Consider the following 115343-nt stretch of genomic DNA (forward strand, 5'->3'; position numbering starts at 1 on the left):
GCGATCAGCGAAACGCTCGCCAAACGGGTGAGGCAGGGCGCGCCGGTCAAGATCGGTATCCGCGCGGAATATTTCCGTGCCTCGATCACGGGGGTCGAGACCGATCCGGGGCAGGGCGCAGACGTCCGGATCGGGCAGGACATCCTCGACGCCAACCCGATCGAGATCGACTTCGCGCATCATCAATTGCGACTTTTGCTGGCCGGAGATGCGAAGCGCGCCGAACGCGGTATGACGCCGATCCCCGTCACGCGTGAGGCCGACGGTACGATGACGGTCCCACTTCGGATCGATGACGCTGCGCCTACCGCCGCGCTGCTGGATCTCCTGCGTCCGACCGGTGTGGTGGCACTTGTCGCGAGTACCAAGAGCATCGCACTCGGACCGGTGGCGCTGAACACGGCGGACGTCTCGGTCGGCGCGAAGCCGTCGGTAGGCCTCGGCGCGTTCGCCAAGACCCGTGTGATCTTCGATCTTGGTCATGGTCGGATCTGGGTCGCCGCGTAACCGAGCCCGTCTTGCCGATCGATCATAGTCGGGACCAGATCAATTCCGTAGCGTTCGGTCAGCCGAGGTCAGCTCCGTGACGAAACACGTCAGGTTGTAGCGGTTTAGTTTGAGCCGATACGTTATAGGGTGGCAACACTGCTTCGACGGCTACCTTGCCGGTATCGCTCGCTGCCGTGAACTGACCGCTGAAGGTTCAGGGGAAGGCTGCGGCGAGGCATTGCAGCGCGGCCGCGTAATAGTCGGTGGCGAGCGTATCGGGGGGGGGCGTGCCGAGCGTGCGGCTCACCACTGCGCGACCGCCGACGGACAGGGGGTATTCGGCGACCTGCCCCGACACCACGTCTGTCCAGGCAGGGATGCGGTCCGCGGGCATCGATCGCCACCAGGATCGGATCGGCTCGACCAGCGCGCTGCGGCCCGACACGCTGGCGAACAGCGGCACGCGGATGGCGTCGAAGCCGAACCGTGGCGGCTTGTCCGCAGCGGGGGCGATGGCACCTGTGTTGGAGACGTCGATCCAGTCGGTCGGCAAGCGGTGTGCGCCGAACCGTGCGGCGGCGATCAGAGCCTCGCCGTCGGTGATGACCCGTCGCCAGACCGCCGCGTTGCCGGTCTTCGCGAACAGGTCGAGCGCCGGCCAGACGTAGTAGCAGGGGTTGATCGTCGTTCGTGCCGCGGTCGAGAACCCGTCCAGCCCCGGCAATAACAGCATCCGCCCGCCGACCGTCTTGACCAGACGGGTGCCGATCGCATCGACGATCGCCCGCGACCGCGCCGCGTAGCGTGGCTCGCGCCACCGGTTCGCCGCCTTTGACAATGCGTAGGCGATGAGAAGGTCGCCATCGGTCGCGTTGTTGCGATCGGCTACGGGATTGGCGGCGCGCGGATCGTAGCGCCAGACGTAGAGCGCGACGTCTGGCCGGGCGAGTTTTGCTTCGGTCCAGGCGAGAATCTTGTCGAACGCCACGCGATCGCCCGCTCCCTGAGCCAGCAACAGGCCATAGCTCTGGCCTTCGCTGTGGCTGACCCCCCCATTGCCGTTGTCGACGATCCGGCCGTCCTCGGCCATGAACCGCTGTTTGAAGGTCGCCCAGTTCACGCCGTTCGCCGCGCCGGTCGCAGGCAGAGTCCTTGGTTCGACTGCTGCGCTATTCTCTGTCGTGAGCGTTCGGTCTTCCGGTACGCGTGCCTTGCTGCATCCGGCGATGGCCAGACCGGCCATTCCCGCCATGACGTGTCGACGATCAACGTCCATGCTTCAGTCGTGCCTCCGTATCGCTCCACCACAGGGTGCGTGTCGTTAGATCGGCGCCGCTGCCGAGCGTATGCAACCAAGCGTCATACGCCCCCTCCAGCAACGGTCGCAGCGTCTGTTCGGTTGCACCGCCGAGAACCGGCGCCAGCCGCCGGGCGAAGCCGGTATGCGTGATCAGCAGGCCGTCCTCGGCGAGTTCGAACCGCACTTCGCCGCAGTCATGCTCGCGCCACAGCCGATTTATCGAGGCGGCGAGCGCAGCGATATCCTGCGCGTCGCCGACCGGATGCGCGCCTGCGATCCGTGCGCCGACCGCGCGAAAGAACGCGCGGCGCTGCGCGGTGGTGGCGCCACCCCCGACTTCGGCGATGATGCTGCCCAGCAACAGGGAGGCGGCGGTGGTCTCGGTCGCGTTGTCAGTGGACCATTCACTCATCGCGTTCATTTGGTTCCCCCCAGGGACTGGCGCAATTCGAAAGTCGATCGGTAGTCGTCATAGGTCCCGAACGTGTTGGCGCTGGCCGAAGCACCGATCCGGGTGTTCGGGTTCAGGCGATAGAACAACGATCCATCCGCCGAAAAGGCGAAACCGGTGTTGCTCAGGCTGTCGTAATAGGACCGGACGTCGGTGTTCCGTGCCTTCAACGCATCGAGTTCGGCCTGTGCGTTCGGATCAGTCGGATAGATCGGCGCACGATCCTGTTCGAAGCTCTGATAGCCCGGCGCGACGCCCAGGCGCCCCTCCCACCGTGTCGAGTTGTACGCGTAGCGGATCGGCAGGCTCATGCTGAGGAAGCTCTGCGGGCTGAAATAGCCGCCATGCCCGTAGGTGAAGTAGTTCTGGTTGTTGTCGAACGCCTGCCAGTTGAGGTTGAGGCCGCCGGTGAGCGTCGAATGCCCGTCCCGATAGAGCGGAAGGTAGCCACCGGCATTTGCCTGGTACCCGCGGTTTCGGCGGACGTTCTCGCCGGTGTAGCGATAGCCAGAGACATCGGCGTAGACGCCCGTCCCTTCGTCGTCCCACGACAGCGACGCGCCGCCGCCGGTCCGCATGACCTGGCCCCAGCGTTCACCCGTGACGGGATCGCGCGTGCCCGCATAGGACACGACGCTGTCCGTGACCGGCTCGCGCTTGACCCAGCCCTGCGCCGACACCGTACGCGAGATCTTGGGTTTCCCGGTGAAGCCCCACGTCACTTCGGTATTGTCGAACCCGATCGGCGTCGATCCGACCTCGATCCGGACGCCAGGGCTGTCGTATGATGCCGCGACCGCGACGCCGGACGCGTGTTGCGTATCGGCCTGCACCAGCGCGGAGGGCAATGCGTTGACGATGCCTTGCGCCTCCGGCGTGGCGTTGCGGCCGAACCGAGCGAGCGCGGAGCCGGTCGGGCGGCCGGAGTCGATCACGACCGGTGTCGCCGAGACGGAGACGCGACCGCCGGCGACACCCGTGGAGAGCGTCGCGGTACCCGACAGTTCGCGCAGTTCGCTCAGACCGGTCTCGCCCGAACGCTCGCGGAACCCGAGCTTCATTTCCGCACGGGGGCCGGTGTCGTCGCTCAGCCGGGCAATATCGTCGCGCAGGCGGATGAGCGTGGCATCGCCGCCTGCAACGCCGGCCTGAGGCACCGCGCCGTTCGAGGATGCGTAGCCGCCGGGCGCAAAGCCCGTTGGTACCGGAACGCCGGGCGAGCCTGCGCCGTATCCGGGTGCCACGGTGAAAGCCATCGGCGTCGAAGAGCGGCCGGGCTTGGAAGTCGGGATCGGCCCGGCGCTCAATGCGAACGGGTTTGCGGCGACGACGGGCGCCTGTTCCACCTGGCGGAAGGGATTGCCCGAGCCCATGCCCGCGGCGAACGGGTTGGCCCCGCTCAGCGTGACGCCGCTGCCGGAGCGCGCGACATAGGCCGTTTCGGCGCGGCGCAGATAGCGTTTCGCCGCCCCGCGGTCGCCGCGGGCCTGCTCCATCTGGCCGGCAGCGGCGTAGATCTCGTAGTCGTCTGGATAGGCGGCGAGCGCGCGGTCGACGGTGGCGGTGGCGACGTCATGACTACCGCCGGCCCCTGCGCTGCCGATCAAGCCGATCAGCGCGCCCTTGTCCCGTGGATTTGCGGCGAGCACCATCTGATACGTCTGTGCAGCCTGAGACGGCATGTCGCCCGACTGGTACAGTCGGCCGAGCGCCCCCAGCACGTCCGCATTGCCTGGCGACGCAGCCCATGCCTGTTGCAGCAGGTCGAATGCCTGCGCGTTCTGGCCCGCCAGACGCATCCGGTCCGCCTGCGACGACGCGGCAATCCCCTCGAGCCGGGCAATCGCTGGCGCTGCGGAGGCAGACCCCGCCGATGCCGTTCGCGCGCGGTCGATGGCGCTGGCGACCGCAGCATCCTGTCCGGTCCGTGCCAGTACGCGGACGATCGGCTCATAATCCGCCGCCGTCGCCGGGCTTGCGGCTAGCGCGCGCTCGGCAAGCGGGACGGCGCCGGCCTGATCGCCCAGATCGTTCAGACCGCCGGCGATCGACGCGAGCGACGCTGCGCTGAGCGTCGGGGTCATGCCGATCTGGCGCAACGTCGCGATCGCCTCGCCGCCACGGCCTTGCGCCGCGATCGCCTTGGCGCGCGCGACGGCGGAATCGACGGCGATCTGTGCCTCGAACCGCCGGATCGCCGGAGTCTTCTGCGCCTCGGTCAGTCGCGACAGCAGCGACGTCGCCTGTGCCTGTCGACCGCGCTCGTTGTGGAGCATCGCCGCCGCGTAGAGCGCGTCGGCGGTACCGATCGTCTGGATCGACTGGATCAGCGCCTCGGCCTCGGGCGCACGGCCCTGCCCGATCATGTACCGCGCGTATTCGTAGCGGATCCACGGGTCCGCGGGGTCGAGCATCAGCCCGCGTTGGAACAGGGCATCCGCCTTCGCCGGGTCGCCGTGCGTGGCGGCCTGCAACGCATCGTTGCGCACCACGCGGCTTTCGAGTTGGGCTGCACTGCCGCCGGCGGATCCTGCTTGCCGTGCGAGATCGGCCGAGTCGGCATAGCGACCCTGGCGTTCGTAGATGTCCGCCAGCAACGCCAGTGCGGGGCCGCGATCCTTGACGCTGGTACGGGCGAGCGCCTCGGCCTGGATCTGTGCGCCGACGACATCGCCGGCGGCTAGCCGCGCGCGGGCGTCGTCGAGCCCGGCGTAGAATTGCGCGGATGCCAAGGCTTCTGACCAGCGCGCCCGATTGCCGCGTGCCGAAGCGCGCGACAGGAGTTCGGCGGACTCGGCGAAGCGCGACTGCCGTAGCCGAACGACGCCGAGGCCACCTGCCGCGTCGGCATCGTTGCGGTTGTTCGCCAGCGCCGCCTCGAACTGGCGCTGCGCCTGCACGAGATCGCCCTGTTCGAGCGAGCGGAAGCCTGCCGCGCGGGAATCGCTGCCGCGGTCGGATGGCATCGGTGCTGCTCTGCGGGCCGGGGCTGGTACCGAAACCGCGCGCGATGCGGTTGTGGGCGTCGGTGCAGGCCCGGTCATGCCCGCCGGAGCCGGCGCGGGCGCCCTGCTCGGTCGTGCGGCGGGTGCCGCAGCCGGGGCGCTCGACGTCGACAAGGCGCGGCGAGCCTCGGCGTTCGACGGATCGATCGCGAGTGCGCGGCGATACGCGGTCCGCGCGAGATCAGCCCGGCCACGCGACTGCCAATACCGCCCTTGCTGGACGAGCGCGCCAACACCGGCAACTTGTGCCACCGCAGGCTGGACGAGGAGCGGCGACGCGATCCCCGCGGTCAGCAGCGCGAGCGTGGTGAAGCGGATCATGCCGCGTCCTCCGACCCGAGCCGGCGACGTTGCTGGCGCACCAGCAGCAGGTACAATGGCCCCGCCAGCAGCAGCGCGATCAGCAGCCCGCTCAGCGCCATCAGCAACGGCCGCTCGCTGAACCACCAGCCGATCCGCATCCACATCGGCAGCGATCCCGACCAATAGGTCTGGCCGACCGCGAAGCTGCGCATGCCCTCGCCATTGGTCACCGACAGGTCACCCTGGACCTGCGCGTTGATCCGCTGTTCGGCGAGACCCTGCACCAGTTCGGGCAGGTCGGCGGTATTGGTGCTCATCACCGCCACCACCGTCCGCGCCGCATCATAGGGCGAGCGGAAGCTGACGAACCCGTCAAACCGTTCGGCCGTGGTCAGGAACGCGTTGGTCTCGCCGACGTCGCTCGCGCCATATGGCGAGATCAGCCCGAAGACGCGTTCGATCGGATTGCGTTCGACGACGCGCAGTCTGCCATTCTCGATCCGCACCGGCGCACCGGCGAACAGCGCGGTCGCGCCGGCGGTCCGTGGAATGCCGATGACCAGCACGTCATGGCCTTCGAGCCGGTCGCCGTCCGAGGCCTGCGTGACGGTCACGCCCGTGGTGGCGGCACCGGTCGAGTCGCCGAAGCGGCCCATCATCGCCAGGAACGCCTCGACGATACCCAGGTCGGGCGAGGCGGGGACGACAACGACAGTCTCGGCAAGGTCGGGACTGATCGTGAAGGGATAGCCTGCGTTCGCGAAGGTCGCGAGGCTCGGCATCCGCTGCGCATGATAGGCGTGCGTCAGGTCGATCGCGCTGTCCGGGTCGATCGCGACATGGACGTTCTCGGGCAGCGTGCCCTCGCACTTCTTCTTGGTGCCAAGGATCAGGTTGTAATCGAAGATCAACTCGTTCTGCCCGAACAGATTGTAGTTCGGCAGTTCGACCTTGGCGCGAGCCTGGCTCGACGATGCGCCGTCCTGGCCACCGATCATCGCCTGCCACCATGCCGCGCCGGCGAGCGGCAGCGTCCGCAGATACTGGTTGTTGATCGAGATATCGAGCCGCGACGCGCGCCGGTCGAGCCATGTCGCCGACGGATAGCGATAGCGCAGGTCGAGCGATGCGCCACCCCGTGGCCAGAAGAACAGGTCGGGCGCGGTCCGGAACGCCGCCGTGAGCGGGCCCGGTGGCAGGCCGACGCCCTGCAGGGCGCGTGGGTCCATGATCTCGCCGAGCTTCACCGCACGGTCCGAGCGGAGCCAGCGGGGTGCGGCGTAGCGCGCATAGGTCGGGATGCGGACGCCGTCGAACGACGCCGCGGCGCCACCGATCGTGCCGCGGCCGGTGGCGAGCGCGGCGGCGGCAAGCTTCAGTTCGCGCTCGTCGCGGCCCGTTACCAGCAGCAGCTGGCCAAAACCGTCGAACGGGTTGCGGATGACCTGCGCCGATGGCCCGGTGATGTTGGGCACGTAGCTGCCGACGCGCATGCCGGGACGCAGGAAGACGATCGCATTGCCGCGCGGGATGCGGTCATAGCTCGGCTTGAACGCGAACCCGCGATAGCTGGCCAGCCGTCCGAACCAGGATGCGACGCTGGCCGCGGCCTCGAGTTCGCCATTCGACGGCGCCGCACCGAACACGAACGGCAGGTTGAGCGGCAGATTGTCCGCGCGATCGAAGAATGGCGATGGCAGGCGGGCGAGGTCCGCCCCGAGCGGCAGACGCTGGATCGTCAGGTCGAGCGCCGAGCGCGTATTGCTGACGTTCGCCCAGAGCGAGCTGTGGAACGGATCTTCGCAATCGCGGGTGTAGTGACCGATCAGGCGCAGGTTGAGCTGGTTGTCGCCCGGCAGGAACAGCGCGGGATTGACCGCCATCGTGAGCTGCTGTCCGCCGGCACCGTCGGGTGTGAGCCGAACGGTGCGGACGACTTCGCCGTTCAGGATCACCACGAACTGGCTCAGGTCCGGCAGCAATGCAGGCGACCAGGCAAGCGCCAGCGTCAAATTGGCCGCGGTGACGACCTCGTTGCTGCGAAGACCAAACGGGATCGCGATCTCGCCGCGCGTGCCGGCGAGGCGGATCGCGCTGCGAATACGCAGGTCGCGCAGTGTGAGACGCTCCTGGCGGATACCGCCCAGTGCTTCGGGTGCGGATACCGGTACGGCCGGCGCCTGCGCCGCGACCGGCTGCGGCAGGCCGATGCTCATCACCAGCGCGGCTGCGGCCAGCGCGGCGGTTGCGGCCTTCAGCCGGGTGCGTTCGCGACGGCGTTCGGCACGGTTGAAGCCGAGCAGGCGCTTCAGCGTGACGAGATCGACGACCAAGATGTCGCGGAGCGATCGCAGCGTCGAGATCGGAGCGCGTGGCGCTTCCGGTTCCCAGGCATCGTTGCGGCCCATGACGGCGCGGACGAGTTGACGTAATTGAAGCATGTCGAGTTCCAGAAACCGCATGGTGGCCATGTTCTTGTCGACGCGTTGCGTCTGGACGGGGAGCGTGAGGATTTCGTCACCCATCGGCAGCGCGACGTGGGTGACCTCACGGTCGGCGAGCGTCACGCCGGGTGGTGCGGTGATCGCGAGGCCGCCCATCGACAGGTCGATCGTCTCCGCATCGACGACGTGGCCGTCGGCGAAATAGAGCGTCGCCGGCAACTGGACGGGGATGCGGATATATTCGCGGACCTGCCGCGTCTCGCGCGCGACCGATACGGCAGCGAGCAGGATGACGAGGCTGAAGACCGCCCACACCGTGTTCAGCACCAGCGTATCGCCCTGGATGTTGAACAGATGCGCGAAGAAGAAGTATTTGACGCACCCGAAGGCGATCCCGAACAATACCAGCCCGATGCAGATCAGGTGTGGGCGCGCGGTCGCGGTGTCGAAATGGGTCTTGTCGAGCAGCGAGCCCTTGTCGGTGACGTTGAACTTGCCGCCATGCGGCCGGAACAGCGTGACGACGGTCGGCCGAACGAGGTGGAACGCCAGGATCGTCTCGTACACTTCGCCCCAGAACGGCCGGCGATCGCCGCCCTGCAACCGCCCACCCGAGACCTGCGCGCAATAGAGATGCGCGGCGGCATAGGCGAAGATCATACCGGCGGAGGCGTGGATGATGTTCTCGCCAAGTATCAGATACGCCAGTGGGCTGGTCAGGAAGGCGATGCGCGGCAGCGGAAACTGGAAATGCAGCATCGCGTTCAAGTAACAAAACCGCTGCTGAAGGCTGAGACCACGCCCGAACAGTGGATTGTCGATACGCAGGATCTGCGTCATGCCGCGTGCCCAGCGAATGCGCTGGCCGATGTGCAGCACGAGCCGCTCGGTCGCGAGCCCGGCCGACAGCCGGATGCCGAGATACGCGGTCGACCAGCCCATGCGTTGCAGGCGCAGCGCGGTGTGCGCATCCTCCGTGACGGTCTCGAACGCGAACCCGTTGGTGTCGGCAAGCGCCGCGCGGCGGATGATCGCGCACGACCCGCAGAAGAAAGCGGCGTCCCACAGATCGTTGCCGCGCTGCACCGCGCCGTAGAACAGGTCGCCCTCGCCCGGCAGGTCGCGGACCGAGCCCAAATTGCGCTGGACCGGATCGGGCGAATAGAAGTGATGCGGCGTCTGGACGAGTGCGAGTTTCTTGTCGCGCTGGAACCAGCCGACCGTCATCTGCAGGAAGGCGCGCGTCGGCACGTGATCGCAGTCGAAGATCGCGATCAGCGAGCCCTCGGTGTTCGACATTGCCGCGTTGAGGTTGCCCGCCTTCGCGTGGTTGTTATCGGCGCGCGTGATGTAGCTGCAGCCGACAGACCGCGCGAACGCCCGGAATTCAGGCCGGCGACCGTCGTCGAGCAGGTAGACGTGATAGCGATCGCGCGGATAATCCATGTCGAGCGCCGCGAGCACGGTCGTTCGGACGATCTCCAGGCTTTCATTGTAGGTCGGGATATAGACGTCGACGGTCGGCCATTCGTGCGGCTCGCCCTCCGGCTCGACCGACTGGCGATCGAGCGGCCACGCGGTCTGAAGCACGCCGAGCGCGAGGATGACCCACGCGTACAGCTCGGCGAGGTACAGTCCCATGCCGAGCACCGTGCCCAGCGCGCTTTCGAATTCGAGCGTCGCGGTAGTCCGCCAGAACAGATAGCGCGTCGATACGACCAGCGACAGCAAGGCGAGCACCAGCGTCCCGCGACGCGACTTCGATCGGCCAAGCACGATCGCGCCCAGGATCGATACACCCGCGAAGATCCACTGCGACTTGAGGTCGAGCGGCACCGTCACGACGACCAGCGTCAACAGCGCCGCGACAACGATGCCGAGCGTATCGGCGCGAAACGCCTTGCGGACCGATCCGCGGGTCATTCCGCCGGCTCCGTGGCGGCGACAAGGCCGCATCGCGCCTCGATTGCGATCGTCATGGCGGCGAGATCGGGGAGCACCACGCTCTGCTTGGCGTAGCGAGCGATCGGCTGGAACGACGCCAGTGCCTCGTTCACCGCCTCATCGCGGCGGACCGTCGCGATCAGATTGTCGCCGAACAGCGCACGCAGGAAGATCTGCGAATGGCGCGACAATTTGCGCGTGTCGTCGACCTGGTTGAGCACGAACACGGTCTGTTCGAGGTCGATCGTCGGCGTGCCCGGCTGGACCTTCGCCAACGCCGCGAGCGATGTCGGCTGCGGCACGAGCGTGCACAGGTGCAGCGCGGCGTGTGGCAAAAGGCTGGTCTTCAGCGCGAGGTCCGCAGAGGCAACATCGGCGATCACGATCCGCTCGCTATCGAACGGCGACGCGCCCGACCGCGCGATCAGGCGCCCGAAGGCGCCGCTCTGGACGGCGGCATAGCCCGACAGTAATTCGACCCCGTCGACGACGATGCCTTCGGTCGTGGCATCGGTCATCGCCGGGATTTCCTGCGCGGGGAGCATCCCGAAGAACAGCTTCAATGCGTCGGCGTGCGTGAAATCGATTGCGGAGACGTCGTGCCCCCGTTCGGCCAGACCAAGCGCGAGACGCGCGGTCAGGAACGTGGTTCCGACGCCGCCGACCGGTGAATGGCACAGGATCAATGGCATCAACGGCGCTCCGTATGGTCGTCGGAAAGTCCGGACAGGAACGCGCGCAGGCTGCCGCCCTGGCGCTGGCCGGAGCCGCCACGCGCCGACATGTCATCGTAATCGCTCAGGAAATTCTTGGCGGGCGCCCTCTCCTCCGTCGCACGGTCGGCACGACCGACGACGCGCTCGTCCTCCAGCAACGCGGCGAACAACGGCCACGGCTCGACGTCGGCAATTGGATCGGCGAACTGGCGATACTGGAAATCGCGCTGTCCCAGTCTCGCTAATAGTGCCTTGGCATCGGGTCGCATCGGGAACTCCTTGTTTCCGAACCCTCGCCTAAATTTTACATCAATAGGTTAATATTAGCGGTCACTTATTTCCAATCTACCATAAATCTAGATTTGACTATTACAATATTACCAATTCTCAAAGAGATAAAAGGAAATATCCGCCTGATACATTTTAACGAAGGCAAGATTTGAGCGCGCCGTGGTTGAGTAAACTGGGATCGGTCCTGACAGATTCGTGACGATAATATTTGACGTGTTTTGACTGTGCAATCGCCTGATAAGCCGGGAAAAAGATATATTTCGAACGCACGGGCCTCGCGATGTGGTGACCGGAACTAAGGCTGCTGCGTCAGCCATGTCCCCGGGCTCGTTCCAGTGCCATCGCCGAACCTTCGCACGAAAATGTGCGTGCTCATTGCCCCGCTGCCGAACATTTGGACGGCCTTACAAGCGTATGCCGGCGCTTCGCGAACGCCATTTAATAGGCCGGACAGCTGGCTGTCTTGGCGAACCGGTACCGCCTGCTCGACGAAATGGACCAGTCCAGCGTTATGCGCCGCCCAAGCAGATCAACGAATGTCTAAATTTGAGAGTCGGGAGGGCGATTGAGCGTGCACTTATGGATCAGATCACGCCCCACGCATCCGGTCAGGTACCCATCTACTCGTCGGCCAAGTGCTTGAATCAATGCAGTGGCCCCAAGGCGCTAATGCACAGTTCGAAAGAACGTTCTCATCAAACCCTTGTCACCATAGCGTCGGTTGGGCGGCTCCGGTGTCCGCAGGCGCTTCTAAAAGCGTCATGCAACACGTCGCAAGTATCGAACAGTTCCGATCGGACGATCGCGAGCGGGCGGGCCTATGCGGAGGGTCTTGCTCCCGGCTGCGATCTCGCCATCGAACACAAACCCCTCGGTACCGCGGACTCAATCTTCGAGCCGTTGCGTGCACGGGCGACGGCCTTCGACGCGCGCGCAGCGATTGAATCCATCAACCGTGAAACGGGTGGCATGCCGGCACTCGCCCGACGTCACGGCGCTGCGCTCGCCCGACTTGATCAGGTGCTTGGCTGTACGTCGGTGGAGCGGGGATGCGTCCCCGCGGGCGCACCTGCGGTCAGCGCAAGCGCCGATGGCCACGATCTCGTACTGGCGGGGCCGATCCGCGCTGCCTCCGGTATTGCGCAGGTACTTCTGCTGCAGGAGGTCGAGGGTCTGCCACGCGAGAGCGTCGGCTGGAGCCGCGCGAATCCTGCGACTATCGAGCAACTCGGCGCGCTGCATGCCGCGTTGTTCGCCGTGTACACGCACCCGCCCTATATGGCCGCGCATCAAGCCGCCGTGCTCGGCCGCGAGGTGCTGGCATCCCTGTCCTCGACGGGACCGCGGCTGACGATATTCATGGGGCATGACACCAACGTCACGGCGCTCGCCGCCGCGCTTCGGGTCGATCTGAAAGCGCCGGGCTATGCCACCAACGACGTTCCGCCGGGCGGGGCGCTGCTGATCGAACGCCTGCGTGACGCAAGCACCGGTGCCCGGTTCGTGCGGGTGTCGTACCGCACCCAGTCGCCCGAGTCCCTCCGGGGGCTCTGGCAATCCGCTTCGCTCGTAGCGCTGAAGATTCCAGGTTGCGCGAGCCTGTTGTGTCCCGAGGCCACATTTTCCCGGGGGCTCGTTTCACACCTGGCTCCGCTGCAACCTGCTCGGTGACACTGGGACGCGGCCAACTGCGGACTGGCATTTGGGAAACCAATACGCGGCTGAGAAGCTTCGAGACTGCCTTCAGGGGGCAAGCACTAAACTATGACCCGATGCACGCGTGGGCATGAGGCGACAGCCTTGTGCGAGTCGACGGCATCACCTCCGCGGTAATTCAGCGACCCGCGAGATACTGCGCGAGCGGGTCGATCATATCCTCGGGGATACGGCGGGCGATCACCGGCATCGTGAATTGCGATTTGCGCGCGTCGACGACCATCTCGTCGCCGCGCCAGTTGCGTAGGCGTTGGGCGATGTAGCTGGCGCGCTGGCCGGCAAGCACGGGGTAGGGCTTGCCGGGGGTGTGGCAGCTCGAGCAGGCGGGGAGCTGCACCTTCGGCAACCCCTCGCGGTCGATCCGGGCCGCGGCGGTCGATCCCGATAGCGTGACGCCGCCGATCCCCGGCATCGCCGCGAAGTGATCCGCGAGGCGCGTCATCTCGGCGGGCGTCAGCGTCGCGGCGGCGTTCGCCATCACCGCGCTCTGGCGTTTGCCGGTCGCATAGGCTTCGAGCGCGGCGCGGAGATACGCGGGACTCTGCCCACCGAGTACCGGCATGTCGGGCTGGCCGCGGCCACGTCCGTCGGCACCGTGACAGCCTGCGCAGGTGGCGATCCTGGCATCGGTGACGCCCGGCACTTCGCTCAGCGAGCGATAGGTCGCGGGCGTCATTTCGGGCAGCAGGCGGACGAAGGCGACCATGCGGCGGACTTCGTCGTCGCGGTCCTTGGCGGCCCAGCCGGGCATGCCGGTGTATTTGACGCCGTGCTTGAGGATCCAGAAGATCTGCTTGTCGGTCCACTCGCGCGCGTTGATCGACAGGTTCGGAGCGGGCGGCGTCGCGGCCTGCATCACGGGTAGCGGGCGCACGCCGGGCGCGCCGTGGCACGAGGCGCAGCTTGCCTTGAACAGGCCGGCGGCACTGACGAGGCCCTCGTTCGCCTTGGGATCGTCGGGGGTGGTGACGGCGGCGTAGGTGCGGACCGAGTTGCGCATCGTCCAGTGGAGGAACCAGTCGGTGATCTTCCAATGGCCCGACGATGCGGCGATGTTGAACACACCCGACCAGGCGAACAACAGTCCGGCGAGTGCCAGCGCAAGGATCGCGGCGGCGGCGCGCGCCCAGGTAATCCGGATCGTCATGCGGTCGCGCTCCGTGTCTTCAACAGTCCGCCGAGCATCGCGAGCCCGCCGATGAAATAACTCGCCGCGCCGACCGTCAGCATGACGACGCCGCCGAGTTGCTGGTCTTCGAGTGCGTCGAGGCCGTGGATGGCCGGGTGCATCGCCATCATCGCGTAGAGCGGTCGCGGGGCGAGGCCGATCAGCGCGCCGAGCAGTGTCATGTGCATCGATGTGAGCAACAGGGCGGCAACGCCGGACGCGCGGCGATCGGTGGCGCCGCCGGTGCGGGTGCCGAGCACTGCGCTCCAGAGGAGGACGCCACCGATCAAGAAGCTCGCTTGCTCGATCAGCAACGCCACCGGCTGCATGTCGACGCGCAGCCGCAGCGCGGGGAGGTGCCAGAGCCACACCACGACCAGTTCGACCAGCGACATCGCCAGCGGCGTTACAATCGCGGGCCAACGCTCGGCCGGATCCCAGCGCGAACCGGCGATCCCGTAGGCTAGGAACGGCGCCGCAACCGCAACCGCGATCATATGCCCTGCCATGTGGCCGACCATCCCGAGCGGCGCTGCGGCGAAGGCCCAGCCGATCGGGACCAGCGCAACTCCCAGTATGAGGCTTGCGCGTCTCATCGGCAGTCGCCGAACATGATGACCGGCAAGGCCGTGAAGATTACCGCGACGAAGCTCAGTCCCGCCAGCAACCGCGTCGACAGCGCGAGGAAGCGGAGGCGATCGATCGCGGTGCCCTGTTCGTGCGGCGCCGGATCGCCGGGCGTCTCCGACTGGACGCGCGCGATATAGCCTGCCGCTACGATCCCCAGCAGCGCGACGATCGTCGCGATCAGCGTCGCCAGCGGGAAGCCGGTCAACGCCGTCCCCGGGGTCGACGATTTCGCGCAGGTTACCGCGACCCACAGATAGCAGAACAGGAAATGTACGGCCCAGATCGTCGGCGGGACGATCAGCGTCCACAGCGTCACCTTCAGGTCGCGCGCCCAATGCTTCCGGTCAGACTTGGGCTCTGTCATGCGACACCCGGGAACAGGCCGATCGTGCAGAACGTCACGATCCCGGTTAGCGCGAGGAAGTGATGGTACACGGTGATGTTGCGCAGGTCCGCGTCATAGATCGGCGTCATCTTCCCCGCGAGGCTGCGCGCGAGCGTGTAGGCCTGCATGATGACCCCGATCGCGGCATGCACCGCGGTCCAGATCGCCAGCGTCCAGACGATCGCGGGATAGACGTGAAGTTCGGGATCGAGCCCGGAATACCACGGCCCGGCGAGCCCGGCGAAGAGGCTCGCCAGCGTCGCGACGATCCCGACGATCAGCAGTGCGCGTCCCGCACCGACGTTGCAGCGGCGATGCACTTCGCGCGCGCCGACGGTCGCGGCCCAACCGGTGAGCGTCAGCGCTAGCGCGACCATCGGCCAGAACACGCCCGGCCCGTTGAGCCCGACCCCGCTCGGCGGGAAATCGTTGTGGATCGTCCAGAAGAAGAAATAGCCGAACACGAGCCCCGAGAACGCGGTCGCGTCCGCCATCATCGTGATGAACATCGCCCACCAGCCCGGCGCCGACGGCCCCGAGGTATAGAGCGGCACCTCGATGCCGTGGCCGATATGCTTGGTCGGCTTTTCGGGGATCTCGGCGGTCCCGGTCCACAGCCACCAGAGCACGCAGGCGAGCGTCGCGACGCCGCTGACCGCCGACCAGATATAGAGGTGGTACGTCGTCAGGATGAACACGCCGGCGAGTGCGACCGCGGTCATCATCGGTTTCACGCTCGGCGTACCGAGGCGGATCACCTGGAGGGGGCGCGCGTCGAGCACGGTGGTGATGATCGACTCGCGTCGCATCTCCTCCGCGTCGGGCAGAAAGAAGCGGCCCTCGTCGACCTTCTGGACGAAGTTCTTCTGGTCCCAGATCGGATAGCGGCTCTCGATCAGCGGCACCGAGCGGATACCCCAATCCTCGTCGTCGGGCAGCGCGAGCCATTCGAGCGTGCCTGCGTTCCACGGGTTGCGCGGCGCCTTCGGGCGACGCGGCGATAGCGCGAGGTCGATGCAGACGATCAGCACGCCGAGCGCGAACATGTACGAGCCCGCGGTCGAAGCGAGGTTGAGCCCGCCGATGCCAAGTTCCTCCGGGTACGTAAACACGCGCCGCGGCATGCCGAGCAGGCCCGACAGATGCATCGGGAAGAAGGTCAGGTTCATGCCCACGAACATGATCCAGAACGCGATCCGCCCGAGCTTGTCGCTGAGCTTCTTCCCCGTCACCAACGGCCAGTAATAATACAGCCCGGCGAACAGCGGCAGCAGTGTGCCGCCAATCAGCACGTAGTGCAGATGCGCGACGATGAAATAGGTGTCGTGCGCCTGCCAATCGAACGGCGCGACCGCGACCATCACGCCCGTCAGGCCGCCGATCACGAACACCGCCAAGCTCCCGCTCGCATAAAGCAACGGCGTCGATTTCTTGACGTTGCCCGCCCAGAGCGTCGCGATGAACACGAAGATCTGCACGCCGGTCGGGATCGCCACCGCTTCCGACGCGGCCGCGAAGAAGGCGAGGCTGATCTTGGGGAGCCCGGTGGTGAACATGTGGTGGACCCACAGCCCGAAGCTCAGGAACGCCGTCCCCACCGCGGCGAGCACGATCCACGGATAGCCGAGCAGATGCCGCTGCGCGAACGTCGGGATCAGCATCGCGAACAGCGCGATCGACGGCAGGAAGACGATGTAGACTTCCGGATGCCCGAAGATCCAGAACAGGTGCTGCCACAACAGCGGATCGCCGCCCTTCTCCGCGTTGAAGAACGGCCAGTTGAGCAGCCGCTCCATCTCGAACAGCACGTCGCCGGCGATCAGCGGCGGGAACGCGAACAGGATCATCACCGCGACGACCAGGATGTACCAGGCGTAGAGCGGCATCAGGTTGAGCCGCATGCCGGGCGGTCGGCATTTCAACACGCCGACGATCAGCTCGACCGCGGCGGCGACCGATGACACCTCGATGAAGCTCAGGCCGAGCATCCAGATGTCCGCGCCAAGCCCGCTGAGGTCGGTCCGCGTCGTGAGCGGCGGATACATGAACCAGCCGCCATCGGGCGCCGCGTCGAAGAAGATCGAGCCCGACACGAACACGCCGCCGATCAGGAACGACCAGTATCCGAACCCCGACAGCCGCGGAAACGGCAGGTCGCGCGCGCCGAGCAGCTGCGGCAACAGGATAATCGACACTGCCTCGAACATCGGCACCGCGAACAGGAACATCATCATCGAGCCGTGCAGCGTGAACAGCTGGTTGAACGTGTTCGCGGTCACGAGGTCGTTGTTCGGCACCGCCAGCTGCGTGCGCATGATCAGCGCGAGCACGCCCGCGAACAGCATGAACCCGAACGCGGTCAGTGTGTACCACACGCCGATCCGGTTGTTGTTGACGTCGGTCCAGCGGAAGAACCAGCCGGAGGGTGGCTTCCACACCTCGCGCAGGCGATCCTCCTGGCCCTTGCGGACCGCGGGATTGTTCTGGTCGGGCGCGATATATTGGGTGCTCTCGGTGGTCATTTGAGCCCCTGAAGATAGCTTGCGATCTGGTCGGCTTCGGCGGCCGACATCTGCGGGAAGGCGGGCATCCGCACGCCGGGCTTGGTCTTGCCCGGATCGCGGACGAACCCGGCGATGTTGGCGTGCGTCATCGGCAGCACGCCCGCGGCGAGCGTCGGGCGCGAGCCGAAGTGGGTGAGGTCGGGGCCGATCTTCGCGACCGGGCCGACGCCGCGGACGCTGTGGCACCCGCTACAGCCGTAACTTGCGAACAGGCGCGCGCCGGGCGAGGCTGTGACAGTGGCCGGCTGGCGTTGCGCGGCGAGCCAACGTTCGAACGCGGCAGGCTCCATTGCGATCACGTCGAACGCCATCAGCGCATGGCCGAGCCCGCAGAACTCCGCGCAGACGCCGCGGTACGTCCCCGCCTTGGTCGCGCGAACGACGAGGCGGTTGGTGCGGCCGGGGATCATGTCCATCTTGCCGGCGAGGCCCGGCACCCAGAAGCTGTGGATGACGTCGGGGCTGCGGAGCGACAGTTCGACGGTGCGGCCGACGGGGAGGCGGAGCTCGTTCGCGGTCTCGACCACCGAACCGCCCGGCGGTGCATAACGGACGCGCCACCAGAATTGCTCGCCCTCGACGCCGATACGGAGGTCGCTGTTGGCGACCTCGCGCGGCCGCATCGCGGGCAGGGCGTAGAGCAGCAGGCCCAGCAGCAGGATCGACGGTCCGATGCCGCCGAGCCAGAGCACCAGCTTCATCCCGCCCTTGTGCGTCAGGCGACCCTCGGGCGCGCGCATCGCGTGGCGCATCAGCAACGCGAGCCCGCCCGCGAGAATGATCGCGCCGATGACCAGGACGATCGTGATCGAGAGGACCTTGTCCGCCTCCTCGCCGAACGGCGCGAGCGTCGACTGGTGCCGGTTGCACGCCGCCAACAGCGGCAGGCACGCGCCCACGGAAAGAAAAATAGCCTTCCGCATCATCACCTTGCCACCCTTTTGAAGCGCATCCCCTAAACCGGCTGGCAGGGCTGCGTAAACCCAAAATGACAGAAATGTCATGTGGGCATGTCAATCAGAGCAGATCGTGCGAGCGTTTAGCGAAGGTATAGGCAGGCCACGCCCAATAGATAATTTGCGTCGCTAAGCCTCGGTCGAGGAATCGAACCTCCATTTGGCAGCAAGCATCGCCTGCAAAAGATCCACATAGCTCCACCCCTCGGCGCGGGCGGCGATCGCCGACAGGCAGTCCTGATCTTCGCGCCCCGGCCGGCCCGGCCCCGTCATGTTGGGTTTCATATTGAGGTCGAATAATTTGAAAATACCATCGCGATTGGCCCGGCAATCGATCCGGATCGCGGTGCGAGCGTCGACCAGCGCGGCCGCCGCTACACAGCTATCGATCATCGTCGCGATTGCGGGATCGCGCAGCCGATCGGGGTCGATCGCGACGCTGTTGGCTGTAACCGGAACGTCGCCATTATACGGCGCTATGCCGCCACGCTGATCGAAGCGGTACACGGGCGGCAACGCCCAGTGCGCCGGTGCCCGCGAACCGTCCGGACGCGGGGACGCGGGCGGCATGATGGTGACGGTCATCTCGTCACCGCCAAGAAACTGCTCCACCATCAGCATGTCGCCGAAGGTGGCAGCCTCGATCAGCGCAGTCGCGGCATCGCGCAAATCGCCGAGGTTTTCCACCAGGGTTACGCCCTGGCTGCCACGTCCGCGTACCGGCTTGACGATCATCGGAAAGGACATGCCGCGGGAAGCACACGCCTGCTCGACATCGGCCAGCGCACAGACGTTCTCCTTGCCCGTGCCGGACAGCAGAAACGATCGCGCTACCGGCAGGTCAGCCTCGGCAAGGAGTTGGTTGGTCTCGAACTTGTCGTCGAACGCCTGCATTGCGGCAGGGATCTGCCCGACGATGTCGAAGTCGGCCATCGCCGTCTCCAGCGGATGTCCTTCGAACAGGGCCGTGTTCGCCCACAGGACCGATGCGCCCGCAGTGCCGGCGCTTCGGATGCCCTCGACCGTGTCCGGGAATACCCAATCGAGTGCCTTGGCAGGGTCTGGCAAGGATGTGGGCGTGACCACATTCACGCCTGACGTCCGCAATGCGAACGCGATGTCGGCGCCGCCATCCGAATACCCGCCAGGCTTTGCGTCCTTTCGCAAGCCGTCGATCAACGGTGGCGGAAGCGCTTGGTAGAGAATGGCGACCGGCGCTGTTTTCATGAATGATCTCCTGCGCGTCGCGCCCTAGCCGGGAGCGGCACGGCAGGGCAAATGGCTCAATTTGCTCCGATGTGCGCGAGGCCGTCGACATCGGCAGCGAACGTCCGCCAATCGGTATGGCAGGTCTTGCTGCGAGGCGTCTGCTTAGCCGGCTCCTGTCAGTGTCGTCGCCAAACTGGCATCATGCGGCGCAGTTCGCGGTGTCGATCGATCCATTCATGCTTGAGCGCGCCGCCGATGTGAAACGCGACCAGAGTATAGAGCAGGTAGGACAGGTAGACGTGAGAGGCGCCGAAACCATCGTGGACGGCGTCGCGCGTGGCGGGCGGCAGGGTCAATATCGTGCCGATCCGCGGCCATTCGAACAGTCCGAACAGGAACATCGGGTGGGTCGCCGCATCCTTGTACGCGGAGTCCATGATCCAGCCGGTCAGCGGCATCGCAAAGATCAGCGCGTACAGCAGCCAGTGGGTCACATGCGCCGCGCCGATTTCCCATTTTTGATAATTGGTCGGCATTGGGGGAGGCCGATGCGTAAGCCGCCAAAGCAGGCGCATGATCGCCAGGCCGAGGATCGTGATCCCGACCGACTTGTGCAGGTCGATCGCGGGGCGCACGCGGTCGTCGGCAAGATGTGGCCAGAGCCAGGGCAGGGTCACGTTGATGACGATCCCCACCGCGATCAGCCAGTGGAAGGCGATGGCGACGCCCGTGTATCTGCTCTTCATCCGCTACAACCCGCTCCACCACCTCATGCCGATTCTCGGTCCTCGACACATTCTGCAATAGCGGGTTCAGCAAGCGAGCGTTAGGCGCTGGTCGATGCAATCCCTCTCGGCTATCTTTACCGCACAGTCGCCGCGTCTGTCGCCACGGCCGATCCCGCTAGCGAGCCGGCTGATCGGCCTGGCCGCCCCGCTGGTGTTCGTCGTCCTGATCGCGCAGGTGTTCCTGCGCCAGGGGCTCGCCATATGGTCGGTCGGGATCGCGTACATCCTGTACGACACGGCGCTGCTCGTCTTTACGGCGTGGCAGATCCGCCATCTCGCGCAGACCGCGACGCCGGCCCCGAGCGGCGTGCAGCCGAGCTTCGGCGTGATCGTCGCCGCGCATAACGAGGCAGGCGTGATCCGGCTGGCGATCGACCGGCTCCTTGCCCAGGACCAGCCGCCCGAGGCGATCCTGATTGCCGACGACGGATCGAGCGACGATACGCCGTCCGCCATGGCGGCGGGCTATGCGTTGGCGACGCCACCAATCGGGGGACTCGTCGAGATCGAGATTGGGCACACGCGGCTTCAGTGGCTGCGACTGCCGCACGGCGGCAAGGCGCGCGCGCTCAATGCCGCGCTCGAGCGGATCGCGACGGACGTGGTGCTGACCGTGGATGCCGACACGTTGATCGAGCCCGGCTCGATCGCGGCGATGCGTGCCGCCTTTGCAGCGGAGCCCGAGCTGGTGGCGGCCACCGGGGTGCTGGCACCGATCTGCGGTCCAAGTGTGAGCGGTCGGATATTCGAGTGGTTCCAGTCCTACGAATATGTCCGTAACTTCCTGTCGCGCGACGCGTGGATGCGGATCGACGGACTGTTGCTGATATCGGGCGCCTTCGCGGCGTTCCGGCGCGATGCGGTGCTGACGGTCGGCGGTTTCGATCCCGATTGCATGGTGGAGGATTACGAGCTGATCCACCGGCTGCACCGCCATGCCCACGACGCCGGGCTGCACTGGACGGTGCGGGTCGTCGGTGGCGCGCTGGCGCGAACCGATGCGCCCGCCAGCATCCCCGCTTTCCTGAAGCAGCGCCAGCGCTGGTTCGGCGGCTTCCTACAGACGCAGCACTGGAACCGCGACATGGTCGGCAACGCGCGCTACGGGCGGCTGGGCACGCGGATGCTCCCGGTGAAGGCGCTCGATACGGTGCAGCCGATCTACGGGCTGGCAGCCTTTGCGGTGCTGATCGGCCTCGTCGTCACCGGTCGCTACACGCTCGCCTTCCCGATCCTGCTCGTGATGATCGCCAAGATCGCAATCGACCTGAGCTTCCACCTTTGGTCGCTCGGCATCTATAAGCGCTGGACCGGGCAGCGCGAGGGCTTGAACCTCGGCCCCGCGATCGTCGCCGCGATCGCCGAACCGTTCAGCTTCCAGCTGTTGCGTCACGCGGGCGCGATCTATGGCTGGTACGCCTTTCTGCGCGGCGGCCAGACCTGGAGCGCACAGACCCGGACCGCGCTTGAGCAGCGGGCCTGACGGAGAAGCCGGTGGTGCCCGACGACTGCGCCCACGGACGAGGTTAAGTGGGGAGCGCTGCTTTGCCAGAGCTGATCATGCCGCATCATCCGAGCCTTCGGTCGAACGGCCGAACAGTTTCCAACCGAGCAGCCCGGCGCCCAGCAAGCCCACGATAACCCATGTCAGGTTGCCGAGCAGGCTTGCGATCGTCTGAACCTGGTCGCTGAAGGCGCGACCCAGCGAAACGTATATCAGTAGCCATAGCACTTCGCCCGCGACGTCGAGGACGATGAACCGTACCCAGGGATACTCGGTCAGTCCGCTGGTGACATTGATCCATGGTCCCAGCGGCCCGATCAGCCACCGGCTGAAGAAGATGCCCCAACCCGCCCATTTGCGCGAATAGGCTTCCGCCTGCTCCACCTTGTCCGCCCCGCCGATCCGCCTCGTGACCGCTGCGAGCAAAGGCCGACCGCCGTATCGTCCGAAGGCGTAGCCGAGCTGGTCGCCGACGATGGCGCCGGAGGCACCCGCAAAGATCACAGGCCAGAATGAGAGCTCCCCCTGCGCGACGAACGAACCCATCGCGATCAAGATCAGTGAACTGGGGAACGGCATGCCCGCTGCGGCGAGGATCATTGCACCAAACAGTGCGGGGAGCCCGTAGGTCGTCAGCAGTTCAAGCAGCTGGTCGGTCATTTGGCGGGGGACGCCGTCGACGAAGCTGGCCGCATGAACGGTCGTGGCGGCGGGCCGGGCGGCGGGTAGGGCGGCCGCGCGTGGACGATCGCATACATCAGCTTCGCCTCGATCTGCGTCATCGAACGTCCGCTGTCCCGCGCGATCCGACCGAGTGGACGACGGTCCGGCATCGGCGGCAGGTTCAACGCCTGATGCAGGACGTGGGGCGGGACGTGATACGAATGGGCGACATAGCCTATCGTCATCCACCGCTCGATCGGCTCGTCGCGGTGCGCGTTCCAATAGATCGCGTCGCTGACCGTCCGGACCGCGTGATAGCCCGTGAAGGCCACTACCGCGACGAACAGCGCGATCAGGGCTTTTCGCCAAGGTCGAGTGCGTGTCATTCCAGCGCGATACGCGCGCCGGGTGCGCCGATCAACGGCGCCGATATTGCTACCGCACCGGAGCTTAGGATGCTTCATAAGCCGCTGGCATTCATCTTCGCGCTCCCGGAGGATGGATCGAAACCCGGCCGGTTTCCCTCGTCCTGCGTTGCGAACGCCTCGACGTAGAGCTAGCCTCGCCTTGGGGAGTATCGACGCATGGAGTACAAAGACCGGATCGGCCGGCGTCTCGTAACGAAGCGTTGTCGCCTGTCCGTTACCCGTTCGCCGATGCAGAACCAGAGTCCTCACCGGCGCCACGGCCTATGTTCGCGATATTCCTGACGCCGGCTTACGCGACGTTCGCGATCGCGTTCGTCGTGATGATCGGGATCGGGCTGATCGAGGCGATCGGTCTTGGGCTCGGTCATCTCGATCTCCACGCTGACGTCCATGCCGAAGCGGATGGCGGCAGCGTGCTCGACTGGCTCGGGCTCGGCCATGAACTGCCGATCCTGATCTGGCTGACCTCGTTGCTTGGCTGCTTCACGCTGGCCGGGATCGCCATCCAGCAGGGCGCGACCGCGCTGGCCGGCGCCCCGCTGCACTGGGGCCTCGCCTCGGGTGGTGCATTGATCGCCGGTAGCCTACTCAACACGCTCGCCGCCAACGGCCTCGCCCGGATCATGCCCGGCTTCGAGACCAGCGTGATCTCGACCGACGACTTCCTCCGCCGCCGCGGTACGATCCTCGAAGGCACCGCCCGCCGCGGATCGCCCGCCCGCGCGAAAATCGTCGACCAGCACGGCCAGGCGCATTTCATCATGGTCGAGCCGCATGACGACACCGACGCGATCGCCACCGGCGAGACCGCGCTGATCGTCCGCCGCGACGGCAAACTCTTCTACGCATTGCCCGAGGCCAACGCGCTTCTGCGGTCGATCTAACCAACGCATAACCGGGGAGGGTTTCATGCCCGCACAGCTTCTGAACGTCCTGATCTACGCCGGCATCGTGCTGTTCGCACTGGTCGTGATCGGCATCATCCTGACCCGGCTATATCGCCGCGCGACCAAGGACGTGGCGCTGATCCGCACCGGCTTCGGCGGCGAGAAGGTCGTGCTCAACGGCGGCATCATGGTGATCCCGGTGTTGCACGAACTGATGCAGGTCCGCCTGACCACCGTGAAGCTGGAGGTGTCGCGCCTCAACAAGGACGCGCTGATCACGCTCGACAAGCTGCGTGTCGACGTCGTCGGGCTGTTCCATATCAAGGTGAAACCCGACGCGGAGTCGATCGCCGCCGCCGCGCAGACGCTCGGCGATTCGGTCAATAGCCCCGATGCGGTGAAGTCGCTGCTCGACGGCAAGCTCGTCTCCGCGCTGCGCTCGGTCGCCGCGACGATGACGATGGAGCACCTCCACGCCAACCGCGCCGACTTCATCCAGAAGGTGCAGGAGGCGCTGATGACCGATCTGGACATGAACGGCTTCCAGCTCGAGTCGGTCAGCATCACGCATTTCGACCAGACCGCGTTCGAGCATTTCAACGAGAACAACGCATTCGATGCCGAGGGGCTGACCGTGCTCACGCGGACGATCGAGGAGCGCAAGAAGATCCGCAACGACATCGTCGCCACCAACCGTGTCGAGATCGAGCAGCGTAACCTCGACGCGAACAACCAGTCGCTCGAGATCGCGCAGGCGGCCGAACAGGCTCGCCTGACGCAGGAACAGACGCTGTCCGCCCGCCGCGCCGAGCAGGCGACCGCGATCGCAACCGCCGAGGCCGAGCAGACCCGTCTCGCCGAGATCGCACGCATCACCGCCAGCCAGGCGCAGACGGTCGCGCAGACCGAAGCCGACAAGGTGATCCAGACCGCCACGATCGCGCGCGACGGCGCGATCCAGACCGCGACGATCGAGCGCGACCGCACCATCGAGATCGCCCGCATCACGACCGCGGTGCAGACCGCGCAGAAATCCGAGGAGGAGTCGACCGCTACCGCCGCAGCGAACGAGGCCCGCGCGCTCGCCGTCCGCGCCGAGGAAAGCGTTGCCACCGCCAAGGCAACCGAGATCGCCAACCGCAACAAGAATGTTGCGGTGATCGCCGCCACCCAGCGCGCGCAGGAAGAGGCCGTCGGCATAACCGTCGCCGCGACCGCCGAGAAGGAAGCGGCAGAGGCTCGCGCCAGTGCCCTGCGCACCGAGGCGACCGCCGAAGCCGATGCCGAGAAGGCCCGGGCGGAAGGGCGCGAGGCGGCGTTCAAGGTCGACGCGGCAGGTCAGGCATCGCTCAACGAGGCGACCAACCTGCTTAGCGACTCGCAGACCGCGCTGCTGATCCGCCGCGCGATGCTCGAAGCGCTGCCCGCGATCATCGCTGCCGCGAGCAAGCCGATGGAGAACATTGACAAGATCAGCATCCTCGATGCTAGAGGGCTACACGGCGACGGCGACGGCGACGGCGGCAGCGATGGCGCGTCCGGCGGCGGCCAAGGCAACCTCGCCGATGCTGCGGTCGCGGCGGCGATGCGCTACCGCGTCGGCGGCCCGCTCATCGATGGCCTGATGGCGGAACTCGGCATGACCGGTAGTTCGTTGAACGGCATGCTCGCCGGGAGCAGCGCGGATGCGGCGCCAGCCCGCGCTTCCGTTACCGATGCCCACAAACATCCCGCTGCACTCAACGGCGGATCAGGCAACCCGCCGGCCTGATCGGGTAGGTGCAGTCGCAAGATCCCACGAAATCGATCTATGCGCCGCTAGGTTCGGCAATGTATCTGCGAGCACGAGAATTCTTGGGCGAGGCTGCATATCCAATTTGAACGCCGTCCCCGCTAACCGCGTGCTTAAGCTATCGTTCGCTGACGACTACGGTCCACCGAGCGTCGATTACTCGACCTATGGGTCGCTCGACTAGGCGGCTACCGGGTAATCTTCCCGATCCGGCTCGCCGCCACGACATAGTCTGGCGGTCGAGCGAGCATATCGTACGAGCCGTCGAGCGTGCCTACCCCCCGGCGGACAATGAGATCGTCGTGACGTTTTCAAAGGTCGCTACCGGCTGCTGGCGTTATCGATGTGTGGAACGTCGAAAACTTCGATTCCCACTTCCCCGACACGCCGGCCGTTCACAGCGAACTGCTAATCGAAATTACCGCAGCGAAATGGTTTTCGGCCCTTGTCCAATCGCCACCTGCCGTCCGTCCAAGTGTACCGCGCCGGCAATATTCATTTGTGGAATGACCAACGTCGATGTTCCGGCGGCCGAGTCTTGAACGATGTTGGTCTGCTTACCCTTTACCCTGGCGGTGCTGGCACCATCCCAACCATGGACGGTGATCGCGATGGTCTTCCACCATGGCTTGAAGCTACCCTCGGGCGTGGCGAAGTCGATCGACAGGCCGGTCGGCGTGATCGTGCAGCGCACCGTTTGGCGGAAATAGCCGCGGCGCGTGTACGCCAGCGTGCGGCCGTCGTCCTCGTAAAGCGTCCCCGTGCAGTCCGCGCCGGGATAGACGTCGAGCCGCAGCGGACCGTTCGGGGTTTCGCTCGTGCTCTGGACCAAGGGCTGGCGGGGCAGGATCGTCCCGGCGCGGACGAACACGGGCAGGCGATCGAGGCGCGGCGTTTCTGTCACGCGGTCGCCGAGCGTGCGTGCGGTCGGCACGGCTTGCGTCGCCGACTGGATCGGGCCGGCGGCGGCGGGCTCGGGCGTGCCGACGCGCTGGCCGGTCCAGTAATCATACCAGCTGCCCGCGGGCAGGCACACGTCGTAGGTCTGCGGCGACTCCGGCTTGGGCGGCGGCGCGATCAGCAGCGACTTGCCGAGGGTGAACGCCATCGACTGGTCGCATGACGCAGTCGCGGCGGCGGGATAATCGTAGAACACCGGCCGCATGATCGGATCGCCGAACCGCGCGTTCTGATCCGCCAGCGCGTAGAAATACGGCATCAGGCCATAGCGCTCCTCGATGAAGCGGCGGCGGATCGCGAGATGGTCGGGGCCGTCGACCCAGGGCTCGACGCGGGGCGTGCCGGTCGCCGAATGATTGCGGAACACCGGCGTGAACGCGCCGATCTCGGTCCAGCGCGTGAGCAAATCGGGGCTCGGGCCACCGGCGAACCCGCTGACGTCGGCGGCGCTGTAGCCGAAGCCCGACAGGCCGAGGTTGATGATCTGCTGCACCGACAGCTTCAGGTGATCCCAGGTCGCGCTGTTGTCGCCGGTCCAGGTGACCGCATAACGCTGCCCGCCGGCATAGCTCGCGCGCGTCATCACGAACGGGCGCTCGTCGGGGCGCAGCTTGAGCAGACCGTCATACGTGGCGCGCGTGTTGAGCATGCCGTAGACGTTGTGCGCTTCGCGGTGATCGGTGATGCGGGCCACAAAATCGTCGCTGTCGATGCGGTGGCGGGTGTCGAGCGGCATCGTCTTGGTCGGGGTCTCGAAGATCGCCGGCTCGTTCATGTCGTTCCAGAACCCTGCGATCCCGGCGTCTAGGAAGCCCTTATACTGCTCGCCCCACCAGGTCCGCGCGGCGGTCTTGGTGAAGTCCGGGAATACCGACGGGCCGGGCCAGACCGGCGCGACATACGGGCTGCCATCGGCGTTCTTGATGAACGCGTCGGCCTTCATCCCGCTCTGGTAGGGCGCATAGCCCTGTTCGACCGCGGCGATGTGAAGGTCGGTGATCGCGACCAGCTTGATCCCGTCCGCCTTCATCTCGGTGGCGAGCTTGGGCAGGTCCGGGAAAGTCTTGGCGTCGGTGGTGAAGGGGCGGTTGCGATCTTGATAGCCGATGTCGAGCCAGATGACGTCGGTCGGTACGCGATCGCTGCGCAGGCGCGCGGCGATCTGGCGGACCTCGTCGGCGCTGCCATAGCTGTAGCGCGACTGCTGGTAACCGAGCGCCCATTTCGGGGCGAGTGGGGCGTGGCCGGTCAGGTCGGCGTAGCGGCGCGTGACCTCGGCCATCGATGGTCCGGCGATGAAGTAATAGTCGATCGGGCCGTCGGGGCCGCCGAACGAGAGCGTCTCGGCATCGCGGTGGCCGAAGTCGAACCAGGTGCGGAACGTGTTGTCGAGCAGGATGCCGTAGCTGCCGCCCGCACCGCCGGTGCCGATGAAGAAGGGTATCGATTTGTAGATCGGGTCGTCCGCGCTGCTGAACCCGAACGCGTCGGTGTTCCAGTCGACGAAGCCGTGCCCGCGCCGGTCGAGCCCTTGGGTCTTGTCGCCCAAGCCGTAGAAATGCTCGGCGATTGGCAGAGTCTTGGAGATCGCGAATGCCTTGCCGTCGGTCGCGACGGGCGCGGCATCGGCGGAGATGACCTTTCCGTCGAGCGTCTCGAAGGTGATCGCGCCGCCGGCACCGACACGCACGCGGACGCTGGCGGTGGTGAAGCCGTCCGGGGCGGCGGTGACGGCGATCTTATGGTGGCGGATTGCGGCGAGGACGGCCCAGCTGGCGTCCTCCGGGAACACGCCGTTCTTGGCGACGCGGACGCGGATAAGACCGTCGGTCATCGCGGTGATCCGCGTGGTGGTCGTGCCGACATGGACGTCGATACCGTCGCTCCGTGGAGTCAATGTGCGCGCGGGTGCGGCGGCCGCTGCGGGCGTCTGCGCGTAGACGGGGACGCTGCACACGCCGGTGGCAGCGAGCAGGAGGGCTAGGCGTTTCATACGGTATCCTTGTGGTCCGCTAAGTCGCGGAGGCGAGAGGCGTGCGACCCGAAATTCGATGCGCAACGGGTCAGGAAATTGTCGATCTTTGGCAGGTCGATGGGATCGATATCGGCGCCGGGCGGGCTGAGCCGCGCGGCATTGGGGAAGGTGCCGTAGCCCGCGAACAGGCAGTGCCAGCTGATCGCGGAATAATAGCGGCCGAGCCCGGCGCGATCGATCGCCGCGACCATGTCGCCGCCGGTGAACCAGGTCGACATCAACATCTTCAGGTCGTCGGATAGCGCTTCGACTCTCCGCGCTTCTGCCCAATAGCCGGTCGGGTCGTCGTGGCGCTGGTTGAGCCGGTAATGCGCGACGATGTAATCACGGACGCCGTCATAACGCGCGGCGATCCGCGTGTTGAACGCGGCCCGGACCGCTTCGGTCGCGCCGCCCTGGTCGACCATGTCGAGGAACGCTTCGACGGTGGCGATGACGAGATGCAGCGCGGTCGCCTCGAGTGGCTCGAGGAATCCTTGTGCCAGCCCGACCGCGAGTGCGTTGTGCGACCAGCTGTCGCGAACCCGGCCAACGCGCATCTTGAGGTGGCGCGCTTCGCCGGCGTCGGTGCCGATGTGTGCGCGCAACTCTGCTTCTGCCTGAGCTTCGGTCAGGTGGCGGCTGGAGTAGACGTAACCGTTGCCGTTTCGGCTGGTCAGCGGGATGTGCCACGCCCAGCCGGCCGACAGCGCGGTCGCGCGCGTCTGGCTGGGGATCGGCGCGCCGGGGGGATGCGCGGTAGGCATCACCACCGCGCGGTCGTTAAACAGTGCGTCGGCATAGCTGACGAACGGCACGTCCAGCGCACTGAAGATCGTGCTCCGGAACCCGCTAGCGTCGATGAAGAAGTCGCCGGCGATACGCTCGCCATCGGTATCGATCAGTGCGGTGATTTCGCCGGTCGAGGCACGCTCGACGCTGGCGATCCGGCGCTGGAGATGGACGACGCCCAGCATCTCGGTCGCATGCGTGGCGAGGAACGCACCGACCTTGTACGCGTCGAAGTGATAGCCGTAGCTGACCTCGAACGGGAAATTCGCGGCGGGCTGCGGCGCGCGGTTCTGAGCAGCGAGGCGGGCAGGGAGCAGGAACTGGTCGGGGTGCGCCTCGACGTCGCGACCGGTCCGCCTTGCCCGCGTGTTGTAGAAGAACTGCGGCGCGGCGTGGCCGTCGAGCTCGGTAGGGAAGGGGTGGAAATACTGGTCATACCCCTCGCGGTCCGACCAGCCCTCGAAGCCGATCCCGAGCTTGTAGGTCGCGTCGCACGCCGGCATCCAGTCGGCTCCGGCGATACCGAGCGTGTCGAAGAAGTGCTTCAACTGCGGCGTCGATCCTTCGCCGACGCCGACGATGCCGATCTCCGGGCTCTCGACCAAGGTCACGCGGACGGCGCGATCCCGCCAGCGATGCGCGATGAGGCACGCGGTCATCCATCCGGCGGTGCCCCCGCCGAGGATGACGATATGCTGGCCGAGCCCGTCGATCACCGCCGGAGCACCAGCCCGGACAGCGGCGGCAGCGTCGTCGTGTCGGCGCCGTCAGTCGCGAACAGCATATTGCCGTCGGTCGCGATGCCGGCCGGCCAGCCGCGCCCTTCGCCGCCGAGATTGAACACGCAGAGCAGCGTCTCGTCGTCGGATTCTCGCTCGAAAGCGATCACAGCATCGTCGCTGTGCACGATCCGCAGGCTCCCCAGCCGTAACGCCGGATGCGCCTTACGCGCGGCGATCAGTGCCCGCGTCCAATGCAGCAGGGATGTCGCGTCCGCTTCCTGCGCGTCGACCGCGATCGCGCGGTGATCCTCGCCGAACGGGAGCCAAGGCTCGGTGCTGCCGAACCCGAGATCGGGCGCCGCGCCGATCCACGGCATCGGCGTACGTGCGCCGTCTCGCGACAAGGTCAGCGGCCAGTTCGCGATCGCTTCCGGGTCGAGCAGGTCGTCGAACGCGATGTCGACCTGCGTCAGGCCCAGCTCCTCGCCCTGATACAGGAAGATGTTGCCGCGCAACGCGACGAGCAGCAGGATCTTCATCCGCGCGAACGCCTCGCGCTGGTCGGGCGTGGTCCAGCGCGACACCGCGCGCGGCGCGTCGTGGTTCTCGAACGCCCAGCTCGGCCAACCCAGACCCGGCGTATCGGGCCAGTTGCCGACCGCATCGACGATCAGCTCGGGCGTCAGCCGGTCCGCGTACAGGAAGTCGAAGCCGTAGGCGCTGTTGAGCCGACCGTTACCGCCGGTGAACAGCTTCATCTCGCGGTCGCTGTCGTCGCCGCCGACTTCCGCCACGGTGAACCCGGCGCCGTATTCGTCGAGCAGCGCGCGGATTCGCTCGATGAAGCCGACGATGTCCGGATGGCTCTGGTTGTGCAGCTTCTGCTGGAAATCGAATGACCGTGTGCGTGCGCGATTGGTCGCAGGCGCGGGCGGATTGTCGGTCAGCGCCGGGTCGTGCATCGCGAAGTTGATCGCATCGAGGCGGAAGCCATCGACGCCGCGGTCGAGCCAGAACCGCGCCGTCGCGATCAATTCGTCCTGCACCGCGGGATTATGCCCGTTGAGCTGCGGCTGGTCCTTGAGGAAATTGTGCATGTAATATTGCCCGCGCCGCGCATCCCAGGTCCAGGCGGGGCCGCCGAACACCGACTGCCAGTTCGACGGCGGCGTGCCGTCGGGCTTGGCGTCGGCCCACACGTACCAGTCCGCCTTGTCGCTGCTGCGCGACGCGCGGCTCCGGCGAAACCACTCATGCTCTTCCGAGGTGTGCGAATAGACCTGATCGATGATGATCTTGAGCCCCAGCGCATGCGCGCGTGCGATCAGCGCGTCGAAATCGGCGAGCGTGCCGAAGATCGGATCGACGTCGCGGTAATCCGACACGTCGTAGCCGAAATCCTTCATCGGCGAGGTGAAGAACGGCGACAACCACACCGCGTCGACACCGAGGCTGGCGACATAATCGAGATGCGCGGTGATGCCCGGCAGGTCGCCGATCCCGTCGTCGTTCGAGTCCGCGAAACTACGGGGATAGATCTGGTAGATCGTCGCGCCCTTCCACCACGGAAGGTCGGCGGCGGCTTCAGGCAATCGTGCAGGCATCAACGGGTCTCCGCGGCGCAAACGGCATAGCCGAACGCTGGCAGGGTTAGTGTGACACTGCCGGGGGCGGCAGCGCGTGGCGCGCATGTGCCGGCGAGCGTAGTGAAGCGGTTGGAAACGGTCTCGACCTGTACCGCCTGCGTGATCGGCTTGGCCGACGTGTTGAACGCGAGCAGGGTTTCCGCACCCGTCGTCGGATCGAAGCGCGAGACGGCGAGCAGTCCCGGCGTTTCGCTCCGGCTGCGAATGACCGTCCGGCCCCGCGTGAGAGCCGGATGCCCAACGCGAACCTTGGAAAGCTCCGCGATCTGGCGTAACAACGGATTGGTCTCGCCAAAGCTCTCGGTCGCGGTCGTCTTGGTCGTGCCGAGCAGGCGATTGTCGTTATAGATCGCGACCTTCGACGCGAACATGTCCTCGCGTGCGTCCTGGTCGTTGCCGTCGCCGACGAAGCCCTGTTCGTCGCCCGAATAGATCGTCGGCACGCCGCGCAACGTCAGCAGCATCGCGTTCGACAGCAGCACGCGCTTCAGAACCTCCTCGTCGGACGCCTGCGGGAACGCCTTCCGCACGAACGTCGCGAAACGCCCGTCATCGTGGTTGCCGGTAAAGGTCGGCAGGATCGCCGCGGTGTCGGCGCCCTTCGCATACAGCACGTCGCCGTCGAACAAGGCCTCGAACGCATCGGTGCCACGCGTGCCCGCGACCGTCTCGACCACCGCCTGGCGGAACGCGAAGTCTAGCACCGCGGGCAGCTTGTCGACGATCGTATGCTGCGCGAGCACCGCAGGGCGAATCTCGTGATCCGAGACCTCGCCGAAGATGTGGAAGTTCGGGATGCCGTTCGCCTGCGCCCGCGTGAGCATCGCGGGCACGAACTGCTCCCAGAATTCGGGGTTCACGTGGCGCGCGGTATCGATGCGGAAGCCGTCGACCTTGAACCGGTCGATCCACGATCCGAAGATGTCGATCATGCCAGACACGACGCGCGGGTTCTCCGTCATCACGTCGTCGAGCCCCGAGAAATCGCCCATCGTCGAGCTCTCGTTCATGAACGTCGTGTCGCCGCGATTATGGTAATAGATCGGGTCGTTGAGCCACGCCGGCACCTTTACGGTGCGCTCGGCGGCGGGCACGTAAGGCGTGTAAGCGTAGGTCGTGTCGGTCAGCTTGGCGAAGTTCGCCGCAGTCTGAACGCCGTCGCCGACGAACCCCGGATTGATAGCCTTGCCGCCGACGCCGCCTTTCCGCTGGTACGGATACGTCGCGCGGTCGCGGTACGGGCAGGGCATGCCGACCGCGCATTCGCGGTACTGGATCACGTCGGCTGTGTGGTTGATGATGATGTCCATATACACCTTCATCCCGCGCGCGTGGGCGGCATCGACGAAGGCGGTCATGTCGGCGTTGGTGCCGAGATGCGGATCGACCTGCGTGAAGTCGGTGATCCAGTATCCGTGATAGCCCGCGGACTCGTGGCCGGGCGACCCCTGCACCGCCTTGTTCTTGAAGATCGGCCCGAGCCAGATCGCGGTCGCGCCGAGATGCTGGATGTAATCGAGCCGCTTGGTCAGGCCCTTCAGGTCGCCGCCGTGATAGAAGCCCTTCGCGGTCGGATCATAGCCGGTCTTGAGGCGATCGCCGGCGATCCCGCCGCGATCGTTGCTCGGGTCGGCGTTCTCGAACCGGTCGGGCAGGACGAAATAGATCACTTCGTCCTGCGGCGCACGCGCGCGGTAGTCGGCGGGCGGCACGGCGGCCGCGCCGGACAGCGCGAGCAGGATGGCGGCGGCAATGCTCATGCGCCGAGCCCTGCCGGTGACGCGCAATGCTGCGCAACGAACGCCGCGTGGTCCTGCATCTGGCCCGCTTCGCGCGCGTTCAGCTTGTCGATCGTGTCCATGAATTCCCCCAGGTCGCTCGTCGATATCGCGTCGGCCAGCGGGTGGTGGCCCGCCGGCATGATGCCTTGTCCCGCCAACACTTGAAGCCAGCCGACTTCGGTGAACAGCTCCTCATGCTCGCGGACGATGTGTCCGTTGCCGCGCCACAGGTCGATCTTTGCGGCGAGCGTGTCGGGGACGGCTATGTCGCGGCACTGGCGCCAGAACGGCGTGTCGTCGCGCGCCGTCGCCTTGTAGTGGAGGATGATGAAGTCGCGGATGCGTTCGTATTCGAAGTCGCTCTGGCGGTTGAACTCGGTGCGATCAGCGTCGGCGACGACGCGGCCGGGCAGCAGCTTGAGCAATCGCGAGATTGCCGACTGGATCAGGTGGATGCTGGTGGATTCGAGCGGCTCCATGAACCCGGCGGCGAGCCCGAGCGCGACGACGTTGCGGTTCCACATCCGCTTGCGGCGGCCGGTGCGGAATGCGATCGTCCGCGGATCGGCCATCACCGGCGTGTCGAGACCGGCGAGCAACGTGGCGGTCGCCTCGTCCTCGCTCATGTGCGCGCTGGAGAAGACGACGCCGTTGCCGGTGCGATGCTGTAACGGGATCCGCCACTGCCAGCCAGCGGTATGCGCGGTCGAACGCGTGTACGGCGTGAACGCCTCGCTTCGCGCCGACGGCACCGCGATGGCGCGGTCGCACGGCAGCCAGTGCGTCCAGTCCTCGTACCCGGTGCCGAGCGCTTCCTCGATCAGCAGCCCGCGAAAGCCGCTGCAGTCGATATACAGGTCGGCGGCGACGGTGGTGCCGTTCTCCAGCACGAGACCGGAGACATCGCCGCTCTCGCCGTCGCGGGTGACGCGGACGATCTTGCCCTCGATCCGGTTGACGCCGCGCGTTTCCGAATAGCGCCGCAGGTAGCGCGCGTAGAGCCCCGCATCGAAATGATAGGCGTACGGCATCGACGGCAGCGTGCGCGCGGTACGGGCAGGACCACGCTGCATCCGCTCGGCGAGCGCCGCATGCGTGTTGAGCGAATAGGCACCAAGATCGCCGGCGAGTCCTAGCGACCGCGCGCGCAGCCAATATTGGTGGAACGGCAGCAAGCCGACATCGCGACCGACATCGCCGAACGCATGCATGTAGCGATGGCCCGGCTTGAACCAGTCGACGAACTCGATGCCGAGCTTGAACGTGCCGCCGGTCGCGCGGAGGAACGCGTCTTCGTCTAGGCCGAGCGCATCGTTGAACAAATGGATCTGCGGGATCGTCGCTTCGCCGACCCCGACCGTGCCGATAGCGTCGGACTCGATCAGGTCGATCTCGTATCCCGTCTCCAGGAACCGCGCGAAGGTCGCCGCCGCCATCCAGCCGGCGGTGCCGCCACCGGCGATCACGATACGCAAAGGGTGATTAACCATCGTCCGCGTCCCCGCTTCGAAACCGTCAGGTGCCGCCACAGCGGGGCAAATGCGGGGCGGCGTCAACCGCCCCGCCATCGACATCAGAACTTGTACGTGATGCCGACATAGTAGTCGCGGCCATAGCGCTGATAGTCGATCACCTGGCGCGGATCGTCGTTCTGGTAGGTCACGAACGGCCGGTCGGTCAGGTTCTTCGCCTGCGCCAGGATCGCGAAGTTCGCGAGCGGACCGCTCTGGAACTCATACCCGATCTGCGCATCCAGGATGCCCTCGGACCGCGCCGTGCGATAAGTCGGGTTGGCCGACAGGCCAGCGACTTCGGCGAGGAAGCTGGAGCGATAGCGATAGTTCGCGCGCGCCTGGAAGCCCCATTTCTCGAAGTAGATCGTGCCGCTGCCGGTCCATTTGGACAGGCCGGGCAGGGTGATCGCCTCGGTCGGGTTGCTGCCGTACTTGATCGTCGACTGGGTGTAGTTGCCGCTCGCGAAGATGCCGAAGCCGTCGAGCGCGGACGTGATAGCCTTGAACGGCAGCGACACCGTACCCTCGACGCCCAGCACTTCGCCGCGACCGGTGTTGGCGGGCGACGACACGTTGCCGATCGTCTGTCCGGCGGCGATCACCTGCGCCTGCTGCGCCGCGGTCAGCGCCGGCAGCAACGCCGAGAAGTCGTAGGGCAGCGAATTGTTCGGATCGACGAAGTCGGTGAGGTGCTTGAAATAGCCCGACAGCGCGACATAGCCGCCACCGTTGAAATACTTCTCGAACGACAGATCGATGTTGGTCGACTGATATGGCTTCAGGTTGACGTTGCCGCCGGTCGACGTGAACACCGGGAACAGGCCGGCGGGCGTCTGGCCGATGTTGGTCAGGTTGATCGCGACGTCCTGCGTGACGCGTTCCTGGTCGAGACGCGGACGCACCATCGTCTGCGAGGCGCCGACCTTGACGAAGCCCAGCGGGATCAGTTCGACCGACATCGTCGCCGAGGGCAGGAAGTTGGTGTATTTCAGCGACTGGGTCACCGGTGCGATCGTCACCGCGCCGCCGACGACGCTGGCGATCTGGCCGGTCGAGCTCTGGTCCGAATGCACCACCTGCGCACCGATCGAGCCCTTGAGCGGCTTGTCGCCGACCAGGCCGTCGATCGTGACCTTGGCATAGCCGGTCCAGACCTTCTCGAGCACGACATTGTCGCGCACCAGCGCGGACGGACGGCCATCGAACGCCGCGTTAAGCGAATTATTGTAGAGATACAGCGGATCGAGCGTCAGCATCTGCGGGATGCCGAGATAATCGAGCGCCACGTTCTTGCCGAGCAATGCCTCGCTCGGCACGTTGCCGCTCAGCGGCGAACCGCTCGCCACGGTGCAGTTGGTGCCACCGCCGGTCGGGCAGAGGAAGTACGACGTGTAGGCGCTGGTCTTCTTGCGCTGGCTGTAGTTGCCGCCGGCTTCCCAGCCCTTGACGACGCTGTCGGAGAACTCGCCGTTGAGGCTGGCGCGGAGCGACTTCAGATCGTCCTTGAAGCTCGGCCGGTTGAGGAAGCCCGACTGGACGACCTGCTGCGTGCCGTTGTTGCCCCACCCTTGCGGATCGGTCAGCTTGAAGATGTCGGTGTTGGTGTAATCCAGCGTCGGCGAGAAGGTGTAGGTGCCGTTGCCGTTCTGCTTGACGGTGACGGTATCGGCGACGCCGCTCTTGGCGAACCCGGTACCGGTGTTGGTCTCGAGCAGGAAGTCGGTGCGCTTCGCTCGGCTCCAGCTTGCGTCGACGTTCAGGTGAATCGTCTCGGTCAGCTTGAGGTCGTTGTTCCAGCCGAGCGAGAAATTGTCCGCCTTGCGCTGGTTATAGTCGTTGCGCTGCACCGCGAAGACGTTGCCGAACGTCGCGCCAGTCGCGAAGCCGTCGGCAACGGTCACCCCGGTCGCCGTCGTTCCGCCAGCCGTACCGGCGCTCGCGAGCTGCCCTGCGAGCGGGAACTCGATGCCGCGCAGGATCTGCGTTTCCTCGAAGTGCGAATACAGCGCGTCGAACGTCGAATGGAAGCTGTCGGACGGCTGCCACTCGATCGTCGCGACGCCGCCGTAGCGCTTCAGCTCGTTCGACTGGACGTACGGCTTGGCGCCGTTGAGCAGGAACGGGCTGGCCGCGGTGCCGGCGCCGCTATAGCCCCACGCGTTGTAGCGCTCGTCCTGCGACGGCGTCTGCGTCGCCGACACGCCGATCGCGATGCCGAGCGTGTCGTTGGCGAACTTATCCACATAGGTCGCCGACGCGCGATAGCCGTAGCGATCGCCATCCGGGTTCAGCTTGTCGATGCCGTTCATCTGCGCCCGCGCGCTGACCGCGATGATCCGGTGCGCCTGGTCGAGCGGACGCAGCATGCGCAGGTCGACGGTGCCGGCGACGCCGGCGGCGATCAGTGACGCGTCGGCCGACTTGTAGACGTTGACGGTCTTGAAGAATTCCGACGGGTATTGGTCGAACTCGACGCCGCGGTTGTCGCCGGTCGTCACCTGTTCGCGGCCGTTGAGCAGCGTGGTCGAGAAATCGGGGCCGAGGCCGCGGATCGACAGGCGCTGGTCGCGGCCTTCGAGGCGCTGCGCGGTCACGCCGGGCAGGCGAGCGAGCGAGTCCGCGATAGACACGTCGGGCAGCTTGCCGACGTCTTCGGCCGAGATCGAGTCGACGATCAGGACCGACTGGCGCTTGATCTTGGCGGAGGATTCCAGGCCGGCGCGGATACCGGTGACGACGATCTCGTCACCGCCAGCGGCATCTTCCTGGGTTGTGGGCGGCACGGCATCGGCGGGCTGGGGCGTCGGCGCGGCGACGGTCGGCACCGCGTCGACCTGTGCTGGTGCGGTCGAATTGGCATTCGCGGTGCCGGGCGTCGCTTGCGCGAACGCAGCCTGGCCTGGCAGCATCAGAGCAGCGGCGAGCGCGGTCGCGCTGACGTGCAGTGCGAGGCGGCTATGCGCGGAAATGCCGGACGCGACGCGCAGGCGGCACGGAATAGACTGGCTCATGAAATCCCCTTCAGGCGAGAATAATCCCGCGCATCCTCAATTGCTTGTTTTGGTATCCCCGACGTCGTGCTGACGCGTCGGGTGTCGCAACACGGCTATATTTCGGGTGGGGGCGTTGCAAAAGGGACGGGCATACGTATTCACTGTTTCATGCAAACCGTGTCTCTTCAGGACCACGCCCGCCCACAGTGGCGCGGGCAAGGGCGCTGACGATGGGTCGCCGCCCGACATCGTTCGACATCGCGCAACTCGCCGGCGTATCGCAGCCGACCGTGTCGCGGGCGTTGCGCGGATCGAAGTCGGTCAATGCGCAGACCCGCCAGCGGATCGAGGCGATCGCGCGCAGCCTGCACTACGCGGTCGACAAGCACGCGTCGTCGCTGCGCAGTCAGTCGGCGAACACGCTGGCACTGCTGTTCTTCGAGGAACCGGCCGAGGACGAATCGACGATCAACCCGTTCTTCCTGTCGATGCTGGGCTCGATCACGCACGCTTGCGCCCGCGCCGGCTACGACCTGTTGATCTCGTTCCAGCAATTGTCGGGCGACTGGCACGTCGACTACCAGGACAGCCGCAAGGCCGACGGTATCATCCTGCTCGGCTACGGCGATTACGAAGCCTACCGGGCGCGTCTCGATCACCTGACCGAACAGGGAACCAAGGTGGTGCGCTGGGGTGCGGTCGGTACGGGGCCTGCGGGGATCACGGTCGGCTCGGACAACCGCGGCGGCGGGGAGGCGGCGACCGCACATCTGATCGCGCGGGGTAGGCGGCGGATCGCGTTCCTGGGCGCCGCGGACGGGCGGTATCCCGAACTGGAGGACCGGTATCGGGGATATCTCGACGCGTTGGCGGCTGCGGGGCTGACGGCGGACCACGCGTTGCAGGTCGATGCGATCACCACCGAAGACGCTGGACAGGACGCGATCGTCGAACTCGCGCGACGCGGCGCCGACTATGACGCGATCTTCGCGGCGAGCGACAGCATCGCGATCGGCGCCATGCGCGCGCTGGCGGCCGCGGGGCGATCGATCCCGGACGACGTCGCGATCGTCGGCTTCGACGATATCGCGTCCGCGCAACTCACCAACCCGCCGCTGACGACCGTGACGCAGGACGCGCGCCGGGCAGGGGAGGCGCTGGTAAGGTCGCTGCTGGCGAAACTGCGCGGCGAAGTCTCCGACGACCCGCCCTTGCCGACCCGACTGGTGATCCGCGCGAGCAGCGGGGCGTAGCGACGACAGGTCTATGCCGCGACGGCGTGGTAGCCCCACAGGTGACGGGTGGGGGGCACGAAACAGCCGTAACGCCGACCATCACCACCTCCCCGGCGAAGGCCGGGGTCCAGTTGGGAAACGGCGCTGATGAAGACGGCGATCCCAGACCCAGTGCTTTCCAACTGGGCCCCGGCCTCCGCCGGGGAGGTGCGGGTGTTGGAATGAAGCGGACTCACTATCCCATCGCGCAGGCTTGGCTCAGTCGTCGAACAGGAACAGATTGAGCGTTAGCCGCCCGGCCAGCGGGTCCGTGCTGAGCGTCACCTCGGGCGGCAGATACCCACAGTGCAGCGTATTCCCCGCATAGACGAGCGCTCGGTTAAAGCGCGCTGGCTGGACCGCGATGCGTTCGTACAATGCCGTGTCATCGGCGATGTAGGACGCCTCGGGCATGCCGTGCGCCTGCACGCCCGCTTCCAGCTCCGCCCTGAACCGATCGAGCCTCGACGCATCGACGGTCTCGAACGCCGTCGATCGCTGGCGGTAGAACGCAGTGCCACCTTGTTCGCCATGGCCGAGGAATAGCAGCACGGCGATCCGCCCCCGCTCGACGCCGTCGAAATGCGGCAATCGCTGGATTGGCGCGAGATCGGCAGGCGCCGTGGTGACGAGCGAATAATAGGCCTCCGACACCGCCGGCGCCGGATCGAGCCCGAAATGCTTTGCCAATAACGGTGCGATCCGGCGTCGCATCGTCTCGGCGAGGCGCGGCGGCACCTCGGCGCGGACACCGGGATAATGCGGACCGATCGGTGCCATCCGCAGGCTCGCCGCATCCTCGCGCAGTGCGTCCGGGTCGGGCCAGAAATCGTCGATCACGATCAGCGGGCGCTGCTCCTCGCCCTGAAGGTGAAGCGTGGTTTTCGGCGGTTGGGTCATGCAGGCCTTCATGCGGCCGGGCGGCACGGCGGGGCAAGGTATTCGTATGCATAGTTGTTTTGCCCGTCGCTTGGGGTCAAGCCGGTTCGTCAGATCGCCACGCAAACAAGTGGCGACCGATCAGGAGAGCCGCGTTTTGACCGAGAAACCAGTCCAGGGCTTTGCCGGCCTGTGGAACATCAGCTTCGGCTTTTTCGGCATCCAGATCGGCTTCGCGCTGCAGAACGCCAATATGAGCCGGATCTTCCAGACGCTCGGCGGATCGCTCGACGACCTCTCCTATCTATGGATCGCGGCGCCGTTGACCGGACTGCTCGTCCAGCCGATCATCGGTCATTATAGCGATCGCACCTGGACGCGGTTCGGCCGCCGCCGTCCCTATTTCTTCGCTGGCGCCGTTCTCGCAGCACTCGCGCTGTTCGTGATGCCCGAGGCGAAGATGCTGTGGCTCGCCGCGCTGACACTCTGGGTGCTCGACGCCTCGATCAACGTCTCGATGGAGCCGTTTCGCGCGTTCGTCGGCGACATGCTGCGCAAGGACCAGCATACCGCAGGCTACGCGCTCCAGACCGCCTTCATCGGTGCGGGCGCAGTGGTCGGCTCGATCTTTCCATTCGTGCTCGCGCATCTCGGAGTCTCCGGCAACGCGCTTGCGGGCGTTCCCGATACGGTGCGCTACAGCTTCTGGTTCGGGGGCGCGGCGTTGTTGCTGGCGGTACTCTGGACGGTCGGTAACACGCGCGAATACAGCCCGGCACAGATGGCGTCGTTCGCCGAGCACGACGGGGACGTAGCGCTGCCCGCTCCGACCCGCGCGGTCGCTAGCCGGAGTTTTGCGGCCAGCATCGCCTGGATCGTCGCTGGGATTGCGGTGATCGTTGCGGTCCCTGAACTCGCATTGCAGAAGGAAGTGTATTTGCTCGGCGGGCTGCTCGTCGCGTTCGGCGTTGCGAGCCTCGTCGCGATCGTCCTCGCGCGCGGCGGCAACACCGACAATGCGCTCAGCCAGATCGTCGGCGATTTCGGCGACATGCCCGATGTGATGAAGCGCCTCGCGCTCGTCCAGTTCTTCAGTTGGTCCGCGCTGTTCATCATGTGGATCTTCACCACGCCCGTCGTGGCCCAGTACATGTACGGCTCAAGCGATGCCACGAGCGCCGCCTACAATGCGGGCAGCGATTGGGTCGGTGTGCTGTTCGCAGTCTACAACGCCGTCGCCGCGCTGGTCGCGTTACTGATACTGCCACGGTTGGCCAGAAGGATCGGCCGGGTCAAAACGCATATCGCCTGCCTGCTGTGCGGCGCCGCGGGATTTGCGAGCTTCCTCATGGTGCGCGATCCAACGCTGCTGATCGTCAGCGAAGTCGGCGTCGGCATCGCCTGGGCGTCGATCCTCGCCATGCCCTACGCGATCCTCGCCTCCAGCCTGCCCCAGGCCAAGCTCGGCATCTACATGGGATTGTTCAACATCTTCATCGTCCTCCCGCAGTTGCTGGTCGCCACGCTGATGGGGTCGGTGCTGAAGGCGTTCTTCCCGACCGAACCGATCTGGACGATGGCATTCGCTGCCGTCGTGATGATTCTCGCAGCCCTCGCGATGCTGCGGGTCCCCGAAATCACCGACAAGTTTGCCTGAGGCGAGAAGCAGCAAACTGGCACTGTCGCTAAGGCGTCAGCGCGAGTGGCGTTCTGCCATGTAGCGTCCAGGCGAGGTACCAAGCGCCTTGCGGAACATCGTCACGAAGCTGGGCACGCTTTCATAGCCCAGGTCGCTGGTCACTTGCTGGATCGAGGCGCCGCCAGCCAGCCACTTCACGGCGAGTACGACCCCGAGTTGTTGCCGCCATCGACCAAAGCTCATTCCCGTCTCGCGCTTGATCAGCCGCAACAGCGTACGTTCGCTCAGACCAGCATGTCGCGCCCAGATCTCCAACGTTCCTCGGTTCGCCGGGGACGCTATCATCGCGTCCGCAATGCTGCGCAGCCGTGGATCGATCGGCATCGGCAGATGGAGATTCTCGACCCGAGCCACGGCGAGTTCGTCGAGCAGCACCGCCACCAGCCGCGTGTTCGCACTGCCTTCCTCATAGAAATAGGGGAGATGCGCGGCGCGGGTCAGCAGCTCGCGCAGCAAGGGGGTCACCGACACTGCGCAGCAGGTCTTCGGCAATCGCGCGTCCACTGCGGGATCGACGAACGCGTTATACCCTTCGAGTGCGCCGGTCGCCTTGATCGCGTGCAGCGCACCGCCGGGGATCCAGATGGCGCTGCGCGGCGGCACGACCCACAACCCGCCTTCCACTTCGCAACTGAGCGCGCCGCGCTGGACCAGCAGCATCTGTCCCTTGGCGTGACGATGAGGTTCTAGCTCAAACCCGCCAACATCAGACATTTCAGCTCCGAACGCGACGATCGGGCGCGGCACGACATCTGGATCGACCCATTCGAAATCCTGCAACGCGTTCAGGATTGGCATAGGCGACGATCCTGGAAAAGACCCGTACTGGCGACATCACATAACATTATGTCGGTCCTTCGTAATGACGCCAAAGTTGTGCCCGGCTATCCGATCGCCATCGCCCCGTCGAGCCATTCCGGCTTTGGGCATCGGCAAGGATCATCATGAACACGCTGAGCAGCCCCCGCCTCGCCGACCTTCTGGAAAGACTGCACGGCGAAGCCGACGCGGCCGACCGCGAACACGTCGAGGCGATGCAGGCGAAAATCGCGGCATCGGGCGCATCGATCGAGGCGCTGGTGATGGACCTTCTGGCGGATGAGCGTGCGGACTATCGCGCGACCTATCGCAACCGCGCGGACAATTTCCTTGCCGTGTCGCCGGAGTATGGTCGGTTCCTCTACGCGATCGCGCGGTCCTGCAAAGCGACCCGGATCGTCGAGTTCGGGACGTCTATGGGAATTTCGACGCTCTATCTTGCTGCCGCGCTGCGCGACAATGGCGGCCGCCATCTGATCGGCAGCGAGATGGAGGTCAGCAAGGTGGCGCGGGCTCGTGCCAATCTGCAAGCGGCCGGCCTCGCCGACCTTGTCGATATCCGCGCTGGCGATGCCCTGGAGACGCTGAAGGATGTCGGCGGCACAGTCGATCTAATGTTGGTGGACGGCGCGTTCTCGCTGTATCTTTCGGTGCTCAAGACGATCGAGCCGTGGCTGAAGCCTGGCGCCGTGGTCCTGGGGGAAAATGCGTTCGAGCCGGGATATCTGGCGTATGTCCGCAATCCCGCCAACGGCTACATGTCGCTGGCCTTGCCGGACGAAGGTCGCGGCAACGAATTTTCCGTGAAATTGTCATGATGGAAACGCAGGCTACCGAGCGGACGAAAGAACCAGGCCGGTTGAGCAGAGCGGTGACGCGGCTGTGGATGAAGCCCGCGACCGTCGTCGCCAACGAACGATTGGCGGATCGCTTTCATCTGATCACTCTGGAGGGCGATGCGCTCAAGACCGTGACGTGGCGGCCGGGACAGAAGGTGCAGATCGCGATGGGCTCGGCATTCGTGACCCGGACGTACACGCCGATCGAATGGAACGCGTCAGCGGGGCGTGTGTGCATTCTGGGCTATGCCCATGGCGACGGACCTGGGAGCAATTGGGTCCGCACCGCGGCGCCGGGCGAAGTATGCGACGTCTTCGGTCCGCGCGCGTCGCTGGACATTGGCGGTCTGTCTGGGGCGCTTGTCATCCTTGGGGACGAAACCTCGATCGGACTTGCTTATGCGGCTACCTTTCAAGACCCGACGCGGCATGTAACAGCATGTTTCGAAGTCGCAGACGACGTTGGTGCTCGGCAGGTGATGGCCAGTCTGGATCTCGAGCGCGTTACGCTGATCACACGGCGCCTAGATGGTGGGCACGTCGCTGAGCTCGAAGCATCGCTCTCCAACGCAGTTGCGCTTGGATCCACCTTCGTGCTCACGGGAAAGGCCGCAACGATCCAAGTGCTTCGGCAGGGCTTGCGACGAAGATCGGTTCCGACGACGCGGCTCGTTGCCAAGGCGTATTGGGCGCCTGGTAAAACAGGCCTGGACTGAGCTTGCAGAGCCGCCTTCCGAAGCCTGCAAGGTATGATCGCAAAATCCAAGTTTCGCCATTCGAGCAAGGTTCAGGGTGATTGATTGTTCAGCTAGTCGGAACGGAAGGAACGGTGCCCTCGAACCGCGTGTTGCCGGGGAGAGAATGGGCGAGGCTGAGATCGCCGTTGTGCCCCCGGAAGATTTGCCGGGCGAGCGCCAGACCCACGCCCGTGCCCTCGGTCTTGGTGGTGAAGAAAGGTCGGAAGATGTCGACCTGGTTTGCGACGGGGATACCGGGGCCGGTGTCGGTCATCGTGAACTGCGTTTGGCCGACAAAGGCGGAGATGGTGAGCGTGACCCGCACGTCGGACGAACCGTGCAACGCCTCGGCTGCGTTCTGCAGCACCGCCCAGAGCGCCGCGGTCAATTGATCGGGGTCGGCCAGCAGATGGGCCGGTGCGTCCAGGAGGTCGGTCGTAAACGCGATCCTCGGCCATCTCGTCGCAAACAATGCCGCCAGATCGCTGACGAACCCGGCCAGAGGGATACGCTCCACCGAGGGGGCGGGCAGCTTCGCCAATGCACGGTAGCTTTCGCCGAACCGATGCAGACTAGCGGCGCGGCGCGCGACGGTCTCGACCGCGTCGCGTACCTTGGGCAGCATCGGGTCCGGATCGTCGAGCATCGCCACCGCGGTCTCGGCGAGCGAGGCGATCGGGGTGAGGGCGTTGACGATCTCGTGGCTCAAGACCTGGACGAGCTCGCGCAACGCCGCGGCCTCGGCGGCCTTCAGTTCGGCGTCGATGTCGATCAGCGCGCCGATCCGCGTCATCCGCCCTGCCAGCGCAAGGTCGCCGGTGGCCAGCGCGAAGCTCCGGATGTCGGCGTCGTGCCCGATCTCGATCGTGGCGGTGCGTCCGGGGCGGGTGTCCGCGAGTGCGGTGACGAGTCCCTGAGGCGGATCGACGACCAGATCGCCTGCGCCGAGCAATCGCCGCGCGGCACGGTTGACGGCGCGCAACCGGCCGTCGTCGAGCGCAACCAAGGGCGCAGGCGACAGATCGAGATAGGCGTTCAGACGGCGCCGTTCCTCTTCTCCGGCAGACGGGGCCGGGATTGGTGGCGCCGGCATCGGCGAGCGCTGACCAGCGTCGACCAGGTCGAGTGCGGCGATCCAGATCGCGATCATCGCGGCGAGCAGTGTGGTGGCGTACAGACCGCGTGTGGCTGCTACCGCACCACCGGCACCAGCCGCAGCTATCACCAGCGCGCGTCCGACCGCGCGCGTCCGGTCAGAGGCCATAGCGCGCCATCCGGCGATAGAGCGCCGCGCGGGTTAGTCCGAGCTGTGCGGCGGCGCGGCTGACGTTGAAGGCGTGGCGCTCGAGTGCCGCGGTGATCAGCGTTTCCTCGTTGCGCGCGAGCGACAGATCGGGGGCGAGCGATTGCGGCTCGGCGCTATCGGGTGAACGCAGCAGGTCGCCGATCGCGTAAGTCTCGCCATTGCCGAGCAGAACCGCACGTTCCATCGTCTGGCGCAGGCCGCGGACGTTGTCGGGCCAGCGATCCGCCGCGATCGTCTGCGCCGTGTCTGCATCGAGTGGTCTGAGGGGCTTGCCGTGGCGGTAGGCGAACAGCGCAAGGAAATGGCGAGCGAGCAGCGCCGCATCGCCCGCGCGATCGACGAGCGGCGGGAGGGTGATTTCGATCGTTCCGACCCGGTCGAGCAGGTCTTCGCCGATCGCCCCCCGAACGCCGGTGCGATCCAGTCGCGCGGTCGCGATGACGCGGATGCCGTCGAGCGCTGACAGGAGAACGCCGTTGAGCGCACGAGGCAGGCGGTCGATATGGTCGATCACCAGCAACCCGCCAGCGGCTGCTGCCGTTTGCTGGGCGATGACGGCGGCGTCCGCGGCCTCGGCGTCCACCGTGATGAGCGGCAGGCTGGCGTGGGGCGAGGCCTGATGAACCAGTCGGGCGATCAGCGTCTTGCCGGTGCCCGCAGCGCCGTGGATCAGGATCGGGGCCGCGGTCGGCGCGACGCGAGCGACCAGGTCGCGGGCGCGTGCGATCCCGGCGCTTTCGCCGAGCAGGATGCCGTCATGGACGGGCGGTGTCGCCGCTGTCTCCAGCTTCGCGCGGCGCAGCGCCAACCCGCGTTCGACCGTGGTCAGCAGGCGCTCGTTGTTCCAGGGCTTGATCACGAAATCGGTCGCGCCGCTGCGCATCGCACGGACGGCGACCGCGATCCCGCTATGCCCGGTGACGACGATGACGACCGCCCGCGCGTCCGCTGCGATCAGCCGGTCGAGCATCGCGAACCCCTCCTCGCCGGTGGTCCGTCCTCGCGCGAAGTTGAGGTCGAGCAGGATGACGTCGATCGGTTCGCCGGCGAGCAGCACCCAGGCCGCCTCCGGGTTCGCTGCGGTCGAGACGCGCATGCCGTGCCGTTCGAGCAACAACCGTGCTGCTTTGGCGATGTCGGGATCGTCGTCGATGACCAGGATATGCGATTCGGTTGACATGGCCGTGATAGTGTCCGGAAACGGACAGTTGGTACAGTCGGGTGAGCGCTTCAGCTGCGTAGCGCGGAATTATCTAGCGTCGTCAGTAGCTTAGGATCTGGTCGATCCGTCCCGTACACTGTCCGCATGATAGAGACGACCCTGCCTGGAACGGGCGCCGCGATGGACCGGCGCATCGAGCGGCCGCACGCCAAGCGGCGCAAGCGTATCGTGCGCGGTGCGCTTTCGATCGCGGTGGTGGCTGCGGCGGTGCTGCTGTGGGTGCTGATGCCCGGGGCCAATGCGCTGACCGTCGACGCCGCCGCGATCCGTACCGGCGATGTCGTGCGCGCGCCGTTCCGCGATTTCGTGCCGCTCCGCGCCGAGGTTGCACCGTTGCGCACCGTGTTCGTGACCGCGATCTCGGGCGGACAAGTCGCCGACCTCGCCACCAGCGATGGCGCGATGGTCGCCGCCGGCACGCCGCTCGCACGTTTGTCCAATCCGTCGCTCGAACTCGACGTGGCCAGCCGCTCGGCGGAGATCGTCGGGCAGTTGAGCGCGATCAGCGGCCAGCGGCTGTCGGTCCAGAACACGCGGCAGGATGGCGCGCGCGATCTGGCCGAGGCACGCAATGCGCTGTCCAAGGCGCGGACGTTGCTCGCACAGAAGCAGGTTCTGTTCGACCGGGGGATCATCACGCGCGCCGCAATCGATCCGGTGCGCGAGGATGTCGGGTATCAGCAGGCGCGGGTTGCTGCGCTCGATCGCGGGACCGCGGAAGCGGGCGCGACGCTGGCGGATCAGTCCTCGGGCATCGCGGCCACCGCGCGGCAGTTGCGCGAGAGCCTGGCGATGGTCCGCGCGAGCCTCTCCGCGCTGGTGCTGCGCGCGCCCGTCGCGGGACGGCTTACCGCCTTCACACTGCAGCCCGGGCAGACGCTCAAGAGCGGCGACCCGGTCGGGCAGATCGATTCCGAGGGACAATGGAAACTTACTGCCGATGTCGATCAATTCTATCTCGGGCGCGTCCGGGCCGGGCTCGGCGCGGCGGCCGACATCGACGGTCGGAGCTGTGCGATGTCGGTCATCAAAATCCTGCCACAGGTCACCGAAGGCCGGTTTCGCGTCGAGCTTGGTTTTCGTGGCGCTGCACCCACAGGACTGAACCGTGGCCAGACACTCGACGTGCGGCTCGTGCTCGGCGCGGACCGGCCTGCGGTGGTCGCACCGTCAGGGGGCTGGCTCGATGCGGGCGGCACCACCGCGTTCGTTCTCGACGGCGACAAGAAGGCCGTCAGGCGGGCGATCGTCACCGGCCGACGCAATCCGGACCAGGTCGAGATCGTCTCCGGCCTCGCGCCCGGCGACCGGATCGTGACCACCGCGCTCGGCACCTACACCCCCTTCCAGACCCTCATCATCCGATAGGATTCGATATGATCCAGTTACAGGACCTCAGCCGCACCTATGCCTCGGACGAAATCGAGACGACGGCGCTCAACGGCATCGACCTGGCGGTCGAGGCGGGTGAATTCGTCGCGATCATGGGGCCGTCGGGGTGCGGCAAATCGACGCTGCTCAACATCATCGGCACGATCGACCGTCCCACGGACGGACGGTATCTGTTCGAAGGTGCCGATATCGCGCGCGCGCCCGAAGCCGAACTCGCCAAACTGCGCCGTGATCGGCTGGGCTTCGTGTTCCAGAGTTTCAACCTGATCGACGAACTGACGATCGCCGAGAACGTCGCGCTGGGTCTCGCCTATCGGACGATGCCCGCGCGCGAGAAGAAGGACCGCGTCGCGGCGGCGATGGACAGGGTCGGCATCGCGCATCGCCAGCGCCATCATCCGCATCAATTGTCGGGCGGCCAGCAACAGCGCGCGGCGATCGCCCGCGCGATCGTCGGCGAGCCGCGGCTGATCCTCGCGGACGAGCCGACCGGCAATCTGGATACCGAGAACGGCGCGCAGGTGATGGACATCCTCGGCCAGCTGAACGCCGAGGGCGCGACGATCGTGATGGTCACGCACAGCCCGTCGCACGCCGATATCGCCAAGCGGACGGTGCACATGCTCGATGGCCGCATCCTGTCGTCGGCACGGCGCGCCGCCTGATGCGCCGCTCGCTCCAGATGCTCGTGCTGATGCTGCTCGTGGTGGTCCTGGTCCGCCATCTCGCAGCGACCAAGTCCGGCCCCAAGCCCGGCCCCGATTCCGCAAGCGACGCCTGAAGGAACCGCCATGTCCGCTCTCACCAGCCTCTATCGTTCGCTCGCGCATCACCGCTTGTTCGCGCTCCTCAACATCGGCGGACTCGCACTAGGGATCGCGACGTTCCTCGTTCTGTTCCTCTTCGTCCGGTTCGAGACCGGGTACGACCGGGTGCTCCCGCAGCAAGACCGGTTGTGGGTGATGGAGGAGCGCTATGTGATGCCGGGCTATCCGGCGGACACCAATCCGAACACGATGGGCAGCGAACTCAAGATCCTGCAGGCGGATTACCCGCAGCTGGTCGGCACGCGCTACATGAACATGGCGGCGACGGTGCAGCAGGGCGGGCAGGCGACGGCCGAGGATTTGGGCACGGTCGACCCGAACTTTTTCGATCTCATGCGCTTTCCCGCGGTCGAGGGCGATCCGGCAGCAACGCTCGCCGATCCGAACGGCCTGGTCGTCACGCAGAAGACCGCGCGGAAATATTTCGGGAGCCAGTCGGCGATCGGCCGGACGCTGCAACTGTCGATCGATGGGACGACCTACCCCTACAAAGTCGGGGCGGTGCTGCGCGACATGCCCGACGACGTCACCTTCAAGAGCGAGATGTTCGCGCAACTGTCGCGGACTCGCTTCGGCAACGAATGGTGGGAGCATTGGGGCAGCGCGTCGCTGACCACGTTCCTGCGGTTTCCCGATGCGGTGGCAGCGCGGGCTTTCGAGGCGCAATTGCCAGCCTTTCTCGATCGCCACGCTTATGCCGGGGGCAATCTGAAGAAAGGTGAGTATTTCCAGTCGCTGCGGCCGCTTACCGCGATGCATCTGTATAGTCCGGGTGATCGCGCGATCGTCACGACCTTGGGGGCGGTCGGGCTGCTGACGCTGCTGATCGCGATCGTGAACTACGTCAATCTCGCCACCGCGCGTGCCGGGTTGCGCGCGCGCGAAGTGGCGATGCGCAAGGTGCTGGGCGGCACGCGGCGGTCGCTGGTGCGGCAGTTCCTGGGCGAGGCGCTGGCGACCGTCGCGGTGGCGGCGCTGATCGGGCTCGCGCTGGCCGAGATCGCGCTGCCTTTCATCAATGCGCTCGGCGGAACGACGCTGGCGATCCGCTACGTCGGATGGGACGGCGTCGTCCTGCCGCTAGTCCTGCTGGTCCTGGGCATCGCTTTGGTCGCGGGGCTGTATCCCGCGTTCGTGCTGTCGGGGTTTGGCCCTGCCGCGGTGCTGGCCTCGACGCGCGCGCCCGGCGGTGGGCGTAGCGGCACGAGGCTGCGAAGCGCGCTCGTCGTCGTGCAGTTCGCGATCGCGATTGCGTTCGCCATCGCGACCGGAGTCATGCTCAAACAGACCGAGCATATCCGTGACGCCGATCTCGGGTTTCGCCGCGACGGGTTGATGATCGTGCGGTCACTGATGACCGGTGGGATCGATTCACCACAGCGCGCGGCGATCCTGCGCAGCCTCGCGGCGGCACCGGGCGTCACCGGCGTGACGGTCGCCAACAACGCGCCGGGCGACCAGAGCACGACCAATTTCTCAGGGTACAGCCGCGCAGGAGCGTCGGGCGCCAAGATATCGTTGATGGATGTCGGCACCGGTCGCGACTATTTCCGCGTGTACGGCGCGCGTCTCGTCGCGGGGCGCCTGTTCGACGCCGCGCATGCCGACGACCGCGGCCTGTTGACGCTTGCCGAACGCAAGCGGGCAGGGCCGAACGTGGTGATCAACCGGACGGCGGTGACCGCGTTGGGCTTCGCATCGCCGACGGCGGCGCTGGGGCAGGCGATCAACGACGGCGAGCGGGACTCGACCATTATCGGCATAGTCGACGATCTGCGCTTCAGAAGTCCTCGCGATGCCGTCACGCCGGTCGCCTACACCTACAACACCGTCGATATCCTCTCGCCGTTCGCGGCGGTGCGCTATGCCGGACGCGATGCGAAGACGATGATGGCGGCACTCGAGGCGGCGTGGAAGCGCGTCGTTCCCGGCGTTCCGTTCGAGGCGCGCTCGGTCGAGGACAATCTGTACCAGCGCTATTACAAGGCGGATGCGCAACGCTCGCGGCTGTTCACGATCGGTGCGGTGCTGGCGATCCTGATCGGCTGCATCGGGCTCTACGGGCTGGCGGCGTTCGACACCGCGCGGCGGGTGAAGGAGATCGGCATCCGCAAGACGCTCGGCGCCTCGACCGCCGAGGTGTTGCGGCTGTTGATCGGGCAGTTCCTGCGCCCCGTGATCCTCGCCAACCTCGTCGCGTGGCCGCTCGCCTATGTCGCGATGCAGCGCTGGCTAGGCGGGTTCGACGACCGGATCGCGCTGTCGCCGTTGTTCTTCGTCGGCGCCTCGCTCGCCGCGGCGCTGATCGCGAGCGCGACCGTCTTCGGGCAGGCATGGCGCGTCGCCCGCGCCGAGCCCGCGCGCGCGCTACGCCACGAATAGGGGCCGGTCGATGTCCTCAGCCTTCCCGACGTTGTACCGTTCGCTCGCCCGCCATCGGCCATACGCCGTCCTCAACATAGGCGGGCGGGCGCTCGGCATCGCGTGTTGCCCCACCAGCCGTCAGACGGCGCGCGCACGCTCCTCTACGATCCGCTCCAGCATCGACAATGGCATCGCACCGGCTTCCAGCACGTCGTGGAAATGCTTCAGGTCGAAGCGATCGCCGGCGATCGCCTTGGCCTTCTCGCGCGCGCGCAGCCACGCCGCATGACCGATCTTGTAGCTGCATGCCTGACCCGGCGAGACGCAATAGCGCTCGACCTCGCGCTGCGAGCGCCCGGGGGCGAAGCCGACCGTATCGACCAGGTATTTCGTCGCCTGGTCATGCGTCCACCGCTTGGTATGAATGCCGGTATCCACGACCAGCCGTGCCGCGCGGAACAGGAACGATTGCAGATAGCCGGCGCGTTCCACCGGCGAGGCATAGCCGCCGAGTTCGTCGGCGAGTTGTTCCGCATAGAGCGCCCAGCCTTCCAGATAGGCGTTGAAGAAGGCGATCTTGCGCAACGGATGCGTGGGCGCACGCTGCGCGGTCGATATCTGGAGATGATGCCCCGGCACGCCTTCGTGATAGGTCAGGCTCGGCAGCGTGTATTTCGGCCAGTCGTGCACGCTCTTGAGGTTGATCCAGTAGATCGCGGCGCGCGAACCATCGAGCGGCGCGCGGAAGTAATAACCGTTGGGGGCACCGTCCTGGATCTCGGGCGCGACGCGGCGGATCTCGAGCGCCGCGTTGGGCGGGTTCGTGAATGCCTTGGGCAGCCGTGCCTGCATCGCCTGGACGCCTGCGTTGAGGCTGGCGAGCAGCTCGGCACGGCCGGCGTCTGTGTTCGCGAACAATTGCGCGGGCAGGCGGTTGAGCTGGTCGAGGCGGGCACCGACACTGCCCTGCGTGAGGCCCTGTCCACGCAGGATCGGATCGAGCTGCGCGGTGAGTTCTGCGACCTGTTGCAGGCCCATCTGATGGACTTCGTCGGGCGACAAGCTGGTGGTGGTCGCCTGCGCCAGCGCAGCGGCGTAGATCGTATCGCCGTTGGGGATCGCCCAGATGCCGGCGGCACTGCGCGCCGACGGCCGCAGCGAGCGCAGCAAAGCGATCTGGCGATCGAGTGCCGGATAGACCTGGGTCGCGACGATCTTGGCAGCGCGTGCCTGCCAATCCCCGGCGATCTTCGCGGGGCCGGTGCGGCTGGTCAGCGCCTGGACGAGCTGGTTGTCGGCCGGGCTGGGTGACCGCAGGTTTGCCATTTGGCCTAGCGCGAGATCGAGGGAGAAGTCGGGCGCCAGCCGGCCCTTGGCGGCCTCGCGACGCTGAACCTCGGTTTCGTTATCCAGCTGCCGGCCCATCATCGCCAATCGATCCAGATAGGCTTCGGCATCATCCGCGGTCTTCACCGGGTGGGTCGAGGCCAGGAAGTCCGGCATGGAGAAATAGACGCCGTCCTGCTGCGTGATCGGATAGGGCCCCTGCGGCGAGGAGAGGCCGAACTTCTCCGGGCCGACCATGTTCGACTGGATGCTGTAGAGGACGACTTCGCGATCGATGCGCGCCTGCGGCGACAGCGAGGCGGGATCGACGGCAGTGACGAGCGCCTGTGCCTTGCGGTTGCGTGCCAGATCCTTCGCGATGGCGGCGTAGCTGTTGTCACCCAGCATGTGGCGCAGATCGGCATCCTTGCCGGTATCGAGCCCCAGCGAGGTGGCGAATTCAGGCGATTGGCGGACGGTTTCGCGCAGGACCTGATCGAAGGCCGCATTCAGGCGGACGTCGCCCGGCGATGGTGCAACTGCTCTTCCCGCTGAGTTTTGCGCAAACGCGGATCGAGCGGGCAGCGTGCTCAACGCAGCGGTAGCGGCACTGGACATGATGAAGGCGCGACGATCCATGCCGATTTCCTGACTGTGAAGCTTATCGCGCCACGCTAGGCGACAGTAGGCCAACCGTGCAACCCTACTGCACCGGGTCGGCCAGCCAGTGCAGTTTCACGGAACGTGCTACTGGGCCAATATCGATCGTGGTTCGTCGCGTGGTCAGCAACTGCCTTGCTGCTGGCTATCGAGCTGCTCCGTCAACTGCAACGCAGGCTAAGAGCGAGGACAGATGCGAAAGACGTTATCATCATCGGCGCATGGCACGACGGGATGGTGATCGCCGGCGCCGCGCATCAGGGCAGCCTGCTCGCCAACCGAAGTCGATCGCTCCGCATCAAGCCATAACAAGCTCGATGTTCCGATGATCGCTGATGATCTCCACGACGATCTCGAAATAGGTTTGCCCGGTGCCACGGTCGAGCGCGTCCTGCTGGCTACCAATCGCCTCCACGTCGAAGCCGGCCGGTCGCTGCAATTTCTTGGTGAGGAACGCACGGGTCGTCTCGACACCGAGTGCCGCTCTGCTGGCCGCAACGTCCTGCCAGACGATACGAACCCGTTCCCGCCCCTCGATCGCGCCGTAGCCGCCATAGAGCAGGTCGTTCAGCGCATCGAGGCTTTCGCCCAATTGCCAACCTTCCTTGGCCATAAACACCCGATTTATCTCGGCGTAGAAGGTCGGGATATCGCTGATATTCCGGCCGATGATGGTCAACGTCTTCATCAAATCACTCCCGGACCATGCCGTCGATGGGTAGCAACGAGCTTCGCCAGTTCTGCGCCTCCCGCTTCAGTTGCCGTCGAACGCCCAGCGCAACGTTTTCGCCATCTGTCGCGTACCGGACCGAACGACCGGTCTCATGAATACCGGCGACGCATGGAGGCCATGCATCCGACGTGCCCAGCTCGGGAGAAGATCCACCGCCGCCGGGGCGATGGTTCGTTGAAGCGGTATTGCCAGCGGGTTGCTCGGTGTCTGATCCAGCACCAACCGCGCGACCTCGCGCGTGCGACCGTCTGCGATCAACGCCGGCTGCATATTGCGAAGCGCCTGATTCGTGGCCGCACGGTTCCGCGGGAGAGCGTCGGCACCCAGTGCCGATCCTATGCTCGCGAACTCGGCGTAGTAGAGATCCTCCTGCGCGAGCGTCAGTCGACGATCTCCGTAGTGTTGCCACGCCGCCAGGAAGGACCACGCTTCGGATACATGGACCCACGCCAGTAATTTGGGGTCGTCGGCACGGTAGGGCGTACCGTCGGGAAGCGCGCCACCGATGTGCGAATGGACCGCGCGGACTCGCGCTATTGCCGCCTCTGCCTCCGCGCGCTCGCCATAGGTGGTCGCCGCGATAAATCGGGCAGTGCGCCGCAGCCTGCCGAGCATATCGGTTCGGAAGTTCGAATGGTCCCAAACCCCGGCTAGAACGGCTGGATGCAGCATCTGCAGCAGCAACGCGGACACGCCGCCAACCATCATGCTGACAACGTCGCCATGCACACGCCAGATCATGGAATCGGGCGGAAACAGTGCAGTATCGCTCCGCTTCACCGGCTCCTCGCCGCGGGCCTGGTCATTGAACAGAGTCCGCACCTGTCGCACGATGCCGGTCTTGGTCTGGTCGCGGATCGATAGCAGGCTGTCGTTCATGCCATCACGAACGCCCGAGCCCGTATTTAGCAACGGCGGATAGGTCGGCAACATGCTGGGACCTGTCATAGATGCCGTCCTATATTGACGGCCCCTGCCATCTGAGACCATCGCGTTGCCCATGACAAAGAGCAAGGGACGCACCGGCGCGCATGCACGCGCCAATATTCAGCCTGCACCGACGGCCACCGAGCTTGATGCAGCCAAGCGAGAGGTCGCGCAGATCGAGGGGCGGCTGGTCGGCCTCGCTGCCGGGCATCCCTCGGTCAAGATCTGGAAGGCGCGTCTTCGTGTAGCTCAAGCCGTGATCGCCCGCGCCCCGCGCGACGGTTAGGCGCTGCGACTGCGGGGGCTGACGGAGTCAGCTTCGGTGGACGGACGCTGTAGCGGCGCGGGCGCTATCAACCCCTTGAACTCGCTCACGGAGCCAGCGAAGATCGGTCATCAGCACCGGGAGCGTCCTCTATGCGTCGTCGAACTTTCATTGCCGCCTTGCCTGGGGCCGCTTTGCTGCCGGGCATCGGTATGGCACAAGGCGGGCAGGCCGGACCCGGCGTTCCCGGCAAGCAGGGCGCACCGGGACCAGGACAGGGTGGTGCGCCTCAGCCAACGACGGTAACTCTTCCGCCGCGCTGGATAGCCGGCGAGGATCGCTTCCTGCGTCCCGACGTAGCCGCGGGCGATCGCCCGGTCGGCGCGAGTTTCGCCTCGCGCACCGCTGCCTACGGGCTAAACGGCGCTGCGGGGACAGCACACCCGCTGGCGACGCAGGCCGGGATCGATATTTTGCGCCGAGGCGGATCGGCGGTCGACGCCGCGATCGCGATCAATGCCTGCCTCGGTTTCCTGGAGCCGACATCGAGCGGCATCGGTGGCGACGCCTATGCGATGATCTGGGATCCGAAGCAGCGCAAGGTCGTCGGGCTCGCCGGATCGGGCGCGTCGCCACGCGGCTTGAGCCTGGAAACGGTGCGGTCGCGGGCACGCGGCGGGGCGCTGCCGCCGCTTGGTGCGGTGTCCGTGTCGGTGCCGGGCGCCGTGGATGCCTGGTGGACGATGCACCAACGCTATGGCCGGCTGCCCTGGGCGCAGCTGTTCGAGCCGGCGATCGCGCATGCCGAGGCGGGCTCGCCGGTGCCGGACATCATCGCCTATTACATCCGGCGCAGCATGGCGGCATTCCGCCGGCCGGGTAACGGCATCGAGGAAACCGCAAACGCGCTGAAGACCTATGGCCTGGCCGACGGCAAGGGCCCGGCGATCGGGCAGGTGTTTCGCAATCCCGATCTCGCCCGTACCTATCGTGCGATCGCGGCGGGCGGACGCGATGCGTTCTATTCCGGCGAGATCGCGCGCGTCATCGATCGCTACTTCAAGCGGATTGGCGGCTGGCTGCGCCTTGAGGATCTGGCCGCGCACCGCTCGGAATGGATCGCGCCGCATCGGACGGGCTATCGCGGCGTGGACGTGCATGCGCTCGGTGCCAACACGCAGGGTATCGCGACGCTGCAGATGCTGAACATCCTCGAGACCTTCGATCTCGGCGACGCAGGCTTCCAGTCACCGCTGTCGATCCATCTGCAGGCGGAAGCCAAGCGGCTCGCCTATGAAGACCGCGCGCGCTTCTACGCCGACCCGCATTTCAGCAAGGTTCCAGTCGAGTGGCTGGTCTCCAAGGAGTACGCCCGCGAACGCGCGAAACTGATCCGCCGTGACCGGATCCTCGATCCCGTCCATCCCGGCCAGGCGCCCAGCCACGGCGACACCACCTATTTCAGCTGTGCCGACAAGGACGGCATGATGGTGTCGATGATCCAGTCGAACTTCCGCGGCATGGGATCGGGGCTGGTCGCCGATGGTCTTGGCTTCATGTTCCAGGATCGCGGGCAGCTGTTCAGCCTGAGGGACGGCCATCCCAATATCTACGCGCCCGGCAAGCGGCCATTCCAGACAATCATCCCCGGCTTCGCGACGCGCGGGAACGATCCCTGGATGAGCTTCGGCGTGATGGGCGGCGACATGCAACCGCAGGGGCAGACGCAGATCATCGTCAACCGCGTCGACTATGGCCTCGAGATCCAGTCGGCAGGCGATGCGCCGCGCTGGCATCACGAGGGCTCGTCGCAATCGATGGGGGAAGACAGCGCCGGGCTGGGGCCGCGCGGGTTGCTGCGGTTGGAATCGGGCGTGCCTGCCGCCACGAAGCAGCGCCTGGCCGACATCGGCTGGACGATCGGTGAGCCCGACGGGGGCTTTGGCCGCTACGAATGCGTCGAGCACCGCATGGACGGTGCAACGCGCGTCTATGCCGCGGCGAGCGAGATGCGCGCCGACGGCTGCGCTCTGGCCTATTGAGGGGATGACGATGCGCTACCTGATGCTTGCCGCTCTGGCTTCCGTGGCGATGCCTGCGGGCGCCGCGACTTACGAACTGAGGGCGACGCCGCAGACGGTCGCCTGGGGGCATTACGACGCGACCGACAAGCCGGTACTGACGATCCGGTCGGGCGACACGGTGGTGATCCACACATTGCTGACCAACAGTCCGGCGGGTCTGGAAAAGGCCGGCGTCGCGCCCGCGCAGATCGAACCGGCGCTGCGTGCGGTCTATGACGGCGTCCCGGCCAGCGCACGCGGCCCCGGCGGTCATATCCTGACCGGACCGATCGCGATTACCGGCGCGGAACCCGGCGACATGCTGGAAGTGCGCATCCGGAAAGTCGATCTGGCGATCCCCTATGCCTATAACGCGTTCCGGTACGGGGCGGGGTTTCTCACCGACGATTTTCCCTATGCGCGGATGAAGATCGTCCCGCTGGATGCCAAGCGCATGGTCGGCCTGTTCGCGCCCGGCGTCGAAGTGCCGCTGGCACCGTTCTTCGGCAGCATGGGGGTCGCGCCGCCGCCGTCGTTCGGCCGCTACGACAGCGCGCCGCCGACGATCAACGGCGGCAACATGGACGACAAGGCGCTCGTCGCCGGGACGACCTTGTTCCTGCCCGTCTACGCGCCCGGCGCGCTGTTCCAGGTCGGCGACGGCCATGCCGCGCAGGGCAATGGCGAGGTCGATATCACCGCGCTGGAAACCTCGTTGACCGGCACGTTCGAGTTCGTGCTGCACAAGAAGGCGGCGATCGCCTATCCGCGCGCCGAGACGCCCAAGGCCTATATCGCGATGGGCTTCGACGACGATCTCAGCCATGCGACCCGTAAGGCGCTGCGCAACATGATCGATTTCCTCGTCGCGGAAAAAGGCATGACGCGCGACGATGCGTACATGCTGATCAGCGTCGCGGGCGATGTCGAAATCACCGAGCTCGTCGACCGCAACAAGGGCGTCCACGTCGTCTTGCCCAAGGCGGTGTTCACGAAACGCTAGATGTCGCGGCGGACTCTGCCGGGGAAGCTCACGGTAACGCCGCGGCGACGGCGGCGGCGAAGCGCGCGACGTCGAACCGCGCAGCACCGGGGTCCTCGCCCCGCCTGACCACCACCAGATGCCGGGACGGGATCACCATGACATACTGTCCCCGGTTGCCTTGCGCGGCGTAGCTGCCCTCGGGCAAACCCTGCTTGGGGCCGAACAGCCACATCGTCGCGCCATAGCCCGGTCCGCTCGACGGCTGCGGTCCGCTCGGCGTCGTCATAGTGCGCATCCAGCCTGCCGGTAGCAGGCGCTTGCCCTGCCAGACGCCGTCCTGCGACCAGAACAATCCCAACCTCGCCAGGTCGCGGGCGGTCGACCAGACTTGACTGGAGAGGATGTAGTTGCCGTGCCAGTCGGTCTCGGCAACGGTGTGCGCCATGCCGAGCGGCCCGAACAGGCTGCCCGGCAACGCCCGGTACCGCGCCTCTCCGATCGCGTTTCGGGTGGCATAGACCGCGAGCAGGATGTCATTATTGGCGTAGCGGAAGCGCGTGCCGGGCAGCGCTTCTAACGGCCATGACATCGCCTGTTCGTCCACCGTGGTACCGCCGAAATAGATGGCATCGGTGCGATTGCCGGCGGTGTCGCTGTGCAGGCCGGATCCCATGCGCAGGAGATTGTCGAGCGTGATGGCATGACGCGGATCGCCGGCCTTCCATTGCGGCACGGCGGCGGGGGCCTTCAACGCGCCTGCATTGGTGAGGCCGATGAGCGTGCCGGCGATCGACTTGCCGACCGACCAGGTTCGATTGGACACGAACGGCCCGAAACCGGGGCCATATTGCTCGGCAAGAACTTCGCCGTCCTTCACGACGACTACGCCGACCGTCTTGGTGCCGACGCCATAGCTGGTCCCGAATGCCTGGCCGACGGTGCCGGTCAGCGTGGCCGACGGGCGCGGTGCGATGCCGGCGTCACCTTGCGGCCAGCGGCGCGGATCGGCTGCCGCAATCGAAGGTGCCCCCGTCGACTTGCGGCCAGCTAATGCCGTGCCGCCGATCGGCAGGGTCACGCAACCGTGCCCGCTAGTCCACTCCGCGCGTCTCGGAGGAAGCTTTGGATCGAACCCTACGGAGACGGATTGGCGGGTCCGGTCGACGTTCGCCGTGAGCGTCAGCACGATCTTCTCATAGTCCGGGTAGATGCCGGCCAACTCATCGGCATCGATCTGCTCCGGCGTGCGCCCTGCATTGAAGATGCCGGAGCAATAGAGCGCGGCCTTGTAACCGGCCGCGACGGCGCGCTGGTATGTTCCTGCCGAGGGTTGTGCGACGATCTGCGCACTGGCGGGAACTGACGCGAGGAGGGCGAGGCCGGCTGCTTTAAGTATCTGCATGACCGCATTCTTCCATCACGCAATCAGATCGGCAATCCGTTTCTCTGCCATGCGTGTGAGGGAAGCGGCACGGTCTGGCGCATCCAGCGGGGACCGGCACGGCAGCGATGATTTGCCATGCAGGTCCCTCAGCAAGCGCCTAGTCCCGCATGAACTCCGCAAAGGCGTCGCGCCAATCCGCATGCCAGCGGGACAGGGCAGGGCGATTTTCGATCATGTCTCCCGCCGCCCACGCTATCCGCTTCGCATCCTGTTCGGGCGTCGTCTCGTTGTCCGGGCACAGGATGTAGAAGTCTCCCGCCGCCACCCGGTCCATCATCAGCGCCACGACCTGTTCAGGTGTCCACGCGCCCGGCGGTTTCTTGGTCAGTCGACCACCCGTCATCCCCGTCCAGGTGAAGCCGGGCACGAGCAGGTGGGCGCTGACCCGGCTTCCGGTCCGTTCGCGCAAGCTGTGGGCGAGGCCTTCGGTCAGCGCTTTCACCCCGGCCTTGCTGACGTTGTAGGCAGTGTTGCCGGGCGGCTGCGTAATGCCCTGTTTGGAGCCGGTGTTGATGACGAGGGCAGGGGTTTCGCCTTCGACCATGCCCGGGACGAAGGCCTGGACGCCGTGGATCACGCCCATCAGGTTGACGCCGACCACCTCGTCCCACTTTGCTGGGTCGGCAAACACGTCACCGCCCCCGCCGATGCCGGCGTTGTTCATCAGCACCGATACAGGACCGTGACGATCGACCACCTCCTTTGCCAGCGCGGCCATCGCGGCACGATCCGCGACGTCGGCGGACAGCGCTATTGCGCCGTCCATCGACGCCGCGGCCTGCTCTAGCGCCTCACCGGGACGGTCGACCAGAACCACCCGCATGCCCGCGTCCGAAAAGGCGCGAGCAGCGGCCCGTCCAATGCCGCCGGCCGCACCCGTGACGACCGCAAGCTTGCCCGGTGCGATCGCCGCGAAAGACGGAACGCTCACGCGTCAATGCTCGCCATCGAGGCGGCTGGGTAGCGGGTCCCTTGCGCCGCGCCGCGCGGAAAAATGTCATCGATACGGGCAAGATCGGCATCGCTCAGCTCCACGTCGAGCGCGCCTACATTGTCGTCGAGATACTTGCGCCGCTTGGTACCTGGGATCGGCACGATATCCTCACCCTGGCGCAATACCCATGCAAGCGCGAGCTGGGCCGGCGTGCAGCCCTTGTCCGCCGCCATAGTGCCGATCGCGGCGACGAGGTCGAGGTTCTTCTGGAACGCCGCGCCCTGAAAGCGCGGGTGGTTGCGGCGCGTGTCGCCGGCGTCGAGATCGTCGGGCGTCTTGAACTGGCCTGTAAGAAAGCCGCGGCCGAGCGGGCTGTACGGCACGAAGCCGATCCCCAGTTCGCGCACCGTCGGCAGAATCTGGTCCTCGACGTCACGGCTCCACAGCGAATATTCGGTCTGCAACGCGGTAATCGGGTGCACGGCATGCGCTCGGCGGATGGTCGCGGGGGCAGCCTCGGACAGGCCGAGATACTTGACCTTACCCGCGCGGACGAGGTCGGCCATCGCGCCGACGGTCTCTTCAATCGGCACGTCTGGGTCGACGCGATGCTGGTAGTAGAGATCGATGACATCGAGTCCGGTCCGCTTCAGGCTCGCGTCGCAGGCCGACCGCACATAGTCGGGGCGGCCGTTGATCCCCTTGAAGCTGCCATCCGACCCGCGGACGTTGCCGAACTTGGTCGCGACCACGATCCACTCGCGGCGCTCGCGTACGACGCGACCGACCAGCTCTTCGTTAGCGCCAACGCCGTACATGTCGGCGGTGTCCAGGAACGTCACGCCAAGATCCAGAGCGCGGTTGATCGTCGCAACCGACTCCGTCTCGTCGCGGCTCCCGTAGAAGTCGGACATGCCCATGCAGCCGAGACCCAGCGCGGAGACTTCGAGGCCTTGCTGGCCCAGTTTGCGGGTTTCCATCAGATCAGTCCTTGTTGGCGGGCAATATGATTGGCGGTTGAAGGGTTACGGCCTGCGGGATTGTGAAGGTTCATCCCAAACGTCGGCGGCCGTGAGCAGGACTGGGGGCTCCCCGCCCAGCCGGCTGACAAACTCGCGTCGCGCGATACGGTGTATGTCGGACTCGAATTCTCCATACGTCTCGATCGCGGTATCGCTGTCGATGCCGTCGAGGTCCGGGTCGATGAATTCCGCCAACGCCTCGCTCGTGATCAGGAACTCGACCATGCCAAGGTCCGTATGGCCGAGAAACAGGACGTCGTGCCGTTCGGCGAGCCATTCATACTCGCCAGGCTCGAAGCGAACGCTCGCAGATGCCATGACTCAGCCCTCGTCGTTTGCGCTAGGCAGACGCTCGGCCAGCGCGGCGATACCGTCGCCAGCGAGGGTTGCATGGGCCGCACCGTCGATTTGCAAAGGGTGCTCCGGCGTAAGCACAGCAGCGTCGCGATGCTCGGGATCAAGCGTCATCCACGTACGGACAGCGCCCTCTAGGCTCGTTACCTCGGCGAGGTTCTCGTTCCCACGCGGCACATTCTCCAACGCAGCACTCATCCGCCAGTCGATATCCGGCGTCTTCGCATCGTCGCCCCAGGTCGTTTCCGTCATGCTAAAATCCCAAATTGACCGGAGTGCCGGCTTCCTGAGGGCTAAAGCGCTCACCTTCGAAGGCTGGTTCCAGGTAATTCGCATATCGGCCGGACGGATCACGTCGGCGGCAGGTCCAAGCCGCGACGTAGTTCAGCAATAGCTATTAGAAATCGACGGCTGTGGGTGTTGCCGGCTGGCCGACGCAATCAAGCGATGGGAACAAGTGGGCGGCTATTGCCGTGCCTCGTCGGACGCGACCGTACCCATCGTCATCGCCAGCAACGACATACCGCGGTGTTCGTGATCCAGCTTCAGCAGCCTGACCCAGTGCGCGATATGCTTCCCGGCTGCCTCACCGGCCTTTCGCAGATGCTGCGGGGTCGAGAGATCCGTGTCGTTCTCGATCACCGCGGCGATCGACAGCGCAAAGAAGTCGATGATGTCATCTGCAATCAATGCTCGATTCGGGGAGTTCGCGGCGAGATACTGCATTACGATGGGCGCGATAACCTGGAACAGGTCGATCTTGGCTTGGTCGTCCACCTTCATCGTGTTTGCGGTCATGCTCGTCTCCTCCGTTCCTGACCTGTATCGTTCGAGACTGGGGGGCGAAAGGCGCAGGCAATCGGTCCCGCCAAGATCGAAGGCGCGACGATCCACCCATAAGAGAATAGCTTTGCCGCAAAGTCTTAGCGATTGGCCGGACGCCTCGAACCTGGAACGGTTCGGCGATCACCGTTTCCGCAACCGCGATCGGCGTCGTTGTCGAGCAGGTAGAAATCGCCGAACCAATGGTGTGAGGCTAAACGGGCGTCAGTAGATTGCCGCTCAGTTGGAGTTGCTCGATGTCACGACGCGGAGGGGCACCGAACAGGCGCGCATATTCGCGGTTGAACTGTGATGGGCTTTCATAGCCCACGGCGAAACCTGCGCCGCTTGCCGTCGTGTTCCCTGACAGCATCAGGCGTCGTGCCTCCTGTAGCCGCAATTGTTTTTGATACGCCAACGGCGTCATTTTCGTCACCGACTTGAAGTGTTCGTGGAGCGACGACGGGCTCATACCCGCGGCGGTGGCGATGTCGCCGATGCGGAGCGGCCGATCGAACCCGGTGCGGATCGTCGCGATAGCGCGGCTGACCTGATTGAGGTGGCTGTCGGCGACTGCCATGTAGCGAAGCGCAGCCCCGTGGGGACCCACGAGCAAACGGTACAGGATCTCCCGTTCGATCAGCGGCGCTAGCGCAGCGATGCTGTCCGGCCGATCCAGCAACCGCATCAGTCGGCACGCCGCGTCGACCAGATCGTCGTCGCTGCGATAGACCGCGAGCGCCGGCAGATCGGCTTTCGGGGCCCGGCCGCCTTCCGCCAGGATGAGATCCGCCAGCACGGACTGGTCGATGTCGATCTTGCAGCAGAGGTACGGCGCGTCACGATCCGCCTGGACGACGTGTCCGACGAGCGGCAGGTCGACCGAGACCAGCAGGTAATGCGCGGCATCGTAGAGCAGGCTCTCTCCGCCGAGCGAGACTCGCTTGGCACCTTGGGCAATTATGCAAAGCGACGCGTCATACACGGCGGGCAGGGGCACGGTCGGCTCATCGGCCCGGAACAGCGATAGTCGATGGATTGGCGTGCTGACCATGCCGGTTCTCGGGACATGGCGCGCAACCAGCGTGGCGAGGTCTGCGATCGTACTCATCGAGGGACTGTGTCCGCTGCCAGCCATTCTCACAAGCGGCGGTGAGGCCGTTTTGGAGGATCGTGCAAGCATTGCGGGGGATCGGTCTCACGCTGGTCGGCAATCCGGTTCCATCTGTGCCCAGCCTTCGAGGCGACACGAAAGGAACCATCATGAACGACGTCATCGACAAGACAGTGCTGATCAGCGGAGCCTCCAGCGGTATCGGCGAGGCCACCGTGCGCGAACTGGCGGGCAGGGGCGCGCGCCTCTTCATCGGAGCGCGCAGGACCGATCGGCTCGAAGCGCTGGCGGCCGAACTCGGCGCGAACGTCGCGTGGCAGGTGCTGGACGTGACCGACGCGGCAAGCTTCGCCGCGTTCGCCGATGCGGCTGAAGCGCGGTTCGGGCGCGTGGACGTGCTGATCAACAATGCCGGCGTGATGCCGCTGTCGCCGCTCGCTGCGCTGAAGCAGGACGAGTGGACGCGGATGATCGACGTCAACGTTCACGGCGTGCTGAACGGGATCGCTGCCGTGCTGCCGCGATTCATCTCGCAGAAGGCGGGCCACGTCGTCAACGTCGCATCGATCGCCGCGCATTTCGTGATGCCGAGCGCAGCGGTCTACTGCGCCACCAAATATGCGGTCTGGGCGATCACCGAAGGGTTGCGGCAGGAGCATGACGATATCCGCACGACGATCATTTCGCCCGGTGTCGTGGCAACTGAACTGGGCAACGACATCACCGATCCGGATATTGCGACTGCGCTGACCACATGGCGGCAGAAGTCGCTGACTCCCGACGCGATCGCACGCGCGATCCGCTACGCACTGGAGCAGCCCGAGGGAGTAGACATCAACGAGGTCATCGTCCGCCCGACCGCAGCCGGCATGTAGGCGACGGTGCGAAACTCAGTCCGGGCGGACTTTCTGTCCCCCGGACTGGTCAGGTGGACGACGGTCTCGTCAATGGGTCAGCCAGAACCATTGGTGACAGTCCGGGTTGGAGAATGCGGATCGTCGCCCGACATGATCGGCCCCAAAAATCAAATTATTCGTGCCTTATTTCGCAGGTCGGGGCGAAAGCCAGCCGCCATCCGCTAGCCAATCTTGCAGGCGATCCGGCCAGTGCAGGATCGAGATCCGGTTCGACTCGTCAAGATTGAACGCGTGGCCACTGTCGGCATACATGTGAAGTTCCGCCGATACGCCACTCTTGCGCAACTGTTCGTAGAGCGTAACCGTCGGTGCTGCGCAGCAGGGATCGCGGCTGCCGGCGATGAGGAACGCTGGGGGCGCGTTGGCGATGGCGTTCGCTGGGATGCCTCGCGGTCCGGGGAAGACCAACACCTGGAAATCGGGGCGAGCGGACTGACGGTCGATCGGATCGGCGGGTCGACGTCGGGCAGGCTCGGGATTGTCCGCGATCAGCGACACGAGTTCGCCGCCTGCCGAAAAGCCCATCGCACCGACGCGGGACGGATCGATGCCATAGTCTGCGGCATGCGCTCGGACCCAGCGCATCGCGCGCCGCGCGTCGTCCGCAGCATCGCCTTCGACCGAATATTTCGAGCCGGGCTCGTTCGCGAGGCGATATTTGAGCACGAACGCGGTCACCCCCATGCGGTTCAGCGCGGTCGCGACCTTCGTGCCCTCGTTCGTCCATACGAGTAATTTGTGCCCACCGCCGGGCATGATCACGATCGCGGCTCCGTTGCGGTTCGTTACGTCGGCTGGAAAGGCGAGCAGCGACGGATCATGGATGTTGCGGACCCAATAGTCACGGCCGATCTCCGCCTCGCCGCGGCGTGCCGCCGAACCCGGCGCGCCGTTGGGCCAGAGGTTGATCGCGGTGTAGCGGGGCGGCTGCTCCGGCGCCGGATCCTGTCCAGCCAATGACGTGGTTGCGAAGGTAGCGGAGGTCAGCAGCGCAATGGCGGCGAAAAGGGGGCGCATCACTTCGCTTCCGCGGTCACGGCCATCACCGCGAAGCGGATCTGGCTCGACTGGTTCTGGTCGATGATGACGCTCAACCCCTGCGCCTCGAGCGTTTCGGCGGGGCTAACCGTCAGCGATTGCGCACAGATGGCGCTGGAAACTGCACAGAGGCTCACCGAAGCGAGGACGGTCGCGATGCTTTTGCGTGGCACACATCTCTCCTGTCGAACATCGTGGTCGAAGGCTCGCTTGCTCGCGTCGCTCCCCGGCGGGGTATCGTAAAACGCAGGACGGCCGTGCGCGTTACGCGGTCTTCAGCCAGCCGTGCATCGCCATCCAGCGGGTAAATTCATCGAACCAGCCCGTGCTCGTGGTGGTCTTCGGGTACATGCCGAAGCCGTGACCGCCCTGTTCGAACAGGTGGAACTCGACCGGACGCTTGGCCGCACGCCAGCTGTCGATCAGCCCATAGCCGCCATTGCCGAAGAAGGGATCGTCCGCCGCGAGCGCAACGAACATCGGCGGCGCGTCGGCCGGCACCGTCATCGCGGCAAGCGGACCGTAGATGTTGCCGATGAAGGCCGGCTTCGCATCCTGCCCGGCGACGGTCGTCGCCATCGTCAGCATCGCACCTGCGGAAAAGCCGACCATGCCGATGCGGCTGGGATCGACATGCCATTCGCCCGCACGGTTGCGGACCGTGGCGAACGCCGCCCTCGCATCCGCGATCTGCGGCGCAAGGCCCGCCATCATCGCAGCGGCGTTCGGACGTGGCGGGCGCATACCCTGCGGCACCGGTCGCGCGAATGTTCCAAGGTCCTGCGGCGTCGGGTTCAGGCGATACTTCAGGACGAATGCAGCGACGCCTCTGGCGGCAAGTGCACGCGCCACGTCCCAGCCTTCGTTCTCCATCGACAGCGTCTGGAATCCGCCGCCCGGTGCGACGATCACTGCTGTCCCGGTGGCCTTGGCGGGATCCGGCAGGAAGGGGGTTAGGGTCGCAACGGTGACGTTGCGGGCGAACACGCTGCCATACTGGCTGTGCCACGCCTCAGGTGCGGTCGCCCCCGGGAGTTTACCGGTATCAAGCGCGATGGCGTCGGGCTGCGCCGGAATGGCGATAGGCGCCATCTTGTCGGTCTGTGCCAGCGCCGGTGTGGTCGAGGCAATCATCAGGCTGGACAGGCACAAAAGGGGGTGTCCCACCCATCAACGGACGGCGTTCATGCGGAACCCGAATCCCATAGTCGCTCTCCCAATTTTATCGTTCTTTTCACGACGATATCGATAGCGCTACCATAGTACAATAGGTCCTGGGCCGCTTTTCCGGCTTACCTGTCTGCCTTCAATACTGGCGAAAAATAGGAGTGCAGGGGATGACATGATAACCGCAATAGGAGTCGACTAGATGGCAGGACGTAGGAGGCATCAAAGATCTGATGGACATCTCCCCCGAGGTCATTGCGCTTTGCAAACGATCTTTGGTTCGGCTCCCGATATTCGGCAGTGTTGATCATTGCGGTGACGCAGAGTGGCGGCTAGCGCTGGTCCGTAACCGATAGAAAGGCTCTGTGATGCTCACCAAGCGCGCGTTTGTACGAATGCTGATGGCGGGCGCCGCTCTGCCGCTAATCGACCCCCAGATCGCCACTGCGGCAGCGGGGACCGCCGATGACGACGCCCGGCTCCTGCGCTTTCTCGATGCCGCGTTCGATGCGAGTGTCGCGCTCAGTCCCGAGACACAGACCAGCCTCGGCCTGAAGACCAACTACGACAGGCTCGACGATTATACCGACGCTGCCGCACGGCGCGCACAAGCTTTGCAGGATGCGCAACTCGCCGACCTGCGACGCGGCTTCGCGGTCGATCGGCTCGGGCCCGATGCTCGGCTGAGCTATCGATTGTTCGAAGCGCAGGTCGCCACGGATCGCCGCCAGTTCGCGTTCCGCGACTATGCCTTCCCGGTATCGACGAACGGCAGCCCGGCGGGCAACATCCCGGTTTTCCTCATCAACCAGCATCGCATTGCCACGGTAGCCGACGCTCACGCCTATGTGGCGCGATTGCGTGATTCCCTGCGCGTCATGCGCGAGGTCGCCGCAACCATGCGCAAACAGGCGGCCAAGGGTATCGTGCCGCCAAAAATGGTTTTCGCGCCCGCCCGTGGCGATGCCCGCCAAGTTATCACCGGAGCGCCGTTCGATAGTGGCGCAGACAGCAGCCTGCTCGCCGATTTCAAGGCGAAGGTCGGCAAGCTTGGCGTGTCCGAGAGCATCAAGGCGGCGCTGATCGCGGATGCGGTCGCGGCATTGAAAGGGCCGTTCCGCCAAGGCTTCGACATACTCTTTGCCGCGCTGGACGAGATCGAGCCACTCGCCAAGGGCAATGACGGCGCGTGGAGCCTGCCGGGCGGCGACGCCTATTATCAAGCGCGGCTCGCCTATTACACCACCACCGACATGACAGCGGAGCAGATCCACCAGCTTGGGCTGGATCAGGTACGATCGATCCACGCCGAGATGACGGCGGTGATGAAACGGGCGGGCTTCACCGGATCGTTGCAGGATCTCTTCGCGGCGCTGCGGTCCGATCCGAAGTTCAAATACCCCAACACCGATGCGGGCCGTCAACTCTACCTCACCGACGCACGCGCGGCCATCGCGCAGACCATGGCCGCCGCACCTCGCTTCTTTCGCCGACTGCCAAAGGCGCCGCTGGAGGTACGCGCGGTCGAGACGTGGCGACAGGAAACTGCCGCGGTGGCGTTCTACGACCAGCCCGCCCCGGATGGCTCGCGGCCCGGAATCTTCTACGTCAATCTGGCGGACATGACGCAGGTGCAGAAGACTCAGGTCGAGGGGATCGCCCATCACGAAGGCGCGCCGGGGCACCACTTCCAGATTGCTCGCGCACAGGAGCTGACTGGCGTGCCGAAGTTCCGTCGCTTCGGCTATTACGGTGCGTATACCGAAGGCTGGGGCCTGTACTCGGAACGGCTCGCCAAGGAGATGGGCGCCTATCGCGACCCTTATTCGGAACTGGGGATGCTGGCGTTGCAAGTGTGGCGCGCGTGTCGCCTAGTGCTCGACACGGGCATGCATGCCAAGCGTTGGAGCCGCGATCAGGCGGTCGCCTATTTCACCCAGAATGCGCCACTCTCGGCACGCGACGTGGTCAAGGAGGTCGATCGCTACATCAACAACCCTGGCCAGGCGACGAGCTACATGGTGGGCCAGCAACGTATATCGGCGCTCCGGCATAAAGCGGAGACCGCATTGGGCGCGCGCTTCGACATTCGCGATTTTCACGAGGTGGTGCTGGCGCATGGCGCGCTGCCGCTCAAGGTGCTGGCGGAACAGGTCGATGCTTGGATCGGGGCGGCCTGAGACCTACGCCAAGGCTACCACGCGGCGAGGGGGGATCGACAAACCTCGCCGCTTGGTTAGCAGTACAAAGGTCAGAAATTGGTGAGGCCAGACCAGCACGCGAGTTCTGAAACAAGAGACTGAACGCCCGTATTTGAACACGCATTGACTACGATCAACGGAGCAAGCGTAGTGGGTTACCCCGCAAAATCGAGCTATCGCTGCTCGCCTGCATGCTGATAGTAAGCGGTCAAACAAGACGGCGACGGAAAGCTCCAAGGCATTGACGGTCAATCGGCGACATATCGCCATCATCGCGCCGCCAACGGCGGGGCACATCAATCCGCTGGTGGCATTGGGAACATCGCTCGTCGAAGCAGGGCGTAGAGTCACGATAGTCCATCTGGCCGACGTCGCCTCGCTAGTGCCCAACGGCAGTGTCGGTTTTGCGGCGCTTGACCACCCGGCGGACTGCCAAGGCTTGTTGGCGGCATATTACCGGAAGCTGGCGCAGCCATCGGGCCCTGTCGGACTGACCAGGATGATCCGCGGCACGGCGTCCGTGACGGAACTGCTATTGCAGGCTCTTCCGGCGGCACTGTCGAGGCTTGGGGTCGATGCGGTACTCGCCGACTCCGTCGAGCCGGCCGGTGCGCTAGTAGCACGACATCTCCGACTGCCGTTCGTGACAGCCGTCACCGGGTTGCCCTTGCTCAGAGAGCCAATGGTTCCGCCGCCATTCCTCGGGTGGGCGTATACTCCCACTGCGGCAGGCCTTCGGCGCAACAATGGTGGGTACGCCGTCAGCGACCTGCTGATGCGGCCGATCGCTAAAATCGTGTCGTCCTATGCACGCCGGTGGAAGCTTGACCCCGACCCTAGGCATCAATGGTCGGACCGCCTGCACGTCGCACAATGCCCGGCAGGTCTGGATTTTCCCCGCGCGGCATTGCCACCGAGCTTCCGATACGGCGCGCCGTGGCGGCTGGACGAGGCTGACGTCGATCTTCCGGAAGACGACGGCCGACCGATGATATTCTGTTCGCTGGGGTCGTTGCAGGGCGCGCGCCGATCGTTGTTCGCCGCGATGACGGCTGCCTGTGCCGCGGTCGGCGCTCGTGCGGTGGTCGCGCATGGTGGCGGGCTGAGCGAGGCCGAAGTCAGTTCGCTACCCGGGAGGCCGCTGGTGCGGGCATTCTGGTCTCAGACCCGTATCCTGCCAAAATGTTCGGCCGCGATTTTGCACGGCGGGTTCAACACGGTGCTGGACGCACTGGCCGCCGGCGTTCCAATCGTTGCGGTACCGCTGGCATTCGAACAACCCGCTACGGCCGCGCGACTGAAGCGGATCGGGGCGGCGCGTATCGTATCGCCCGCCGAAGCAGACAGGGGCGGTCTCGAAGCGGCGTTGCGGCTCATGCTGTCGGATCCGTCGTACCGCCACGCGGCAAATTTGCTCGCCGCTGAAATGGCGGGGGCCGGGGGCGCTGCCGAGGCTGCCGCGCTGGTCGATTCGGCCCTCTTCGACGATGTCGACGCTATGCGGGCAGGGCTGAGTCCATTAGATGGGGAGCCCGCCTGCGCCGCGTGATGTGGCGGCTTGCAATGATGGCAGGTGGTGCGAGAAACAGTCCCATGATGACGTCGACCCCGTAGTGACCGCCGAAGACCGGCGTCGCGACGATCGTAAGTATCGCCCATACCCGGCCCGGACCCGCAAGCCGCGGCATCGCGCCGAACGCCCAGATGAAGATGGCAGCGAGCGTCGCATGGAAACTGGGAAAGCTGACGATTCCCATGAGCATCGTGAGATCGAGCACGCGTAGCGACCCATCTCGAAGCCCGGATATCAGGTCCTGTTCAAGCCAGGCTATGGATGGCCAGAGATGCACGTAGCGGGATGGGTCGAACAGATTGCCCATCGCCGGAGTGAGCCCTGAAATCAGTATCGTGACGAAACCGGATAGGATCGCGGCACAGACCATGATCCTCAGCGTGTCGAATTTCCCCATGCCGCTCAACGCGACGATGACGACGATCATCTGCAAGGTGAGGCTGTGATACGCCAGTCCAAGTAGCCAAATCATAGGAGGGGATTTGTCGAGCAACGCCAACACGACCGGCCAGTTGAAACCGATCGCGCGATCGGCGGCGGCTAGGCGGGCATCCCACAACTGCCCTGCGTTTGCTGCCAGGGCATACGCCAGAACAACGCCGAGCACCGTGAACAGCGTCATTTGGAGAAACGCTCGCGCGCCGGCAACGAGACGCGGCCGCGCGGTGTACTTGCCGATTGCCAGCGCGAGGGCGAGTGCCGTCACCGCTGCCATCGCGGGAGCCGCTCGGATCGGATCCACAGTGAAGCGGTGATGATATTGGGCGACGAGGAAACTCATCAACATGGCCCCGATCAAGACCCGGGAGGGAGTCTCTCGGTGGTCGGCGCGGAACAACGGGGCAATCATACCGGTCGAACGCAGCGTGCCGCCATGCGGTGCCCAGGCAGGTCGATTTCGACCACATTACATGGACATCACGCGATCTAAAGACGACGTGGTCCGGAGCGGAGATTGGCTTCGACGCCACCGGCTCGGGATATTTTGTCGGGGAGCGCCCTCGCATAGCCGGCGGGTAACGGTTATGTGTCCATCATGCTGAATTCGCTGCACCCGTCCACCGTCAATTCGTGCGATCGCGCAAAGTGACCTGGTTCGAGAAACTCGCGATCGTCGTCTTCATGGTGTTGTTCATGGAGTGCTTCGCGTGGGCAGCGCATCGCTACGTCATGCACGGCTGGGGCTGGGGCTGGCACAAGTCGCATCACGAAGATCACGAGGGCTGGTTTGAAAAAAACGACCTGTATGCGGTCGTCTTCGCGATCGTGCCGATCGTGTTGTTCGTCGTCGGCCTCTGGTGGGAGCCGTTATGGTGGGCAGCGCTCGGCATCACCGTGTACGGCGGCATCTATGCCTTCGTGCACGACATGCTGGTGCATCAGCGCGGCGGCTTCCGCTGGGTGCCCAAGCAGGGGTATTTCAAGCGCCTGCTGCAGGCACATCGCCTGCACCATGCGGTAGAGGGCAAGGACGGTACCGTCAGCCACGGATTCTTGTTCGCGCGCAAGCCTGCGGTGCTGAAGGCACAGCTGCGCGCTAACGCCGATCCGCAGCGACGCGCGGTACGTGCTGACAAAGCCGGAAACCTCGTCTCGGCAGACGCAAAGAAGTGAGCGTGACGGTTCGCCAATCGGAGGCCCTGCGGCATCAGACCCGTGTCGGCGTTTCGCTGTCCGCCGCGATCGTAGCGGCGTGGCTGGCGATCCACATAATCGGCATTTTCTTCTGGCGTTGGGGCCTGGATACAATTCCTCTAGCCATCGTGATGGTCATCGTACAGACTTGGCTGAGTACCGGACTGTTCATCGTCGCGCATGATTCAATGCACGGCGCGCTGGCGCCCGATCGACCACGGTTGAACCGGGCGATCGGCGCGACCTGTCTCTCGCTCTATGCCTGCCTGTCTTACGCGTCGCTGTTGCCGCAGCATCATCTGCATCACAAGGAAACCGGACGAGCGGGGGACCCCGATTTTCACGCTGGCGACCCCAGTCTCGGCGGCTGGTTCCTGCAGTTCTTCAAGACCTATTATTCCCACGGGCAGATCATCCGGATAACCGTGGTGGCGCTGATCTATACGCTGCTGCTCGGGGCACCGCTCGGCAACATCGTCATCTTCTGGGCATTGCCAGCCCTGGGTGCGGTGGCACAGTTATTCGTGTTCGGGACGTGGTTGCCGCACCGGGAGCGCGAGACTCCTTTTGCCGACGCCCACCGCGCGCACAGTATCGACGTTGGCCCGATAGTGTCGCTGCTGACTTGCTTCCACTTCGGCGGTTATCATCACGAGCATCATCTCTCGCCGGGAACGCCGTGGTGGGGGCTTCCGTCGCGTCGCCGTGCTCTTGCCGGGCGAGCCGGCGATCGCAGAGTCGTCGAGGATCAAGCATGACGCTCGCCATCATCCTCTCCGCCGTCGCGATGACCGTCATCGTCGGCGTTCGCTATCTCCTCGTGTCGGGCGCGTTCGCTTGGATCACGGTCCGCAAGCATCCGGGGCTCTACCTCGGGCTGGACCCGCAGGTCCGCCGCGAGATCGTTTGGAGCCTCGCGTCCGCAGCGCTCTACGGGATCCCCGCGGGCATCGTCGCCTGGGGATGGCAGCATCATGGCTGGACCAAGGTATATTCTGACATCCACGCCTATCCGCTCTGGTACCTGCCTGTCTCGGTTTTCCTGTACCTGCTGCTGCACGATGCCTGGTTCTACTGGACGCATCGCTGGATGCATCGTCCCAAACCGTTCAAGCTGGCGCACGCGCTGCATCATGCTAGCCGCCCGCCGACGGCATGGGCTGCGATGGCGTTTCACCCGATCGAAGCGTTGACGGGCGCGGTGGTCATTCCGTTGCTGGTGTTCTTCGTTCCGATCCATATCGCTGGTCTGGGCATCGTGCTGACGATCATGACGGTGATGGGGGTCACGAACCACATGGGATGGGAGATCTTCCCGCGTTTCATGTGGTCGGGGCCCTTGGGCGGGTGGCTGATCACGGCCAGCCATCACCAGCGGCACCACGAACTCTATGGCTGCAACTACGGCCTGTATTTCCGCCACTGGGATCGGTTGTGCCACACTGACCGCGGTGTGGGCGATTTCACGAAAGAGCATGCGCGCGCGGCGCGGCGCGTCGAAGTGGCGAACTCTTAGGCCGACGATGAACGGGCGCCGAAGCGCCCGTTCGTTCGTCAGTTGATCGGCACGCCACCGGTGACCGCAATCACTGCACCGGTCATGTAGCTTCCCTCCGACGACGCTAGGAGGACATACGCCGGAGCAAGTTCGGCCGGCTGACCTGCGCGACCGAGCGGCGTATCCTGGCCGAGTTTTTCCAGTTCCCCCGGCGACTTCGCGATGGGCTGGATGGGGGTCCAGATCGGGCCCGGCGCCACGGCGTTGACGCGGATGCCCTTCGCAATGAGCAGATTGGACAGCCCAACCGTCAGGCTGGAGATAGCGCCCTTGGTCGCGGCGTAGACGATCATGCTCTTGGTCGCGACCTTGGCCTGCTCGCTGGTGGTGTTCACGATCGCGGACCCCGGCTTCATGTGCGGTGCCGCGGCCTTCGCCAGACGGATCATCGCGAACACGTTGGCCGCGAAGGCGCCCTGCATCTCGTCGTCGTCGATGCTGTCCAGATCCTCGTTCATCGTCTGCGCTGCGGCGTTGTTGACCAATATATCGATCCCGCCAAGGTCGCTGACGGTGCGCTCGACCAGCGTGACGCAGTGATCCCGGTCGCGAATGTCGCCCGGCAGCAAGACGCATCGCTGTCCAGCCTTTTCCACCCAGGCGCGAGTATCGTCGGCATCCACCTGCTCGACGGCGAGGTACGAGATCGCGACGTCCGCGCCTTCACGTGCATAGGCGATAGCCACCGCCTTGCCGATGCCGGAATCACCGCCGGTGATGAGCGCGACCTTCCCCTTCAGCAGCTCCTTGCCGACATAGCTTTCCTCGCCGTGGTCGGGCTTGGTCTTCATGTTGGAGACAAGCCCGGGGCGCGGCTGCTGCGGTTCACCAGGGAAGCTCGTCGGGTGGCTGGTGCGCGGATCATCGGTCATGGAAAGCGTCCTGCTGTTCGGGTCGCTGAAGGAACGGTCCTCCGATCGTTAAGTGCCGCCTACGTCGAAGTCCGTTGATGATGACCGATCGATCGTCGAGGCCGGTGTACTCAGCGGATATCGGCGGGGCGGGTGGGGGCGTGAAAATCCGCGGGCTTGTCGGCGATCCAGCGCAAGAAGCGACTGATATCCGGGCGTGCTTTCAAGACATCGAGGTCCGCGAACTCCGTCGCCAGATCCTGATTCGAGACGCTGGCATGGATGATACGGTGACAGATCGGATGAACCGGGATGACCTCTGTACCACCCCGGCTTTTCGGAATGCGGTGATGCCATTCCACCTTTCGCCCCAAGGGCCGCTCGCACAGCCCGCATCGCCCGGCATCTTCGGCAGCGATCGTCCGCGCCTCCGCCTCCAATAGTCCTGCCATCCGCTTGACACGTCCGCCCATGGTCCGAATATGGTGAATCGTGGACGAAAGAACAGCAGATACAGCGGTTTATCGGATGAAACGTGACATGTTTCGCCGGAGGGCTATCCACCAGAAGTAGGCGAAGCCCCGGGCCTTATGGCGCAGCCGGAACCAGTAGAACCGCTTGATGCCGGCATGCGTCTTCACAGGCCGCGTCCAGTCGAAGCGAACGGCAAGAATATCCTCGACGATGGCGCGAAGCGCGCGTCGGTCGGAGACGAAATACTTGGCGTACAAGGCACCATCGCCAAAGCTATATCCCGCCAGCAACCGGGTTTCGTCGTCGATATCACGGCGCCCGTGATGATGATCGACGACCATCAGGGGATCGTAAAGCACCGCAACGCCGAGGCCCGCTGCACGGAACAGGAAATCCGTATCCTCGGCGGAAATGAACGGGGCTCCGGCCCCGAACCGTTCGTCGAAGCGTCCCGTCAACCGGAGGACATCCGCGGTGAACGCCAGATTTGCCCCCATGATGAACCCGCCCGGAAACCCGCGCGACGGCACGACCATGGGATGGTCCTCGAGCTTGATCGTGACGGGGAGATCGGCCGGGTTGCCGAGCAGGATGCGACCGCCGATGATCGCTGGCCCGCTGGCTCGTACGAACGCGGCACAGACGGCGGCGAAATAGTCTTGGTGCAGAACACAGTCGTCGTCCGTCATCGCGACGATGCGCCCGGTGCAGCGCGCAAGCCCGGTATTGCGCGCGCGGGCGAGCCCAGGATGCGGTTCGTGGACGAGGTGGACCGGGAAAGTCTGTCGCGAGCGCCATTCCGTTAGTCGCTGCGGCGTGCTGTCGACCGAGCCGTTGTCGACCAGGACGACCTCCACGGTCGTGTTTCTGGCATACGCTGCCGCGCACTCCACGGACTCTAGCATAGCCGCCAGCGAGCTAGCGCGATTGCGCGTGCAGACGAGCAGGCTGACGTCGATGGCGGCAATCACCGCGCGCCGACGCGCTGCTTGGCAAGAACCATGGCGTGTTCGATCGTCGAGGCCCTCCTCACGATTGCGTCCGGGGCAGGCCAGGCGTCGAGATATGCGGCGATCTTGCCGTAGTCGTTGTCGAGAACCACGTGCGGAATGCCGAGCAGGTCGGCGAGGATGTGACCGTGGAGTCGGTCCGTCACGACGACCCGGCCTTGGGCGAGCAACCGCAGTCCACGGTCGACGCGGGCGACGGCTTGGGCTTCGCGTGCTTTGGCGTCGACTCCGACCGGCAGATCGGCGTCATCTTCCAGCCAGTCGACGACGGTCGCTGGATCGGCCGACGGTATCGTATAGCCTTGCCGCTCGTCGTCGGTGCGCATCAGCATCAGCACGTCGCATTGCGCCGCGTTGCGCGATTGCTCGCCTAGCGCATAGGCCGAGTCCGGTGCGAGGTGCGACGGGCAGTTCAGGTGCTGGCGTGCGAAGTCCAGGCTGCGCGTATCGCGAACGTACAGGACGAAATCCGGATGGTCGGCGACGAGCGCGGCGAACCGATCTACCTCTGATGGCACGCGAAAATGGATTGACTGCGGTAGCTGCACGACCGGTCGATCGCGGACACGTGCCAGGATATCCTCACGGAACCGCTGGTGGTGCGGCCAGATGTCGCCGAGGTTTCCGCCGCCATGCAGGAACAGGATGCCGTCGGGACAGGCGCTACGAAAGGCATCGACATCGAAATCGTGCCAGGTCGAGACGTAACACGGACCGTGCCCCGTCACCTGCCGCAGCATGGCGAGTTCGCCGAGCCAGATCGCGCTGTCGCCGACGTTCGCATGATCCGGAAAGTCGACCAGCGCATAGCGAGAACCAGGCGCGACATGCGTCCGGTATAATGCCGTGAGCAACGTGCGCTGCTCTCCCAGATGGTCGCTGGCCGTCATGCCCGCTCCCCTTGTTCATGACCGAGTACGTCACGGTAAAGGTCCTCGCATCGATCGAGCCATCGATCACGGGTAAAGGCCGTCTCGACTCGATCGCGTTGCGGGCCGCGGGGCCGTTGGACGGCCGCAGTGATCGCGTCGGCGAGCGCCGGAACATCACCGGGCGGCGCGAAACACCCTGTCTCGCCGACGACTTCCCGTAAGGCGCCGCGGTCGAACGCCGCCACCGGCAGACCGCAGGCCATCGCCTCGACCGCGACCAAGCCGAATGGTTCGTCCCAGCACGGTGTAAACACGAACACCGAGGCGTGCCCCATCTCCGCCGCCAGCGCCGATGCATCCAGATGCCCGCCATATCGGATGCTGCCGTCCAGCAGCGGGGCGACGTCGGTGTCCCAATAGTCGCGATCCTCGATCGGTCCGAACAGCGTAATTGGGACGCCGGCAATCCGTGCTGCCTGCGCTGCGAGATGCGGCGCCTTGTCCGGCGTCATCCTGCCGCACCAAACCGCGCTGCCGTCGCCTTGCGCGACGAACGGCCATGCGGCGGGGTCGATGCCGTTATGCAATACCGAGGCTTCGCGTGGCGGGCCGTCCGGCCACCAGGCGGCGAGCTGGTGTGCCGAGGTCGCGGTCAGGCGGTGCGTCGGCGCGATGCTGGCGTGCACGAACCAGCGGAGCGCGTCATAGGGCGGGACGTGCAGCGACGTGACGGTCGGAACCGCCGCGGTCCGCGCCGGCTCGAGCGGAAAGCGGTGCAGGCTGTTATTGTGCACCACGTCGAAACCACCGGCGGCGATCCGGTCGCAGGCGGCGGCATAGCCATCGTCGAGATGCGCGATCAGCGGCGCGAAACCGCGGTGCTCGGCGCCCGGAAAGGTGCGTTCGTAATGCTCCGGGATCACGGCATCGATCATGAAGCGCGGATCGCTGTCCCTCGACGCGAACAGTACCACGTCATGACCGCGCGCCTGGAGACCCGCCGCCAGATGCCAGCATTGCGATTCCATTCCGCCGGCAAACGGCTGCGCTATAGGCTGGCGGACATGGCAGAGGACCGCGATCTTCATTCGGCGGCCGCGGCTCTCTCGCTTGCCGCCAATCGGTCTTCGAGTAATCGGATGACGGTCGCGGTATTGGCATAGGGCTGGTGGCTCTGCTGCCCGGTTAGCGCGAGATCGGCGGCATCCGGACGCCGCAAAATACGGATCGGCCGACCCGCAGTGGGGTCGATCAGCCCCATCAGGCGGAACGCCTGGAGCCAATGGCCCATCGTCCGATAGCCCCATTTGGTCTCGAACAGCTCCGCGTTGCGCACGACGCTGTCGAGATGGTGCACCGGCGGCATGTGGTGCGGATGATATTGGTGATACGCCAGACCGCCCTTGATCCACGCGATCGGCACGCCGGCCTCGTCGAGCGCCTTGCCGAAATCGGTATCCTCGCCGCCATAGCCGACATAGCGCTCGTCGAAGCCGCCAAGATCGAGGAACGTCGTCCGCCGCATCGCGAAATTGAGCGACCAGAAACAGCGATAGTCGGTGCAGATCTCGATGCCCTGCGGCGGGGGGCCGCGACGGTCCGAGTGCTTCACCGCGATCTCGGCGAACCGGTCATACTGCCAGTCCCCGTCGGTCGCGCCACCCGGCAGGTACAGGACCTCGCCCATCAACAGTCCGTCCAACGTGTCCAAGAACCCGGCATAGTCGGCGACCAGCGTGGGCGTAGGGATGCAATCCATGTCGAGAAAAACGATGACGTCGCCGGTCGCTGCGCGGGCCGCGACGTTACGTGCGGAGGCGAGGGGCAGGGCGTCGGCCACCACCTGCATCTGGCGGATCGGGAACGGCGCCTTGGGCAGGTCGTACAGCTCGTCCTGCATTACTGCCACGATCAACTCGGTCGGCATAAGCGTCTGGCGCATCAGCCCGCGGACGACGTTGACGAGATGGTCGGGACGCCCCTTGCCTAGGGTGACGACGGAAACTTCGGTCATGATAATGGCTCTGCTTGGAATAGGGGACGCGCGGCGGTGTTGGCCGGTCGATCAGAACGCGTGAAGGGGGTAAAAACGTTCCTCGACGATCCGCTCGGTCCGCTCGGTCATCGCCTCAACCCCACCGAACTGGAAGCCAAGCTGCGACGTGTACGCGGCACAGGCGGCGATCCGACGTGCGCGTGTCTCTGGCGTTAGGTGTTCGATCACCGCGGGCATGGCGGCAACGCGGTCTTCGCGATCGGCATAAGGCCAGTCTTCCCACAGTAGTACAGTATGATCGGCACAGGATCGCCGGATCGCTTCCAGAACGACGTGATGGTCGACATGGTTGCCGAGACACAGTGGTCCGAGGACGAGATCAGGCCGTTCCGCCGCGAGAAGCTCAACCAGCGCCGCTGCAACATCGTCGACGATCCGGTCGTCGGGCAGCCGTGCCGCGAACAGCATCTTTGCCGAGGTGTAGCCACGGTGCGGCGCCTCCAGGAACGGCAAATGCGTCACGCGCGCGCCAAGCGCTTCGCATGCCGCTTGATCCTCGGCACGGCGCAGCGCCATGTAATCCACGTCTGCGTCCAGGCCCTTGTCGAGCTGGCACGCGAGCGCGAACCCGGTCGGCTGCGCGACGTTGCCGGTGAAGCAGGTGGCGACGGTGACGTCCCAGCCCTGGTCGACGCGCGACGCCAGCAGCCCGCCGGCGGAGAAGGCTGCATCGTCCAGATGCGGCGATATTGCGAGCAGCTTCACCGGTCGCTCACAGTAGATGCGGTTCGCTGCGAAAACGGCAGGGCGTAATCGGCAGATCGGTGTCGAAGGCGGCTTGCGGCTGGTTACGCAGGTCGCGGTAGATCCCGACGATCTGTTGCCCGACCGCGTCCCAACTATACACCCGGCGGCATTCTTCCAGCGCGGCAGTCGCCAAGCGCGTGCGCAGGCTCGTATCGGTAATGACGCGGGTCAGCGAGGCCGCCAGCGCAGGCGCGTCGCCGGGATCGGTCAGCAGGCCATTCTCGTCGTCGCGGACGCAGTCGACGACGCCGACGGCGTGGCATGAGACGACCGCGAGGCCACACGCCATCGCCTCGAGGATGGTGTTCGAGAACCCCTCGGCATAGGTCGGCGAAACGAACACGTCGTGCGCGCGGTAGAGTTCGGGGACCGCGTCATAATCCGCATAGCCGCTGAACGTCACGCGGTCGGTCAGCCCGAGCTCGGTCGCGAGCGCCTGCGCCGGGTCGACGTCCGGGCCGATGCCGGAAATGGTTGCGTGCCAGTCGCCGCGCACGTCCGGCAGCGCCTTGAGCAAGTCGAGCACGCCTTTGCGGCGGTCGACGCGGCCGTGATAGAGCAGGCGGACCGGACCTTCGGGCCCTGCCTTCGATGCCGGCGTGAAATGGTCGGTATCGACGGCCCCCGGAACGATCGTGAACCGGTCGAGCGGGGTGCCGAGCCGGTCGTGGACTTCGCCTGCGAAACTATTACCGCCGATCAGCAGCGCGCCGGCATGATCGAGCACGCGGACCATCGCGAGGCGGTGCGTCTCGCAGCATGAACCGACCCAATGCCCGTCGCCGCCCTGAATCGACACGACGCAGGGCAGGCCGAGGCGGTGGGCCGCGATCATCGTCGCCCAGCCGGTCGGATAGCCATATTGCGCGTGGAGCATGTCGAACGGGTTCACGGCATGATCGCGTGCGATAGCCTCGACGATTGCGTCGATATCGCGCTCGAAATCGCCGCCATCCTGTTCGCCCAGCGCTTCGAGGCCAACGACGCGCACGCCCGGTACCGGTGGCGGTGGGCCGCCGCCATAGACGCGAGCGCGTGCCGGATCGCCGTAATATTGGCTGATCATCGTCACGTCGTGGCCCGCCGCAACGAGTTGCCGCAACAGGTTGATCGCGTAGATCGACATTCCCGAGATTGCCGGGAAAAAGCGGCGCGAGACGAAGCATATCCGCATCAGGACAATGCCGCCCGGAGATAGGCGATCGATTCCGGAATGGCCTGATGCGCGCGGGGACTCTCGCGCGACAGTTCGACGCAGACCAGCTTGTCGAAGCCGATCGATTCCAGCGCGGTGAGGATGGCGGGGATGTCCATGTCGCCCTGACCGAACGGGAGGTGCGTATGGTCGCTGCGGCGCATGTCCTCGACCGCGACGGTGCCGAGACGATCGGCATAGGCGTGCACCGCGGCGTCGGGGGCGATATCCTGCGTGACGAGGCAGTGCCCGGTGTCGAGCGCTAGCCGCAGGTCCGGGTGGTGAATCGCGAGCCGCGCATAGTCCGCTACGGTCTCGATCAGCATGCCGGGCTCGGGCTCCAAGCTGACGGGGATGCCTGCGCGCGCCGCATGCTCGACGACCTTGCCGAGCCCCGCATCTAGCCAGTCGAGCGCGTCGGTGTGGCGTACGCCGGGCTTCGGTACGCCGGCCCAGAACGACACGGTCTCGGCGTTTAGGATTGCCGCAACCTCCAGCGCGCGGGCGAGGAAAGCAACGCGACGATCGCGCCCCTCGGGATCGGCCGTAACAAGCGTCGGTTCATGCTTGTCGCGCGGGTCGAGCAGATAGCGCGCGCCGGTCTCGATCACAGACCCGAGCCCGAGCGACCGCAGCAGCGTGCCGACACGCTCCGCCTCATGCGCCCAGTCGTCGGCAAACGGGTCCAGATGGTGGTGATCGAGGGTAAGCGCGACGCCGTCGTAACCCGCGTCGGCGATCAGGTGCAGCGCGTCGTCGAGCCGGTGGTTGGCCGCACCGTTGGTGTTGTAGGCGAACCGCAGCGTCATCGTGCTGCCTCCGTCTCAAGGCTCTGTTCGGACCAGGCGACGTGATGTGCTTCGGGTTCGCGGTAAAGCGGATAGAGCGGGCCGACGATTTCGTCCGCCAGTGCTGTATCGAAGAACGGCTGTCCACCAAGCCGCGCGACTGCATCCTCGGTGAGGCGGACGGGTCGGCGGGTCGCGCTTTCCTCGCCGCCGAAGCTGACCAGCGCGCTGTCGAGCGCGACCAGCTTGGCGGCGTTGCGCTCGCCGATCCGGTAATAGCTCATCGTCTCCACCTCCATGCCGGGCACGATCACCTTGACGACCGCGACGCTGGCATCGGCGGGGGACATGTCGACGTAAAGAATGTCGAACCCCGCCGCCTCGACGGCCTCTCTCGCGAGGTGTCCGCGAGCCCGAGCATCGGGAACATCCGCGCGCGGCAAGTCCTCAAAATCGCGGCGGCTGCGTTCGGCGAGCATCGTGCCGGCGAGCCAGTCCCGCAGCGTCGCTGCGTCGACATCGGTCCAGCGCTGCATTTCCGAAAACGCGCGGCTGTCGCTCGACTTGGCGGCACCGCCGGCCTGCGCCATGAACCGGTCGATATAGCCGGGTGGCGCGATCGTCTCGGCGAGCGCCATCGGGCCGTGCGCGAACGCTTTGCGGGCGCGGCTGGCCGCGTATTCGGCGATTGCCTTGGCCAGCGCCTGCACCGCGTCGGGATGCGCTGCCTCGCCGCACGCCGTCGCCATGATCGGCACCGCGGGTTCGCGCGCATCGACACCGACGCAATAGACGTTGGCGAGGCCGAATTCGTCGGTCGCGAATTTGGGGATCACGCAGACGTCGGCGGCGGCGAACCGGTTGATCAGGTCGCCGATCTCGGCGGGCAGGCTTTCGGGCAGGTCGATGGCGACGCCGCGGTCGAGCGCGCGGAACAGCAGACCGTTGCCGTCGCGTTGGAGGATCTCGCACAATCCGTGGCCGATCGCCCAGTCGAGGTCCGGCCCCGCGCCCATCCCGTTCGAGATGATCGTCGTGAACGGCACGTAGCCGGGCGCCAGTTCCTTGGCGGAATAGGCGGCGAGGTCGATCGGCACGAGGACGCTGGAGCCGTCCGCCCACCGCCTGGCCTCGACCCAGTCGAGCGGCGTATTGCGGTCGACCGGGGATCCTGCGGGCAGGCACAGCGTCAGCGGATCGGCGATCCCGCGCGCGCCGCGTTCGCGGACGAGGTCGGCATAGCTGCCGTGCGTCTTGCCGCGCGCCGACAGGGTGAGCGTCGGCCAGACCATCTCGGCGATCTCGCCTAGCGCCCCCAGGATCGCAGCTTCGTCGGCCGCACCATAGCCGACGCCGTACGGCATGATGCCGTCGAGGTCCGGAGTCCCCGGGAACAGCGCTACCACCCAGACCGGGATACCGACACGGTCGATGCCGTCGATCGGAAACGCGACGATGTCGCCGGCAGGAAACGCGTCGAGATAGAGGTGGCAGGCTGCGCCGAGCTTCTCGGGCAGGCCGGTGATGGTGCGGGTCATAGCGGGATCCTCTTCACGCCCGGCGCGCGGGACAGCGCCTCGTCGAGCACGGCGACGGCGACATCGCGACCGACTTCGGGGGCATATTCGAACGGGGTCAGGACGGCATCGAACGCCAGCGGTGCGATCACGTTTCGATACTGGCGGATCTCGCCATGCGTCAGCGGGATGTCCTTGTGGAACGCCTTGTGACTCGAGATCGCGTGGCTGACGCCTGCTTCGTCCTGGTCGATCTTGAACATGTCGCCGCAGAACAGGCGCCTGCCGACCGCATCGTGGAGCGCGGCCTGGCCTTCGTAATGGCCGCCGACGTGATGCAGCGTATAGCCCGGCGCGATCTCCAGCACGTCGTCATACGGCGTTGTCACGCGGAACGCCTTGGTCATGCCGAGGTCGTCCTTGTGGATCGCGAGCATCTCGGGATTCAGGTCGCGCTGCAGCTGGAACAGCGCGCCATAGCCATGCGCGTGACTGGCCGCGAGATAGCGTATGCCGCCCAGCCGTTCGATCTGTTCGAGCATCGCGGGGGAGTGATAGGGGGCCGCCTCGAAGGCGATGTTGCCGCCCGCTCGCACGATCAGCCAGCCGGTGCCACCGAGTCCGAGATGCGGCGTGGTGGTGAAGGCCCAGAGATCGTCCGCCACCTGTCGCCAGCTGCCGTCATGGCTTGCGGCGACGTCGTGTTCGGGGAGGAAACACCAGCCATCCTCGGGCAGGTCGTTGCGCGTATCGTTGCACACCGGACAATCGGCGGGCGCGAAATGCCGCTGCCAGAAACCGCAATGCGCGCAGGCGTACCAGCTCAGAGGCATGATCGCGCCTCGGTGTAGGCGGCGTCGAAAAGGCGCATCAGCGACAGGTCCCTGTGAATCGAGAAATCATGCGCATCGCCGCGGACGGCGGCGGCGAACGCGGCAGCCTGCGCGGCAAAGGGCGACAGCGCGGCGTCGAAGGGCAGGGCGGTCTCTTCCCCGGTGCGTGCGCAACGGCGGATCACGGTGCCACCCGCAGTCTGGCCCATCGTGTCGGTCGCGACGAGCAGACCGTCCTCGCCGAGAATCTCGAGGCGACGGCGGGGCAGGACTTCGGGGCAGTTATAGGCGACGTGGCTCTGGACCAGGATGCCGCCTGCGGTGCGACCCGACAGGATGCCGCCATCGTCGACCGGATAGTCGTGGATGCGCCGTTGCAGGTCGATATGCAGGCGGGCGAGTGGCTCGTCGACTAGCATCGTGGTGAGATCGAGGCCGTGGAGCGCGAGGTCGATGACCGCGCCGCCGCCCGCCGCGGCCGGATCGGCGCGCCAGTTGCAGCCGCCCGCATCGTCTGGCGACCAACTTGGGTCGACCCAGCAGGCATAGACGATCCGTACCGCGATCGGTCGGCCGATGGCGCCGTCGCGGATCGCCTGCGCCATCGCGCGATGTGCAGGGTGATGGCGCTGGTCGAACGCGGTGCCGTAGAGGTGCCCCGCGACTACCGATCCGATGGCTTCGGCATCGTCCAGCGTCGCGGCGATCGGCTTCTCGCACAATACCGGCACGCCCGCCGCAACGGCCGCGCGGACCGGGTCGGCGTGGAGATTGTTGGGCGTGGCGACGTAGAGACAGTCGAGCGCGGCATCGGCCAGCATCGCCTCGGCGGTATCATACGCGAGGATTCCGCCGGACATCGCGCTGGCCTGGGCCATCGGCGAGGGGTCGGCGATCGCGACGAGCGTCCCGCCTGCCGCGGCGATGCCGGGCGCCATATAGTCGCGTGCGACCCAGCCGAAGCCGACGATCCCCCAGCGCATGCTCACCACCGGGCCGGCAGGTCGAGGACCCGACGGTTCCGCGCCGCATCGCCGGAGTCCGCGAGCCATGTGGCGGCCTCGCCATATTCCGCGCGGTAGCGATCGGAGGGCCAGTGCGGCGTTTCGCCATCCAGCAGGGGGTTTGGTTGCAGGACTGCATTGGCAGCCGGCATCGCCAGCCCGCCGGTCAGGTCACGCGCCGTGCCGCCGTCTGTCTCGACGATCGACCATGCCTCGATAGCGGGATCGTCGGACCATCGTGTCGATGCGGGTGCATCCCCTGCGAGAAGCGCACGACGCAACTCACGCTCGTCATACACGACGGCATCGGGGAACAGCGTCGCCCACTCGGCCGCTGCGCGTGCCGGTCCCATTGCCCCGCCAGAGACGGCGGCGTTGTGGAGGTGACTTACCGCAAGCACGCCGCCGGGTGCGACGGCCTCGCGCAACAGCCCGGCGATCCGCGGCTGGTCGGGCAGGAAATAGAAGGCGTCGTGACACGCGACCAGGTCAAACGTCTGCGTCTCCACCGGCCACAGCGCGACGGCGTCGAACACGACATACTCCGCGGCCGGCGCGACCCAGTGCTTTGCGAGCCAGCATTTCGAGAACACGACGTCTGCGCCGACGCACGCGACGCCTCGCGCTGACAGTTCGCGGAGATAGTGGCCAATCCCGCATGCCAGTTCGAGCGCGGTACCCGGTTGGCGCCAATGCGCCTCGACCAGCGCAAGCCCGGCGAGATAGGTCGGATCGCTCCAGCGATGCGCGAAATAATCCGCCACCGGCCCCATCCGCAGCAGCCCCATCGCCGCGCGCAACGTCAGCGTGTCGCGCTCGCGCACCAGCTGCTTCAGCTCGCCGAGATCGGTCGCGAGGCCCGTCCACCACGCATCCTGGTCGGTCAGCAACGCAACCAGCGCATCGTCCGGGCAGCCTGCGTCGAGGTGGTCGAGCGCCACCGCCACCAGCCCCTCGCTGTCGGTCCGCAGATACGGGATGCCATCGACCACTGGCCAGCGCTCTCCGACCGCGGCGAGCGAATGCGGCGTGTCGGCGACGAGTGGCCGTCCGGTGACGGGCGAGCGGTAGGTCACAACAGGCCGACGTCCGCCAGAACGCGATCGTGGAACGTCTTGACCGGGCCGGCATGGACCAGTTCGTAGGTGTGCAGCACGGCGTCCATCGTCGCCGAGGCGGCGCGCGTGTGTTGTTCGATCTCCAGTACGCGGTCGAGCACGTCGGCGGCGTGGAACGCGCGGGCCGCCGGCGTCGCGTCACCGGCGATCGGCGCGATTGCCGCGCGGACCTGCGCCGCGACCGCCGGATCGAGCATCGCCATCGCCTGCTCACGCGCGGCGTCGATCACCCGGTCGAGCAGGTCGCCGAGCAGCACCTCGCCGGTGAATCCGGCATCGGGCATCGCCGCATTATGGAAATGATGCGCCATCGACGCGAGGAAAACCTCCGCCGGATCCGCGCCATAATTGGGCGCCACGAGCACGCCGTATACTGCGACGATCAGGCAGTGCTCGGCATGGTTCTCCGGCGGCTGGAGCAACAGGCGCGGCCGACCCGGGCAGGTGACGCCCGCACGCGGCTGCGTCGTGAGTTGCGTGACGAACCGTGGCACCGGCCCCGCCGCCGGTGCACCCTCCGGCAGCGCATTGCGCAAGTCCGCCGCGAGCGCCGGGTCCAGCAGCACCGCCACCTCGTCGAACCCGCGTTCGAGCACGGCGCACGCTTCCGCATCGGACAGGCCCAACTCGGCCAGCGTGGTGCGGTCGAGATCGCCCAGTCGTGCCGCGGCGAGCGTGGCGGCGACGGTGCGACGCATCACCGTAGCCGGCGCTTCGCCCGCCGCCAGTGCCGCCCAGCCGCGGGCAAACAATCGCTCGGCGATCGACCCGTCGCGCTCCGCCGACCGAATCCGCTTCAGGTCGCCGAGTTCGCGCAATAGCGGCAGATGCGCCGCATCCAGCGTCACCGGCGGTCGAGCCAGGTATCGAGGATCGACTGCTGCTCGCCGAACGCGTGGATCGGTTCGCCGCCGTCGGCGGTCTGCGGCATCTTAAAGAAGATCCCCATCTGGTCTTGCACGCCGCCTTCGCCGCGCGTCTGCGCCAGAGCTAGGCAGCGCGCGATCTCGATCGCCAGCGGTGCGGCGAGCACCGAATCCTTGCACAGGAAATTCAGCTTCAGCTGCATCTTCTGGCCGAGGAAGCCGGTCAGATCGATGTTGTCCCACGCTTCCTTGTTGTCACCGCGCGGCTTGTAATAATGGATCATGATGATGTGATCCTCGACCGGATAGCCGAGGATCTGGTCGAGCACCGACTTCTTGGTATCGACCTTCGAAGCGAGACTCTTGGGATCGTCGAGCGCGAGGCCGTCGGAATTGCCGAGGATGTTGGTCGAGAACCAGCCGTCGACATGCAGCGCACGATCACGCAGCGCAGGCGCGATCACCGTTTTCAGCAGCGTCTGCCCGGTCTTGCCGTCCTTGCCGGCGATCGGCACGCCGCGTTGGCGGGCGAGTTCGGCGAGCGGTGCGACGTCGGCGGCGACCGACGGCGTGAAATTGGCATAGGGCGTGTCGCTGGCGATCGCGGCATAGGCGTAGAGCATCGCCGGGCTGATCGCCGCGTCGTCGGCATCGAGGCCGCGTTCGAAGCCCTCGACACTGGTCAGCGCGTCCGCACCGAGATCGGCCTTGCGCTCGGTCGAGGCAAGATTGATCATCACTACCCGGTCCAGATTCTGCTCGCTCTTGAAGCGCGCGAGATCATCCTGGATATGCTGGACCGCGGCACGGTGACCGGGCGCGGCGATCTTGTTGGCGCCGTCGATGTTCGCGCAGAAATCGGTCGAGCCGACCGCCGGCCAAGGTCGCATATCGGACAGGCTGGACGCGCCGTTGGCAAGTTCGCTCTCGCTCAGCACGCCGTGCTTGAGCGCAGCCGTCGCCAGGTCGTCATGGCTGAGGTCCCAGCCGCCGAAATGGAGATCGCGGTATGCTGCCATCCCCTCGACGTCACGGCTGGCGAGCGGCAGGCCCGACAAATCGTTCGACCCCGCACGGATCATCGCGACCCCCGCCGCCGCGGTGGTAGCCACCGCGCCATTCAGTCCGATCACTGCGATCCCGACCCGTTCGCCCATAATTACGTCCTCTCAAAACTGAGCGCGTGGCTAGCTGTCCGTAAAGTAAAGTCCACCGAAGTCTGCGGAAATTGCCGCTAAACTGCTCCGGGAATTACATATGTTGCTGTCTCAGGAGGAGCGGCGATGAGGTCTCGTCGGGGCGCCACCTCGTCAGGAAGAGCCTTGATGGCTTGATCGGGTTCTCGAAACCTAGTCTGGAACGAAAACCGCCAGATTGAACATCGGGTCCGCTATCCGCTGCTGCGACGAGCAGTTCTGGCAGGGTCGAATTTCGGCGCGTCCCGCGCAGGGCGGTCATCAGGGCCCGGCCAAGCCCTTTTCGGCGGTGGTCGAGAGCTGTCAGGACCCGGTCGCAAACAAACGTTTCCGCAGTGCCGGCCGCCAATCCGCTTGTCGGGACTCTCCAACTTTCGCAGCGACGTACCGTCGTCATAAAGTCCCCGGTAAGCTCCACGTGCCACCTTCCGGGGAACGCTGACCGCTGAGCATCGGGCGGGCTGCAGACCTGGAGCAGATGGTCTGGGCGGCTAACCCCTTGAGCCAGTTCGACGAGGCCCGGTACAATTCGAGATTCCGTACGGTCTGTTCATTGCGAACGGTGGCCGATTGGGCTTCTGCTTGATCACCGAGCGACCAACGAGCCCACGCCTTTCCGGCGCTGAGCGGGGGGCATTGTCGCATTGCCCTTCCGATCCGACCGCGTCATTGTCGCGCACTCAGGGGAGAATGGTGTGCGCGACAACATCTGGCGAGCGTATGGGCTGGCAATGCTGCTCGGATCGACGGCGGCGAGCGCCCAACAACTGCCGCCCCCCGCCGACTCGCCGACCGCGGGTAGCGCGCAGGGGGACGTGTCGGTCACCATCTACAATAACGACATCGCGCTGGTGCAGGACGTACGGTCGCTGGCCCTGGCAGACGGGCAGGTGCGGCAGAGCTTTCCCGACGTGAGCGCGTCGATCAGGCCGGAGACGGTATCGCTGACGGTGCCCGATGCCGCGATCGTCGAGCAGAACTTCGACTATGATCTGCTGAGCCCATCGAGCCTGATGGAGAAAGCGGTGGGCGAGACGATCACGCTGGTGCGCACCAACCCCGCTACCGGCGCCGAGACCCGCGACCGTGCGAAAGTGTTGGCGGTCAATGGGGGCGTCGTCATCGAGGTGAACGGTCACGTCGAGGTGTTGCGCGACGACGGGCTGCCCGTGCGCGCGATCTTCGACCGGGTGCCCGATGCGTTGCGGGCCCGTCCGACATTGTCGGTGACGCTGGCCAGCACGCGCGCGGGATCGCGCCCGGCGACGCTGTCCTACCTGAGCCGTGGGCTAGGCTGGAGTGCCGACTATGTCGCTTTGTTCGACGACAAGAGTGGGACGGTGGACGTTCAAGGCTGGGTGACGTTGAAGAACACCAGCGGCACGACCTTCGGCAACGCCAGAACGTTGCTGGTTGCTGGCGAGGTCGGCAGCACGGATGACGACGGGGACGGCAATTACACCCCGCGCCGCCGCCGCATGACGACAACTATGCCCGGAACCGAAAGCACCGCGCGCGGACAGCTCGGCGACTTCTATCTGTATCCTTTGACCGAGCGGACCACGATCGCCGACAAGCAGACGAAGCAGGTCAGTTTCCTCGACGCGAAGGGCGTTGCGGCAAGCGCGGGCTATCGTTTCGAGAATGGCTGGCTGGGCAGCTCGGACGACCCACGAAGCGCGCAGTCGGTGCTGCGTTTCAGCAACTCGGGCGCGGCCGGCCTGGGCGACGCACTGCCGGCGGGGGTGGTCCGGGTCTATGTCCGGGACGCGCGTGGCCAACCGCAGTTCACGGGTGAGAACCGTATCGAGCATACTCCGCAAGGATCGACGATCGCGCTGCCCACCGGCGATGCCTTCGACGTGAAGGTGCGGCCAACCACCGTATCGCGGACGCGGCAGGGTGACAGTCGATGGCGTACGGCGATGCGGTATACGCTGACCAATGCGCGCGGCCGACCGGTGACGGTCGAACTCGTGCAGGGCGGTCTCGACGGGGGCGACGTGCGCGTCGTTGCGAATAGCGCTAAGGGTGAGCGTCGCGACGCCGGCACGATGACGTGGCAAGTCCCGGTGCCGGCCAACGGCACCGCGACGGTGACTGTGACCTTCGACACCCGCTACTGATGCGGCTTTGGCTGCTCTTCGCGCTGTTGGCGGGCGTGTTGTTGTCGGGAGGGGCGGAAGCGCAGACTCGGACGGCCATCGTTACGTCGTCCGCGCCAGATCACGTCGCGTTGACGGTATACCGCTCGCCTTACGGCAAGGGCGCGATGAACCTGCGGTATCTCGGTGGCTTCGCCCTGGTGACGGAGACCCGCCGCGTACGATTGCCTCGGGGACCCGCAGTGCTTCGGTTCGAGGGCGTGGCGGAGGGGATCGTACCTGTCAGCGCCATCGTCGACGGCCTACCTGGCGGCATCATCGAAAAGAACCGCGACGCCCGCCTGCTGTCGCCCGCCTCGCTGGTCGATGGCACGCTTGGTCGCGAGGTAACGCTGACTCGCACCGACAAGGTGAGCGGAAGGTTGGTGAGCGAACCCGCGACGATCGTTGCCGGCCCGACACCGGGGGTTATCCTGCGCACGACTGCCGGGATCGAGGCGTTGCGCTGTTCGGGTCTGGCCGAACGGTTGAATTTCGCGCGGGTGCCAGCAAGCCTGTCGAGCAAGCCGGTGCTGAGCGTAACGACGACCAGCCCGGCGGCGCGCACGGTCACGGTGCGACTTTCCTATCTGTCCTCGGGCTTCGACTGGCGAGCGAGCTACGTTACGTCGCTTGCCGCTGACGGTCGCACTGTCGACCTGTTCGCTTGGCTGACTCTCGCCAACGGTAATCCGGAGATCTTCGCGAACGCGGACGTTCAGGCTGTCGCAGGCCGGCTCAACCGCGTCGCGGTTCCGGCGATCCCTGCGACGGCTGGTGCGCTGCGATTGGTCTGCTACCCGCTCGGCACGACGACCTCCGACCTACGGCGAAAGCAATTCGAGTTGGCCGACGAGATCGTGGTAACCGGATCGCGAGTCATGGCGTTCGCGCTATCTGCGCCGGTTCCGGCACCGCCACCACCACCGCCGCCACCACCGCCACCACCCGAGGACCTGGGTGACCTCAAGCTGTACCGCGTGCCGATGCCGACCACCGTCGCGGCCAGGGGACAGAAGCAGGTTGCCCTGATCGTTCAGAAGGCGGTGCCGGTTGAGCGGCGCTACCGGCGAGCGGTGTATCCCGGACAACAACTCGACGGTGTGCCGACGTCGATCGTGCTGGTGCTGAAGAACGATAAACAGCATAGCTTGGGCGTGCCGCTGCCCGCCGGCAGCACTGCGCTCTACGCGGAGCAGGCAGGCGGGCGATTGCTTCTGGGTTTGGGAACGATCGGCGACCGCACAATTGGCGAGACGGTTCGTCTGGCCGTCGGCGTTAGTAGCCGTGTGACACTGACCCAGGCAGTAGCCGTGCCGAGCCCGCGGGGGGCGCTGGTTTCAAGAACCGCAGGTTCGCGCGAGGCCATCGTAACGGCGAGCAACGGCAACTCGTTTCCCGTGATGCTCGACGTGGCGATCGGCGCAGCGGGCCAGGCGATCGAAGCCGACGGCGATGAGGTTCGTCGCATCGATGGGATTTCCACTTGGTCGCCGCTGCTGCCACCGGGTGGCAAGGCCGTGTTGCGTTACCGCTACTGACGTCCCGAGCTAACCAGCACGAAGGTCGCTGTCTCGGGCGACCGTGCCGGCCTTGAGCGAACACTATGCCGAACGACTCAACCGGTAATGAGATGGAGGGTGCGGGTGGCGGGGGCGATGGTGACGCCGCGGCCCCAGTCGAACGCGAAGAAGTCCTGTTCGACCCCATCCGCGAAGATCACCCCGCCGTCGTTCATCCGTGACGTGACCGCGAGCGGCACGCCCGCGAGCTTGCCGGACCGCAGCGAGGTCGCGGTCGCCACGCTGGGGAAGGGTTCGCGCACGAAGAAGCCGACCGCGCGCTCCTGAGGATCGAGCTGGAGCGCGGCATGCGTCGCCTCCATGATCGAGCGGGCCCAGCCCGTCGCGCCGGTCCCCGACGCGACGATCAGCCCACTCGACGAGTGGTCCTCGGCCTGGTCGCCGCACGTGATCCGGTAGCGCGCGGACTGGTGGCTGCGATGACCGACGAACACCTCGTTTAGCGCCAGCAGGCGCTCGCCGGTATCCAATCGCGCTTCGACCATCGTCCGCTGCTCGGCCGGCGCCGCACCCGCGACGCTCGCCGGCAGCAGCGCGGACAGGCGGGCGAGCGGCACGCGGACCAACACCCCGTCGTACAGGTCGGGGGCAGGGTTGAGCCCGAGCACGGGCTGTCCATCGAGATATTTCGCGACGTTGGCGACCAGTCCGTCCTGCCCGACGGCGACGATCACGTCCTCGGGGCCGAACAGGAACCGGTCGAGGTCGGCACGAGCGACACTCGCCTGGCGCCAGTCGTCGGGGACGAGCGAGCGCGCTTCGTGCAGTGTCGCGTGGAACCGGCGGTGCCGATCCTCGATCACGTCGATGTCCTGGCCCCGCGTATCGAGAAAGAACTTCGCCTGCCCGCGCGTCGCGTGCCGCGCCAGCAGGAGGTCATAGTCTGTCTCGCGTGTGACGAAGACCGCGCGCGGGGCATTGGTTGCCATCAGCGGGGCAGCGCAGTGTGCGCTGCCGGAGCGGTCGAGGCATTGCGGAATTCGCCGAGCACGGTCGCGAGGAGGTCGGGCGTGATGTTCAGATGCTCGATCGTATCCAGCTTGCCCGCCAACTCGCGCGCGGCGAGCCCGAGCATTACGCCGGGAGGCAGGTCGCGATAAATCGTCATCCGAGCCTGCTCCGCTTCCGCCTTGGCACTCTCGACCGTGCGGATCCGCTCGGCCTCCGCCCCGGCCTCGACTTGCTGCGCCTCGGCCAAGCCGGTCGCACGGTTGCGTGCGTTCTCGGCTTCCTGCGTGATGAGCAGCATCTCGCGGCGTGCAAGTTCGGTACGGTTGGCGAGTTCGTTCTCGGCGATCGCACGCTCTTTCTCGACCGCGAGCGCGCGGCGTTCGAACGTCGCCTGATCGGCCTTCTGCTGCAATGCCTCGAACGTCGGAGTCTGGAGCGCGCGTTCGAGCTCGCTCGATGGCGCGAGGTTGGTCAGGCGGACCGCGGTGACTGCGATGCCGATCTCATTCAGCGCCGGATCGTTGGCGAGCGCAGCTTCGAGCTGGTGGCGCAACGGCTCGGGACCGGCATCGAGCAGCGCCCGCACCGAGCCCTGCGCGAGATATTGCAGCGCCGCCTGGTTGACGAGCCCCGCGAGCCGGGTCTCGATCCGCTGGATCGGTTCGCTCTTATAGGCACCGGTAAGCAGGCCTAGGCTGAAGTCGACGCGCGAGGCGAGCAGTTCGGGATCGGCGACGTGCCAGGTCAGAGTGCCCTGGATCGCTACGCTCTGGAAATCCTGGCTGCGGCCCTTCACGAAAATCACCATCTCGCGGTCGTCCATCGGCAGCTCCGCAATGCTCGCGGTCTCCGGACGGAACCAGAAGACCAGCCCGCGCCCGCTCTGTTTCACCTTGCCGCTGCGGTAGCGGATGACGTGGTTGCTCGCATCGCTACGCAATTGGGCGAGGAAACCGAGGTTCTTTATCGAGGCCATGACGGTTACTCCTGTGTCGAATGGTGGCGGAAGAGTTCGGCGGGACGGAACGAGGCACCGGTCTCGCGTTCGCCGGTCGCCACCAGCGTGTTCGCGGCGAGCATGCGGCGGCGAAAGGCGGGCTTGTTGAGCGATCTTCCCAGGATCGTCTCGTGGACGTCCTGCAACGCACGCAGCGTGAAAAGTTCCGGCAGCAGAGCGAAGGCGACATCCGAATAATCGAGCTTGCCGCGCAACCGCAGCATCGCGAGGCCGAGCATGTCGGCGTGGTCGAATGCGAGCGGCAGCGCGTCTCCATCCTGTGACCGCGCCTCGACCGGCCCGCCGGTCTCGCCGGACCAGGGGACGATAAGTTCGGCCAATGTCAGGTCGGGCGCCGCCTTCAGCGCGGCGGCGAAGCGGGCAGGGGGAAGCAGTGCGAAATACGCTACGCTGATCACCCGGGTGCGCGGGTCGCGGTCGACAGCACCGAACGTGTAGAGCTGCTCGATATAGGCGTCCGCCATCCGCACTTTTGTTTCGAGCACTCGGTGTGCCGCGGCATCGAGGCTCTCGTCGATGCCGACGAATCCACCGGGCAGCGACCACGTGGCGAGACAAGGATGCTTGGAACGCTGCAGGAGCAACGCGGCGGGCCGGCCGTTGACGACGCTGGCTAGGATCAGATCGACCGCAACCGATGGGCGATCGTACCGGTGTGGATCATATCCATCGAGAAACGCAGTCTCGTTCATCTCACACCCATATATCCTTCTGGCGTATTAGTAATATGCCAAAAGGATATATGTCAAGATGGTCGGGCGGGGGTGGATGAAGGTTTAGGCCCAGACAAGGGGTTCAGCGTATTCCTGCAAGCGCCGTCAAAGATGACGATCAGAAGGCACCGGCAGATTCGCCTAGGCGCGGTTCACCCGAACATGGCGAGGAGCCACGGCCGCGATATCGTTCACGCCCGCCAGCGTCATCGTACGCTCGAACTCCTCAGTGAGCAGCGTCAGTACGCGGTCGACGCCTGCCTCTCCGCCTGCCGCCAAGCCGTACAGATAGGGGCGCCCGATCGAACAGGCGGTGGCGCCCAGCGCCAGCGCCTTCACGATGTCCGAGCCGCGCCGGATGCCGCCGTCGCATATGACGTCGGGCGCATCGCCGATGGCGTCGCGCACTGCCGCGATCTGGTCGATCGGCGCAGGCGCGCCATCGAGCTGGCGACCGCCGTGATTGGAGACCATCACGCCGGTTGCGCCCGACGCGATCGAACGCCGGGCGTCCTCGGGCGTCATCACGCCCTTGATCGCGAGCGGGCCGTTCCATTCGCGGGCAAGCCATTCGACGTCGCGCCAACCGACCGAGCGATCGAACTGGCCGCCGATATAGTCGAACAGGGTCATCGGCCCCGATGCGAGCGCGTCGATCTTGTGGCTGACGTTCGCGAGATCGAATTTCGATCCTGTCATTGCAGGCAGCGACCATGAGGGATGACGCGCAAAGCTCATGAGCGACTTGAGCGTCAGCTTTGGCGGCAGCGACAGTCCGCTGCGCCGGTCTCGCTCGCGGTTGCCGGCGACGGGTGTATCTACGGTCAGCGCCAGCCCGTGGAAACCTGCGTCCCGGCAGCGCGCGACGAACTCCGTGGTCAGGCCGCGGTCCTTGAAGATGTAGATCTGGAAGACCTTCGGCCCAGAAAATGCCTGGGCAAGGTCTTCGAGCCGCGTCGTTCCCATCGTCGACAGGCTGTAAAGAATCCCGTGTCGCGCGGCAGCACGCGCGACGGCGAGTTCGGCGTGGCCGTGGAACATCCGGGTAAGGCCGGTCGGCGCCAGCATCAGCGGCCAGCGTGATGGCTGTCCGAACAGCGTCGTGCCGGTCCGGATAGCCGAGACATCGTTCAGCACGTCCGGCACCAACTCGTAGTGCGAGAACGCGTCGACGTTTCGGCGCAGCGACACCTCGTCGTCGGCACCACCGTCGATATAGTCGAAGATCGGTCGCGGCAGCCGTTTGCGTGCCAGCAGACGCAGGTCGGCTATGTTGTTCGCCCGTCGAAGTCGCGTCATCGGTCCTGCCACTTTTCTATCGCCACTGATTGCGTCCGTGATCAGAATGTCGAAGATGCGATTGTAATCTGCGCGCGGTCGGAGCGCGCTACAAAGGGCTTCGCTGTGCCCGTCCGCTGGTTGGCTGTGCCTCCCAACGACATCGGGCGTAAAACCAAGTTCTTGGGTACCTCGCGACGAGTTGATCACAAGCAGGGGAATAGACGCGTGGGTGTACGTCATCGGTTGATCGGCATGGCAGCCAAGCTGGTTTGGCGGATCGCCAGACCCCGCACGATCGGTGTTCGCGCGCTCCTGCTGGACCGGGACGGGCGGGTCGCGCTGGTGCGGCATACCTATGCCGATCACTGGTATCTGCCGGGCGGCGGCGTGAAGAGGGGCGAGAGTATCGCCGCCGCGCTGATGCGCGAGCTTGCCGAGGAGGTGGTGATCGCCGACCCGGTGATCGAGCGGGTGCTCGGCGTCTATCACAGTCGCGGGGAGGGCAAGGACGACCACATCGTGATCTTCGTCGTGCGAACCGCGGCGAGCGGTGTTCTCGCCCGCGCTGACCTGCAGGAGATCGAACAGGCGGGCTGGTTCCCGCTGGGCGACCTGCCAGAGACAACATTGCCGGCGACCCGACGGCGCATCGCCGAATACCAGCAGGGCGCGATCGGGACCGGGGCCTGGTAACGCGGGCGCTCGTCGGCCCACCGGACTGCACGATAAAAGCAACGATGCGCATAACGTGAGTTCGCGACGTACTTTGCCGGACTGCTACCTTAGTCCTCCGACCGCGGCTGCGGATCGGGAGGAGAGAACATCGTGAGCGAACCAATCGTTTCGACCGCCGACGGTATCGTGCAGGGGAGTGCCGCGGGCGACGTGCGGCGGTTCCTCGGCGTGCCCTACGCCGCGGCGCCGGTGGGCGCGAACCGGTTCGCGCCGCCACAACCGGTCATGCCGTGGCAAGGCGTGCGCGACGCGACGGTGGCCGGCCCCAACGCGCCGCAGCGGACCAAGGCGTTTCCCGGCCTCGATACCGTACCGCTGATCGGCGAGGGCTGGGCGCCGGGCGACGAGTATCTGACGGCAAATATCTGGCGCCCCGACGACGATCGGACTGGCCTGCCGGTGATGGTGTTCATCCACGGCGGCGGGTTCGTGATCGGCAGCAAGGACGCGCCGGTACAAGACGGCAGCACGTTCGCCCGCGATGGCGTGATCTGCGTCGCAATTAATTACCGGATGGGCGTGGACGGTTTCCTGCCGATCCCCGGTGTGCTGACCAACCTTGGTCTCCGCGACATGATCGCGGCGCTGACGTGGATACGAGACGGCATCACCGCGTTCGGCGGCGATCCGGGCAACGTCACGGTGTTCGGTGAGTCCGCGGGTGCCATGGCGATCGCCGACCTGATCGCCTCGCCGCTCGCCAAGGGATTGTTCCGGCGCGCCATCATTCAAAGCGGGCATGGCGGGATGACGCGCTCGGTCCCGGTGATGCAGCGGCTGGTGAAGAAGCTCGCGAAGATCTTGAAAATCACGCCCGACGCGGCCGGTTTTGGCAGCGTAGCGTATGACCGCCTGATCGACGCGGTCGAGGCGGTATCGGCACCCACTGCGCGGATCAATCTGCGCGACGAGGCGGGCCACGAACCGGTGTTCGGAATCAGCCGCTTCGTCCCCGTCCACGGCGACGACGTGCTGCCGGAGCGTCCGCTCGATGCGCTGGCGAACGGCGCGGGCGCGGAGGTGGACCTGCTGATTGGGACCAATGCGGAGGAGATGAACCTGTATCTCGTCCCCACCGGCGTGCGCGACAAGATCGGACGGTTGCTGGCGACCTATGTCCTCCACAAATCCCAACCCCGTGCGCGGCAAGTGCTGAAGGCGTACGGGATCGGCACGAAGGGCAAGAAGCCGGGGCAGGCGCTGACCGATGCGATGAACGATCTCGTCTTTCGCTGGCCCGCACGGCGGTTTGCCGAAGCGCACAAGGGGCGCACGCACATGTACGAGTTCGACTGGCGGTCGCCGATGTTCGGCGGCGAGCTGGGCGCGTCGCACGGCATGGAACTGCCGTTCGTGTTCGACACCTTGGCGTGTGCGACCGGCGAGCAGGGCTTGTGCGGCCCCAATCCGCCACATGATCTCGCCGAACGGATGCACGCGCTGTGGATCCGGTTCGCGACCGATGGCCGCCTGCCCTGGGTCGAATTCGATGCCGAGACGCGGCAGGTCTATTCGCTTGTCGGGCAGGAGGCGCGGCATGAGCCCGTCATGCCGGCCGCACCCTTCCTGCCCTGAGGACCGACGATGTATCTCGAACGATTGAAGCTGACCGGCCGCCGTGCGCTCGTGACCGGTGGCGCGGCGGGGATTGGTCTGGCGTGTGCCGAGGCGCTGGCGGAGATGGGCGCCCGCGTAACGATTGCCGATCACGACGAAGCAGCGATTGCGGCCGGGCAGGCGGTGCTCGCGGACAAGGGCTATGCGGTCGACGGCATCGCCATGGACGTGACCGATTCGGCGCGCGTGACGGAAGTTGCAGACCGGCTTGGCGCGATCGACATCCTCGTCAATAACGCCGGCATCGCGCGCAGTGACACCCCAGCGGAAGACGTCGCCGACGAGCATTGGCTGAACGTGCTCGACGTCAATCTCAACGGTACCTTCTGGTGCGCGCGCGCCTTTAGCCGGCACATGCTGGCGGCGGGGAAGGGCGCAATCGTCAATGTCGGGTCGATGAGCGGTTTCATCGTCAACCGACCGCAACCGCAGAGCTATTACAACGCGTCGAAAGCCGCAGTGCATCAGCTTACCAAGAGCCTTGCCGCCGAATGGGCGCCGCGCGGCGTGCGCGTCAACGCGGTTGCGCCGACCTATATCAACACCGTTCTCAACAGCTTCGCGGATCGTGAGGGCGAAATGTTCAAGCGCTGGATCGACGGCACGCCGCAGGGCCGTCTCGGCGAACCCGAAGAAGTCGCGTCGATCGTTGCATTCCTGGCCTCGGATGCGGCGAGCCTGATGACAGGTAGCATCGTCCTCGCCGACGGCGGCTATAGCTGCTGGTAGCGCACCGATCGGCGAAGCCCGCGAGCCGGACGGCATAGCACGAGACCTTTCATACAGGTAAGCTATCGGATAGCTCTGACTGTAGAAGTAGCCGGCAATGGATCGGCGCTCTACAGGGATGAGGATCCAATGCGCTTTAAGACATTGCTCGCCGCCGGATGCGCCGCCGCCGCCTTCACCACCGTGCCAGCCTTCGCTCAGGACGCTGCCGTATCGGCGACGCAGGGCGCTGCCGATACGGCCAAGACCGCAACGCCCGTCAGCTCCGATGACATCGTCGTCACCGCCCGCCAGCGCCAGGAGTCGCTGAAGGATGTGCCGATCGCAGTGACCGCGATCACCGGCGATCGGCTGAAGGAGCTTCAGGTCAACACGGTGAAGGACATTGCGTCCTACACGCCGGGTCTCAACATCAATTCGGACAGCGTCGGTCGCGCGTTCGTGTCGATCCGCGGCATCGGTACGACGCTGATCGACACCGTACAGCCCGGCGTCGGTATCTTCATCGACGGCGTCTATCAGCCGAACACGTCCTACCTCAACTCGCCGATCGTCGACGTTGCGCGGATCGAAGTGCTGCGCGGGCCGCAGGGGACGCTGTTCGGCAACAACACGCTAGGTGGCGCGATCAACGTCATAACACGCCAGCCTGGTAACGAATGGGAAGGGCGGTTCGACGCCGCGGTCGCCGGCACGGACAATTACGCGTCGGTCTCGGGCTCGGTCAGCGGGCCGATCGTGCGCGATTTGCTGCAGTTCCGGATCGGCGCGTCCTATCACGAGCAGGACGGCTTCATGCGCAACACGCTGACGGTCGGCGACATGAACCCGCTGAAGCAGCAGAGCATCGGCGGCACGCTCCGCTTCACGCCCGCCGACTGGGCGGTGTTCACCGTCAACGGCAACTACGACCAGGCCGCGGGCGGCAGCACGTCGTACATCCACGTCGCCGGGCCGACCGATTACCGCCTCGACGGCGCGACCAACGTCCTGAACCGCGCGGTGATCGATTATTACGGCGCGAACGTGAAGGGCGAGTTCGACGTCGCTTCGCTGAAAACCAAGATCACCGCGATCGGGGCCTACAACCAGAAGGATCTCTCCACGACCGGTGATGGCGACTACAGCGTTGTCGACCTGTTGCGCGCGAGCGGTACGTCGACGCTCAAGACGAAGACCGCCGAACTGCGCTTCGATACGCAGTGGAGCGATGCCTTCTCGACGTTGATCGGGCTGTACGGCAACCGCTACACGCAGACGAGCGATCAGCTGACGACGATCGATTTCCGCGCGCTGCTGGGGCCGACCTTCCCGGCGCCGGCATCGACTACGCCGTCGTCGACCTACGTCCGCAACGACACCCGCGCGATCTTCGCGACCGCGTTCCTCAAGATGGGCACGCTCGATCTCGCGGTTGGTGGCCGCTACGATCACCAGAAGCTGGTCGCGAGCCAGGTCAACGGCACGACGCCCTATTCGGCGCCCGACTACAAGAAGGACCAGTTCCAGCCACGCGTCACGCTGACGCAGCACTGGACGCCGGCGGTGATGAGCTACGCATCGGTCGCCAAGGGTATTCGGGGGGGCGGCCAGAACGGACCTGGCACGCGGCCGCAGGACGCGACGTACAAGGGCGACAATGTCTGGACCTACGAACTCGGTACGAAGTTCGATGCGTTCGACCGTCGCCTGACGATCAACGCGGACGTGTTCTACAACGACTATAAGGACTTCATCGGCCAGAACTCGCTGGCACCGAGTGAGACCGGCGGGTTCGTCGCGATCAACCTGAATACCGGTACGGTCGAAAGCTACGGCGCCGAAGTGGAGGCGCATCTGCGCGTGACGAACCAGTGGCGGATCGATGCCGGCGCATCCTATCTCCATGCCCGCATCACCGACGACAGCCAGTATTTCGCGACCACCGGCGTCCACGTATCGAGCGACCGGATCATCTTCACGCCCGATTACAACTTCAACTTCAACACGACCTACACCGTGCCGGTCGGCGAGAATGCGGTGCTGCTCGATGCCGGGATCTTCGGGAAGGGCAGCCGCATCGGCTCCTCGCTCGACCCCAATGTCGCGCCGAAACTGTCGGCCTATGCGATCACCAACGCCTCGCTCGGCTTCCGTTTCTCGAGTGGCCTGACCATCACGGCGTTCGGCACGAACCTGTTCAACACCAAGTTCATCGAAAGCTATATCGACAAATCGGCGCTGGTACGGGCCGGGCTCGCACCGCTGGCGGCGAACCTCGCGATCCAGGGCGACCGCCGCCGCTACGGCGTTCGCGCCAGCTTCCGGTTCTAGGATGACCATGCATTTCGACCCGATAGAACGCGCGCCGCTCGACCCGGCGTTCGTCGCGGCGCTCAAGCAGCGGTTCGGCGATGCGCTCCAGATGAGCGACGCGATGCGGCTTCACCACGGCAGCAGCGAGGCGCATTTCGCACCGATGCTGCCCGACGCGGTCGTCTTCGCGCGATCGACCGAGGAAGTGGTCGATCTCGTCAAGCTGTGCACCGCCGCCAAGGTGCCGATCGTGGCGTTCGGCGCTGGTACCTCGATCGAAGGCAACACGCTGGCAGTGCACGGTGGCATCTCTGTCGACCTGTCCGAGATGACACAGATCGTCACGGTCAACGCCGAGGACTTCGACTGCACCGTGCAGGCCGGCGTCCGCCGCGAGCAGCTGAACGAGCATATCCGCGACCTGGGGCTGTTCTTCCCGATCGATCCCGGCGCCAACGCGACGATCGGCGGGATGGCGGCGACGCGGGCGAGCGGGACCAACGCGGTGCGGTACGGCACGATGCGCGAGGCGGTGCTGAGCCTGCGCGTGGTGACGCCCGACGGCCGCGAGATCCGCACCAGCCGCCGCGCGCGGAAGTCGGCGGCGGGGTATGACCTGACCCGGCTATTCGTCGGTTCCGAGGGGACGCTCGGCATCATCACCGAGGTGACGCTGCGGCTGCACGGCATTCCCGAGGCGATCTCGTCCGCGGTGTGCAGCTTCGACACGCTGAACGGCGCAGTCGACACGGTGGTGCAGGCGATCCAGATCGGCGTGCCGCTCGCCCGCGTCGAGATCCTCGACGACATGCAGATGAAGGCGGTCAACGCCTGGTCGAAGCTCGACTATCCCGAACTGACGACGCTGTTCTTCGAATTCCACGGCTCGCCGCGCTATGTCGACGAACAGGCCGAGACGGTCCGCGAACTCGCGGCGGCAAACGGCGGCGGCGATTTCCGCTGGTCGAACCTGCCCGAGGAACGCTCGAAACTGTGGAAGGCACGGCACGAGGCGTATTACGCGGCGGTCAACCTGCGTCCCGGCGCGGTCGGCTGGGCGACCGACGTGTGCGTGCCGATCAGCCGGTTGGCAGAGTGCATCGGCGAGACCAAGGCCGACCTCCAGGCCTCGTCGGTTCCGGCGACCATTCTCGGCCATGTCGGCGACGGCAATTTCCACGTCGTCTTCTCGATCGATCCGGAGTCCGAGGCGGAACTGGCCGAGGTGTCGGCGATCAACGCAAGGATGGTCGAGCGTGCGCTGGCGATGGACGGCACCTGCACCGGCGAGCACGGCATCGGCATCGGCAAGCAGGATTGGCTGGTCGCGGAACTGGGCGATGCGGTCGATCTGATGCGGACGTTGAAGCGTGCACTGGACCCACACAATCTGTTCAATCCGGGCAAGATCTTCGCGTTCTGAAACTGCTCCCCTCCCTGGAAGGGAGGGGCTGGGGGTGGGTCGGCTTATTGGCAGGCGCTAGAGTGCGCCCCGAGCCGACCCACCCCCGACCCCTCCCTTCCAGGGAGGGGGAAGAAGGATTTGATATGGACAGCCTGCACCTCGTCGACCCTACGCTCCGCCCGCTGCTGGAAATCATGCCGCGGATATCGCTCACGGACGACATCCTGCCGGCGATGCGCGACCGGCCCTCGATGTTTCCCCCGGCCGACGAGTCGCTGGCGACGCTGGAGATCCATACGGTTCCAGGGCCTGCCGGAGCGCCCGATATCGATTTGCACGCCTTCCGCCCGGTGGGCGTCACTGGCGTCCTGCCCTGTATCTATCACATCCACGGCGGCGGCTATGTGATGGGCAAGGTCAGCGAATATGATCCGTTGGTCCGCCCGCTGATCGCGGACCTGCAATGTATGATGGTGTCGGTCGAGTATCGCCTCGCGCCCGAGACGAATTTCCCCGGCCCGATCGAAGATTGTTATGCCGGGCTCGCCTGGACGATCGCTAATGCCGATATGCTCGGGATCGATCCGACCCGGCTTGGTGTGATGGGGCAGAGCGCGGGCGGCGGGTATGCCGCAGCGCTGGCGCTGATGGTGCGCGACCGTGGGGAGTATGCGCTCGCGTTCCAGCACCTGATCTACCCGATGCTGGATGATCGTACGTGCACCGCCGCGCCGCATCCGTACGCCGGCGAGTTCATCTGGACCGCGCAGAGCAATCGCTTCGGCTGGAGTTCGTTGCTCGGTCACGCGCCTGGTGGCGACGACGTGTCGCCCTACGCGGCTCCCGCCCGCGCGACCGACCTTGGCAACCTGCCGCGTGCCTATATCGCGACCGGTGCGCTCGATCTCTTCGTCGACGAGGACATCGACTACGCGACGCGGCTGATCCGCGCGGGCGTGCCGGTCGAGCTTCACGTCTATCCCGGCGGCTATCACGCCTTCGATGTCTTCGCCGACGGTCCGGTCTCGCAACAGGCGCGCCGCGACAGCCACGAGGCACTGCGCCGTGCGCTTGCATAAGGATCTCCCATGACCGATTTCGCCCGACCGATCGAGGCAACCTCACCGCCGTTCGCAAGGACGCTGTTGCCGTTGCTCGCGCTCGCGCTGGCGATGGCGGTCGGCTTCACGATGATGGGCTCGTTCGGGACGGTGCAGGAGGGCGCGAAGGCCGAACTCCACCTTAGCGACTATACGCTGAGCCTCATCCAGGGACTGTCGGCGGCACTGCCGCTCGCGGTGTTCTCGATCCCGATCGGTATCTTGGTCGATCGCTACAACCGCGTGCGGATGATGATCGGGCTCGCGCTCGTGTGGACGCTGGGCACCGTGCTCACCGGCTTCGCGCAGGGCGTGCCGCTGCTGTTCGTCGCGCGCATGCTGACCGGGATCGGCACGACCGGTGCGCTGACCGCGGCGCTGTCGCTGTGCGCCGACTTCTGCGTCCCGACGCAGCGTGGCAGGGCGATGCTGGTCGTCAACCTCGGCAAGTCGCTCGGTATTGCGCTCGCCCTGGGCTTGTCAGGCGCGCTGTTCGGCCTTTTCGCGCATGGCGGCGCGCCGGCATGGTTCGCAGGCATGATGCCGTGGCGCAGCGTCCATCTGGGCCTTGCCGTCATCAGCGTGTTTGCCATCCTGCCGCTGTTCCTGTTGCGCGAGCCGGCGCGCCAAGAGGTTGCGGCGGGCACGCATGCGCCGTTTAAGGTCGTAGCCGGTGAGCTATGGGCGCGTCGCGTTTTCCTGATCCCGTTGTTCATCGGACAGATCAGCGTGGTGATGGCCGATGCCGCCGCCGGGATCTGGGTCTCGCCGGTCCTGTCGCGCAATTTCCACCTGCAGCCCGACCAGTTCGCCGGCTGGATGGGCACGCTGCTCTTTGGCTCGGGCGTAGTTGGTGCGATCGTCGGTGGCCTGTCCGCCGACCGGGGACAGAAGAGCGGGCGGCGTGGCGGCCTGCTGATCGGTGCGATCGTTGCTGCTGCGGTCGGCGTGCCTGCCGCGCTGTTCCCGATCATGCCTTCGGTCCCGCTGTTCGGGGTCGCGGTCGGCCTGCTCGTGACGTGCGGCGCCGTGACGGGCGTCGTGACCTCGGTGGCATTGACCGTTCTGATCCCCAATGAACTGCGCGGGTTGTGCATCGGCGCGTTCATCGCGATCGCCGGACTGATCGGCTACGGTCTCGCACCGACGCTGGTCGCGGCGGCAAGCGGCATGCTGGGCGGCGAGGCGCATCTCGCGCAGGGTCTCGCGATTGTCGGCGTGGTGACCAGCGCGATCTCCGTCATCGCCTTCACGATGGCAATGCGGCGCGCACCGGTATCGGCAACGGCCTGACCTGTAAGATAGCTCTTGCGCGAGCTATCCGATAGCTGCATGATCGACTCAATCCCGGCAATCGGGAACAGGAGATCGGTGTTGGGCGAGGGTAGCATGCAGAAGGAACGGATCACGGTGTCGCCCGAGATGGCGGCCTTCATCGGCGAGGGCTTGGTCGACCCGGCGGCTGTTTCCCCGGACGCGGTGGTCCTCTGCTTCACGCTTGGCGAGGACGCGCCCGCGCACGTCACCGTCACCACCGGCACGGTTCCTTCGGAGGAGCGCGCGATCCTCGTCCTTGCGGTCGAACGTGGCGCCTGCCTGCGGGTCTTCGATTACGCACCCGACGCGAACATCGCGTGCCATTTGCCGAGCGAGTTGCGGATGATGGTCGCCGCGATCCTCGATTGCACGCTGCCCGAACCCTGGCGCAGCACGCATCGTTCGGCAAAGTGCATCGAGCTCCTGTCCAGTACGTTCCAGCGGATCGTCGAGGACGACCTTGTCCCCCTTGCGGGCGCCGGGCAATTGTCCGCCCGCGACAGCCAGCGGATCGTCGCGGCGAAGCAAATGATCGACGAGCGCTGGGGCGAGAAGATGACGCTCGATTCGATCGCGCGTGCTTGCGGTCTGAACCGTGCGAAGCTCACGCGCGGCTTCCGCGACATGTTTGCGTGCACGGTCGCCGACGCGCTGCTCGACCGGCGGCTCGGGGCGGCGCGTCAGCTGCTGATCGCGACCGACCTGCCGGTATCGTCGATCGGATATCAGTGCGGCTATCTCAACAACGCCAGCTTCACGCGCGCCTTCTCGCGGCAGTTCGGCACGACACCTTCCTCGCTGCGCGCACCGCGGCTCGCGGCATGAGCGCGGCGAGCCTGCGACTGGTCGAGGGCGGCTCGCTCGTCGACCAGGCGGTCCACGCGGTCCGCACGCACATCCGCACGAACGACATGAAGGTCGGCGATACGCTGCCGTCCGAAGGTCATTTCGCGACCGAACTGGGCGTCAGCCGCCCGGTGCTGCGAGAGGCATTCGGCGCGCTGGCGGCGCTGCGGCTGATCGACGTGGGCAATGGCAGGCGCGCGCGGGTCGCTGCGATCGACGGATCGGTGATGGCGACGTCGCTCGATCATGCGGTGGCGACGGCGCAGATCTCGATGGTGCAGATCTGGGACGTGCGCCGCACGTTGGAACTGCGCACCGCCGAACTCGCCGCGATCGAACGCACCGACGACGAGGCGCGGACGATCGTTGGCTTGGCCGAGGCGATGGAAGCGGCGGGTACCGACGTCGACGCACTGACCCGCCACGACATCGCGTTCCACCAGGCGATCGCACAGGCGGGGCGCAACATGCTGTTCCTGCAGATCATCCGCTCGTTCGCACCCATGATGGTCCACGCGGTGCCTGCCGCCTGGGCAACGCGAACCACCGCGCGGCAGCGTACCGCCGTGCTGGCGCACCATCATAACCTAGCGCGCGCGATCGCCGACCGTGACCCGAAAGCGGCGATTGCAGCAATGAGCACGCATTTCGTCGCGTCCATCGGCGATCTTTTCGCGCGTCTTTGAGGTGCGCCCAGCCGGCATCGTTTTCTCCGGGACCGGTAACTTTTGAATCTTTTTACCTCGGCGCGTGCGCACGGGCGATGGCTTCATCTACCGCCTGGACCTGGTTGCCGCGACCGCTGCCATGTCAAACGCGACGGGCGGAAGAGCAAGATACCGGACATGGCTGGCTTCGCTACCCGTCGCATGCCATTCGCCGTTGTTCGTTCCTCAGCGGCATGCAACATGATGTGTTCAGGTTTTTTAGTCTAGCATCACCACTTCAACGACGGACGACATTCAAGGACGACTGATGCGCGCACCTCGGCTTTCCTGCCTGTTTTTCTCGAGCATCGCCGCTAGCATCCTCGTAGCGACGCCGGCGACCGCAGACTCGATTGCGCCTACCGGGCTCGAACGCGTGTTGAGTTTGCTGGTCGCGGAACGCTCCGGTGACTACGGCATCGCAGCCCTGGACCTTCGCGATGGCTCGACCGCATCCGTCAGGGGGGACACGCCGTTTCCGATGGCGAGCACGGTAAAGATCGCGATTGCCGCCGCCTACCTTGCGGATGTCGATCAAGGTCGCCGCACCCTCGGCGATATGATCGTCGGTCGTCCCGCCGCGAAGGTCATGGAATTGATGATCGTCCATAGCGACAACCAGGCGACCGACCAGTTGCTTGCCGCTCTCGGGGGCCCCGTCGCGATCCAGCAGTGGCTGTCGTCGCACAGGATTACCGGCATCCGAATGGACCGGACCATTGCCCAGTTGCTGAGGGAGCGTGGCCACCTTGCCGACAGCAAGGATGTCGCCACGCCAATCGCTATGGTCACGTTGTTGAACAAGCTCGACAACGGCACCGTTTTGGCGGCACAGAGCCGTCAATTTCTGCTCGAATTGATGAGCCGCTGCCAGACGGGCACGCGCCGTATCCGCGCCCTGCTTCCCGCGGGTACCAGGGTGGAGGACAAGACCGGTACGCTCGACGGTATCACCAATGACGTCGGGTTCATCACCATGCCGGACGGCCGCCGCGTCGCGATCGTGGTGTTCGCGCGAGGGGGGCGCGACCGTCAGCCGGTTATCGCCGAAGTCTCACGCGCGATTTACGACTATTTTGCGGATAGCGCCCGCAACGCGCTCGCTCTCTTCATGCAGATGCGGTGACCAAGGTTTAGTTTCCGGCTTACCGTGAAGTGTAGGCGGCACGGTTTTTGCCAAACGGCAAAGCATGTCGCTGGCCGGATCCTGCCCTCCTCGGTCTCTGGCCTAGGCGGAGGTTTCAGAGGGCGTCACCGATGCGCGCATGGTTACGCGCGTCGTGGCCACCGCACCGAGCACCATCAGTGCGCCGCCTAGATACAGGATGTTGCGCGGTTCGCCGCCCATCAGCGAGTGGTAGAACAATGGTACGGTCAGGCTCTCGATGATCATCGGGATGACGATGAACATGTTGAAGATGCCCATGTAGACGCCATTGCGCTCGGGCGGGATCATGTCGATCAGCATGATGTACGGATTGCCCATCATGCTGGCCCAGCCGATGCCGATGCCCAGCATCGCGACGAACAGCGCAGGTTCGGTGCGCAAGCCCGGGATCGCCAGCATGGCCACGCCCGACGCGAGCAGGCACGCGGCGTGCGCGCTTTTGGCGCCCCAGCGGCGGGCGAGCGGCACCAGCGCGATCGCCGCGACGAACGCGACGGCGTTGTAGAACGCGCCGAGCTGGCCGACGGTGAGGACCGTATCGCGGAACGCTTCGCTCTTGGCATCTGACGTGCCGTGCAGTGAGCGCGCGACCGCGAAGGTGATGAACTGCCAATAGGCGAACATCGCGTACCATTGGCACAGCATCGCGAGCGCGAGCTGCCGCATCGGCTTGGGCATCTCGACGAGCGCAGTCCTGAGATCGCGGAGCGTGCCGCCGAGCGTCAGCGGCTCCTTTGCGAGGCGCATTTTCTCTTCTTCAGGCAAGGGCAGTTCGGGCACGCGAACGACCGACCAGACGATCGTCGCCAACGACAGCACCGCGCCGATCAGGAACGCGATCCGCGTGATGTCGGGGATGCCGTTGCCATCCACGGCGTCCTTGTTGAAGCCGATCCACACCAGCAGCGACGGCAACAGATAGGACAAGGTCTGAGCGAGGCCGGTGAACGCGGATTGCGTCAGGAAGCCGGCGGCGCGCTGGTCGTCGGGCAGGCGGTCGCCGACATAAGCGCGGTACGGCTCCATCGTCACGTTGTTGGCGGCGTCTAGCACCCACAACAGGCTCGCCGCCACCCACAGCGCCGGGCTGTACGGCATCGCCAGAAGGCACAGGCTGCACAGCACCGCGCCGACCAGGAAATAGGGGGTGCGGCGGCCGATCCGGGTCGAGGTCCGGTCGCTCATCGCGCCGATCAGCGGCTGGATCAGCAGTCCGGTCATCGGCCCGGCGAGCCACAGCAACGGCAGGCTCGCCTCGTCAGCACCGAGATAGCCGTAGATCGGCGCCATGTTGGCCTGTTGCAGACCGAACGAGAATTGCAGCCCGAGGAACCCGAGGTTCATCTCGATCAGCCGCATCAGCGAGAGGCGGGGCTTGGTCATGAGGCCGAGGTTCATTGTCGTGCGCCTTGTACGAGATGGCTAGGCCCGGACCTATCGATCCTCCCCCGCCAGGGGGAGTTGGCGCCGAAGGCGACGGAGGGGGAGGACACGGAACCTGCGTTTCGCATGCCTCCCCCTCCGTCTGACAAGGGCCAGACACCTCCCCCTAGCGGGGGAGGATTGAGAGCTCGCAGGGTCACGCCGTCGGGCCCGCCCAGACGACGCCCCAGGGTTCGATTGCGAGGATGATACTGCAAGGCTGTTCGGACAACCGATCCTGCCAGCCCGCCAAACCTTCGATCGAGACGGGCGTGTCGGAGAAGTTCAGGAATACACGGTCGCTGCCGCAGCCGATCCCGAGTAGCGCGGCATGGCCCGTCGCGATGGCGATCGGCGAACCCGCGCCGCCGCTCGAAACTCGTGCCGTCCGCAGTGCCTCAAGATCCCCGCTGATCCGCCGCGCGACCGTGCCGTCGAGCGCCGTCCAGTCCATCTCGGGCCGGTGCAGCCAGCGGCCTTCGTGCGCGCGTTCGGGATCGCTGAGATAACTCGTGTCGTTGAGCAGCCCCGCCTCGTCGCCCATATAGGTCGTCGCCAGGCCACCACTCGCGATCGACAGCGCGTTGAGCAGTGCGATCCGCCGAAACGCCATTTCGTGTGCGTCGTCGTCCATCGCCGCTTCGAGGCCCGCTAGCGATGCCATCGTCCCGTTCGAGCCATGCAGCACCGAGCCATCCGACTGGAACGGCGCGCCGCGTGCCCAGCTGCGATCGCCGCCTTCGAGGAAGCGCGCCGCCGTCTTCAGCCGCGCGACCGGGTCGGGGTCGATCCCCGCCAGGTCGCCGATCACTGCGCCCCAGCCGATATCGTCGTGGCACCGCGCGTAGCTCAGCCAGTTGGCGCCGCGCGGCAGGCCACCGCTCGCCTCGACGATCGCGTGGGGGAGGGTGGCGGACTGTTCGGCCAATGCGACCCAGCCTGCTACCATCAGCGAATTGTTATAAACGAGATGGCATTCGGGCTCGAACCCGCCATCCCAGTCTGCGCCTTCGTCGGCGCCAAAATACGGCGGTACGAGCGCGGTCGGGACGATTGCCTCGGCCTTCAGCAGCGTTGCCGGCGCGACGATATCGAGCGCGGCACGAAGCGCGCGGACGATGAAATGCGCCTCGGGACGGTTGCGGCAATCGGTACCGATCTGCTTCCACAGGAACGCGATCGAATCGAGCCGGAACGCCTCGAAACCGTGGTTCGCCAGCCGCAACATCGTGTCGATGATCGCGAGCATGACTTCGGGATTCGACCAGTTCAGGTCCCATTGGAACGGATAGAAGGTCGTCCAGACCTGTCCGCCCATCGCCGGCACTTCGGTGAAATTACCCGGTGCGGTGGTTGGAAACACCTGCGGGAGGTCCGCCTCGTACGCCTGAGCCTCGTCCGCGGTCAGCACATGATAAAAGGCGCGGTAGTGCGGATCGCCCGCCAGTGCCGCCTTCGCCCAGGCATGATCGTCCGCAGTGTGGTTGAGCGCGAGATCGACGCACAGGCTGATCCGCCCATCGCGCGACCGCGCGGCGAGGCGCTCGACATCGGCCATCGTCCCCAGCCGGGGCTCGATTGCGAGATAGTCTGCGACTGCAAACCCGCCATCGCTGTCGCCCTCGCGTGCCTTCAGCAACGCGAGCAGGTGCAGATAGCGCACGCCGAGCGATTCGAGGTGGTCGACCCGGTCGATCAGCCCGTCGACGGTACCGGCGAACCGATCGACATAGGTCGAATAGCCGAGCATGTCGGGCGCGACGAACCAGTCGGGATCGCCCAGCCGCGCGTCGTCGAGCGCAACCATCGCCGCCGGGCGCTCGGCCACCCGGTCGCGGAGGATCGTTTCCATCCGCGGCCAGAGAGCCGCCAGCCGATCGGTCCCGTACAGCCGTTCGAGCTGGCGTTTGAGGAGGGGGGCGAGCGCGTCGATACGGCGCTCGGTGGAGGTCGTAGTCACGCTCACCCGCCCGATCAGAAGCCGACGCGGACCGCGGCGGAGATCGTCCGGCCGGTGATCGATCGCGCGCGGACGATGCCGTTGGTGGGGATCGCGCCTTCCTCGGCCTCGGTGATGCCCTTCACGTCGAACAGGTTGTTGCCGTTGACCGACAGCGTGACGTTCTCCGCCGGACGGACCGACACGAACGCGTTGACCTGCGTGTAGCCGGGCATCTTGAGGACGTTGTTGTCCTGCGCGAAGCTGTCCGTCGTGCCGATCACGTTCGCGCCGACGGTCAGCCGGCCGACATCGACCTGCGGGGTCGCCTGGAAGATGAACTTGGCCTGGCGACGTGGGCGGTTGCCCTCGACTGCGGGGTTGAGCACGTCCTTGGTGATCTCGGCATCGGTGTAGGTGCCGCCTGCCGACAGCGAGAACGGCCCGCGTGCGATCCGGCCCTCGAGCTCGACGCCCTTCGCTTCATATTCGCGGTTGAAGAAACGCTGCGTCGTCGCCTCGAAATTCTGCTCCTCGGTGCGTGCCCAGAAGCCGGTGGCGTAGAGCGAGAGACCGTTCTGGCGGAACTTGAACCCACCTTCGAGCTGGCGGACGAAATCGACCGCCGCGCCTTCGTCGGTCAGGCCGCCGGTGGTCGTGTTGATCGAGGGGCCGAACAGCAGGCGATCGGCATTGGCGCGACCGCCGCGGCTGTAGCGTGCGAACACCGCGGTGCTGTCGGTCAGGCGATAGTTCGCGCCGCCCGAGTAGGACAGATAGTCGTAGTTGTAGTTGAGCGGCGAGCGACGCGTCGGGATGATCGCGACCTGACGCTCGGGTGCCGAGATCACGCCGTTGCCGTTGATGTCGAAGGTCGTGATGCCGCTGCCAAAGCCCGCACCCAGATCGGCGCCGGCGACGCTGCCGCGTGCCCGACCGAAGTCGTAGCGCAGCGAGCCGTCGATGTTGAAGCGGCCGATCTCCAGACCGAGCTGCGCGAACGGTGCGTAGGTCGTGTAGTCGAGATCGTACGACCGACGGCAGCAATTGCCGAAGCCGAATGCCGAATAGCCCGGCGTACCGTTCTGCGTGACTGGAACGCCCGCTGCGGTGCGGATGTCGACGAGCTGCGAGCGGCCGTCATCGGCGACGGTCTGGACGAACGAGTTCCACAACCAGTCGCTCTTGATGTCCTGACGCGAGGCGTAGAAGCCGCCGGTGATCGCCAGCGTTCCGGTACCCACCGGCACCGAACCGTTGAGGCGGATGTCGTTGGTGATGTTGTTTAGGCTCTTCAGGTCGACGTCGAACAGTACGACGTTCGCGAGCAACCCATTGCCGTTGAGCGACGCCGGGTTGGCGATCCGCTGGCCGATCTGCGGTCCGCTCGCGTAGAACAGCTGCGACCCGGCGCCGCCGATGCCGTTGGCGATGGTCTGCGCCGAACCGACGGCGGACGGGAACGGCGAGGTGAAGCCGCCCGAGATGTCCGAATAGCGGAAGCGTTCGACGATGTTCCAGCCGTCCGCGACCGGGATCTGCGTTTCGAGACCGGCCGAATATACGACGGGGTGCTGGCCGTCGCGGATCGAGCGCGTGACGAGATTGTTGTTGCCGTCGAGCGTCTGGGCGGTGCGGATGTCGGCACTGTGCAGCGTGCCATTGTTGATCGAGAAGTTGGTGATGTTGCTGTAGGTCGGGTCGCCGTTGGTGCCGGTCACCCGTACCGGGTTGGGCAGATAGCCGATCGCGCGGTCGTCGAGATACTTGCCGTACAGGCGGACATAGCCGCCGTCGCCGAACGACTTCGTGATGTTCGCCTTGAACTGGCCGCCCTTGACGCCGTCGAAGCCCACTTCGCGCTGGCCGTCACCGATCCGGTAGAAGCCGCCGAAATGATAGGTCAGCGTGTCGGACAGCTTGCCGCCCTGGTCGAAATCGACGCGGAATTCACGGTAGTCAAGCCCGCTGCTGAGCTGGAACGCGCGGCCTTCCTGCTCGCCGGTCTTCGAGAGGAAGTTGATGACGCCGCCGGGCGAGTTCGATGCGAAGGTCGAGGCCGAGCCGCCGCGGACCGACTCGACCGTACGCACGTTGAAATCGGCGCGCAGGAAGATGTCGGCATTGCCGAACGTGATGTCGCCGAATTCGAGGATCGGCAGGCCGTCTTCCTGCAACTGGAGGAACTTCGAGCCGCCCGATGCGACCGGCAGGCCGCGGACCGAGATGTTGGCGTTGCCGTCGCCGCCCGATGCCTCGACCCGGATGCCGGGGAGGTTGCGGAGGAGTTCACCCGAGGTGCGCGGTGCGAGCTGGACCAGCGCATCCGACGTGATCGAGCTGGTGGTGATCGAGGTGTTGAGCTTGTTCGTGCCGCGCGCGACGGCGGTCACGACGATGTCGTCCTGCGGGACGTCGGTGGCGGGAGCGGCGGAGGTATCGACCGGCGCTGCAGCCTGATCAGCCTGCGGTGCGGTCTGTGCGGCCCCTGCGGTAGCGAACGATGCGGCGGCGATGCCGGCCAGCAATGCGTGACGTACTTTCATGCGACTCTCCCTGCGCGACGGCTTTCTGAGAAGCCCAAGGCCGCCTCCTACCGTCGCTGCAATCGATTGCAACAACTTTCACAATCGATTGCAGAAATCAGGCGGACTGTCTCTTTATCAGCGCAGGGGGAACGATCGCGGACTCGGCTTGCTCGCCGGCGACCCGCTTCAACAGGCGGTCGACCATCAATTCCGCCCCGATCGCAAGATCTTGGCGGATTGTCGTCAACGACGGTGACGTGTGCGCTGCCAAGGAGACGTCGTCATAGCCGATGACCGCGGTCGTGGTGGGAACGTCGATCCCCGCCTCGGCCAGTGCGCGCAGCACGCTCATCGCCGCCACGTCCGATGCGGCGAAGATCGCCTCGGGAAAAATGCCGCGCGCGAGATGCGCCGCCACCGCGGCATGAACCGCCTCCGGACTCATCGGCGTAGCGAGGACCGTGTACGCAACACCGGCCTGGTCAGCCGCCGCAGCGAACCCTGCAAGCCGGTCGGCAAACTCGGGCGGGGCAGGGTCGCCGACGAACAACAGCCGCTCCCGGCCTTGCGCGATCAGATGCTCCGCTGCCAATCGCCCGCCCGCGACATTGTCCGAACCGATCGTCAAATGATGCTGGCCGGGACGGTTCGCGCCCCACACGATCAGCGGCCGATAGCGCTGCGAAACCCGCTCGATCGCCGCGAACTGGTCCGACTGGCCGACCAGTAGCAACCCATCGATCCGGCCGCTGTCGACCAGCCGTTCAAGCCAGTCGTCGGCATCCGGAATGACCCGCGACAGCAGGATGTCATACCCGCGCTCGACCAGCAGGTCGGCAAGGAACCCGAGCAGCGACAGGAAGAACGGGTCGGTCAGATGCTGCGTCTTTGCGTGCCCCAGCGGCAGGACCAGTCCGATCGCACCGGTGCTCTTCATCCGTAGGTTGCGCGCCAGTTGGTTCGGTCGCACGTCATGCTCGCGCGCCAGCACGCGTATCCGCTCGCGGGTCTGCTCGTTCACGGAGGAATGTCCCGCCAGCGCACGCGATACGGTTGCAGTTGAAACGCCCGCGAGTGCGGCCAAATCGGCGAGTTTCATTGTGATGGAGTTCCTCGTCGGTACGCGCGTTCGCCCGTCGTACAGTCAGCACCGGGGGGCTGCAATTG

At 65.7% G+C, this 115343-nt stretch carries 96 protein-coding genes (1 of these 96 cut by a window edge); 34 read left to right on the plus strand and 62 right to left on the minus strand.

The genetic code is table 11. From position 1 onward, the window contains the following. Positions 1-507, plus strand: the 3' portion of a protein-coding gene (locus C8J25_RS05305; protein WP_107952907.1) for a hypothetical protein. Its footprint begins 123 nt before the window's first position; the window shows 507 of its 630 coding nt (coding positions 124-630); its start codon lies off the left edge, out of view; it ends in the stop codon at positions 505-507. A gap of 196 nt (positions 508-703) precedes the next feature. On the opposite strand, the gene C8J25_RS05310 is transcribed toward C8J25_RS05305, so the two are convergent. From C8J25_RS05310 to C8J25_RS05335, 6 genes are read right to left on the minus strand one after another with little or no spacing between them, the layout of a single operon-like run. Further along, the gene (locus tag C8J25_RS05310) at positions 704-1765 is read right to left on the minus strand and encodes a family 8 glycosyl hydrolase (RefSeq protein ID WP_107952909.1); all 1062 of its coding nucleotides are present in this window, start codon (positions 1763-1765) and stop codon (positions 704-706) included. Then, entirely contained in the window at positions 1755-2201 is a 447-nt protein-coding gene (gene bcsD, locus C8J25_RS05315) for a cellulose biosynthesis protein BcsD (RefSeq protein ID WP_132833657.1), read from the minus strand. Before bcsD ends, C8J25_RS05310 begins: the two co-directional genes overlap by 11 nt. Positions 2202-2206: 5 nt before the next feature. Beyond that, on the minus strand, positions 2207-5566 hold the full coding sequence (locus C8J25_RS05320; protein WP_107952913.1) for a cellulose synthase subunit BcsC-related outer membrane protein: 3360 nt from the start codon (positions 5564-5566) through the stop codon (positions 2207-2209). Continuing rightward, positions 5563-9915 (minus strand): UDP-forming cellulose synthase catalytic subunit, encoded by a 4353-nt coding sequence (gene bcsA, locus C8J25_RS05325; RefSeq protein ID WP_107952916.1) that lies wholly within the window; start codon positions 9913-9915, stop codon positions 5563-5565. The genes C8J25_RS05320 and bcsA overlap by 4 nt, the downstream gene beginning before the upstream one ends. Continuing rightward, positions 9912-10628 carry a cellulose synthase operon protein YhjQ/BcsQ gene (locus C8J25_RS05330; protein ID WP_107952919.1) on the minus strand — a complete coding sequence of 239 codons (717 nt, stop codon included), beginning with the start codon at positions 10626-10628 and terminating at the stop codon, positions 9912-9914. The genes bcsA and C8J25_RS05330 overlap by 4 nt, the downstream gene beginning before the upstream one ends. After that, positions 10628-10921 (minus strand): hypothetical protein, encoded by a 294-nt coding sequence (locus C8J25_RS05335; RefSeq protein WP_107952921.1) that lies wholly within the window; start codon positions 10919-10921, stop codon positions 10628-10630. Before C8J25_RS05335 ends, C8J25_RS05330 begins: the two co-directional genes overlap by 1 nt. Positions 10922-11522: 601 nt before the next feature. Here C8J25_RS05335 and C8J25_RS05340 point away from each other — a divergent pair. After that, a complete protein-coding gene (locus C8J25_RS05340) occupies positions 11523-12614 on the plus strand; it encodes a histidine-type phosphatase (protein WP_146173300.1) in 1092 nt (363 codons plus the stop codon). Positions 12615-12777: 163 nt separating this feature from the next. On the opposite strand, the gene C8J25_RS05345 is transcribed toward C8J25_RS05340, so the two are convergent. The 7 genes from C8J25_RS05345 to C8J25_RS05375 form a co-directional block, all read right to left on the minus strand. Continuing rightward, positions 12778-13806, minus strand: a complete 1029-nt coding sequence (locus C8J25_RS05345; protein ID WP_107952926.1) for a c-type cytochrome — start codon at positions 13804-13806, stop codon at positions 12778-12780. Then, the gene (locus tag C8J25_RS05350) at positions 13803-14423 is read right to left on the minus strand and encodes a cytochrome c oxidase assembly protein (RefSeq protein ID WP_107952928.1); all 621 of its coding nucleotides are present in this window, start codon (positions 14421-14423) and stop codon (positions 13803-13805) included. Before C8J25_RS05350 ends, C8J25_RS05345 begins: the two co-directional genes overlap by 4 nt. Next, entirely contained in the window at positions 14420-14821 is a 402-nt protein-coding gene (locus C8J25_RS05355; protein WP_107952930.1) for a hypothetical protein, read from the minus strand. Before C8J25_RS05355 ends, C8J25_RS05350 begins: the two co-directional genes overlap by 4 nt. Then, positions 14818-17364: a cytochrome c oxidase subunit I gene (ctaD, locus tag C8J25_RS05360; RefSeq protein WP_107952932.1), complete on the minus strand. Its 2547-nt coding sequence runs from the start codon at positions 17362-17364 to the stop codon at positions 14818-14820. Before ctaD ends, C8J25_RS05355 begins: the two co-directional genes overlap by 4 nt. Further along, a complete protein-coding gene (locus tag C8J25_RS05365; protein ID WP_107953368.1) occupies positions 17361-18329 on the minus strand; it encodes a cytochrome c oxidase subunit II in 969 nt (322 codons plus the stop codon). Before C8J25_RS05365 ends, ctaD begins: the two co-directional genes overlap by 4 nt. Positions 18330-18491: 162 nt before the next feature. After that, entirely contained in the window at positions 18492-19589 is a 1098-nt protein-coding gene (locus tag C8J25_RS05370) for an ATP-binding protein (RefSeq protein ID WP_107952934.1), read from the minus strand. A 158-nt stretch (positions 19590-19747) separates the two neighbouring features. Further along, the gene (locus C8J25_RS05375) at positions 19748-20317 is read right to left on the minus strand and encodes a cytochrome b (RefSeq protein ID WP_107952936.1); all 570 of its coding nucleotides are present in this window, start codon (positions 20315-20317) and stop codon (positions 19748-19750) included. A gap of 94 nt (positions 20318-20411) precedes the next feature. Here C8J25_RS05375 and C8J25_RS05380 point away from each other — a divergent pair, with 94 nt between their 5' ends. Then, positions 20412-21842, plus strand: coding sequence for a glycosyltransferase family 2 protein (locus C8J25_RS05380; protein WP_107952939.1), 1431 nt, complete (start codon positions 20412-20414; stop codon positions 21840-21842). A gap of 75 nt (positions 21843-21917) precedes the next feature. Here the strand turns inward: C8J25_RS05380 and C8J25_RS05385 are convergent, their stop codons facing one another. Together C8J25_RS05385 and C8J25_RS05390 are read right to left on the minus strand one after the other, a co-directional pair. Next, positions 21918-22523 (minus strand): DedA family protein, encoded by a 606-nt coding sequence (locus C8J25_RS05385; protein ID WP_107952941.1) that lies wholly within the window; start codon positions 22521-22523, stop codon positions 21918-21920. Next, positions 22520-22912 (minus strand): hypothetical protein, encoded by a 393-nt coding sequence (locus C8J25_RS05390; RefSeq protein ID WP_107952943.1) that lies wholly within the window; start codon positions 22910-22912, stop codon positions 22520-22522. The genes C8J25_RS05385 and C8J25_RS05390 overlap by 4 nt, the downstream gene beginning before the upstream one ends. 305 nt (positions 22913-23217) lie before the next feature. Between C8J25_RS05390 and C8J25_RS05395 the strand changes: the two genes are divergently transcribed. After that, positions 23218-23838, plus strand: coding sequence for an OB-fold-containig protein (locus C8J25_RS05395; RefSeq protein WP_107952945.1), 621 nt, complete (start codon positions 23218-23220; stop codon positions 23836-23838). A gap of 25 nt (positions 23839-23863) precedes the next feature. Then, on the plus strand, positions 23864-25612 hold the full coding sequence (locus C8J25_RS05400) for a flotillin family protein (protein ID WP_107952948.1): 1749 nt from the start codon (positions 23864-23866) through the stop codon (positions 25610-25612). A 439-nt stretch (positions 25613-26051) separates the two neighbouring features. Here the strand turns inward: C8J25_RS05400 and C8J25_RS05405 are convergent, their stop codons facing one another. The 6 genes from C8J25_RS05405 to C8J25_RS05430 form a co-directional block, all read right to left on the minus strand. Next, complete coding sequence (locus C8J25_RS05405) at positions 26052-28586, minus strand: glycoside hydrolase family 31 protein (RefSeq protein ID WP_107952950.1); 2535 nt, start codon at positions 28584-28586, stop codon at positions 26052-26054. Next, on the minus strand, positions 28583-30115 hold the full coding sequence (locus tag C8J25_RS05410) for a tryptophan halogenase family protein (RefSeq protein ID WP_244186799.1): 1533 nt from the start codon (positions 30113-30115) through the stop codon (positions 28583-28585). The genes C8J25_RS05405 and C8J25_RS05410 overlap by 4 nt, the downstream gene beginning before the upstream one ends. Next, positions 30112-31725 carry an alpha-amylase family glycosyl hydrolase gene (locus tag C8J25_RS05415; RefSeq protein ID WP_107952952.1) on the minus strand — a complete coding sequence of 538 codons (1614 nt, stop codon included), beginning with the start codon at positions 31723-31725 and terminating at the stop codon, positions 30112-30114. The genes C8J25_RS05410 and C8J25_RS05415 overlap by 4 nt, the downstream gene beginning before the upstream one ends. Next, complete coding sequence (locus C8J25_RS05420; protein ID WP_107952955.1) at positions 31725-33527, minus strand: alpha-amylase family glycosyl hydrolase; 1803 nt, start codon at positions 33525-33527, stop codon at positions 31725-31727. Before C8J25_RS05420 ends, C8J25_RS05415 begins: the two co-directional genes overlap by 1 nt. Then, entirely contained in the window at positions 33524-35038 is a 1515-nt protein-coding gene (locus tag C8J25_RS05425) for a tryptophan halogenase family protein (protein WP_107952957.1), read from the minus strand. Before C8J25_RS05425 ends, C8J25_RS05420 begins: the two co-directional genes overlap by 4 nt. Positions 35039-35121: 83 nt before the next feature. Further along, positions 35122-38073, minus strand: coding sequence for a TonB-dependent receptor (locus tag C8J25_RS05430; RefSeq protein WP_244186800.1), 2952 nt, complete (start codon positions 38071-38073; stop codon positions 35122-35124). Positions 38074-38285: 212 nt separating this feature from the next. Between C8J25_RS05430 and C8J25_RS05435 the strand changes: the two genes are divergently transcribed. After that, the gene (locus C8J25_RS05435) at positions 38286-39308 is read left to right on the plus strand and encodes a LacI family DNA-binding transcriptional regulator (protein WP_208622520.1); all 1023 of its coding nucleotides are present in this window, start codon (positions 38286-38288) and stop codon (positions 39306-39308) included. 240 nt (positions 39309-39548) lie between these two features. Here C8J25_RS05435 and C8J25_RS05440 read toward each other — a convergent pair whose 3' ends face one another. Further along, the gene (locus tag C8J25_RS05440) at positions 39549-40229 is read right to left on the minus strand and encodes a DUF6445 family protein (RefSeq protein WP_244186801.1); all 681 of its coding nucleotides are present in this window, start codon (positions 40227-40229) and stop codon (positions 39549-39551) included. A 46-nt stretch (positions 40230-40275) separates the two neighbouring features. Here C8J25_RS05440 and C8J25_RS05445 point away from each other — a divergent pair, with 46 nt between their 5' ends. Further along, positions 40276-41865 (plus strand): MFS transporter, encoded by a 1590-nt coding sequence (locus tag C8J25_RS05445; protein ID WP_107952960.1) that lies wholly within the window; start codon positions 40276-40278, stop codon positions 41863-41865. 36 nt (positions 41866-41901) lie between these two features. On the opposite strand, the gene C8J25_RS05450 is transcribed toward C8J25_RS05445, so the two are convergent. Next, positions 41902-42705 carry an AraC family transcriptional regulator gene (locus C8J25_RS05450; RefSeq protein ID WP_107952962.1) on the minus strand — a complete coding sequence of 268 codons (804 nt, stop codon included), beginning with the start codon at positions 42703-42705 and terminating at the stop codon, positions 41902-41904. Positions 42706-42851: 146 nt separating this feature from the next. Between C8J25_RS05450 and C8J25_RS05455 the strand changes: the two genes are divergently transcribed. Both C8J25_RS05455 and C8J25_RS05460 read left to right on the plus strand, forming a co-directional pair. Next, positions 42852-43544, plus strand: a complete 693-nt coding sequence (locus tag C8J25_RS05455; protein ID WP_107952964.1) for an O-methyltransferase — start codon at positions 42852-42854, stop codon at positions 43542-43544. A 68-nt stretch (positions 43545-43612) separates the two neighbouring features. Further along, positions 43613-44281 carry a siderophore-interacting protein gene (locus C8J25_RS05460; protein WP_167397665.1) on the plus strand — a complete coding sequence of 223 codons (669 nt, stop codon included), beginning with the start codon at positions 43613-43615 and terminating at the stop codon, positions 44279-44281. A gap of 88 nt (positions 44282-44369) precedes the next feature. On the opposite strand, the gene C8J25_RS05465 is transcribed toward C8J25_RS05460, so the two are convergent. Both C8J25_RS05465 and C8J25_RS05470 read right to left on the minus strand, forming a co-directional pair. After that, positions 44370-45566 carry a sensor histidine kinase gene (locus C8J25_RS05465; RefSeq protein WP_107952968.1) on the minus strand — a complete coding sequence of 399 codons (1197 nt, stop codon included), beginning with the start codon at positions 45564-45566 and terminating at the stop codon, positions 44370-44372. Further along, complete coding sequence (locus C8J25_RS05470; protein ID WP_107952970.1) at positions 45556-46788, minus strand: sigma-54-dependent transcriptional regulator; 1233 nt, start codon at positions 46786-46788, stop codon at positions 45556-45558. Before C8J25_RS05470 ends, C8J25_RS05465 begins: the two co-directional genes overlap by 11 nt. Before the next feature lie 126 nt (positions 46789-46914). Here C8J25_RS05470 and C8J25_RS05475 point away from each other — a divergent pair, with 126 nt between their 5' ends. The 3 genes from C8J25_RS05475 (at position 46915) to C8J25_RS05485 (ending at position 51431) form a co-directional block, all read left to right on the plus strand. Beyond that, positions 46915-48198 (plus strand): efflux RND transporter periplasmic adaptor subunit, encoded by a 1284-nt coding sequence (locus C8J25_RS05475; protein WP_244186802.1) that lies wholly within the window; start codon positions 46915-46917, stop codon positions 48196-48198. Between the two features lie 8 nt (positions 48199-48206). Then, positions 48207-48887 (plus strand): ABC transporter ATP-binding protein, encoded by a 681-nt coding sequence (locus C8J25_RS05480; RefSeq protein ID WP_107952973.1) that lies wholly within the window; start codon positions 48207-48209, stop codon positions 48885-48887. A 126-nt stretch (positions 48888-49013) separates the two neighbouring features. Continuing rightward, positions 49014-51431 (plus strand): ABC transporter permease, encoded by a 2418-nt coding sequence (locus C8J25_RS05485; RefSeq protein ID WP_107952975.1) that lies wholly within the window; start codon positions 49014-49016, stop codon positions 51429-51431. A gap of 120 nt (positions 51432-51551) precedes the next feature. On the opposite strand, the gene C8J25_RS05490 is transcribed toward C8J25_RS05485, so the two are convergent. Then, positions 51552-53378, minus strand: coding sequence for a DUF885 domain-containing protein (locus tag C8J25_RS05490; protein WP_107952977.1), 1827 nt, complete (start codon positions 53376-53378; stop codon positions 51552-51554). A gap of 156 nt (positions 53379-53534) precedes the next feature. Here C8J25_RS05490 and C8J25_RS20655 point away from each other — a divergent pair, with 156 nt between their 5' ends. Next, positions 53535-53708 carry a hypothetical protein gene (locus C8J25_RS20655; protein WP_167397666.1) on the plus strand — a complete coding sequence of 58 codons (174 nt, stop codon included), beginning with the start codon at positions 53535-53537 and terminating at the stop codon, positions 53706-53708. Here C8J25_RS20655 and C8J25_RS05495 read toward each other — a convergent pair. Both C8J25_RS05495 and C8J25_RS05500 read right to left on the minus strand, forming a co-directional pair. After that, the gene (locus C8J25_RS05495; protein WP_107952980.1) at positions 53698-54087 is read right to left on the minus strand and encodes a barstar family protein; all 390 of its coding nucleotides are present in this window, start codon (positions 54085-54087) and stop codon (positions 53698-53700) included. The genes C8J25_RS20655 and C8J25_RS05495 overlap by 11 nt on opposite strands. 66 nt (positions 54088-54153) lie before the next feature. Continuing rightward, positions 54154-55011, minus strand: a complete 858-nt coding sequence (locus C8J25_RS05500) for an oxygenase MpaB family protein (protein WP_107953379.1) — start codon at positions 55009-55011, stop codon at positions 54154-54156. Positions 55012-55132: 121 nt separating this feature from the next. Between C8J25_RS05500 and C8J25_RS05505 the strand changes: the two genes are divergently transcribed. The 3 genes from C8J25_RS05505 (at position 55133) to C8J25_RS05515 (ending at position 58390) form a co-directional block, all read left to right on the plus strand. Beyond that, the gene (locus C8J25_RS05505; protein WP_107952982.1) at positions 55133-55345 is read left to right on the plus strand and encodes a hypothetical protein; all 213 of its coding nucleotides are present in this window, start codon (positions 55133-55135) and stop codon (positions 55343-55345) included. A gap of 131 nt (positions 55346-55476) precedes the next feature. Beyond that, positions 55477-57366, plus strand: coding sequence for a gamma-glutamyltransferase family protein (locus tag C8J25_RS05510; RefSeq protein ID WP_107952985.1), 1890 nt, complete (start codon positions 55477-55479; stop codon positions 57364-57366). Positions 57367-57376: 10 nt separating this feature from the next. Beyond that, complete coding sequence (locus C8J25_RS05515) at positions 57377-58390, plus strand: acetamidase/formamidase family protein (RefSeq protein WP_107953382.1); 1014 nt, start codon at positions 57377-57379, stop codon at positions 58388-58390. 28 nt (positions 58391-58418) lie between these two features. On the opposite strand, the gene C8J25_RS05520 is transcribed toward C8J25_RS05515, so the two are convergent. The 7 genes from C8J25_RS05520 to C8J25_RS05550 all read right to left on the minus strand — a co-directional run bounded on the left by C8J25_RS05520 (position 58419) and on the right by C8J25_RS05550 (position 64059). Then, complete coding sequence (locus C8J25_RS05520; protein ID WP_107952987.1) at positions 58419-59774, minus strand: serine hydrolase domain-containing protein; 1356 nt, start codon at positions 59772-59774, stop codon at positions 58419-58421. A gap of 139 nt (positions 59775-59913) precedes the next feature. Next, entirely contained in the window at positions 59914-60747 is an 834-nt protein-coding gene (locus C8J25_RS05525) for an SDR family NAD(P)-dependent oxidoreductase (protein WP_107952989.1), read from the minus strand. Further along, positions 60744-61730: an aldo/keto reductase gene (locus C8J25_RS05530; RefSeq protein WP_107952991.1), complete on the minus strand. Its 987-nt coding sequence runs from the start codon at positions 61728-61730 to the stop codon at positions 60744-60746. The genes C8J25_RS05525 and C8J25_RS05530 overlap by 4 nt, the downstream gene beginning before the upstream one ends. Positions 61731-61775: 45 nt before the next feature. Further along, positions 61776-62090 carry a DUF1488 family protein gene (locus C8J25_RS05535; protein WP_107952993.1) on the minus strand — a complete coding sequence of 105 codons (315 nt, stop codon included), beginning with the start codon at positions 62088-62090 and terminating at the stop codon, positions 61776-61778. Positions 62091-62093: 3 nt separating this feature from the next. After that, positions 62094-62378 carry a hypothetical protein gene (locus C8J25_RS05540; protein WP_107953384.1) on the minus strand — a complete coding sequence of 95 codons (285 nt, stop codon included), beginning with the start codon at positions 62376-62378 and terminating at the stop codon, positions 62094-62096. 213 nt (positions 62379-62591) lie between these two features. After that, positions 62592-62924 carry a hypothetical protein gene (locus C8J25_RS05545; RefSeq protein WP_107952995.1) on the minus strand — a complete coding sequence of 111 codons (333 nt, stop codon included), beginning with the start codon at positions 62922-62924 and terminating at the stop codon, positions 62592-62594. 238 nt (positions 62925-63162) lie between these two features. Next, positions 63163-64059 (minus strand): AraC family transcriptional regulator, encoded by an 897-nt coding sequence (locus tag C8J25_RS05550; protein WP_107952997.1) that lies wholly within the window; start codon positions 64057-64059, stop codon positions 63163-63165. A gap of 152 nt (positions 64060-64211) precedes the next feature. On the opposite strand from C8J25_RS05550, the gene C8J25_RS05555 reads away from it, so the two are divergent. Further along, positions 64212-64937: an SDR family oxidoreductase gene (locus C8J25_RS05555; RefSeq protein ID WP_107952999.1), complete on the plus strand. Its 726-nt coding sequence runs from the start codon at positions 64212-64214 to the stop codon at positions 64935-64937. A 165-nt stretch (positions 64938-65102) separates the two neighbouring features. Here C8J25_RS05555 and C8J25_RS05560 read toward each other — a convergent pair whose 3' ends face one another. From C8J25_RS05560 to C8J25_RS05570, 3 genes are all read right to left on the minus strand, one after another. Then, positions 65103-65996: an alpha/beta hydrolase gene (locus tag C8J25_RS05560; RefSeq protein ID WP_107953001.1), complete on the minus strand. Its 894-nt coding sequence runs from the start codon at positions 65994-65996 to the stop codon at positions 65103-65105. Then, the gene (locus tag C8J25_RS05565) at positions 65996-66190 is read right to left on the minus strand and encodes a hypothetical protein (RefSeq protein WP_107953003.1); all 195 of its coding nucleotides are present in this window, start codon (positions 66188-66190) and stop codon (positions 65996-65998) included. Before C8J25_RS05565 ends, C8J25_RS05560 begins: the two co-directional genes overlap by 1 nt. 91 nt (positions 66191-66281) lie before the next feature. After that, positions 66282-67151 (minus strand): alpha/beta hydrolase, encoded by an 870-nt coding sequence (locus tag C8J25_RS05570; protein WP_107953005.1) that lies wholly within the window; start codon positions 67149-67151, stop codon positions 66282-66284. A gap of 401 nt (positions 67152-67552) precedes the next feature. Between C8J25_RS05570 and C8J25_RS05575 the strand changes: the two genes are divergently transcribed. Beyond that, positions 67553-69364 (plus strand): DUF885 domain-containing protein, encoded by a 1812-nt coding sequence (locus C8J25_RS05575; protein WP_107953007.1) that lies wholly within the window; start codon positions 67553-67555, stop codon positions 69362-69364. A 262-nt stretch (positions 69365-69626) separates the two neighbouring features. Beyond that, a complete protein-coding gene (locus C8J25_RS05580; protein ID WP_244186804.1) occupies positions 69627-70934 on the plus strand; it encodes a glycosyltransferase in 1308 nt (435 codons plus the stop codon). On the opposite strand, the gene C8J25_RS05585 is transcribed toward C8J25_RS05580, so the two are convergent. Next, positions 70882-71745, minus strand: a complete 864-nt coding sequence (locus C8J25_RS05585; RefSeq protein ID WP_167397667.1) for a phosphatase PAP2 family protein — start codon at positions 71743-71745, stop codon at positions 70882-70884. The two genes, C8J25_RS05580 and C8J25_RS05585, sit on opposite strands and share 53 nt — an antisense overlap. A 299-nt stretch (positions 71746-72044) precedes the next feature. Between C8J25_RS05585 and C8J25_RS05590 the strand changes: the two genes are divergently transcribed. From C8J25_RS05590 to C8J25_RS05600, 3 genes are read left to right on the plus strand one after another with little or no spacing between them, the layout of a single operon-like run. Further along, positions 72045-72572, plus strand: a complete 528-nt coding sequence (locus C8J25_RS05590; protein WP_107953011.1) for a sterol desaturase family protein — start codon at positions 72045-72047, stop codon at positions 72570-72572. A gap of 2 nt (positions 72573-72574) precedes the next feature. Continuing rightward, positions 72575-73351: a fatty acid desaturase gene (locus C8J25_RS05595; protein ID WP_244186806.1), complete on the plus strand. Its 777-nt coding sequence runs from the start codon at positions 72575-72577 to the stop codon at positions 73349-73351. Next, complete coding sequence (locus C8J25_RS05600; RefSeq protein WP_107953013.1) at positions 73348-74109, plus strand: sterol desaturase family protein; 762 nt, start codon at positions 73348-73350, stop codon at positions 74107-74109. The genes C8J25_RS05595 and C8J25_RS05600 overlap by 4 nt, the downstream gene beginning before the upstream one ends. 38 nt (positions 74110-74147) lie before the next feature. On the opposite strand, the gene C8J25_RS05605 is transcribed toward C8J25_RS05600, so the two are convergent. The 15 genes from C8J25_RS05605 to C8J25_RS05675 all read right to left on the minus strand — a co-directional run bounded on the left by C8J25_RS05605 (position 74148) and on the right by C8J25_RS05675 (position 88639). Beyond that, positions 74148-75023 (minus strand): SDR family oxidoreductase, encoded by an 876-nt coding sequence (locus C8J25_RS05605; RefSeq protein ID WP_107953015.1) that lies wholly within the window; start codon positions 75021-75023, stop codon positions 74148-74150. Between the two features lie 110 nt (positions 75024-75133). Next, positions 75134-75454, minus strand: a complete 321-nt coding sequence (locus C8J25_RS05610) for an HNH endonuclease (protein WP_107953390.1) — start codon at positions 75452-75454, stop codon at positions 75134-75136. A 69-nt stretch (positions 75455-75523) separates the two neighbouring features. Beyond that, positions 75524-76447 (minus strand): glycosyltransferase family 2 protein, encoded by a 924-nt coding sequence (locus tag C8J25_RS05615; RefSeq protein ID WP_279628728.1) that lies wholly within the window; start codon positions 76445-76447, stop codon positions 75524-75526. Next, positions 76444-77376, minus strand: coding sequence for a polysaccharide pyruvyl transferase family protein (locus C8J25_RS05620; protein WP_107953017.1), 933 nt, complete (start codon positions 77374-77376; stop codon positions 76444-76446). Before C8J25_RS05620 ends, C8J25_RS05615 begins: the two co-directional genes overlap by 4 nt. Next, on the minus strand, positions 77373-78446 hold the full coding sequence (locus tag C8J25_RS05625) for a glycosyltransferase (protein ID WP_107953019.1): 1074 nt from the start codon (positions 78444-78446) through the stop codon (positions 77373-77375). Before C8J25_RS05625 ends, C8J25_RS05620 begins: the two co-directional genes overlap by 4 nt. Then, complete coding sequence (locus C8J25_RS05630) at positions 78443-79372, minus strand: galactosyltransferase-related protein (RefSeq protein WP_107953021.1); 930 nt, start codon at positions 79370-79372, stop codon at positions 78443-78445. The genes C8J25_RS05625 and C8J25_RS05630 overlap by 4 nt, the downstream gene beginning before the upstream one ends. A gap of 51 nt (positions 79373-79423) precedes the next feature. Further along, a complete protein-coding gene (locus C8J25_RS05635; protein WP_107953023.1) occupies positions 79424-80119 on the minus strand; it encodes a PIG-L deacetylase family protein in 696 nt (231 codons plus the stop codon). A 7-nt stretch (positions 80120-80126) separates the two neighbouring features. Continuing rightward, positions 80127-81335 (minus strand): glycosyltransferase family 4 protein, encoded by a 1209-nt coding sequence (locus tag C8J25_RS05640; RefSeq protein ID WP_107953025.1) that lies wholly within the window; start codon positions 81333-81335, stop codon positions 80127-80129. Beyond that, positions 81335-82165, minus strand: a complete 831-nt coding sequence (locus C8J25_RS05645; protein ID WP_107953028.1) for a sugar phosphate isomerase/epimerase family protein — start codon at positions 82163-82165, stop codon at positions 81335-81337. Before C8J25_RS05645 ends, C8J25_RS05640 begins: the two co-directional genes overlap by 1 nt. After that, positions 82162-83682 carry a YcaO-like family protein gene (locus C8J25_RS05650; RefSeq protein WP_107953029.1) on the minus strand — a complete coding sequence of 507 codons (1521 nt, stop codon included), beginning with the start codon at positions 83680-83682 and terminating at the stop codon, positions 82162-82164. The genes C8J25_RS05645 and C8J25_RS05650 overlap by 4 nt, the downstream gene beginning before the upstream one ends. Next, positions 83679-84494: an MBL fold metallo-hydrolase gene (locus C8J25_RS05655; protein ID WP_107953031.1), complete on the minus strand. Its 816-nt coding sequence runs from the start codon at positions 84492-84494 to the stop codon at positions 83679-83681. Before C8J25_RS05655 ends, C8J25_RS05650 begins: the two co-directional genes overlap by 4 nt. After that, positions 84485-85477 (minus strand): Gfo/Idh/MocA family protein, encoded by a 993-nt coding sequence (locus tag C8J25_RS05660; protein ID WP_107953033.1) that lies wholly within the window; start codon positions 85475-85477, stop codon positions 84485-84487. Before C8J25_RS05660 ends, C8J25_RS05655 begins: the two co-directional genes overlap by 10 nt. A gap of 2 nt (positions 85478-85479) precedes the next feature. Continuing rightward, on the minus strand, positions 85480-86574 hold the full coding sequence (locus C8J25_RS05665) for a class I SAM-dependent methyltransferase (protein WP_107953036.1): 1095 nt from the start codon (positions 86572-86574) through the stop codon (positions 85480-85482). Continuing rightward, complete coding sequence (locus C8J25_RS05670) at positions 86571-87464, minus strand: HD domain-containing protein (protein WP_107953038.1); 894 nt, start codon at positions 87462-87464, stop codon at positions 86571-86573. The genes C8J25_RS05665 and C8J25_RS05670 overlap by 4 nt, the downstream gene beginning before the upstream one ends. Then, entirely contained in the window at positions 87461-88639 is a 1179-nt protein-coding gene (locus tag C8J25_RS05675) for an inositol-3-phosphate synthase (RefSeq protein ID WP_107953040.1), read from the minus strand. Before C8J25_RS05675 ends, C8J25_RS05670 begins: the two co-directional genes overlap by 4 nt. Positions 88640-89409: 770 nt before the next feature. On the opposite strand from C8J25_RS05675, the gene C8J25_RS05680 reads away from it, so the two are divergent. Both C8J25_RS05680 and C8J25_RS05685 read left to right on the plus strand, forming a co-directional pair. Then, positions 89410-90804, plus strand: a complete 1395-nt coding sequence (locus C8J25_RS05680; protein WP_107953395.1) for a DUF4139 domain-containing protein — start codon at positions 89410-89412, stop codon at positions 90802-90804. Further along, a complete protein-coding gene (locus tag C8J25_RS05685; RefSeq protein ID WP_107953042.1) occupies positions 90804-92363 on the plus strand; it encodes a DUF4139 domain-containing protein in 1560 nt (519 codons plus the stop codon). The genes C8J25_RS05680 and C8J25_RS05685 overlap by 1 nt, the downstream gene beginning before the upstream one ends. Before the next feature lie 77 nt (positions 92364-92440). Here C8J25_RS05685 and C8J25_RS05690 read toward each other — a convergent pair whose 3' ends face one another. The 4 genes from C8J25_RS05690 to C8J25_RS05705 all read right to left on the minus strand — a co-directional run bounded on the left by C8J25_RS05690 (position 92441) and on the right by C8J25_RS05705 (position 96386). Continuing rightward, positions 92441-93334 (minus strand): NAD(+)/NADH kinase, encoded by an 894-nt coding sequence (locus tag C8J25_RS05690; protein WP_107953044.1) that lies wholly within the window; start codon positions 93332-93334, stop codon positions 92441-92443. Further along, positions 93334-94332 carry an SPFH domain-containing protein gene (locus C8J25_RS05695; RefSeq protein WP_107953047.1) on the minus strand — a complete coding sequence of 333 codons (999 nt, stop codon included), beginning with the start codon at positions 94330-94332 and terminating at the stop codon, positions 93334-93336. Before C8J25_RS05695 ends, C8J25_RS05690 begins: the two co-directional genes overlap by 1 nt. 5 nt (positions 94333-94337) lie before the next feature. Continuing rightward, positions 94338-95066, minus strand: coding sequence for an NUDIX hydrolase (locus C8J25_RS05700; RefSeq protein WP_107953049.1), 729 nt, complete (start codon positions 95064-95066; stop codon positions 94338-94340). 162 nt (positions 95067-95228) lie between these two features. Further along, positions 95229-96386, minus strand: a complete 1158-nt coding sequence (locus C8J25_RS05705) for an alpha-hydroxy acid oxidase (RefSeq protein WP_107953051.1) — start codon at positions 96384-96386, stop codon at positions 95229-95231. A 234-nt stretch (positions 96387-96620) separates the two neighbouring features. On the opposite strand from C8J25_RS05705, the gene C8J25_RS05710 reads away from it, so the two are divergent. The 10 genes from C8J25_RS05710 to C8J25_RS05755 all read left to right on the plus strand — a co-directional run bounded on the left by C8J25_RS05710 (position 96621) and on the right by C8J25_RS05755 (position 108245). Beyond that, positions 96621-97061, plus strand: a complete 441-nt coding sequence (locus C8J25_RS05710) for an NUDIX domain-containing protein (RefSeq protein ID WP_107953053.1) — start codon at positions 96621-96623, stop codon at positions 97059-97061. Positions 97062-97193: 132 nt separating this feature from the next. Then, positions 97194-98678 carry a carboxylesterase/lipase family protein gene (locus C8J25_RS05715; RefSeq protein WP_244186810.1) on the plus strand — a complete coding sequence of 495 codons (1485 nt, stop codon included), beginning with the start codon at positions 97194-97196 and terminating at the stop codon, positions 98676-98678. Positions 98679-98687: 9 nt separating this feature from the next. Next, positions 98688-99449 (plus strand): SDR family NAD(P)-dependent oxidoreductase, encoded by a 762-nt coding sequence (locus C8J25_RS05720; protein ID WP_107953057.1) that lies wholly within the window; start codon positions 98688-98690, stop codon positions 99447-99449. Between the two features lie 129 nt (positions 99450-99578). Continuing rightward, positions 99579-101762, plus strand: coding sequence for a TonB-dependent receptor (locus C8J25_RS05725; protein WP_107953059.1), 2184 nt, complete (start codon positions 99579-99581; stop codon positions 101760-101762). Position 101763: 1 nt separating this feature from the next. Then, positions 101764-103167, plus strand: coding sequence for an FAD-binding oxidoreductase (locus C8J25_RS05730; protein ID WP_107953061.1), 1404 nt, complete (start codon positions 101764-101766; stop codon positions 103165-103167). Positions 103168-103292: 125 nt separating this feature from the next. Beyond that, positions 103293-104228: an alpha/beta hydrolase gene (locus C8J25_RS05735; RefSeq protein ID WP_107953064.1), complete on the plus strand. Its 936-nt coding sequence runs from the start codon at positions 103293-103295 to the stop codon at positions 104226-104228. A 9-nt stretch (positions 104229-104237) separates the two neighbouring features. Then, positions 104238-105542 carry an MFS transporter gene (locus tag C8J25_RS05740; protein WP_244186812.1) on the plus strand — a complete coding sequence of 435 codons (1305 nt, stop codon included), beginning with the start codon at positions 104238-104240 and terminating at the stop codon, positions 105540-105542. Positions 105543-105581: 39 nt separating this feature from the next. Then, positions 105582-106391, plus strand: coding sequence for a helix-turn-helix transcriptional regulator (locus tag C8J25_RS05745; RefSeq protein ID WP_244186814.1), 810 nt, complete (start codon positions 105582-105584; stop codon positions 106389-106391). After that, positions 106388-107098, plus strand: coding sequence for a FadR/GntR family transcriptional regulator (locus tag C8J25_RS05750; RefSeq protein WP_107953068.1), 711 nt, complete (start codon positions 106388-106390; stop codon positions 107096-107098). The genes C8J25_RS05745 and C8J25_RS05750 overlap by 4 nt, the downstream gene beginning before the upstream one ends. 289 nt (positions 107099-107387) lie before the next feature. Beyond that, positions 107388-108245, plus strand: a complete 858-nt coding sequence (locus tag C8J25_RS05755) for a serine hydrolase (RefSeq protein ID WP_107953071.1) — start codon at positions 107388-107390, stop codon at positions 108243-108245. Positions 108246-108347: 102 nt separating this feature from the next. Here C8J25_RS05755 and C8J25_RS05760 read toward each other — a convergent pair whose 3' ends face one another. The 4 genes from C8J25_RS05760 to C8J25_RS05775 form a co-directional block, all read right to left on the minus strand. Further along, positions 108348-109685, minus strand: coding sequence for an MFS transporter (locus C8J25_RS05760; RefSeq protein ID WP_107953073.1), 1338 nt, complete (start codon positions 109683-109685; stop codon positions 108348-108350). A gap of 181 nt (positions 109686-109866) precedes the next feature. Then, a complete protein-coding gene (locus C8J25_RS05765) occupies positions 109867-111669 on the minus strand; it encodes an alpha-amylase family glycosyl hydrolase (protein WP_146173301.1) in 1803 nt (600 codons plus the stop codon). A 14-nt stretch (positions 111670-111683) separates the two neighbouring features. Beyond that, positions 111684-114194, minus strand: a complete 2511-nt coding sequence (locus C8J25_RS05770; protein ID WP_107953077.1) for a TonB-dependent receptor domain-containing protein — start codon at positions 114192-114194, stop codon at positions 111684-111686. Positions 114195-114291: 97 nt separating this feature from the next. After that, positions 114292-115275, minus strand: coding sequence for a LacI family DNA-binding transcriptional regulator (locus C8J25_RS05775; RefSeq protein ID WP_107953080.1), 984 nt, complete (start codon positions 115273-115275; stop codon positions 114292-114294). Positions 115276-115343 lie beyond the last annotated feature (68 nt).

The organism is Sphingomonas faeni (genome assembly GCF_003053745.1).
Classification (GTDB): domain Bacteria; phylum Pseudomonadota; class Alphaproteobacteria; order Sphingomonadales; family Sphingomonadaceae; genus Sphingomonas; species Sphingomonas faeni.

Coding starts and splice junctions, on each gene's coding strand:
- C8J25_RS05435 (WP_208622520.1), top strand. CDS start 38,286: ATGGGTCGCCGCCCGACATCGTTCGACATCGCGCAACTCGCCGGCGTA.
- C8J25_RS05460 (WP_167397665.1), top strand. CDS start 43,613: ATGAAGCCCGCGACCGTCGTCGCCAACGAACGATTGGCGGATCGCTTT.
- C8J25_RS05770 (WP_107953077.1), bottom strand. CDS start 114,194: ATGAAAGTACGTCACGCATTGCTGGCCGGCATCGCCGCCGCATCGTTC.
- C8J25_RS05535 (WP_107952993.1), bottom strand. CDS start 62,090: ATGGCATCTGCGAGCGTTCGCTTCGAGCCTGGCGAGTATGAATGGCTC.
- C8J25_RS05605 (WP_107953015.1), bottom strand. CDS start 75,023: ATGACCGATGATCCGCGCACCAGCCACCCGACGAGCTTCCCTGGTGAA.
- C8J25_RS05450 (WP_107952962.1), bottom strand. CDS start 42,705: ATGCCAATCCTGAACGCGTTGCAGGATTTCGAATGGGTCGATCCAGAT.
- C8J25_RS05515 (WP_107953382.1), top strand. CDS start 57,377: ATGCGCTACCTGATGCTTGCCGCTCTGGCTTCCGTGGCGATGCCTGCG.
- C8J25_RS05755 (WP_107953071.1), top strand. CDS start 107,388: ATGCGCGCACCTCGGCTTTCCTGCCTGTTTTTCTCGAGCATCGCCGCT.
- C8J25_RS05400 (WP_107952948.1), top strand. CDS start 23,864: ATGCCCGCACAGCTTCTGAACGTCCTGATCTACGCCGGCATCGTGCTG.
- C8J25_RS05690 (WP_107953044.1), bottom strand. CDS start 93,334: ATGGCAACCAATGCCCCGCGCGCGGTCTTCGTCACACGCGAGACAGAC.
- C8J25_RS05480 (WP_107952973.1), top strand. CDS start 48,207: ATGATCCAGTTACAGGACCTCAGCCGCACCTATGCCTCGGACGAAATC.
- C8J25_RS05310 (WP_107952909.1), bottom strand. CDS start 1,765: ATGGACGTTGATCGTCGACACGTCATGGCGGGAATGGCCGGTCTGGCC.
- C8J25_RS05380 (WP_107952939.1), top strand. CDS start 20,412: ATGCAATCCCTCTCGGCTATCTTTACCGCACAGTCGCCGCGTCTGTCG.
- C8J25_RS05465 (WP_107952968.1), bottom strand. CDS start 45,566: ATGGCCTCTGACCGGACGCGCGCGGTCGGACGCGCGCTGGTGATAGCT.
- C8J25_RS05730 (WP_107953061.1), top strand. CDS start 101,764: ATGACCATGCATTTCGACCCGATAGAACGCGCGCCGCTCGACCCGGCG.
- C8J25_RS05550 (WP_107952997.1), bottom strand. CDS start 64,059: ATGAGTACGATCGCAGACCTCGCCACGCTGGTTGCGCGCCATGTCCCG.
- bcsD (WP_132833657.1), bottom strand. CDS start 2,201: ATGAGTGAATGGTCCACTGACAACGCGACCGAGACCACCGCCGCCTCC.
- C8J25_RS05335 (WP_107952921.1), bottom strand. CDS start 10,921: ATGCGACCCGATGCCAAGGCACTATTAGCGAGACTGGGACAGCGCGAT.
- C8J25_RS05405 (WP_107952950.1), bottom strand. CDS start 28,586: ATGAAACGCCTAGCCCTCCTGCTCGCTGCCACCGGCGTGTGCAGCGTC.
- C8J25_RS05685 (WP_107953042.1), top strand. CDS start 90,804: ATGCGGCTTTGGCTGCTCTTCGCGCTGTTGGCGGGCGTGTTGTTGTCG.
- C8J25_RS05500 (WP_107953379.1), bottom strand. CDS start 55,011: ATGAACGACAGCCTGCTATCGATCCGCGACCAGACCAAGACCGGCATC.
- C8J25_RS05625 (WP_107953019.1), bottom strand. CDS start 78,446: ATGAAGATCGCGGTCCTCTGCCATGTCCGCCAGCCTATAGCGCAGCCG.
- C8J25_RS05340 (WP_146173300.1), top strand. CDS start 11,523: ATGGATCAGATCACGCCCCACGCATCCGGTCAGGTACCCATCTACTCG.
- C8J25_RS05720 (WP_107953057.1), top strand. CDS start 98,688: ATGTATCTCGAACGATTGAAGCTGACCGGCCGCCGTGCGCTCGTGACC.
- C8J25_RS05640 (WP_107953025.1), bottom strand. CDS start 81,335: ATGCGGATATGCTTCGTCTCGCGCCGCTTTTTCCCGGCAATCTCGGGA.
- C8J25_RS05415 (WP_107952952.1), bottom strand. CDS start 31,725: ATGCCTGCACGATTGCCTGAAGCCGCCGCCGACCTTCCGTGGTGGAAG.
- C8J25_RS05390 (WP_107952943.1), bottom strand. CDS start 22,912: ATGACACGCACTCGACCTTGGCGAAAAGCCCTGATCGCGCTGTTCGTC.
- C8J25_RS05695 (WP_107953047.1), bottom strand. CDS start 94,332: ATGGCCTCGATAAAGAACCTCGGTTTCCTCGCCCAATTGCGTAGCGAT.
- C8J25_RS05645 (WP_107953028.1), bottom strand. CDS start 82,165: ATGACGCTGCGGTTCGCCTACAACACCAACGGTGCGGCCAACCACCGG.
- C8J25_RS05660 (WP_107953033.1), bottom strand. CDS start 85,477: ATGCGCTGGGGGATCGTCGGCTTCGGCTGGGTCGCACGCGACTATATG.
- C8J25_RS05675 (WP_107953040.1), bottom strand. CDS start 88,639: ATGGGCGAACGGGTCGGGATCGCAGTGATCGGACTGAATGGCGCGGTG.
- C8J25_RS05385 (WP_107952941.1), bottom strand. CDS start 22,523: ATGACCGACCAGCTGCTTGAACTGCTGACGACCTACGGGCTCCCCGCA.
- C8J25_RS05620 (WP_107953017.1), bottom strand. CDS start 77,376: ATGACGGCCAGCGACCATCTGGGAGAGCAGCGCACGTTGCTCACGGCA.
- C8J25_RS05745 (WP_244186814.1), top strand. CDS start 105,582: ATGATCGACTCAATCCCGGCAATCGGGAACAGGAGATCGGTGTTGGGC.
- C8J25_RS05395 (WP_107952945.1), top strand. CDS start 23,218: ATGTTCGCGATATTCCTGACGCCGGCTTACGCGACGTTCGCGATCGCG.
- C8J25_RS05545 (WP_107952995.1), bottom strand. CDS start 62,924: ATGACCGCAAACACGATGAAGGTGGACGACCAAGCCAAGATCGACCTG.
- C8J25_RS05540 (WP_107953384.1), bottom strand. CDS start 62,378: ATGACGGAAACGACCTGGGGCGACGATGCGAAGACGCCGGATATCGAC.
- C8J25_RS05345 (WP_107952926.1), bottom strand. CDS start 13,806: ATGACGATCCGGATTACCTGGGCGCGCGCCGCCGCCGCGATCCTTGCG.
- C8J25_RS05650 (WP_107953029.1), bottom strand. CDS start 83,682: ATGACCCGCACCATCACCGGCCTGCCCGAGAAGCTCGGCGCAGCCTGC.
- C8J25_RS05505 (WP_107952982.1), top strand. CDS start 55,133: ATGACAAAGAGCAAGGGACGCACCGGCGCGCATGCACGCGCCAATATT.
- C8J25_RS05705 (WP_107953051.1), bottom strand. CDS start 96,386: ATGACGCGACTTCGACGGGCGAACAACATAGCCGACCTGCGTCTGCTG.
- C8J25_RS05555 (WP_107952999.1), top strand. CDS start 64,212: ATGAACGACGTCATCGACAAGACAGTGCTGATCAGCGGAGCCTCCAGC.
- C8J25_RS05735 (WP_107953064.1), top strand. CDS start 103,293: ATGGACAGCCTGCACCTCGTCGACCCTACGCTCCGCCCGCTGCTGGAA.
- C8J25_RS05700 (WP_107953049.1), bottom strand. CDS start 95,066: ATGAACGAGACTGCGTTTCTCGATGGATATGATCCACACCGGTACGAT.
- C8J25_RS05455 (WP_107952964.1), top strand. CDS start 42,852: ATGAACACGCTGAGCAGCCCCCGCCTCGCCGACCTTCTGGAAAGACTG.
- C8J25_RS05570 (WP_107953005.1), bottom strand. CDS start 67,151: ATGATTGCCTCGACCACACCGGCGCTGGCACAGACCGACAAGATGGCG.
- C8J25_RS05655 (WP_107953031.1), bottom strand. CDS start 84,494: ATGCCTCTGAGCTGGTACGCCTGCGCGCATTGCGGTTTCTGGCAGCGG.
- C8J25_RS05680 (WP_107953395.1), top strand. CDS start 89,410: ATGCTGCTCGGATCGACGGCGGCGAGCGCCCAACAACTGCCGCCCCCC.
- C8J25_RS05575 (WP_107953007.1), top strand. CDS start 67,553: ATGCTCACCAAGCGCGCGTTTGTACGAATGCTGATGGCGGGCGCCGCT.
- C8J25_RS05510 (WP_107952985.1), top strand. CDS start 55,477: ATGCGTCGTCGAACTTTCATTGCCGCCTTGCCTGGGGCCGCTTTGCTG.
- C8J25_RS05470 (WP_107952970.1), bottom strand. CDS start 46,788: ATGTCAACCGAATCGCATATCCTGGTCATCGACGACGATCCCGACATC.
- C8J25_RS05740 (WP_244186812.1), top strand. CDS start 104,238: ATGACCGATTTCGCCCGACCGATCGAGGCAACCTCACCGCCGTTCGCA.
- C8J25_RS05425 (WP_107952957.1), bottom strand. CDS start 35,038: ATGGTTAATCACCCTTTGCGTATCGTGATCGCCGGTGGCGGCACCGCC.
- C8J25_RS05750 (WP_107953068.1), top strand. CDS start 106,388: ATGAGCGCGGCGAGCCTGCGACTGGTCGAGGGCGGCTCGCTCGTCGAC.
- C8J25_RS05330 (WP_107952919.1), bottom strand. CDS start 10,628: ATGCCATTGATCCTGTGCCATTCACCGGTCGGCGGCGTCGGAACCACG.
- C8J25_RS05610 (WP_107953390.1), bottom strand. CDS start 75,454: ATGGCAGGACTATTGGAGGCGGAGGCGCGGACGATCGCTGCCGAAGAT.
- C8J25_RS05420 (WP_107952955.1), bottom strand. CDS start 33,527: ATGAGCATTGCCGCCGCCATCCTGCTCGCGCTGTCCGGCGCGGCCGCC.
- C8J25_RS05320 (WP_107952913.1), bottom strand. CDS start 5,566: ATGATCCGCTTCACCACGCTCGCGCTGCTGACCGCGGGGATCGCGTCG.
- ctaD (WP_107952932.1), bottom strand. CDS start 17,364: ATGACCACCGAGAGCACCCAATATATCGCGCCCGACCAGAACAATCCC.
- C8J25_RS05430 (WP_244186800.1), bottom strand. CDS start 38,073: ATGAGCCAGTCTATTCCGTGCCGCCTGCGCGTCGCGTCCGGCATTTCC.
- bcsA (WP_107952916.1), bottom strand. CDS start 9,915: ATGACCCGCGGATCGGTCCGCAAGGCGTTTCGCGCCGATACGCTCGGC.
- C8J25_RS05475 (WP_244186802.1), top strand. CDS start 46,915: ATGATAGAGACGACCCTGCCTGGAACGGGCGCCGCGATGGACCGGCGC.
- C8J25_RS05775 (WP_107953080.1), bottom strand. CDS start 115,275: ATGAAACTCGCCGATTTGGCCGCACTCGCGGGCGTTTCAACTGCAACC.
- C8J25_RS05760 (WP_107953073.1), bottom strand. CDS start 109,685: ATGAACCTCGGCCTCATGACCAAGCCCCGCCTCTCGCTGATGCGGCTG.
- C8J25_RS05600 (WP_107953013.1), top strand. CDS start 73,348: ATGACGCTCGCCATCATCCTCTCCGCCGTCGCGATGACCGTCATCGTC.
- C8J25_RS05560 (WP_107953001.1), bottom strand. CDS start 65,996: ATGCGCCCCCTTTTCGCCGCCATTGCGCTGCTGACCTCCGCTACCTTC.
- C8J25_RS05375 (WP_107952936.1), bottom strand. CDS start 20,317: ATGAAGAGCAGATACACGGGCGTCGCCATCGCCTTCCACTGGCTGATC.
- C8J25_RS05350 (WP_107952928.1), bottom strand. CDS start 14,423: ATGAGACGCGCAAGCCTCATACTGGGAGTTGCGCTGGTCCCGATCGGC.
- C8J25_RS05365 (WP_107953368.1), bottom strand. CDS start 18,329: ATGCGGAAGGCTATTTTTCTTTCCGTGGGCGCGTGCCTGCCGCTGTTG.
- C8J25_RS05520 (WP_107952987.1), bottom strand. CDS start 59,774: ATGCAGATACTTAAAGCAGCCGGCCTCGCCCTCCTCGCGTCAGTTCCC.
- C8J25_RS05485 (WP_107952975.1), top strand. CDS start 49,014: ATGTCCGCTCTCACCAGCCTCTATCGTTCGCTCGCGCATCACCGCTTG.
- C8J25_RS05495 (WP_107952980.1), bottom strand. CDS start 54,087: ATGAAGACGTTGACCATCATCGGCCGGAATATCAGCGATATCCCGACC.
- C8J25_RS05630 (WP_107953021.1), bottom strand. CDS start 79,372: ATGACCGAAGTTTCCGTCGTCACCCTAGGCAAGGGGCGTCCCGACCAT.
- C8J25_RS05710 (WP_107953053.1), top strand. CDS start 96,621: ATGGCAGCCAAGCTGGTTTGGCGGATCGCCAGACCCCGCACGATCGGT.
- C8J25_RS05530 (WP_107952991.1), bottom strand. CDS start 61,730: ATGGAAACCCGCAAACTGGGCCAGCAAGGCCTCGAAGTCTCCGCGCTG.
- C8J25_RS05585 (WP_167397667.1), bottom strand. CDS start 71,745: ATGTTGATGAGTTTCCTCGTCGCCCAATATCATCACCGCTTCACTGTG.
- C8J25_RS05355 (WP_107952930.1), bottom strand. CDS start 14,821: ATGACAGAGCCCAAGTCTGACCGGAAGCATTGGGCGCGCGACCTGAAG.
- C8J25_RS05445 (WP_107952960.1), top strand. CDS start 40,276: ATGCATAGTTGTTTTGCCCGTCGCTTGGGGTCAAGCCGGTTCGTCAGA.
- C8J25_RS05490 (WP_107952977.1), bottom strand. CDS start 53,378: ATGGATCGTCGCGCCTTCATCATGTCCAGTGCCGCTACCGCTGCGTTG.
- C8J25_RS05370 (WP_107952934.1), bottom strand. CDS start 19,589: ATGAAAACAGCGCCGGTCGCCATTCTCTACCAAGCGCTTCCGCCACCG.
- C8J25_RS05440 (WP_244186801.1), bottom strand. CDS start 40,229: ATGACCCAACCGCCGAAAACCACGCTTCACCTTCAGGGCGAGGAGCAG.
- C8J25_RS05725 (WP_107953059.1), top strand. CDS start 99,579: ATGCGCTTTAAGACATTGCTCGCCGCCGGATGCGCCGCCGCCGCCTTC.